Genomic DNA, 115,343 nt, shown 5'->3' on the forward strand with positions numbered 1-115,343 from the left:
GAGGCTATCCCCACCTTGCAAATTGGTAAAAAAGCATCGGTATCAAGATGTTTAAAAGAAATAATAATACTTAGAAAAAGAGCGCTTAATCCACCCCAAAAAAGTGAAAATCCCGTTTGTGTATTAGCAAGCATATCGATAAAATTTAAACTTTGAGATTCTCTATATCCTGTATAAAAAATAAGAATACCAACAAAGAAAATCAAGCTTATAATCGGAATAAGAAGTAAAGATACTTTACTCGGAGCTTTTTGTTTAGATTGTAAAAAATCTTTCACACCAACATTTTGGTTGCGTTTCATTGAGGGGAGATTTACTTGCCAAAAAATGGTTAAAAACACAGCTAAAAGTGCAAACCATGCGTAATAATTCCCCCAGATACTTGATAAAAGTAAAAAGAATCCATCTTCTTGTTCTTTAAGACCTGCCATAATACCTAAAATATATGCTCCCCAACTGGAAATAGGCATGAGAATACATACAGGTGCGGAAGTGGAATCTATAATATAGGCTAATCGCTCTCTTGTTGAGTTATTTGCATCATTAAGGGATTTACTGATTTGTCCAACCGTGAGTGCATTAAAATAATCATCAATAAAAATCACAATGCCAGCAACAAAAGCTAAAAACTCTGAACCCTTTGCACTCTTAATCTTGTTTCTAGCCCATTTGACAAAAGCAGATATGCCACCAGAATGTGCAATGAGTTGAGTAAGAATTCCCAGAATCAATAAAAATCCAAATACATAAAGGTTAGATTGTTCTATTATAATACCATCTTGTGTCATCTCATAAAATATATGGGCTATGCTACCATAAATATATAAAATCGTCTGAAGCAAATTTTCTCCCCAGATAATTGGGTTATTATGCAAGATACTCTCTGCAAATCCCATCATAATCCCAGCCAACACAAGCCCTATAAAAAGAGATAATACTACACGTTTTGTCAGCATTACAAAAACTATTACACAAACAGGCACAATAAGGCTAAGAGACGAAGTGGCATACATAAATATCCTTAACATTTTTATCGCTTATTGTATAAAAATCCATTAAATAAAATGTTAAAAAAAATATTTTAAAAATTAAATTACATTGTATGAACTCTTAAGATTCTAAAAATCTTTAATATTGTTAAAATTTGTTACATTTTTTAGAAACATAAAAGTAGCTTTATCTCTACACATATCTACAAAAACTTCTTTGCACTCTAGTGTCTATTTATATATAATTATCGCTTCATTTAATGCATACTTTTTATCTCTCATGATTAGAGACAAGTATTAATAAGTGAGAATAGGTTTAATAACTCAATGTTTATAAAATATTTTAAAAATATATTTTGTTATTTTATGTATAGAGTGATTCTATAATTTTTAAACATTAAAATAATAAGATATTACTTTTTAGTTTTTTCTTCTTGTTTTTCTATAATCTTATCGAGCATATACTTATATTTTTCATCATTTTTTAACTCATTTAAATCTTTAGTGAGTCGCTTACATGCTCTTACTACATTTAATATCGCGGCAGCAACACCATAACCCAAGCCAACCCACAAAAGCCAGTAGTAACCTGTAAGCTTATAAAGTCCATAGCCTAACCCCAATCCCAACAGTACAGCAACAACCATAGAAATACCAAGTGAAAGGTCGTTTGCGCCCTTTATAATGGGTTTCATTTTGCCATCATCTGTCTTTAATTCTTGATGTTTATTATCAAAATATTTTTCATCTTGTTGTTCTTGTGTATCTTCTATAAGTTGCGTAATTTTTGGACTATTGGAAGAATCTTGTTGCATACGTATCCTTTAATTATTGAATTCAAACATTATAAAATATTTATACAAAGATTCAGAATAATTAAATAACAAATATTTTACTTCATTCTATCTTTTTCAAGATTCTATAAGGTTATAAACGATTTTTAAGGTTTTTGTAATTTTATGTTATAATATCGGTATTTTCTTTAAAAGGTATGCAATGCAAATTATTCTCAATGGCAAAAACCAAGTATTTCCTGATAACATCACAATATCTCAAATTCTTACAACATTAAATATACAAGAACGTGTTGTTGCAATTGCCCTGAATTCTAATGTTGTTAAAAAAGAATCGTGGGAGAAAATTACCATTAAAGAACATGATTGTCTTGAACTTTTACAATTTACAAGTGGTGGATAACAAAATTATCTCCTTGCATTTTCCATAATTTAATATCGAGTTCTTTTTTTGTTTTATCCCAACAAAATAGTCAAGTCTCGATAGATTTTTGTTGATATATATTATGAAATAAAGGAAAAATATGAATCTAGTCTTTTTTGGCACACCTCCTTTTGCACGAGATATTCTCATGGAACTACATAAACAATACGATATATTAGCCACAATCACTCAACCAGATAAACCTTTTGGTAGAAAAAAGATTCTAAAAATGTCCGCAGTAAAAGAATATGCAATTAGTGTAAATATAGAGTGTTTTCAACCAATTAAGAGCTATGAAATCAAGGATATTCTTCACAATATAGAAACAAAACATAAGACAAAAATTGATGCAGTTGTTGTTGTTGCTTATGGCAAGATTCTTAATAAAGAAGTTGTGGAAAATTATTTTTGTATCAATTTGCATGGTTCCCTTCTTCCATATTATCGCGGTGCTAGCCCAGTTCAAAATAGCATTATAGATGATTATCAACACTTTGGTTTAAGTGTTATTAGAATGGATAATGGGCTAGATAGCGGTGAAATACTTGAGTCGTATGCACTACATAAAGATATTGTTTATAAACAAACAATTAATCAAGTATTTACAACTCTTGTCCCTTATGGTAAAGATATACTTTGCAAAGTTTTAGAGGATTTTACCCTAAATCGTTTGTGTCCCACACCACAAAATCACGAATTAGCTACTTATTGTTCTAAACTTGAAAAAAAAGATGCATATCTTGATTTAGAGGATTCAAAGGCTTGTTATTTACGTTATCTTGCACTGAATAACATTGGAACATGGATAAGATATAATGAAGAAACCTTAAAGATTAATACGCTTGTGGGCTATGATAATCGTTCAGAACATAAACAAAAAGGTGAGATTTTAGAAATACAAAAAGATAAAATTTTAATTGCATGCAAAAAAGGTGAATTATGGGCAGAATCTTTTACTCCACCAAATAAATCAAAAATGAATGCTATAAGTTTCTTGCAATCTTGTAAATTAAAAGTTGGAGATATTTTAGAGTAACATATTCTTGATAGAAAATTTTAGAACATAACTCATGTAATTTAAGGAGATAAGCAAGAAAGATAATTATATCGCATGAGTAAAGTATAATAATATAAAGAAATACAACAAACTTACTATCTCTTGCAATAATCCCCTAAAAATGCAAAAAACTTTTAATTTAAATAATTTACAAGTGAGAGATTATTAATACGATTTGTTGAGTTTAAAACAGCCTGATAGTTATTGCTAAGATTTGTAAATTTATTGTATGTTTCAGCCAAGTCTGTCCCGATTGTATCACCTTTAATGCCACTTACTTGTGTTTTTATAATTTCATTTCTTGCAATAGAGTTTTGGAATGTTCTTGTATGTGCGCCATTTTTTGCAATAATTTTTTCAATATGATCGCTTAAATGATCAATTAATGCAATAGAGTTTTGAATACCGTTATTTTGCATAGTATCATCGTATCGTAGCCCATGCAATGCTCCTGCACGATAAATTCCATCACGCACAGACTGAATTGCGTCGTTTAATCCTTTAAAGAAATGTATCTTTGGATCATCAACAACTAGAGATGTGTTTGCATTCAAACGAATATTTGCTCGTGAATTATAAATTGTATCTTTATCAAATTTATCTTGATCTTTATCATAAAACATCATTGTCATACGTGTAATTGAGCGGACATTATCTTGAATCGTAATTTTTCCCTCACTATCAAAATCAATCGAGATATTAGTTTTAGCACGTTTAAGTAACTCTTCATAAGCATCTTTTTTATCTTGTGTAGGTTTTCCATGTCTAATCTGTGCTGCACCCAAACTTTTATCATCTTCATTGCTATAATTTAATGCAATCGACATAGCATCCATGAGCTGACGATAGGTTACAGAATCACCATCACTAATCGTTACTGCTGGTGGATCATCGTCTGGATTAAATAATGGAATTTTAATTGTTTGCCCATTGTTACTTTGTGTGGGTAACTCCAGAAAACTACCTTGTTTGGTAAATGTGAGGCTTGCTTGCAATTCAATCCCATTATGATCATGAATCTTAAATCCATAAGTTTTTCCATTCAATGTGCCATCTGTTACCTCAATAAGCTTTGTATTATGTGAAGCCAAAACAGAAGTTCCTGATATTGATTGCACAACATTTCCACGAATTTTTGATCCTAATTGTTGAAATGCTGTTTTAGTATAACTTTTTCCAAGACTTGAAGTAAAGCCATTCACTTCATTTTGCCCATCTTCTCCTATACTTTGCAAACGAATTGAAAAACCACGTTCGCCATCAAAAGGAGGGTGCAATGTGTCTGTGCTTTTATTACGCACGTTCCTATCATAAATATTAATCTCTCCATGATCCAATTCTACATCAATTTTGCCACCAAAATATTCTTTAATTGCAACAAAAAGATCTCGGACCTCTTTTCCCTTAATATCGAAAATGAAAGGTTCGGGCAACTCCCTTGTGCTAACTGTTCCATCATTTTCATTTGGAGGTGTACCTGATATTTTAATATAACGAGTTTCAACCGACATAATATCTTCTAATTTTGTATCAATTTCAGTCATTACATTATCTTTACGAATAAGTGTTGTAGGAATATGTGTTACACGATGATCATATAAATCATCAACACCCTTAAGATTACTTGCACTAAATTCTGAAGTAAAATTTTGTTGATTGTATGTCTTAACCCTTGCACCAATTTTTTCAAGTTCTGAGACATCATCAACATCAGCATTACTTGAAATCATATGAAAATCAATACTAGAACTACCAGTCTTCAAATCTTTTATTTCAATTTGACCCCATTTATTTAAACGAACATCAACAACCTGTGTTGTATTTGTATTGCCAAAAGCCTTGCCTATTCTTTCAAGTAAATCGCGCATTGTTGTTGCATTTTTAGGGTTTGTATAACCAACATCAAGTGCAAATTTTTCCTTAAAGCTTTGTCCCCGGCTATTTACACCCTGAACATAAAAATATTCCTTTCCATTATTGCGTGCGTCACTATCATCATCGCCTATCATATCACGCAATGAATCCTCTTCTGTAATATAGACCTCCACTGGCTCACTATGTTTTTCAGAATTATCCATAATAGCTGGATGTAATCTTGTTTGATTTAACATACGACTATTTGTTGTGATAACACGATTTTTATCATTGTCATAACCATAAAAAAGTTCGTCGCCTGTAATGTTAAATGGAACGAGATTTTGAGAACTCACAAGAGCATTTAATTCTTCATCATTACCATAATAATTTCCTTCCATATCAAAAGGCTGTGTTCCTACTTTACTGCCTGAAAATATAAAATTCCCCCCAATAGAAGTATTAGCAATATTAATAATATGTGCTTTTGTTGCCTCTAAGTCTCTTGCTAATGCCTCCCGTGAAGTTGGTGTATGCAAATCATTTGCTGCATGTAAAAGCTTTGTTTTAAATTGCACCATTGCTTGCGACATTTCCTGCAAAGCTTTATCAGTATTAAGTGTCTGTGTCTCAGCAGTCCTTGATACATCTATACCTTGTTGCAGGGTTACCTCATCATACTCTAATTTCAGATTCTGGTTAGAAATACTTGCATCTTGCCAACCATACTGAATCTTTTTCCCACTTGCAATTTTTGTATTGAGATCATTCAAGTTTGAAGTCATTTGCCCATTATTGCTAAGCATTTGATTATATTTTGTCCCAAATGTTACTCGCATATTTCAACCTTTTCTTTAGGGATTTATTATTGCAACCCCCTACTCTACGAAAGAATTTTATATTTTATGAAAAAAGCAAATAATATTCCACATCATATGATTATATAGCTAATCTATTTTTACTTTTCTATTAACATACTGATTTTAGATTTTTAAGATAATTATTAATTTTTTTCTATAAGTCTTTACATTATTAATTTTTTTTGTTACAATTACGAACTTTACATAAAACACAAATTAGGATCTTTAGCTCAGCTGGTTAGAGCGCTCGGCTCATAACCGAGTGGTCGTAGGTTCAAGTCCTACAAGATCCACCACTCGCTACACATTTCAAAACTCCTTAGTAATATCTAGCACTTATTTTTAGGCTTAACATGAAAAATGATTCACATATCAACAAGAAAAAAAATGCACGATATAAAGGCAATTATTATGAAAATATCGCATTACAATATATGATTGATTTAGGTTTTGTATTAATTAAAAAAAATTTTTATAGTCGTTATGGTGAAATTGATTTAATTATGCAAAAAGATAATATCCTACATTTTATTGAAGTCAAATCATCTTCGAGTTTTCATCCACTTTATAATATTACACATAAAAAACTTGAAAAACTTACAAAGACAATTCATGTTTTTTTAGAACAGCAAAATTCTACTGCACATTTTTGTCTTGATGCGATCAGCATCCACAACAATCAAATAGTATTTATAGAGAATATCACGCTCTAATTTTATTTGTATTGTGTTATGTTCATCTCTAAATATATCATTTTATACTTTTTAATCCTACTTTTGATTTGCCTATATATTCTTATTTTTTGATAATTATGATAATAAAATCGAGTGAATTTACAAAATCACGGGTATAATCTAAAATGACCGCAATAAACATTACCACATTAACTTTCTTATTTCATCCTAAAAACTTATAATCTACAACCATCAAAGAATAATAAAACCTTTATGTCACACAATAAAATCTCTTCAAAAAACATTGAGTTTAATAATTTTTTATTATGATTATTCCCCCCAACATTGTATAATATCAAATAATAAAATTTTGTATCAGGAATCACACATGAAAAATAAAAAAAAACAGAACAATCAACAAGATATAGAAATACTTAAAGATTTTTTAGAATTAGAAAATAAAGAACTCACTACCAAAATACAAACTTTTTTTCATCTCTTATATCTTAAATCTCCTGAGAATTTTATTATGACAGCAAATCCAATTACAATTTTAAAAAAACTCTATGAGGATGATAAGAATCTTAACATACATGAAATATGTGCCATCTTGCTAACTTGCAATATGCAAAATCTTGAAACATTTATGAAGATTCCGAGTTTTACAAAGATTTGTGCATTATTTTCACCAAATTTTTCACAACTTCCATCAAAATACCACCTTAATTACATTCAATGCTTACAAGCAAGTATTTTATTTTATCTTGATTCTAAAGCTATTAAAATAATCCTACGCCACATTAAAATTTTACGTGAGAGTGGCATCATCTCTTTTCATGATGAAAAATGTCTCGAAGTTGCTATGATTCCAGACAAAATGACTACACAAACAAACAAAAAGGAAAATACAAAAACCTATTCTTCATTTTTGCATGTAGATCTAAATAAAACACTTTTTAAGAATCAGCTAGTCAGTATTTTGCAAGCAAAAAAAATTCTAAAAACAACACAATGGGCAAAATCTTTGGTATTTTTGTGTGAGGAGGATTTTACTAAACACATCTGTATTGTTGGTGGAAAGAAAACAGGCAAATCAACTTTTTTAGCAACCTTATTGTATGATAATAAAAAAGATTCGCAACAAAAAATCCCTCTTGAAGCTATTGCACCTATTGAATATATTTATGGAAAAGATTCTCTTCATGTCTCATATATGCACTTTAATGATCTTAAGTCATTAGGGGAATCTCCAAATACAGAGGTTTCCACCTTAATCGAAAGATTGCAACAAGAGTTCCATAATTCTTTAAAACATGGAAGCGAAAAGGCACACCACAATACTTTCTATGAGGATTTTTATAGCAATGATAAAATTAAACTCGTTAATCATGTCAGCATTAGTTCCAAAAATAATCTTTTTAAATACGTAAATTTTATCAATACTCCATCATTGATTCCTCCAACTTTTAGACATTTACAAATTTATCATTATATTTTAAAAAGCAATATTGTATTTTATATGACACGAACAGATACTTTCTTGCAAAATTCAAGCGATATTAATAAAGAAGCAGAACTGATTGTTCGATTACTTATTAAAGAAAATATTGAGTTTATTTATGTCGTATGCACTCAAATGGATAAAATTAACTTAACACTCAAACGCCGACAAAATATTTATACTAAACTCAAAGCAAGTATTGAATCTCTGCTTAATTACCCCCTACATGAAAAACAAAGATTGCTAAAAAAACTTGTTTTTCATTGCATTGCAACAAATGCCGCCTACAATATTCGCAGTGGTAAAAATATTACCTCAGAAAGTAGTTTTGATATTACATCAAGTGGGATTTTAGAGCTTGAAAATGAGCTTTTTGAACATATCTTTCAATTACCACTTAAACATTATAATATTGAGATTCTTAAAAATGTTTTAAGTCTTTATAAGAAAAACTATTTTTTTTCTAAGCGATCAGAAGATACAGATATTAAAAAACAAATTAGCAATATTTCAGAATCTTATTACATGGAAGTTACACATGAAATTAATATATTGAAACAACACCTACAAACTATGTTACAAAAATTACCCACACAATATTCATCGTTTTATAGTTCCTTTACAAACTTACGTGATAATCTCTATTCGCAATTTATTCAATCTTTGAATTATGAAACAAAAACGAGAGCAAACTTTAATATTAAACGATTAAAAACTTCTACAATAGAAAGTATTATTGTGGGATTACAAGGACTATCCGAAATCCTACAAGAACATTTCTTAAGTCTGAATGAATTTCAAGCAATATTGAAAATACTTAATCCTAAAGATTCTCGTTCATTTGTTAAATTTAGTTATACACCAGAACATAAAAATATCCTTGAGATTCTTTTTACACATTTTCAAAAGATTATACATGAAAATCTCTTTGATGATAGTAATGCTATTGTAACTGAGCATTTATCAAATATATTTGACACTATTCTACCAAGTTCAATCAAAAAGAATGAAATACAGGAAGATTCTGTGGTAAAACCAATTCGTGAAAGTTTTGAATATTATTTTTTATTATTAGAACGAAATATAAATATGCTTTTCAACAAAAAAGTGCAACATTTTAGTTCGTATATCGAAATGGTTGAAATAATTCTAGAATCTATTTTTTTACATTATTACAAGGACTCAACAATGTATGAAGTCGATGAGTGTAAGAGTATTTTAAAAATCTTGGAAAATCGAGGTGAAGCATGAGTATTTTGGAACAATTCTTAAGTGAATATAATGAAATCTACTATAAAAATCTCAACAAGGATATTTCCGAAGATGTTTTTGGGGAAATTAGACAAGTAGAAAAAATTATGAATAGCCCTAAATTACACCCAACTCAAGAACTAAAAGGATTCTATAAATCTTTACACGAACAATATGAAGCACCAATTCGAGTTGCCTTAATTGGCAACACACCATTAAATAAAATCATTTTTATTAATGTATTACTAAAAGATTCTATAATCCCTCTCAACAATGCTTTAGCACAAAAAAAGTTTATTCTTAAGTTTTCCACCACAAATTCATTTGCAAGGGCATATTATAAACATACTATGATACCAATCAATATTCATACATTTGATTGCACACAATCCAATCTTGATGAAATTGAGTACTTTGAGATATTTGTTGCATCTGATATTTTGCGTCATATTGAAATTATCAAAGACTACGACAAGCTTGATAAAAATTCTTTATCATTGGTTAAAGATGTAGATTTGGTATTCTGGGTTTTGGAATTAAAAAATAAGATGAATTATCATGAAATTCTTAAAAAAATTATCAAAAAAAAGCCAACTTTTGCAATCCTTACACATATTAATAAAACATTTGAAGATAATGAACTACTTGAATTAATTTCCTTAACAGCAAAAAATCTTGATATAACTTATGGATTAAATGAAATATATGATATTGATTTATGGAATCTTTTTTATGAATATCGACTGAATGAAAAATTTATGTTTTTAAAAACTTTTGGGCTATTAAATAAACAAATTACTTCAATGAAAACAAAATCATTTGATAATGCAATATCTTGGCTAAAGAATGCGGAGGCTTCAATAGAATCTTTTTATATACAAAAAGAAGATTCTAAACAAATACCAATTCGTAATGATAAAACACAAGGTGATAAAATTCAAAACCTCGTTGAAAATATGGACAAAGCATCGCAGGTAGCAAAGCTAAAACGAGCGAAAATACTTTTAAAAGATGCTTCTGATAAGAATAAAATTATTGATTCCCATTATAAAATTCTCTTTAATCACTATAAATCTCTTGATAACGCATATCATAAAGCAAATTTGAAGCTGATTGCAAAAGTTGCACAAATTGATAATGAATACAATCATGATGTGTTAAAAACAATAGTGAAAAGTATAAAAAAATATCTTGATAGTATCGTAGATAGCATACTTGATAATGTTGAAACAATTAAGGTGCGTACACGACCAAGTAAACCAAATTTCTTTGATATATTAACAAATCGTTTAATTGTATATCAAAGTTTTCAGGTTAATCGAGATGGAATATTGCGTGAATTAGAAGATACACAAAGCCTTTTAGTACGGAAACATAAAAATCTTATAACACGAATTAATCGCTTTAATACATATATTGCACAAAGTGTAGAAGAAGGATTGCAAAATTTTAGTTCTGTGATTGAACAATGGATAAAGCAGGGTCATCATTTAGTATTGCAAAAGAAACCACCAATTATTAGTATGGATCGCTATTTTAGCCTCGAAGAGTTCAATCTAAGTGTATATACAAACTTTACAAAGAAGCATCATGAAATGATGTATGCATTTGTTGATGAGGTGCAATTAAAATTACTGACCATAACCGTATGGGTGCAAGCAACAAAAAAGATTCTGCTTGAGTATGTAATCCAAAAACTTGATAAGAAATTCCAAGATGATAAAGTGCTTGCGAAAATGATGAGAGCAAAAGAGATAAGACCATTAGATAGAGATTTCATTGTTGACTGCATCTTGGAAATACTGCCACCAGAGTGTCATGAACTTTTTTGTAGATTACCGCAATCCCAAATTCAATTCCAAGATATTCCTATGCACCTTACAAATGAAGCAAAAGAAAACGAAAAAATCATTCGTTATCGAGTTCGTGAAATTATGGATTTGCGTCAAACAATGAAAACTGCTACAAAACTACTTGATATGGCAATCTTAAACATTCAAAAACAAGAATAAAGAATGATTATTGCATGATTCTTTTTAACTCATTGATCTTATTAACAAAAGAATAAAAATACAACAAATTATTATACTTTACCTTTAAAAGATTCTAATTTTTTGAGTTCTTTATAGGAATTGCCGAGTAAATAATTAATATCTCAATATTTTAATATTTTCATCAATTTTTGGAATCTTTTTGACACTAAAGATCTATATTGATGGATTTACGCATATTTGCATTTTAAAATTTGTAATTTTTTCATTGTATTCTTATTTCTACTTATGACTTTTATATTCTTATTAAGATATTTTATTATATTAAAAGCAATTATGTCCATAAGAAAAATTATAAAATTACAAAGAAATAAGAATCTTTTTGGTTCTTTTGGGATATACTATTGATTTTATTTCAAAAGCAATAGTATATTCTCAATGAGAATTTTGATATAATAATGCTTTATTTTTGTTTCTAAGGTAGGACTTTGGCGGACACCAGATTGTTTTTTCTAGTAACAATTTTACTTGGTATTACAGTATGTATGAGCTATTCACTTTCATCTTATGCGGTTACTTACTATGGATATGGACATTTTCATTTTCTTTATCGTGAGTTATTTGCTAGTTGCTGTGGTATTTTACTTATGTGGGGCTTATCATATTTTCATATTGATAAATATCTTTTTAGCTTTGGTTTGGCATTGCTTTTAGTTTCTTTATCAATTATAGTAATTCTACCATTTTTACCCGATAGCTATGCTACAAGTGCCGGTGGAGCAAAGCGATGGTTACGATTACCACATATATCTTTGGCTCCATTAGAATTTTTTAAGATTGGATACATTACATTCATTGCATGGAGCTTTAGTCGGAAATTTGAGAAAGGAGACAAGCTTTCTTTTGTTGAACAGCTTTTTATTGTAATACCACATTTATTTGTATTTTTACTTATTTCGATCATTATTTCAACTCTGCAAAATGATTTAGGGCAGATTATTTTACTTGCCATTGTATTTATTATCTTACTCATGTGTGCTGGTGGTCGTTTTTCACTTTTCACAATGGCATTAGGTGTTGTATCTATCATGGGAACAATCCTCATTGTTATCAGCCCACATAGGATTAAAAGAGTTCGCGAATGGTGGATAAATATTGAAAGCATTATTCATTCATATTCACCAAATTTTTCATTACTAGGTGATAGTTTAGATATTGGTGGCCAGGTGCAAAATGCAACCTACGCATTTCATCATGGAGGATATTTTGGTGTTGGCATTGGTGAAAGTCTAGTAAAACTTGGATATTTAGGAGAAGTGCATACTGATATGGTCCTTGCTGGAATTAGTGAAGAACTTGGTATTTTTGGACTTGGTGCATGTGTATGTTTATTTTTTTTAATTTTATTTAGAATCTTTAAAATTGCTTATCGCTTACAAACAAATTTTTATCATCTTTTCTGTATTGGTATCGCAAGTCTGTTGGGCTTTAGTTTTATCATCAATGCATTTGGCGAAACAGGTATTATTCCAATTAAAGGTATGGCTGTGCCATTTTTAAGTTATGGAGGCAGCAATCTCATTTCCTCTTGCATAGCAATTGGACTTGTTTTATCATTATCAAAAAGAGTTGATTGGATAAAACAATAAATTTCAATTACCAGCATCAAATAGTGTGAATGAAGAGGATATAAATGATGCAAAGGAATAAAATGATAATAGAGATAAAAAACTTATCATTGCAAGCTATTATTGGTATTTTACCTCATGAACGAAAGCAAGAACAAAATATTATAGTAGATTCTAAAATTTGGTATAATTGCACTTTAACAAGAGAAAAAGATAGATATACAAACAACAGATCAATACAAGACAATACAATAAGTGGAACAGAAATGCCCCAATACCACAATGTTTCTCAACAAGATTTTCTAGATTACACGATTGTTATCAACCACATTAAAAACATGTTAATACAAAATAAATATGGCTTGATCGAAGTCGCATTACACGAGATTCTCCATAAATCTTTTGTGCAATTTGATAAAATTTATAAAATGACACTCAGAATCACAAAGCCGGATATTTATCAAGATTGTGTTGTAAGCGTTACACAAAGCCGCAATCGTAAGCAGTTTGAAAATTTACAAAAATAATATATTTTACTTAGAATCCTATACAAAATATATTGAAATTTGAGACTCCAATAAACTTATCATTTTATTCATCACTCAAATAGTAGAATTTCCAATAAGTTTCATCATTTTATATTTTTTATTTATTCTTCTAAGAATAAAAATATCCAACATTAAATAGTTTGATTATATGAAATGAAATAATACTTTAACAAATTCCAAGTGCTTCATTCATAAGGGAAATAATATCTTGCAATGAAATGAGTGTTTGCTTAGAATCTAACAAATGAGAATCTTCCGATGAACTTTTGGTAGAAATTTTATCATGAAAATCATTGCAAACTTGCAAAGAATCTGTATGGAAATCCAATCTATGAAAATATTGGAACGCAATAGCTGCTTGATATACAAGCATATTTTTTCCATCAAGAAATTTTTTGTTACAATCTTTCGCAAATGTACAAAATGTGGTTAAACCATCTTGTTGATACATAAGATCAAACGCTAAAGTTGATTGCCCCAATAAAACACGCAATATGTCTTTGGGTAATGGGAGATTATGAGTTATTCCAGCACTTGTTGCATTCACAATAACATCATATTGAGGCACATTGTTTTTATTATTATTTTGCGAATTTCTTACTTCATCAATCAGTGTTGCGAAGCTCTTTGTTTCTGCATACCGTTGAAAAAAATCAAGCTTTTCCACACTGCGATTTGCAACACAAAATGGAATCTTATAATGTGATAAGATTATAGCAATGCTTTTTGCACTACCCCCAGCCCCAAGCAAAAGCACCTTTTTTGGCTTATAAGATTCTATACAAAGATAGAATCCTTCTGCATCGGTGTTATATCCTATGAGATTTTCTCCTTCTCTTACAAGAGTATTAACTGCTTGTATTTCTTTTGCAATCCCGCGAACTTCTGTGGCTGCTTCATATGCAATCTCTTTAAATGGGAGTGTAATATTAATCCCATCTAAATCACTCTGCAATAAAAAATCTCGTAATCCTTGAGAATCTAAAGAAAGGGGAAGTGCGAAATGTGTATAAAATGCGATTGGATTCAAGGGAAATTCACTATATGTATTATCATATAGTTCATTGTATTGCGTATGCGTATGTTTGTTTGCAATTTGATTATATTGTTTTTCGTAACTTACATAAAAATCATATTGTTTGAGATATTTTGTGAGATTCTTTATGGCATAATTATGAATTTTTGGTGAAAGTGAATGAGTAATCGGATTACCTATTACTCCAAAAAGTCTTGGTGCTATACTAAATTTCTGTGTAGCTGAAGAGATTTCTTGTAAATCTTGAGAATGTTGCATAGAATCTCCAAATTTTATATTATGTGCCAACTCTTGAGTTAAAAGCTCTTGCAAGAGAAAAATGATCAATATTATCAAGACTTACATTTGAAGGCACACCCTGTGCTATCTTACTAAATTGTAACCCCAAATGCTCTAATTTTTCTTGGATAAACATAATGAGTACATCACTTTCAAGAGAAGGCATAAATGCAAAAATAACCTCCTTAATATCTTCGTGCTGAATCCTCTCAATCAAATGTGTAAAATCACAACTATGATAATCCTCCACAACACAATAAACGCCCTGAAATTCCCCAATATCCTCAATCAAAAATACATCCTTTGGGTGTGCTACAATGCAGAGTGTGCCATTTTTCCTATCTAAATCAAGACAAATATGACAAATCTCACCATGACTAAGTGCACCACAAATTCTACACTTTTGTATCTCTACAATACAGTCATGTATAGCCTGTGAAATTTGTAAGCCAAGAGGGGCATTTTCAACAGCAAGAATATATGCCATTCTCTTAGCACTCTTTTTGCCAATGGTTGGGATTTTTTCTAATGCTTGCACAAGAGTATCAAAAGAAAATAATTGTTTCTGATAGTTTTTCATGGCGATGATTCTAGCAAAAATACACAAAGTTTTGGTAAAATTGTCTTTTTTTTTATATAATTTTGAGAATTTATTTGAGGAGAAAAGTTTTGGCTTCATTTGATATAGATTATTATGAAATCTTAGAAGTGCAGAGAGACGCAGATAACGAAACAATTAAAAAATCTTTTAGAAAGCTTGCATTAAAATATCATCCTGATAGAAATCCAAATGATCAAGAAGCAGAAGAAAATTTTAAACGCATTAATGAAGCTTACGAAGTTCTAAGTAACTCACAAAAACGAGCAATTTATGATAAATATGGCAAAGATGGGTTACAATCACAAGGGTTTTCACAACCAAGTGGTGGTTTTGGGGATATATTTAGTAGCATTTTTGAAGATTTTTTTGGTGGAGGAAACACTCAAGAAGAACACTATGCTTTCGACCCAGATTATATTTTACGTCTCAATATTAGTTTTAAAGAAGCAGTTTTTGGCTGTAAAAAAAATATCAAAACAAAATATAAAAGTTATTGTAGAACCTGCAATGGAACTGGAGCAAAAGATGGTAAAATGCAGGATTGCAAAAAATGTAATGGACGTGGTAGGATAGTAATCCAACAATCTATTATGCAAATGCAAGTAGCGTGTCCTGATTGTGCTGGAAGCGGAAAGATTGTTGCTGAAAAATGCACAAAATGTCACGGAAATTGTTATGAAAATCACGAAGAAACAATTGAACTTACCATTAAGGCAGGTATTGACAATGGTAACCAACTTGTCTATCGTGGCAAAGGAAATGAAGTAAAAGAGGGATTACGTGGAGATTTATATTTTAAAGTTGTTGTTGCTCCAGATGAACATTTTGTGCGACATGGCAATGATTTATATTTAGAAGTTCCTGTATTTTTTACTACGATTGTATTAGGTGGTAGACTTGAGATTCCAACATTAAATGGACAAGTTGAGCTAAATATCCCACCAAATACGCAACATGGACATCAATTCATCTTTGCGAATGAAGGTGTTCCTGATTTAAATAGCACGAGAAAAGGTCGCCTCATTGCTCAAATTAGCATTACTTATCCAAAAAGTTTAACAGAAGAGCAGCGAAATCTCATTGTAAAACTTCAAGAAAGTTTTGGTGAAACAAGTAAACCATATAAAAGTTTTATCGATAGTTGTTTTGAAAAAGTAAAAAACTGGGTAAAAGATAAAATGTCTCAATAATCCAAATAAGATTCTAGAAACATTTTTCCTTTAGTATTTCATGTTTTATTTAGAAAATGAAATCTTTTACAGAGAATAATCTAATATAAAAAATATTTTTACTTTTCAGAGAAACTAACTTTCAAGCATAAGTTATAAAAAGTAACAAAAATTTCTTATAAAATAGATAATCTTTTATTCTGCTCTATTGTAGTGATTTTGATATAATTTTTATGTTGTTCAATCCTCTACATTGTTATATTTTATACTCAAAGTTTCTTCTCTTGCATACCCTACCCCTACCATACTTAATCGCTTCTAACTCTCGCCACCTCTCTGAGCCAGTTTAACTATCACAAGGGCATAATCTACGTTTTCCTTTGCTTTTACCTTTAGAATTGGTGAAAAACTCTTCGCCACCCAAGGCATATAGCCTACTTCGCACACACTCAGAGACACAATCAGCTGGCAGACAAAGACAAGTCCAATCAAAATCTTGACTTCTAAGATATACTAATACCTCCGCAGTCGCTTTTGCTACGCCTAGATATTAGGGGCAGGGTATTGGGTATATCCATAAAGCTGTATCGTATGTTCTTTGTCCATATACAAGCTCCCTGCACTGCCTACGAAAAGGAGTTTTATGTGCAGAAGGGATTGAAAAATCTCACTCAAATGCACGATATGCTTCAAATGAAGCTCAAGATTCTGCCATCCTACAATACGTCAATGACGACATCGAGGAAGCAAAACCCATTAAACACAAAATCTATGCTCAAATCCCACCCAAAGTCGATACAGCCTCAATGAATGGGGAAGTATGTATTAAACTATGTATGAGAAACATAGTTTAAGTGAATAAATCATAAACTTGATTCATTCTATATAATCCCCTATTATTTTTATTCATGGTTGGATTCTATATTTTTTATTCCATGTGTTTATAAGTTTATTAACTACATAATTTATATGCTGTTTTAGATTATCAAAACTAAGTTCAAGGATTTCCTTGCGACACACAAAAACGAATGCAAAATTATTAGTCTCACATTCTTTTACGAAATCTCGCATAATGGCTTTAATCCGACGACGCAAGAGGTTACGTTTGCATGCCTTTGCTACCTTTTTATTAATACTAAAACCTAATAGCATATCAGCACATATTTGACGATTATATCTCTTTTTATTCTTAAGATGAGTAAGGAAATCATATAAAGATATAGCATGAATTGTCATAAAATCTTTGTGAAAACGCATACCATGTGTAAAAACAAGATTAAATTCATAGGAATTTTTTAAATGCTCAATATTACATCGTGAAAGATTATCAAAAGAATGTATTTTATCTTTTAATATCCCATTTACTGATAAATCTTTATTTTTTTTTCGGGTATAATAGTTTGTAATATTTCTTTTTTTTACATTATCTTTCTGCACATTTTTATACCTCAATTGCTTATTATTATGAGATTCTGAAACACGAATAGTTTTTACACTACATAACAAAGTTACATGACTTTTATTTTGAATAGAATGGTTAGAACTTTTAGAATCCAAAATATATTACCTTTTATATGAACTGAAACTGAGATACTATAATACACTTATTTTTAGAATATAAAAAATAGAAAGAAATAATATAAATATACATGACTTAGCGACAAACTATCTTCTTATTTATAATTAGATTCAACTCGAATACTTCAAGAGAATCTCATTTAGTGTAACTCTCATTGACCATTTTCTATAATACTTACATTATCATTAAAAATCCAACGTGAAAATACTACTAATGGCTTCTGTGATTCTAATAGCTCTTCTTGCTCATTTTGATAAATATTGATATGTAACTTATGCGAAGATTCTTGCAAGATATTTTGCGTTGATTTGGCTGTTTTATTCATTGAATTCGCAGATTCTGAGTTGTTAAAAGTATTTTTTAATGTAATCTTAAAATAAGCCTGATAATACCCACGTAATGGAAATGAAAACTCATCTGACTTATAAATATTCTCAGAATCTAAGGACATAGGAATCGTTATAATATCCATCTTTTTGTTACCCGGAACAAGACGAACAATTTCCAACAAAATAGATTCTATCTGGGGTTTTGTGTTGTCACGGCTTATTTCATTTTCATGAAACAATAAATATAGTCTATCATTTCCATGTAATCTCTCTTGCTCTAATGGAATATCTCTCGGCACAGAACTATCGTAATATGGACTTTTTAATATATTTTCTTTTTCTACTAATGGAATCTTATTTATCCCAATATATGGAGTATAAAATTGTTCAAACTCATTTTGCTGCGAGAGGATTGCATTTACTTGAATATTCATATTTGTTTTACTTAAATTATATGGTTGATCTGTATCAATACTTTGCATGGTTGAAATTTTTATACTAATACTAATAAGCACAATACCTAATAAAATTATAAGCAAAATGCTAATAGACCATAAATTATTTTTCTCTGTTTGAGACATATTTATCCCCCTTTTTTAAGCTTAGTAAAAAATCCATTACTTACTAGCACAAATAATCCGATCATAATAAAAAGCATGATATAAATAATAACCTTTGTCGCCTCACTTGGTCTTTCCATAGGTTTTGGAGCATCTAACTCTACATTATAATACTCTGCTATCGTATGTGCTAAGGCTAAATAAAGATTAGACAAACCTTCATTCACACCATCACGATACTTAACGCTATCTAAAGCTTCTGCGGGAAGATATGGATATGCATATTCCTCAAGGAGTTTTTCATTCTTAATAAAATCTTTATTGCTTTGAATCGTAATTGCATGATCATTATAAAACAAGAAAATCACTGCATAGTCTCCATCTAAATGAGATATAAATTGTTGCTCATATTCTCGCCTTTTTTGATATTTTTTCTGTGGTGAATCATGTATTAGCGAAGATTCCGTTATTTTAGGAAAATCTTTATCTAAGCTGTTATCTGAATCTAGAATTGGTTGCTTAACAATATGGATATAAAGTTGTAGTTTTGTCTTATTGTAGATTTGATCTGAAATCATTTTCACAGATAATAAAGCATCGTGAGATAAAAGATCAATATCACCAGTAAGATATCTAGTCTGTATAACACTATCTTGTAGATTTTTTTCATTATACTGTAATTCCATCGTGTTATCCACAACATTAGAATCTGTTTGTAGGACAATTTGCTGAATAGGTGGAGATTCTTTTAAAAAATACTCTTTATTGGGTATAAAAGATTCCGAAGTATGAATAGTGATATTAGAAGATTCTGCTGTATATGGTACAGTAAAAGTATCTTCTTGGTAAAAATTATATCCAAATATACAATCAAATAAACTAAAGAATAAAAATACAATAAACTGTAACATCAAAACCTTATCCTAATCGATATTCTCGAATACTTCATGATTATATTGACCTTATATTTTTTATATTAATGCATTCATGATCTTGCAAAATAAAATATCAGCACGATATACAAATATTGCACAAAAATATAACCTCTTCAAGTCAATACAATAACTAAAACTTCAATTATATCATAAAATGTAGTCTTTAAACAAAATATTCAAAGACTAGAAATTTTAAAGCTCAGATTCGGTTATTATCCTCTTAAACTGCATGTAGATATTGATAGGGAGAAAGCGTTAGAACAATTGTCAATAATGCAATTCCAACAAGAACGATAGCAACAAATTTTTCAAGTCCTGTAAATTTCATATTATCTCCTTTTTATTTTGAAAGTGATTTAAACGCATCATGATTTGCAGAATCATTTTTATTCAAACTGCTTGCATCAATTTGATAAAAAGTTGTCGCAGTATCTTTTTGCACACGAATAGCATTATATCCTGTAACAACAGCTGCTCCAACAACAATCAAAACTGCAAGTAAAAAGCCAACCAAACTATTTAAAATATTAATAAGTGCTTGCATAATATACTCCCATTATTGAATTTCTTGTTTTGTGGCAATAAAAGACTGCAATGCCTCTATTTCTCTCTCACTAAGATTGAGATACTTAAATGAAGGCATAACACCAATATTTCCTTTTTTGCCATATTCTAAAACATCATTAAGAAATGCTGTTTTACCATAAACTTGTAAGGATGGTCCAACACCCTCAATGCCTTCACCATTATCACCATGACAAGTAAAGCATGTTCCTACATCATTATAAACTTCTTTACCATATTCCACTAGTTCTTTATCATAAGTTTTGGTTTTGTCGCCTACAATTTCACTCATAACATATTGGGCTACCGCCTGTATATCTTTTTCTTCTTCAAGTAATCCTTCTGGCATTATACCCGGATCGTCCATTCCTGCGACATGCAAACCTGCACTACCATGCTTAATAGTATCTATGATGCCTTCAACTTTACCCCAACGAGTAAGATTCTGTGCCGTGCCGTCATTACCTTCAGCAGTCAATCCATGACACTGGGCACATTGAACAAGAAAAATTTGTTCTCCCATTTCACGCAATTTATCTGCATCCATATTTGCATGGATTGTTTCAAATCGTTGATTATAGATCCTTGACTCTTCGTTATATTCGCCAATTTGTGAATACGCATTTAAAGGATAACCAAATAAAATATACCATACAGCCCAAATCATAACACCAAGCATTGTAAGCAACCAGCCAGTTGGGATATTATTGCTAAACTCACGAATACCATCCCATTCATGAGTAGTAAGCTCACCATCTGCACGCTCACTTTTCATTTTATTAATATAAAACACAGCAATTATAATTGTCAAAAATAAAATTACAACTGCACCAATGAAACCAATCATATTAATATGATCACTTAGCCAACCCATTATTATCTCCTTCTTTGGTGTCGTTATAGGATTCTATTATTTCATCATCTAAAGAATCATTAAGAGCTAATTTACTATATTTTTCGTAATCTACTTTTCCCGTAGCTTGTGCTCTATAAAGATAAAAAATATAAGAATACAACCAAACTACTAAAAATACAATTGAAAGAAAATATGCTCCCTTTAGACTCAAGAAATCAAATCCATAAATTTCTAAACTCATCATGATACCTTTTGAAAATTACTTAACGATTCGATTTGAACCTAAGCTATTTAAATAAGCAATTAAAGCAACAATTTCAGTAACTTTACCTTGTCCATCATTAAACTCTTGTGCGGTTTGTTCATTTTTCATTTCTTCTACTACAATCCTAGCATCTTCTGTAAATTGTGCTTTTGCTTCATTAAAAGAACCAAGTTTTATGCTTGTTTTTAAGCCATCAACATCATAAGGAACATTAAAAACTTTCTTTTGTGTTAAAGCTTCTGCATACGCTGTATCAAAATCAGCCTCTTTTGTATAAAGATGCTTATATGCAGGCATAATAGATCGTGGCACAACAGAATTAGGATCATACATGTGATTAGCATGCCAATCGCTACTACTTCTATCGCCAATTCTATGTAAATCTGGGCCTGTTCTCTTGGAACCCCAAAGGAAAGGTCTATCATACGCATATTCACCACTTAAGCTATACATACCATAACGCATAACTTCACTTTTAAACTCACGAATAAGCTGGGAATGACAATTATAACAACCTTCTTTCATATAAACATCTCTGCCCGCTGTTTCAAGTACAGTCAATGGACGCAAACCCTCAATGGGCTGTGAAGATTTCCTAAAGTCTGGAATAATTTGCACTAAACCAGCAATCGAAAATGTAACCACAAATGCGATTGTAAAAAAGAAAGGGTTTTTCTCTAACCAACTAAACATTAAATCCTCCTTTAAGATGCCATTGGTGAAGCATATTCAGGTTCTTTTTGAAGTTCCCTAGCAACAACAATAGTCATAACAACATTATAGATAAACATAATAAAACCACACAAATACAGCAATCCACCAATACCTCTTAGTATAAAATAGGGCTTCAAAGTTACAACTGTATCAATGAAAGAGTATTTAAGTTGACCAAGCTCTGTAATATCTCTCCACATCATACCTTGAACGATACCAGCAATCCACATACTAGAAAAATAAAACACAATACCAATCGTCATAATCCAAAATTGTGCTTCAATAATTTTCTTAGAATAGATTTCTCTACCAAATAGTCTTGGTAACATATGGTAAATAGCTGCGATAATTGTGAAAGCAACCCAACCCAGTGCAGCATCATGAACATGCCCAACAATCCAATCTGTAAAATGTGCTAAAGCATTAACTGACTTAATAGATTGAATTGGTCCCTCAAGAGTTGCTAACATATACCATGTGGAAGCAAGAATCAAAAATTTAATCAATGGAGATTCTTTTAGCTGATGCCATTGCCCTCTCATGGTTAAAAGCATATTAATAGCAGTTCCCCATGATGGTAAGATAAGAACAACAGAAAACACAGAACCCAAACTTTGCACCCAATCAGGAACTGTTGAATAAATTACATGGTGTCCACCAGCCCAAATATAAACAAACATTAAACTCCAAAATGAGAACAAAGTAAGTTTATAGGAAAATATAGGTTGTCCAGATTCTTTTGGTAAAAAATAATAAATCAAACCAATGATGCCAGATGTGAAAACAAAAGCAACAGCATTATGTCCCCACCACCATTGAATCAATGCATCGTTAGTTCCAGCATACATAGAAATACTATGCCATATACTACCAATACCACCACTTACTAGATAAGTTGGCACAGCAAGATTATTGAAAATAAACAATACTGAAATTGCGGTAAATGTAGCAATAAAATACCAAAGAGAAATATAGATAACTTTTTCTCTTCTCACAGCCATAGAACCAAACATACTGGTTCCCCAAAGCACCCACATAACAACAATCAAAATATCAACAATCCAAGGCAATTCCGCATATTCTTTGGATTGCGTAATACCTGCAAAAAGAGTAAAAAGTGCAAGTGCAAGAACAACTACATATATCAACAGATGCAATACACCAACAAGTTTTAAGAAAGGATGATCATAATAAGTGATCTTCAATACTCTCTGCCCAAAGTAATACCAACCAGCCCAAATACCACTTACAGTAAAACCATAAATAATTACATTGGTATGTAAGGGACGTAATCTACCAAAAATAGAATATTCCCCTGCAATATAATTCAAATCTGGCACAGCCAACTGAAATGCCAATATCACACCGATTAACATACCAAGAAAACCAGTTACCACGCAAATAAGCAAAAACCATTTTGCAAGCGAGTAATCATATTGTTTCATGCCTTCTTGCATACAATCTCCTTCTGAAAAATTAAGTCACAAAGAACATTTTATTATTGTAGTATTCCTATTATTAGTTAAAGCTTAAAAATAGTGAATTACTGATTAAAAAATAATACAAAATGAAAAATGTCTGGTATTTTAGGTAAAAATGTTACTTTTTTACAATAAAGACTATAAACAAATATAATCAATTTTAAGAATCATTGGTGTTAAAAAATAAATCAATACTATTGAAATTTCTAAAATGATTACTTAATAAAACAATTATTTATTGTTTTATTACATTTGGAATACTCCAAATGGACTCGTTTTTGCTTGATACAATAGAATAATTCTAAAGGAGAAAATTATGCAAAAAAATATATTGCTCGTTGTTATTTGTATATTAGGATTGCTGTTTAGTGCTTGTGCAAATAAAAAAGTAAAGTCAAATAAAACTTTTGTAAGCACAAAATGTGATATGGTATGTAGTAATACAGAATGTAATCAAGTTTGCACAACAATAGAAGGAACACTTAAATAATATTTATGGTATTGCTTTGGTCATTATTTTGTTTATTAAGATTCAATGTAAGAAAGAATTATTGTATAGCAATACATGACACATAAATTAAACATAGACTTGTTAAATATTATAATAATAAATGATAATACAAAATTGCTTAAGATTCTAACATTACATTCTAAGGATATTCATGATGCAGATTAGAAAAATATATAGAGCAATGGTTGGCCTAATTGTTAGCATTAACTTTGTTATTGCTGTGCCACCACACATTGAATCCAGCTACAATCAAGTGTGTTGGGATTGTTACACCCCAGAAATATCTATCCAGAATTTTCTCAATAAACATCGAGAAACTTTGCGTAATCTTTGCTTTAAAAAAGATGCTGATGCATGTCTCATGATGGCTCAATCTTACGCAGCAATTGGCAATGGATTTGATGCACAAGATTATTGGCAAAGAGCCTGTAAACTTGGTAAGAAAGAAGCTTGTCCAATGGTAGAGGAAGATGAATAATATAACTTTAAATATCTTAATCATAGGAGATTTTCTACGACTTCTTCAGTCTTGATTCCTTGAGGCATAATAAACAATTTTATTCATTGCTACCTTTCTATCTTGAATAGATTCTAATTTGCAATAAGAAGCTATCCACACATAATATTTCCACACTACAGGTTCAAATTCAAAACTCTATACCATGTAAATTTTTATTTTATTTTTGCTATGTATTACCTTAATTAATTTATTGTTATCTTGAGTTGACCTTGATTTTATTTCTTAATGTCTTCATAATATAATTGTTCAATTTTATCTGCTTGCTTTAAGAAAAAATAATGATCACCATCTAGAATATGTTTATGAGCTGTTGGTAAAAAAGTGCAAATTTTTTCATATGCAACCAAAGGAGTAGCACTATCTTGTCTGCCCCAAAAAATAGTTGCTTTATATTTAAAATTGGCATAAACTTGCGAAAAATCTTCATTTACAACGCATTTAAAAATCTCATACATTATAGGAGTTAGATTGTGTGCATCTTTAGCACGTAAAAAGTTTTGATTGATTTTACTATATTTGAGAATCTTAGAAAAAAGAATCTTACATCGAACACTAAAAGGCTTTGGTAACAAGATTCCTGCACTACTTAAAAGTATAATATCATAATGTAATAATAATGCGATTTTCCCACCAAAACTATGCCCCACAACAATATCCTGATGAGTTTCATTATTTATTGAAATTTCTTTTAAGAAAATTTCAATAATTTTTGCATAATCATAGGTATCTAAAAAAAATTCAGTAGAACTCCCACCAAATCCGGGTAAATCAATATAGATATGATTAAAATCTTTAAAATTATTCATAAATGACATTTCCATTAGTTCCTTATTGCTTCCCCAACCATGTAGAAATATCATATTTTTTTGTGCTTTATTATTAATTGTTTTATATGAAATATTTATATTTTCTTGTTTGTAGAAAATCTCTCGTAATGCCATTATATTTCCTTTGCCCTAAGAATAAAAAGATAATTGTAATACAAAATTGTATATATTTTTTTGTATAATATCCTTACAATTATAATGAAAGGAAAAATTATGGCAGAACCAATGAGTAAATATGGATTTAGCAAACTTTCTCAAGCATTAAAAAATCTCAAAGAAATAGAAAGACCGCAAGTTGCAAAAGAAATTGATATAGCACGATCTCATGGAGATCTGAAAGAAAATGCGGAATATCATGCAGCAAAAGAAAAACAAAATTTTATTGAATTTAAAATTAATGAATTAAGTGCGATGTTGGCAAATGCTGAAGTCATTGACCCTGCAACACTGAAGCATGATAAAGTAAGTTTTGGTAGTACGGTTACAATCCTCAATCTTGATACTGAAAAAGAAATGGTATATACCATTGTAGGCATAACAGAAAGTAATCCATCAAAAGGATTGATTTCTTTTAATTCTCCATTGGCAAGTGGTTTGATTGGAAAAGAAGAAGGAGATGAAACCACGATTAAACTTCCGTCTGGTGAAACTGATTTTGAGATTTTAAAAATTGAATATAAACCAATTAATTATGATGATTAAAAATATATAAAAATTAAAATCTTGGAGTCATGCAAATCATAATCATTAAAGATTCTATGATTTTACACCCCGATTTTCTTTATAAATGATTTGCGTATGAGAAAGAATTTCATGAAGTGTTCTTTTATCCTTTCTCATAAATGAAAAAATCCATAAAAAAAAACTTAACTCAATAAGCCATACAATAACATATATACATGTTTGCAGTAAGCTTGGTTTAAGAAACTTCTTAGGTTGCATTTTTATTATATCTTGAGCAGATTTTTGTATTCTTGTTTGACAAAGCATAATTTCAGCATACCGAAATCCAGGACTTTGTCCAGTGAAATAAAAAAAGAATATAAGAATACCGCAATAACTCATTTCACACAAACCAATTGCTATATTATTATGTAAAAATTCATCTTTGCCATCTAGAACTATATAGGTAGTAAAATAGAGTAAAGGCATATTCAACAAAAACATATCAGTAATAAATGCCTTTAGCCGTGCCATAAGAAAATTTGATTGGATAATTTTTTGCATTTTGAGATTCTGCTTTGGATTAGAACTTAAATCAAAACCTCGTGATCCCAATAAAATAGCATTGACATTATTGTTATTAGTATCTTCAAGACAATCTTTTGTGTCTGTGCGGACAAGACGACCATCTAAAAATTTATTAACATGTTTCTTTTGTCTCACGATAGCTATCCTGTGTTATGTATCTTAAAAATCATGCAACAAAGGATTATTATTCTGCATTGGTGTATCATTATTAATTGCATGTGCAACTTGTAATGCTTTTTCAAAATTGCCCTTTGCATTCAATTTGCGAATGTTTTCGTCAAAAGCTTGAAAAGTTGTATTACCGAGAGAGATTGCAAGCCAAGTTTGATTCCAATGGAAATACTTTTTAAAAATTTGGTAATGTTTTGGAGAACCAAAAATAAATATACTTTCATTTGGGAATGCAATATTTTCTAGTGCTTGTGCATCAGGATTGGAATCTGTTGTCATCGTATGTAATTTATTATTATGATGCTGATAGGACATTAAGGAATCTTCACTTGTTTGTTGCAATGCCATGTTATGTTTTTTGAATGCAAAACTTGATTGTATATTCTCTAAGAGTTTAATATTTTCGTTACTTTCATAAACAATAAGATCTGTAATATTACATTCATTCCGCAATAACCTAACCAAATCAGTCGCCTTATCGCGTCCGCAAACATACAAAATATTTTTATTATGAATTATATCACTCAAAGTCTCTATCATCAGCATTGCCAACTGCTCACCATTGCATGAATCATCTGGACAAAAAAGCACTTGACCGCCTTCCCTTTCCCATTTTTTCTTTGTAATCTCACCAATCACAATAGCTTTCTTTTGTAAAAAAATTTGAGCATATTTGTGTTGCATTATTGACTTAATAGCATTTTTAGAAGTCAGCAATATATAATCAATAGATTCTAAAAACTCTTTATCAATATAAAAATCAATAGTTTGAATCTGCAATAAATTTAATACACAAACATTTTCCATTGTTTGAATGCTATCATTGATAGAATTATTATCGGTTCTAAGGATATAAATCATAACTAAACTTTCCAAAAAGAGATTTTTAAATATCTAAATTATATCAAAACGATTTTATAAATTGCAACTTTACGATACAATATCAAAACATATTTTATTTAAGGAAGAAAATGACACAAGAAAAACTTTTAAAAGCATTAAAAGAAGTAATATATCCGAATTTTGATAAAGACATTGTAACTTTTGGCTTTGTTACAAGCACTAACATTCATGGGAATCATGCATCTATCAAAGTCACTATTCCATCAAGTAATGATGAAATAGTAACACAAGTGCAAAAGGATATTATTGAGAAAACAAAACATCTTGGACTCAAAATTGAACTTGAAATCATTACACCCAATATCGCAAAAACACAAAATGAGCGACAGATAAACAATATGCTACCATCTGTAAAACATGTAGTTATGATAAGTAGCGGTAAAGGTGGGGTCGGCAAGTCAACGACAAGCGTAAATCTTGCGATTGCACTAGGAAAAAGTGGAAAAAATGTTGGTTTACTTGATTGCGATATTTATGGTCCAAATATTCCTAGAATGCTTGGTGTTGATGAAGTGCAACCAAAAGTTACGCCAGATGGAAAAAAACTTATTCCAATTGAAAAATATGGACTAAAAATGATAAGCATGGGTGTGCTTTATGAAAAAGGACAAAGTCTTATTTGGCGTGGTCCAGTTGTTATGCGTGCAATCACACAACTTTTGCAAGATGTCTTATGGGGTGAGCTTGATATTTTGGTTATTGATATGCCTCCAGGCACAGGGGATGCACAACTCACTCTTGCACAAAGCGTGCCAGTGAGTGCAGGTATCGCGGTAACCACTCCTCAGGCTGTCGCACTTGATGATAGTGCACGAAGCCTTGATATGTTTAATAAACTTCATATCCCAATCGCAGGGATTATTGAAAATATGAGTGGTTTCATTTGTCCTAAATGTGATGAACGATACGATATTTTCGGTAAAGGGACTTCAGTAGAACTAGCAAATATCCACAAATGCGAAGTCCTAGCAGAAATCCCTATCGAAATGGCAGTACGTGAAGGGGGCGATAATGGTAAGCCTATTGTGTTCTTTGAGCCAATAAGTGCAAGTGCGAAAGAATATCTCAAAGCAGCAAGTAAGCTTAGTGAATTTTTAGATAAAGTCGGTGACAGGGTGGATAATTCACAAATTCAACCAATCAAATAATAGTAAGCAAACATAATGAAAAAGATTCAAAAAGAAACAAATAAATTTACAAGCACAGATTGTGAGATAGAATATGATGTGTATTATGTGCGATGTAACGAGGATTCCAACAAAAATTCTTATTCATATTTAGAATCTTATAAAGATACTTCAAAAGATTCTAAACAAAATTTAGAGTATAAATCACATAATACAGAATCTTTACGGGATTGTAGTCTATCCCACACCTCAAACCACCCACAAAATGCTATCCTCGTGCAAATTGCTCATGGGATGGTTGAGCATAAGGATAAATACAAATTTATAGCAACAAAACTTGCACAAATGGGCTATATTGTAGCAATAAATGACCACAGAGGGCATGGCAATAGTATCGGCGGAGAGATATTTTGGGGTGAGATGGGAGAAAATGGGTTTGAAATGGCAGTAGAAGATTTACACACCCTTCATACAATTCTATGTGAGCGATTTAAACCCAAAAAATTTGTTCTCATCGGGCATAGTATGGGTTCACTTATTTCAAGGCGATATTTGCAAAAATATGAGAGCAATATTGATTGCCTCATTCTCTGTGGGACGCCATCGCCCCATGTATGTGTGAATGTAGGGATAAGATTCTTAAAAACCCTACGAATTCTAGGGATAAATCGTATTGGGAGAAAGATTGCCAATAGATTCTCATTTGCATCGTTTAATGCTAAATATCATAAGCCACCTTATGATGAAATCTCTAGTGTGCGTTGGATAAATCGTGATGAGAATGAGTTAAGACGACATATCAGTGATGAAAAATGTCGATTCCTCTTTACAATAAATAGTTTTATCAACCTACTTGGTGGCGTGAGAACAGTCTTTGGTAAATATCCTAATCCTGTGAGAAAACCAAATCTACCAATTATATTCATGAGTGGCGAAGATGATGCTTGCGGACAATTTGGTAAGGGTGTATTAAGTGCATTTAAACATATACAATCTCAAGGTTATCAAAATGTCAAATGCACACTTTATGGTGGTGCAAGGCATGAGATTCTTCTAGAACTCAATAAAGAGGAAGTTGCGAAGAATATCATTGATTTTATTGAGCAGAATCTATAAAATGCAATACTCTAATATGCCAACATGTTTCTTTGAAGAATAATAGAAACAAATGTCAATATCTAGTAAGGTATTTCTTAAAAGCAGTATAGATTATAACTAAAATTCTCCAGAATCACACAGAAAGATTTTTGCAATACCTACACATATTTAAAAACAACAAGTTTTTATTCCCGTTTGTAGACCAATATTATGTTTATAGAAAACTTATAAGCATAAGAGTTTTTAGTATCAATAAAATATTTTCTTGAGATTAAATTTATAAGAAACCTTCTGGAATACTGCTCTTGTTCTCTTGGTATGAAATTGATGAAAATAAAATCCAAAATTTGGGATTTCATGTTGAACGATTCCGTAATATTTGCCATTTTATCTGGAAATATTTAATTTATTCTACATAATAAAATCACATAAGCCCATAAGTTCTTACAATAAATAGCAATAGTATTTACATAAAGTAAATACTATTTAATAATTTTCTTATGCTATGATTTTGTTCTGTTTGAGATTAAAAAATTGTATAACAATTAAAAATTGCAATCTTTGAAGGATAATTATGGAATCTTTACAACAAATATTTTTTGAGTTACCTATTCTTGCAAGTTTTATTGGAGGGATTCTCAATTTTCTTACACCATGTATTTTACCACTTATTCCATCATATATGAGTTATATTTCTGGTTCAAGTCTTGAATCTCAACATTATTCTAGAGTGCAAACTTTGCGTAGTGCATTGCTATTTATACTTGGATTTAGTTTTATTTTCTTTTTACTTTTCCTTGCAATGATTAACATTATTGAGAATTTTTTTAGTTATAAAATTGTGCATTATGTCGCAGGGGGAATCATTGTTGCCTTTGGATTGCATTTTTTAGGTATTTTCAGAATTAATATTCTCAACTATTCAAAACAAGTTAATCTAAAAAAATTTGAAGAACATAGACTTTTAAAATCCATCGCTCCTTTCATTGTTGGTGTTGGATTTGCTGCTGGTTGGTCTCCTTGCACAGGACCTATTGTAAGTTCAATTGGATTGCTCGCCTCAAGTAATCAGAATCTTGCTATTTTCTCAAGTCTTGCCTTTATTGTAGGGTTATCTCTGCCTTTTTTGCTTCTTGCACTTTTTCTTGAAAGGGGATTGAACATCGTGCGTAAGCTAAAAAAACAAATGCGTATTATCGAAATCATAAGTGGTATATTTTTAATTGTTATTGGAATCTCTATTGCCCTTGATATTGTTTAAGTATAGTTTGTATGTCAAGAAAGTTATAAAACAATGAACATAAACATTTCTGAAGAAATACTTAAAATATTCTATACATCTCATAATCTTCTTGCATTTTCCGGCGGTATTGATTCAAGTGCACTTTTTTTTATTTTACAAGATTATGGAGTTTTTTTTGATATTGCGATTGTAGATTATAAAAAGCGAGAACAAAGCAAAGAAGAAATATCGTATGCACAAAGTCTTGCAAAGAAATATCATAAAAAATGTTATGTTTTAGAATCTAAAACAATAGATTCTGACTTTGAAATGGAAGCAAGAAATGTGCGATATAATTTTTTTCATAAATTACTTTTGCAATATGATTATAATGCCTTAATCATGGCACATCATTTTGATGATAAATTAGAATGGTTTTTTATGCAATTTTGTCGCGGTGCAGGACTTAATACACTATTAGGATTCCAAGCCGTAGAATCTCGTAGTGTACAACAACATCATTATTATCTTGTGCGTCCGCTTATTAGTTATAAAAAACAAGACTTGCTACACTATAACCAAACACATGCCATACATTTTTTTTATGATAAAAGTAATGCAGATTGTAAATATTTACGCAATTTTTTTCGTCATGAGATTCTTGCAAAATTACAGAATTTCTCTCAAGGTATGCAACAAAGTCTTGAATTTTTATCAAATGAGCGAGAATTATTATATCCTAAGGTAATAATTTGTCATGATTATAATTTATTATATTGTAAAATATCTGATTGCAAAGGAAATAAACACATAATCCATATAATTGATACACTCTCTAAAAAAATGGATTATGTAATGAGCAAAAATCAAAAAAAAGAATTACATGCTCTTTTCTCAAACAATATGGCAGAGTATGCAGAATGTGTAATGGGCGATAGGATTATAATTGCTAAAAACACTACCTATCTTTTTGTGGGATTGCAACCAAAATGGCTTATGAAAATGTGCTTATTAGAAAATTTAGAGAATCAAAACACTTTTATCACATTACCAAAAAAAATACAAAAGATTTTTCTTCAAAATAATCAGCAATATTTTCACAATCAAGAACAATCTGACATTTCTAAACAAAGAAAAGTCTCCATATATTTTAGAAATGATAATAATATTCCACCATTATGCTCTCATGCAAGCAGTGTTGTCTTGGAATCTCCCAACTTGAAATCTTCTTATTTTATACAACTTGACTCCCTTTTAAAATGCTCAGTAATAATCCCAAAGCCACACAGAGAGCTTTATCGAAAGGCAAAAATACCTCCAAAGATACGGTTAATCTTATTTTTCAATTCACTTGATATTTGGGGATAATAGTTTGTTACAATAAAATATTTAGTATATTATTAAGGTGTTTGTTTTATAAAATTCAATACATTTTGTGGATAAATATATAAAGATTCTAAAGAATTATAGAAATTTAAAAAGCAAGAATTTTATAGAATATTTACAATGTAGTTTATGATGAGATAAATTTTTCTAAATTTAGTATTTCTTCATATATTGGCAAAAGATCGTTTGGTTCTAAACCAAAGGCTTGTGCAATAAGATAAATATGTTGTAAGTTATAATTTGCACCGTGCTTTCTTGTCTCAATTTTTGCAACATAATTTGGTAATTTATGTCCAAGTATAATAAGCTATCTCAAGTTGTGATATTTTCTCTGTTTGCGTAATCGTTTTATTTTCAATACTACCGCATCTAAAAAATCCTCTGTTTGCAAAATACACACCCAATCACTTTTTATTAAGAGGCTATTATTTTTATTATAATATTTCAAACACCTATAAGTGTTTTTTAAGGAAACAATAGTTATAAGGAATTTACATATATAGAGAGAGTTTAAGTAATTATTAATATTATAACATGCAGTCACACACTTTATGCACAATTCCAGCAAAATGAATTTGTTTCTCTTTGCAAGACACAACAAGTCTTTCTTTGCTTGGCGGAATGAGTGTATATTCGCGTTGAAAATCTTTATAAGATACATACACAGCACATGCTCCTGTGCCACATGCCTGCGTGATTCCTTCAACACCACGTTCAAATGTTGCATAATGAATTGTTTGATTATTGCGAAAAGCAATATTCACATTCGCATTATATTTATTGCGTAATTTTGCAAGAAACTCTAAATCTACACTTAAAAGGTTAAAATCATACATAGAATCTGTGTGACATACCAAATGAGGAATACCCATTATGATAAGCTCAAAATTATAGATATTTTCTTTGTGATGTTCAACTACACTTCGTTCAAACTTATATGAACCAAGATTACTTTGCACAAAAGCTTCTTTTGGATTTATGATTTCTTGAATCTGTGTTTGAATAACACCAACTTTACTCAAAAAACTATGTCTTAAGGGTGCAAGATTATTATGATATGCATACAGACTCACTGCACGACTCGCATTACCACACATATTTGCCATACTTCCATCGGAATTATAAAACTCCCATTTATATGCAATTTTATCTTGAGAATTCGATAAGGTTTGGGTATATGGCAATAGAATAACCAAACCATCAGCACCTATACCATAGAAACGATTACAAAGGTTGACTGCCATTGTTGAACGATCTTTTGATTCAAGGGTATGAAAAATAAGAAAATCATTGCCACTGGCACAATATTTACTCACTATCACTGCTTACCTCCTAGAATCTTATAGAAGTCTAGTTACCAAATATTTATATTATATTGGAAAAATATTAATTATTATAATACAAAGTTGTAACTTTTTATATAAAAATTAAGTTATTCTATCTTATAATTTTATAGTAATATTTTGGAGAACAGGGGAAAAGTGATGAATACAAACAATAATCCGCCTTGGGACATCAATCATCAATCCAATAATCCGCTAGATACAAGTATGCCTTTTATAGTGGGGCAAACTATTTTTGACTATCATTTAAATACAATTCATAAAGATTCACAATCGAGTAAAGGATATAACATTAGTTTAGATTCTACTCAATATTATGATATGAATCCAAATAAGCAAAGAATATTAGCACAACCACAAACAGATATTGCAACAGAATCGGTAGGCGATATTACAAGTCAAATAGATAGCAATAGCACATTATTTCACAATGATTCCACATCTATGCAAACAAATAATCTCCAATTACCTCTCTTAGGTGGAATTACTACAAATTCACAACCTCATCATACATTTCCAACAAATGTTACGAATAACAATATAAATACTCTTAAAAATATAGATAATATGCTTTCCCTCGCACTCAAATATAGACCAAAAACTTTTCGTGAACTTATTGGGCAAGAAAGTGTTGCACGCACACTTTGTTTAGCTCTTGATACCCAAAAAATTGCAAATGGCTATTTATTTAGTGGACTGCGTGGAGGCGGTAAAACTTCTTCTGCAAGAATTTTTGCACGATGTTTGCAATGTGAAAGAGGTATTAGCTCTATGCCATGCGGCAAATGTGTAAATTGCATAGAAGCACTTAAAGGTTCACATATTGACATAATTGAGTTAGATGGTGCAAGCAACCGCAAAATTGATGATATTCGCGATCTAATCGAACAAACAAAATACAAACCAACTCTTGGAAGATATAAAGTTTTCATTATCGATGAAGTGCATATGCTTACAAAAGAGGCGTTCAACTCTCTTCTTAAAACACTCGAAGAACCACCAAGCTATGTAAAATTTATTCTTGCAACAACAGACCCACTAAAAGTTCCCCCGACAATTCTTAGCAGAACACAGCATTTTCGCTTTAAAAAAATTCCTACAAATGCCCTTAAACAACACTTGAATATGATTTTACAAAAAGAACAAGTGAGTATAGATACCGAAAGCCTTGATATTTTAATACGCAATGGGCATGGAAGTGTACGTGATACACTTACCCTTCTTGATCAGGCTATTGTTTTTTGCCAAAATCATATTACCAATAAAAAACTTGCTGATATGTTGGGATCACTTGATTCAAAAATATTTGATACTTTATTTCAATCCCTTTTGCGTAAAGACATGCAAGCATGTATAGGATTTATTAAAAATCTTGATGGATATGAAGTAGAAATGATACTTGATGAATTAAGCTTTTATATTAAAAATAAAATGCTTCAGGAAGTTCCACAAATACCACCTGTTCTAGGTATGCGATATGCAAATATTATTTGTGATTCTAAGGCTATGTTACAGCTTGATTGCGATGGTGAATTTTGTCTCTTACTTACAATTTTAAAAATGTTTGAAGCACAAAAAATAAAAGAAATTGAAACAGCAATTAACCAATTAGAATCTATTCAAAAAAATATTGCTCCACAAGCACAACAAATTTTACAAAATAACCAGCATTTTATTGAACAAGATACAACGGATATTCAAAAAGATTTTCAAAAACAAGAAAATTCTATACCCAATCAACAATTAGATGCAATAATAGAGCATGATTCTAGTCAGTCTTTTGCAACAAAAAATGAAAACAATCCTATTGGAAATACTAATTTTTCTCAATCAGATACGATACGAACAACAAATATAAATGCCATAGAATCTCTGTCGCAACATAAAGATTATGCCCATTCTTTCTCAAGCAATCATAATGATAATACACCATCAAAATCAAATGCTATATCATTATCAAATAAGCCTTTAAATTCTCACACCTCTTTTGAATCAACTCCTAATAATATTGGTATGCAAACTTCTTGTGAAGATAACAATACATTGATACCATCTTCACATATAGAATCTACAATGCAAACTATGGATTCTTTAAACTCGTTTAAATCAACGACCAAGAATGAAGAATCTACTCAAGTAAAAAATCATGTTACTCATTTTACTATCATAGATTCTGATAATAGCCAAATCACTCATTCATCACAACAACAAGAGCAAAAAACAGAGCACAATCAAACTCCTATGCAACAAGATTCTCAAAATATAAATATACACAATACTCAACCAATAAAAGAATTTTCTAACACTGGGGGCAATGATACGACACAACTCAATAAAGCACAAAACCAATCTACATCAAATTCGCTTACACATACTATTCAATCAACACCAACACAGCAAAATAAGCCACGAAATATGCAAGAGATTTTCCCACAAAACAATGATTCCTTATTCCAGAATCTTATCCAGCAAATTTATGATAGAGATTATAGAATTGGTGAATTTTTTGAACACAGAGTTGCCTTTCAAGGTATGCAGGGGAACAATCTACATCTTACATTTTATACATCAGAAGAAGAATTAGTAATTTTGCGCCAAAGTTATAATGGCATTATTTCCCTTATCCGCAAGGTTTTTGGTAATCAAACACAGCTAAAAGTTACAAAACAAACAATGCAAGATCTTGAAAAATTAACAAGAGATGTAATACAAACAACAAAGAGTCAAAATCAAAATAATAATGATTCTATAATGTATGCCAATCATACACAAAATGTTCACCACAATAATTCTCAAAATACAACCAGTAATCACTTAGAATCAACACAATATACATCACAACAAATCCCTCAGAAAATACAACCTACCAATAATTATGATTTAGCAACACAACAAGAAAATGAATTAAATAAAAAGATTCAAAGTTTTATTCAAGATAATCGTGAAATGCTTCAAAGTGCAAATCGAGAATTTGGCGTTAAAACAATTAAAGTGGTAACACTTGATGGTAATATATAACAGATATTTTATTGATAGTTTTAGAGACATTTATTGATTCCGCAAAGCAACACAAATAAATTCAATTTTTATTTAAATCTCTAAGAAATTTTTTAGAATTTTTTTACCTTTATGTTGCAAAATAGATTCTGGATGAAATTGCACACCATAAGTATCATAGCCTTTTACTTTTAAAGCCATGATAATACCTTCAGTACTATATCCTAATGCCTCACATGCACCAAGATTGCTTACATGCAATGAATGATAGAGAGCTATTTGTATGGGTGAATGTATGTCTTTAAAAAGTATGTTTGGTTCAAAATGAAGCAATGAAGTTTTGCCATGAGTTGGAAAAGACATACGGGACACCTCACCTCCAAAAGCATGTGCAATACATTGATGTCCCAAACAAATTCCTAGAATCTTTTTAGAAGGTGCAAAATATTTAATAGCTTCCAATGATATACCAGCATCAATAGGATGACTAGGACCTGGTGAAATACATAAATGTGAAAAATCATAACTCAAAATATCCTCAAGACTACAATCATTCTGCAAAATAATTGGTTGTATACCTAGTTCCCTCAAGAGATAAATTATATTGTAAGTAAATGAATCATAATTATCTATCATAAGGACCTGTTTTGTCTTGTAAGATTTATGCTTCATAGTATTTTCCTTTGGTTATTCAACAAATTTACTTTGATTATACCTCTTAGTGAATTTATACAAAATATTGATTCTGCATCTATAATATCTTGTTTTGTGAGTATTGTTTCTTGACAAACTTCTGAGTGTAAAAGCAAAGAGTTGAGACAGCCACGAAGCAATCCACATTGTGCTTTTGGTGTAACATATTTATCTCCTAATTTTAGAATAATATTGCTCCTTGACCCTTCTGTTATCTCCCCTTTTTCATTAAAATAAATTGTATCAAAAAGAATATTTTTTGTAATGTTTTCTACAGATTTCTGATAATGTTTTCGCCATGTTGTTTTATGATAAAGAAATTTATTTGTGGAAAAAATATGCCTATCTGCAAGTGATATAACATTTGTTGTAGTAGTATTATAGGGGAAAAATTGCAGCAATAATTCACCATTTTTCTTCAATATAAGTTTTGCAATATATTTCTTTTTGCTACAAAATTCTTTATCAAGTATTTTTGTAGATAATTTCAAAGAATTTCTTTTATCCTTAAAAAGATATTCTTTGTTTATGAACTCTTGATTGATTGATTGTTTAGAAAAAATAGTATTTGTTTGAATTGAGGTTTTACATTTTTGAGAACTATTTTGTGTAATATTATTTTGTTCTTCGATATATTGAGTTATTATCGTATCATAATTTTCCCACAAATCAGGAAAATCTTCTAAGACAAAATGTTCAAAAGAAAAATCATTCTGTAAAAGAGAATAATGTCTCAAAATTGGAAGTACTAAAATTTTGTGAGATTCTCTGTTAGCGAAACTCATATGATATGATTTTGCATCAATAGTTTTTTGAAAAGAATTGATATTGGAAAAATAATGTGGTGTATTGTTGCATTTTTGCAAGATTCCAAAATATTCAAGTAAAGCACATAAATTATGTGTTTTAAAACCAAAATACATCGCACTATAAAAAATTCTTGTAAGATGATTTTTTAATAAAAAGATTTTAGAATCTTGAAAAAGCATAGTTTCAAAAAGCTGATATGACATGAGCTCCTCTTGTGTGAGAATCAAAATATTATAATATTATTAAGATAATAATCATAGCACATCTTAATTTGTAGAATCTATATTAGACATAAAAGGTTATTTGATTTTTATTTTAAAGCACATAAATTATGTGTTTTAAAACCAAAATACATCGCACTATAAAAAATTCTTGTAAGATGATTTTTTAATAAAAAGATTTTAGAATCTTGAAAAAGCATAGTTTCAAAAAGCTGATATGACATGAGCTCCTCTTGTGTGAGAATCAAAATATTATAATATTATTAAGATAATAATCATAGCACATCTTAATTTGTAGAATCTATATTAGACATAAAAGGTTATTTGATTTTTATTTTTAAGAAATTGTTGATAAAAAAGTGTATCCGTCATTTTTGTATTCCTTAAATAAGTCTAGGAACATCTGTTATCACTGAACTTCCTAAAGCATAAGTGCCTGTTTTATCTAAATGATGCAATAATCAAATAGCTTGATTATGAGATAAAGAGATGAGAATTATTGCAACAAGAATTCGTGAGGAAAATACCATGTATGCACTCGCTTTTGACTTAAAGATAGATGATTAAAAAAACATTATGGAGAACCATATAACAAAGTATATGATGAAATGAGGCAAGAACTAGAAGATTGAGATTTTTGAATGGACACGAGGTAGTGTTTATATGGATTCTAGTAAAGAAAATACACTTATAACCGTGTAAATGCTGTTAAGAGACTTTCAAAAATTGAATGATTTAAACAATCTGTAAGAGATGGAAGAGCTTTTAAAGTAAAGGATTGGAGTGATTTTACTGAAATCGTAAAAGGATAAAAAAGCTTACAAATATTATCTTTAAACAATAGAATTTTGGTATAATAGCTAGATCCAGCAGAGTAGCGACATTCAATAATGTTGCAGTTTTGATTCAAGAAATTAATATACCATGAAACAAGTGTAACGAAATAATAAACTTTCACTTTCAAATAAAAATGAGACAATCATGATAAAGGGAATACAGAATCTTGTTTATAGGATATATCTACAAAATAAGAATATTTCTCCTGGTGCAAAGGAGTTTTTATGGGAGATTTGAAAACACAACATATTTTGCCAGATAAAAGGGATAGTTTAGAAATAAATAAAGGAATAAAAAATAATAGTGCTATGCAAATGCAATCTGTATTAAAAGAAAGTTGCAAAGAAGAACACATTTTATCTGACAAAGCCACTACAACACAAAGTAATACAATATCTGTGCATCAAATGCAGCAACAGTTGCAAATACAACCACTCAATTACAATATGTTTAGTAAAACACAATCCCTATTAGAGAATCTTGCAACTTTTAGTGTTTTTGATCGTGATATTTTGCAAAAAGGAATGAAATTTGATTCTATGCAAGATGACAATTCCTTGTTTTTTAAACTTTATGTTGGTGCGGAACTGCATTTAGCCGTGGCATATACTTTTATTTTTGACGAGAGATTATTTTCTAAGGGAGAAATGCCAAAGATTCACATTCTTAAATGTTTAGATTTTCAAGAATTACAGCAAGATCATGTTAAAATATGTGTGCCAAGTGCAAATGCTTTTGATTATCGTGTGCGTTCGCACGGTGTTGATACACGACTTTTTTATGAACATCCATTACATATTTGTCCTATTTGTATATCATGTCTGTATAAAATTTTAAGCGAAAAATATCGAAAAAAAGTTTCACAAAATCAACTGGAAGAGCAAGATATTATGAATCTTGTTCTAAAAAATAAATTAAAAAATCTCATTTTTTAAAGGAAAAATATGGTTCCATCATTAATTATGTTGCATGTATATGATAAAATTCCACCAGAAAGTATTGTGCTTGTGCGTAGTAAATTGAAGAAGCTTGATAAGCTTGGCTTAGCAAAAGTTGTTGTTGGTCTACCTGCTATTAAACTTCATGATGTGGGTATGGTTTTTTGGGTTGGAAGTGTGATACTTGGAATGTTTGGTGTTGGACGATTCATGATTGGTGATAAGCTCATTGGTGCTTTGAAAATTACTTTACTATTTCTCTCTTATGTGTTTATTGCATTGGGAAGTTTATTGAATGTTTTTCCTAATATTAATCCTTTAATTGGAAGTATGTGTATGATTGCAGGATTTGTAGGTTTGCTCATAGTTGTGGTGTGGTGGGGATTAGATATGTTTCTCATTACATCAAAAACTCGTCGAGCAAATCTGAATAAACTTTTAGCACTTTTTCATATGTGATTCTTGCAAAACTATTTGTTCGAGATTATTTAGGATAATAAATTATTTTATACAAAAAAAGGATTGGATTTTTATGCAAAATAGAATTATTCAAGAACGAAGAGAATCTTTTTTACGAGAGATTTTGAGTGAGGCACTGGGAAATTTACAAGATAGTAGGTTGAACAACCTGCAAGTAACAAGAGTTGAATGTTCAAAGGGTAAATATGATGCAAAGGTATTTATAGAGAAAGGGGATTTAAGTTTGCAAGAGCAAGAACAAATTATTCGTGCATTCAAAAAAGCTAAATCTATCATAGGGGAATATATTGTAAATGTGAGTGGGTGGCATACTGCACCAAAGCTTAGTTTGAGATTTGATAGAGAACTTGAAATGCAAAATAGACTTGATAAAATCTTTATGCAAATTAATGACACAACAAACAATAAATAATGAATATTGTGATAAGATATAGAGAATATCCAAAAAGGATACATTATGATTAGCAATGAACTATACAATCAATTGGAGACTCTTATACAAGCAAAGGATATGGGGCTTTATGATGTCGAGTTTTTAAGAGAGAATGATTCTTTGCTTCTACGCATTTCACTTTTTAAACAAGGTGGGGTAAGCCTTGAAGATTGTGAGTTAATTAGTAGCCTTATTTCCCCGGTTTTAGATGTTGAATTAGAAAATATGGAATCTTATTTTTTAGAAGTAAGTTCGCCGGGTCTTGAACGTGTGTTAAAAAAACCAGCACATTTTTTATATAGTATTGGAGATATTATAGAGGTGCGACTTATGGATAAGACAGTTATTCGTGGTATTTTAATGAATTATCAGCATGAGATAATAGAAATTCAGATAACACAAGAGAATCTTCCACGGAAGAAAATAAAATCTTCGGGTGTGGTAGATTCTAAAAAGAATTTAAGCATTCAGGCACAGGATTCTCTAGTGCAAATAGAGCATATCGCATTAAAGGATTGTAAAAAAGTAAAAACCCTATTTGATTGGGATAGTGCTTTCAGGCAATCTTAGATTTTTGGAAGTTAAAAATACTCTTTGGAATTTTTTATTATCAATTCATATATTAAAAATGAAGAAAAATAAATCAGAATTCTTATTGTGAGTGAATAATAAAACAAAAATAGGTAATAAAAAATATCAAATATGATGTAATTTTTTATTATAGATTAATAAAGGTGTTACTTTTAGGAATTATTTGTTCGAAATAAGCAAATAAGTTGCATATATCATTAGATTTTTTTGAAGTCTAGGAGTTATTTCCGAGTTTATTAGATGAAATCAACAGAAAAAGAATATAATTCATTCATATTTTCAAAAATAATAAAGATTATATAATTTTTACAAACAGAGTTCCGTATGTTTTATAAACACATTACAAAACCCTATATAGTCCGTCTTTTGTTCGGTGTAGCACTTTATATTGTTTATGTCAGTATGAGTGATATTTATCCACTTTTGCCACCTCTTATAGGTATTTTATTTGTTATTTTTCACAAATTTAATAACTTGCAGCAGACTTATATACCAATATTTATTGTTTTTTGTATATTTTTTTATGAGCTTGATAAATCTCTAATAATTGGTATTATTCCATGCGTTTTTTTTATTGTGCACATTTTTGTTGCACAACAATTAGAATCTTTATTACATGTAAATTCATTTTTTATTATTGTATATGTTGTTGCACTTTACTTGTTTTATTTGGCTGGTATGATTTTGTGTAATATTTTGTTAAATACTCCTGTGCTGGAATTTTCATTTATTTATGTGTATTATATGATTATTGATTCCATATTGGCTTTGGTATATTATTTTATTTTTATTCGAGATTAAATTATGAAAAAATTACCATCGAGTTTCAAAATTTTATATTCTATTTTTGGTTTAATTTTCATTATTTTGATTACAAAACTCTATATTCTCGCAATCGCAAGACATGAATATTATGATAAACTTTCTCTTGAAAATACCATTAAAATAGAAACTCTTGTCCCAACACGAGGGCAGATTCTTGATAGAAATAATGAGCCTTTAGCAATCAACGAGTTGGGATTTAGTCTTGCATTACAAAATCGCCTTAAAGATAAGGATTTGGAGCATGAGTTAGAATTTATTGGGACACATATTGTTGATGTAGATATTAGTGCATTGCGTGAAAAATATAAAAAGTTCAATAGTATTTATCGACGCACACCCATTACTCTGTTTGAATTCATTCCATATGCACAAATGCAAGTGATTTATGCAACTATGTTGCAACATAGTAATATTGTGATTACACCAACCACCAAGAGATTCTACCCAAACAATACTGCTGCTTCGCATGTTATTGGTTATATTGGTGCAAGTGATATAAAAGATAGGGAAAATGAGCCTATTTCTAAGCATACTAAGATTATTGGCAAACAAGGTTTAGAAAAACAATACAATACGCTTTTACAAGGGCAATTGGGATATAAAAAAATACAAGTTAATAGTTATAATCAACAACTTAAGCTCATTGAAGAAAATCAAGCTACTGGTAATAATGATATGAAAGCTACTCTTGATATTCGATTGCAAGAAACCCTAGATTCTGTTTTTGAGAATCGTGAGGGTGCTGCAATTATTCTTGATGTTCATAATGGTGAAATTTTGGCTGCTGGGAGCTATCCAGAATATAATATTAATGATTTTGTTGGTGGAATATCACATGCAAAATATAAAGAATTATTAGAAAATCCTTATAAACCGCTCATTAATAAACTTATTAGTGGGCAATATCCCCCAGGATCTGTTATTAAAATGGGTATGGCATTAGCATTTTTAGAGTTTGCTGATATTACAGAATCTACAATTATCAACACACCACCATATATTGAGATTAATAAGCACAAGTTTCGTGATTGGAAAGCCGGTGGACACGGTAGTGCTGATGTTTATAAGGCAATTCGTGAAAGTGTTGATGTGTATTTTTATAAACTTTCCCAAATTGCTGGTATTAACAATATTGCATTTGTAATGAATAAAATGGGATTTGGAGAAAAAACCGGGGTGGATTTACCTTATGAAAACTCTGGAATTTTTCCCACACCACAATGGAAGCTCAAGGCACTATCGCAACAATGGTTTGTAGGAGATACCATTCAAACATCTATTGGTCAGGGATCTTTTCTTGCAACACCTATGCAAGTTGCAAGATATACAGCACTCATTGCAAGCGGGAAACTCGTAATTCCTCATTTTGCAAAAGAATTAGGGGGGAAACCTGTGAATATTCCTCCGAAGGATGTTTTAACGAGTTTTGAAAAATCAAAATTACCTGCATTACGACTTGGAATGTATCAAGTATGTTCAGAGCCATCTGGCACAGCTTATAGAGTCACGCAAGGGACAAAAGTTAAACTTGCTTGTAAAACAGGGACGGCACAAGTCGTTGGAATCTCGCAAGACACAATGAAGAGGATAAAAGAAACAGATATGGATTATTGGCATCGCTCACAAAGCTGGATTACAGCATTTTTACCTTATGATAATCCAAAATATGCAATTACAATCCTCATAGAGCATGGAGGAGGTGGAGGAAGGGGTGGTCCATTACTTGTAAAACTTGCAAATGCAATGTATCATTTAGGGTATGTAAAGTGAGTGTAGCGATTACTAAATCCTTTTGTAAAAAATTAAAGAATCATATTGCCTTAGTTGTGATATTTTTCATTTTATTTTTCAAGCTATTGATTCTAAAAAATGCAAAAGAATAAAATGAAAAACTTAAAAGTCAGATTCAATCCAAAGCAAAATCAGGGGGTAACCAAAAAGAAACTTCAAAAAATTTGATAGAATAAACATGACCAAGACTATTTTGTAAAGGATACAGAAAGTGATGATGTAATCATACATAAGATTGTCATGAAACTTTGCTAAAAGTCATAAAAATAAGAAGTAGATATGCAATATATTATGAAAGATATATAGATTCTCTAATCTAAAGATACATCTAGCACCACCCAAGGATTTCTGTCATATTTGAGTCAATAAATTATAGCATTAGAATCTAGATATGAGCAAGAGTATTGTGAATTCTGATAACAGATTCTAATTAATATTGCACCATGATAAAGGGCTTAAGCCCTTTAGAAGTTATAGACAATGTAGAGTTATAATAATTTACTTTATTTTAGAAAGTGAAAGAATATCCAAGTGATATTACATATGGATTAATATATAAACCAGACTTTTTATCATTTTTATTGTATATCCAGCGGCTAAAGTTTGGATTTTAGCTCCTAATTCTACTCTATGTCTGTTGGCAAATGTGGTAGATATACCTAACATTAATGGGGGATATTAAATCCATTATAATCAGTTAGCAATTTTAAACCATCGGCTATTATTTTGTCCGACAAAGTAGTAATACCATAACCTAAGCCAAACCCAGCAAATATAGCCATAGAAAATGAATCTGTATTAATGAAATTAAGCAGTAAGTCCATATTTGTAGCTATATTTTGATATGTAGCAGAAATATCACCAAATCGCTGGAATTTTACAAGACCATCAAAATCATAAGTTACATATCCTCTCAAGCCTATTAGTGGAGTAAAGAACTGATTCCAACCAAGTTTTACCCCCACATTAAAAGACCCTTTTGTTTCACTTGCAGCATCTACTTTTTTATTATTTTCATAACTAGATAACCCTAGAATACTTCCTCCAACTTGTGTACCAATGAAAAATCCACTCTTTTCACCGCTTTCGTCGCCAACACTTTCGCCCTCAGCATATCCATTGCTTACCAATAAAGCACTTAATGCAACAATGCTCAAAAACCTCTTCATGAAATTCCTTTTAAAATAAATTTCCAATATTTATAATTTTTGAATTAAATTAAATACATTTTGAAAAAAATGTAACAAAAAAGCGGTATAAATTTAGGATTCCAGAAAAATATATAATTTTTTCAGAATAAATACTTCAATTCTATTTTTAGTAAGACTATATTATCACTATATTCTAAAATAAAATTTGTTGTCCAATAAATATCAAAGTAAAGAACTATAAAAGTTTATAAGATTTAAAAATATTGTTTGCAAAAAATTTAAAATAAAAAGGTGTAATTTAATAAATAGTTATTATAATTTAGAACAATCATTTCTTAGTTCAAGGCTATAAAAGGATTTCTTATGCAACAAGAAAGTAAACAAGATTCTCAACAGGTTGTAAACAATATTCAAAATTCAATACAATTAAAAGGTTTGCAAAAATTTAAACTTATTTTTATTTTAGCATTTCTCTCTGCTATTGCACCACTTTCAATAGATATGTATCTCCCTGCATTGCCAAATGTTAGTAAAAGTTTTCAAGCAAGTGAGTTTTATACTCAACTCTCTTTAACGAGCTTTTTTCTTGCATTTGCACTTGGACAATTACTCTATGGTCCATTAAGCGATATTTTTGGACGTAAAAAGCCTCTATACATTGGAATCTCACTTTTTATCCTCTCTAGCATTGGTTGTGTATTGGTAGATTCTATTTCTATTTTTATTATTCTTCGTTTTTTAGAGGCACTTGGTGGGTGTGCTGGTGTAGTTATTGCACGAGCTATTGTTAATGATCGATTTGATATAAAAGACGCAAGTGGAGTATTTGCACTCATGATGGTGGTATCATCTCTAGCACCTATGCTTTCACCATCTTTTGGTTCTATGCTTTTAAATTTTTTTTCATGGCATAGTATCTTTGCAACACTTTTTCTCTGTGGTATTATTTTACTTCTATTAGTATTTTTTAGTCTTGAAGAATCAGCACCAAATTTTAAAAACAATATAACTACAAAGCATAATTTGGCTACATCACATACAAAAACTTTACAAACCTACAAACGAATCTTGCAAGAAAAAATATTCATGATATATGTTATATCAGGATCATTTGCAATGGCAGCTATGTATGCTTATATTACAGGTTCTTCATTTGTATATATGAATATTTTTGGATTAGATAAAAATGCTTACAGCATAGTATTTGCACTCAATGCTTTAAGTTTTGTAGTATGTGCAAATATTAATGCAAAAATTGTGCAAAAGATTCCACCACAACATATTATCTCAAAAGCATTTATCGCTATGCTGATTTTTAGTATTATCCTTGTGGTTGCAGGAATCTTAAATTACACATCTCCTATCGAATCAACAGTATCAATGTCATGGTTTCATTGGAGATTCCTTATCTTTGAAATAGCTATGTTAAGCACAATTTCAATGCTTGGATTTATTTTACCCAATCTTACTACTCTTGCCATGGCACGATTTAAAGATTGTTCTGGTAGTGCATCTGCGGTGCTTGGAACGATACAATTTGGAATGGCTGGTATCATATCATTTCTTGTTGGTGCTTTCCATGCAAATACTCCCATATTCCTTGCATGTATAATGTTTTCAACTGTATCATGTGGGGTTCTTTTATATTTTTCTTTTGCTAAGGAAAAGTGGATTTAACAAATAATGATGCTTGAAATCTATCTTTCATGTCAATAAAAAAGATTCTATTGATTTTATACAATCTCTATTTGTCATAATTGCTTTATTTTAAGAGTCTTATGTTCAATTCATAAATGTTTTATTTCTTCCTAGAATTTATTTAATAAATTTAAAGAAAGAAAACTACATAATTATTCTCTCTGACAGAGAACATCGATAATGAAAATATTAATAAAGTTTTTGGCTATTCTATGCTTCTGTAATATTTTATTCTCAAATTAAATTTCGATAATAAACTTCTGCTATTAAGTTTTATAAAATAATATCAAGGAATACAATCCTATGCATTCACCTGTATCATTTGTATGATACCGCCACGAATATTATTGTATTGCAATACATAAGATAAAATCTTAAAATAATTTAAAATTCTATAAGAGACATTGCCTACAACCTTTCTGCAATTGTTGTAGCTATCACATAAGAATCATTCATAGATAAGCCAATTGAACCACCATTCTTAAATAAAATATCTCCAACAACAAAAAGGTTAGATATATTGCTTTCTTTGTGTTCATTGCAGAGTGCACAACCATTAGAATCTACTTGAATACCACATTTTTTTAAAAAATCCACAGGAGCAACACCACCTATGGCATAAACAATTCTGTCAAATACCTGAGTACTTTCATCACTAAAAGTAACCTTTAATTGTGAATTATCATCAACGACTGATATAATATCAATTCCAAATTTCGATTCCAATCCATTTTGCAAACTCTTTTCAAGCTCTCTTGCATTTTCATCATTAATGCGTGTAAATTCTTTGCGTCTATAATTGAGTGTAGTTGTTGCCATACCTGCAAGATGAATAGCATATTCCACAGCAGAATTCCCGCCGCCAACAACAAGAATTTTCTCTCCTGCAACACAATCATTTATATTAAAATTAATCTTCTTTCTTAAGCTCATTGGTAATGGGTAGCTTGGTTTGTTAGGTTTCCCCATTTTACCAATACCTACAATAGCAAATTGCGATTGAAAAACATCGTTGTTTGTTGTACGTGTAATAAATGAGTTATTCTCCTTGCTGATTCTATCTACTTCATGATTATAAAAGACTTCGATATTATTTTCTTTCAAAAGATTCATAAAAAGTTCGATTGTTGCTTCTTTATTGCTATCTGTAAATGGAATATGTCCCTTCAAATCTACAACCTGCCCTTTATAATCCTTATCCACACGTTTTCCTGCTTTATAATATTCGCGAATCATTGCCAAAATACCATCTGTTTTTTCCAAAAGAGCAACTTTCTTAACACCCATTTTGACACATTCAATCGCACTAGAAATTCCACCAGGACCTGCACCAGCTATTACAACATCATATTTTTGCATTATATTTTCCTTTCTTTGTGTTTATCTTGTTTTGAAAGATTATTTAAATCCTCAATACTATCAAATAATACACCTCTCATCATTTTTTCTTTATCGTCAAATTGTCCGTTTTTTAGTCCCCATAAGAATGCTATCAATCCGATACAACCTATTGTTAAAGAGGCACCTAACATCAACATAACAACCCAACTACTCATGTTTGTTTCCATTAAGAAATAATATATTATATAGTAAGAAATGCGATTTGTGACCATATTTCTTTCAAAAAATAATTTATTATTGTTGTGTGAAAAATCTTTACAAATAACAAGAAACTAAGAATCTTTTTAGATATATTTTTTAAGAATTGATAGATTCTACGCTTAACCTGTCAATTTGTTGCAATCTGGTAACCCTTTTCTTTAATAAATTCAATTTTATGTCGCAACAATAATACACTTAATTCTTTCTTTAATCCTTTTTTACTCATAGAAAGTTTTCTTGCGTTATCATCATTTACACAAAAATACTTTCCGCACTCATTTTGCATCTTAATTTCTCGTAACAATCCCTCAGAATCTCGCTCGAGAATAAAATCAAGCTTTCCATCTTTTCTCACTTTTGTAACCTTTACTCTATACTCTGTGTTTGTGTGCAATTTTGCAGTAAGCGTATTATAATAAACAATACCCTGATAATAATGAGGTATTGCAACACACAAAACACCTAATGGGGATTCTGAAATGCTCCACACTTGTAATCTCTGATGAAGTAACTTGGGATTTCTACATGGCTTTATAAGAGGACTAATATCTTTCTTTGCAATAAGTCGATGTTGTTTATCACGAGTAATCCTCACAACAATAAAATCCCCAATGTGATATTTATGAGGAATATTTGTAGGCATAAAAATATCTTTAGGTAACCCCATATCTAAAAAAATTCCATATTCATTTTTATCTTTTATACATAAACGCACGATTTGATTTATCATTGCATGGGGCTTTTGTGTAGTTGCAACTATTCTATCATCAGAATCTGTAAAAAGAAAAACCTCAAGAATATCACCTATATGCTCGTCTCCCTTCAGATATATATTTGGCAATAATACAGAATCTTTAGAAAAACAAATATCTGTAAAAGATTCTCTCTTTTTTGTAGAATAATTGTGTTTATAATCTCTTTGAGTATTATCTTGTCTATCGCTATATTCTTGCATACCTTTTCTAGAATCTAATGATTCAATAAGATAAACACCATGTTCTGTTCGCCTTGCAATAGAGAGTTTCACCCAAGTGCCGATATATTTATAAAGTGTATTTTGCTGTTTATGCTCTTCATAAAGAACACATTTTTGTAATTGAGATTGTTTGCGAGATTCTTGTATCTTTTGGGTAGTATGAGAATTTTTAGTATATTTGCACAAGAGAATCTCCTCTAAAAGTTTATTGCATAATTTTATCTTCTTATTTTGAAATTTCTTTAAAAAATTCTGAATTATCTTCGATAAATAACCTAAATAAAATTTTACTTTCAACAAAGTCTTTGAGTTATTTTAGTTACTTAGGACATTCTATTAATTCATATATAAAATAGATTCTAAACGATATTCTTTGCTATAATTGCTAAACTGCGTAAGGAATAAATAGAAATGCAACAATACATATATATGTCAATATTCTTTTTTTACATGTTTCAACTTGCAATAGCACAAACAACACTCTCCAAAGAGATATTATTGCATAAAATTCAAAATATTTATATGCAAGATTCTACTATATATAATATTAAATCTCAAAATTCAAAACTCCAATGTATGCTCTCAAAAAATGAACGCGAAAACGCGATACTTGATACTTCAAGTGCTATTTATCCTTACTATAACATGCTTTTAGAAGTCAATAGAAATGATATACAATCGTCAAAAATTTCACAAGATTTACTCATGAATGCCGTTAGGAATAGAGAATCTCTTGCTATGCTACTTGCATTGCAACTTTATTTTAGCAAACGATGTGAAAGATGCGAACGCGTAAGAGATATAAGTTATTTTGGATATTACTATACCAAAGATTTTGATATGAATAAAATTCTTTCAACAGAAGGCGGAGACTTTTATCGTTCTTATGTTTTAAATGGTGAGGCATTCTTATGCAATGCATTGGAACAAAATGATCCCAGAGATTTTCTTATGGCATACGCAAATTTTATGCTTGCTGGACTACATACACGTGCGATTAACGCACTTTTACATGGAATCAAAACCACGAATGACAATGCCTTATTTGCAACTTTTAAGTTTTTAACTTCAAATGATTTCATTATGACAAATAATTTGTATGGAGTTTATCTGCTCAATTTACTTTCCATTCAAGATAACTCTAATGTTTTTGGTAATATTCTTTCATTAAGACATTTTAAGAATCTAAAGGTATTAGAGAATCATGCACCTTATAATTATATTCTCACTAGCACAATGATTCGTGATATAAATATGGGACGCGTGCTTTCTCCCTTTCATAAGCTTACAACACATGCGACTCTTCATGAGTTTTATGATAAAAAAAGACATTATGAAAATGAAATACAAAATGTAAATCTTAGAATCTTACAAAATGCCAATACAAAAGAATGTTATGAATACTATCAGATTTTACAATTAAAACAAAAATTACAGAGAGTTACACAATATCCATATGCTACAACTTATATGAAGGAATTGAAATAAAATTATGCTATTACTAAGATTCTCAATAACTTCTGTATTTGTTTGAATTTTATATATCTTTTAAGCAAACTAAAGCTATTTTATGATATAATAAGTATTTAACAAAGTTTCTTTCTTTGTGGGGATAATATGGCGATTGTTACAACGCTTGAAAATTTTAAGGGTGCATTGTTGCAAAAAGATCCATTACATGGGGTATATAATTTCTTACAATCTTGTATGGATGGGCAATATGATAAAAAATCCTTTAAAACAAACAAACATATTGATTTAAGTAATGGAATCTTTGCTATTCTACAAACCTATTCACTTAAACCTTTTAAACAAGCTTTTTTTGAGACACATAAGAAATATATTGATTTTCAGCTCACAATTAAGCACAATGAATGTTTTATGATAGGTGATTGTAAAAATTTTACGATACAAAATTCCTACGATGCTTCAAAAGATTTAATTGTCTATAAAGCACAAAAATGCAATAAAATCTTATCTTATCCATCTTGTTTATGTATTTTTTTTCCAAATGATGTGCATGCTGGTGGTTTAAATGATAAAGCATTTCAATATAAGAAAGTGTATAAAGTTGTTGTAAAAGTTCCTGTCGAGATAATTAAAATTTCTTTGTAATTAGGGGTATTACATGTTAAATTTTATCAATAAAAAAATATTCTTTTTATATACTTGGGTATTAGCTTCAAGTATAACTTATGGGATTGAGGGAATATACCTTACCCACAAGGGTACAGAGGGCGGACAAAGCATTGTTGAAATATTTCAGTATAACAATGTTTATTATATCTATGGTTTAAAAAATTTGGAGGCAGATCCTCTAAAGGATACTTGCAATAAAAATGCTGATTTACGCAATCGCACAAGTGTTGGCAATGTTTGGGCATATGGTTACAAAAAAAATGGTAAGGGACATTTTGTCGATGGAATTATTTATAACTTCAACAATTGCAAGTTTTACTATGGAAAGATTATTGTAAAAGATCATAATACAATAGAATTCGTTGGGGCACTCGATAAGTATTATATGCTACATCGTGGATATACTTGGCGTTTATTAGATGAAAAAGAACGATTGCAATACGAACAATATCGTATTCCCCTTACCGATCTTTTAAAAACAGCAGAAGATACAATGCGTAGTAAATAATCATCTTTGTAGTTGATTAAATATTATTTGAGAATATAAAATTGCATATTTCTCTAATTTTATGTAGATGATATGCAATTTCAATATAAAATAAGTTTTATGGAAATAAATTAGTAAAACAATTTACCAAAGACCATAAATCCATGGTTATTTCCACCACCAATAGCACCCACGCTTGAATATGCCCAAGAATAACCAGCACCTATATCAAAACCTAATGTTTGTCCCTCACCACTATTACGATTTTGACGATACGCTTTCCATGATCCAGCAAGACTAATTTCACTATAACTCCCACCACCGAGCATTAAGTGCACATCAAAGATTCTATGTTCCATTTTTGCAAAAGCATATGCAGTCCAAGTGCCACCTATACCATATATAGCATTGTTAAGAAATTTTCCATAGAATCTTGTTCTATCATTAATACAGAAAAACCTTGAAGCTTGATTGCCAAAAATACCCCTAAACCCAAGACCAGCAGATATAGAATAATCTACATATTCCTTTCCGTTGCTATTGACGCGTTTTCTTACATATTTTATCTCTTCGTCAATAATAAAAACACCCAATAAATCATCAGCTATTGTTCCACTTGTAACACCATTTCCATATTGGAATAATGCATTCCCTCCAGTAAGAGATTGCCATGCCTCATTAATATTATAAATAAAACGAGCCTTTACACCCACTTGAGCAAGTGGATCAAAAACAAAACCCCGACTTGGGTTGGTTGCTGGAGCTTTTGTATTAAAAAGCACCCATGGGGCAAAAAATATACGATGCCCACTCTTACCAATACCCTTATCAAAATCTGCACCAAATAAAAATACTTCGCCACCGAGTTTTATTTTACCGCCATAAAAATATGGATTAAGCATATATAAATCAGAACCAATTCTACCAGGTAAATAACCATTGTCAAGAAATGAGTTGATGTAGCTAAACCACATTCTAAATGGTGAAGAATTTTTAGGAATCCATTGCAGACTAATTCCCTGTAAAGGACCATTCACAAAATCAGTTGTGCGAACAATGGTTGGACCTATATCAACATTATAACGACCAGCAACAATTTTAAAACCACCTCTATTATACGCAAAATAAATATCTCCCACATCACCTGTTGCCATACTCATATTATTGTAGCCAGAATAACCAGGTATCATACTTAATGCATTCCAAATACCTGCTGCACCCATACCAACATTCCAATGCTCATTGAGTTGAAAATTTGCTCGCACATATGCATTTAAACCAAACATTGCCTGATTTCGTATTGTATTGCTATTACCAAAAAACCCAAGACTTAACCTTCCATGAGTTGTGAGTTTTATATCGGCATAAGCTTGATTTACACCCAATGCTAAAAGACATGTAAGCGAAATCTTTTTAAATGTTCCATTAGCACATACATTGCTTAATGTTTTTTGTTTTTGTAACTTATCCCAAATTCTTATTGGCATGAGATAACTCATATTTTCTCCCTTATTTAAAAAAATATATTCATGAATATCATCACGAATGGTTCTATTATACACTATTTTTAAGTATTTATGTTTAAAAATTACTTTATTATCTGTGCAAGAATAATGCTTTTTATGTAGTCTGCAAAAAGACTCTAGAGATGTTTATAATTATAGAAATTTGTTTATTATAATGATAAATGGAGTTTTAATTGACCAATACGATAAAGTGCAAAGTCATATTTAATAGGATCTTGTGAATCAAAATCTTTGAGATTATTTGTTATTTCAAGGACTGCTTTACGACTATATGATTTTGTGGTGCAAAGTCCAAGCATTTTTGCTATTTTGAAAGTATGTGTATCAAGTGGCAATAATAAAGCATGGCATGGAATTTCACTCCATAAACCAAAATCAATACTATCCTTTCTTACCATCCAACGCAAAAACATATTATAACGTTTAAGTGGCGAGGTGTTTATATTGGGATTTCCAAATAAAAATTCAATACCATGCGTTTGTAATTGATGTTTCTGAATAAAATCCCAACATTGTTTTTGTAATGCCTGGATACCATCAAGTATATTATGGTTTTTTCTGTATCCTTGCAGAAATATTTGTTTTATCCCACCAAGAGAAATGAGATGCGAAATGATAAGAAAGCAAGTTCGTGTATCCTGCCTTGTTTGGAAACGATAGTAAGGAAAACATTCTGCGGTGCTTGTTTGCAATGCCTTAGAATCTAAAAGAAATGAAAAAGGCATTTCACCAAGATTCTTCACAATCAATGTAGCATTTCCATATGAATAAATTGCACAAATAAAAGCTACTTCATCAAAATATTGAAAATCCTTATACCGATAAACCACCATGAGAGGGTCCGGATAAACATAAAGATACTTTTGTGCATTAAAAGATGTATATTGTGTGTCTAAAAAAAATTTTAAATCTTTTTTATTACGGAGTTTTTTCTTGAATGCATTATTAGACTTTTTATTTGCTACATTACTCTGCATAGAATCTTGAGATAAACTCTTTGTGCGTTGCATATTATACCTTTTTTTGCACATAAGATGATTTTTAACATGCAATTATTTAATTTTACAATAATGGCTTGAGATTTTGAAGAGAACATTTATTGTTATCATTAACTATACATCGCTACTAAGTGGTAAGAAAAATTGTGGATTGGTATTTGTCATAAAAGCTAATGTTCCAGTATTTGTTCCTAGAAGTAAGTGAATCTTTCCTTTTGTAACAGCAGAACTAAATGGTAAAAAATGTAAAACAGGATTTTGCGACGTCTGCAAATATGGTATTGGATTTTGCGACCCACTTCGTTCAATAGTAAATTTTCTATCAAAAATTCTGGAAAGTTCATTAAATTCTCCTTCAATTTCATTATCAAAATGATTATCTGGGTCAAAATTATATACCAACACATCAATGCAAAGTTGCTTACTAATATCAAAAATGAGTGTTGAAATATCAGAGTATTCTTTAGAATCTCCAATCACAACAAGAAAACTACAAGCAACATTTGGTTGTAAAAAATTCTTTTGAAGTGAAATCTTATATTGATCAAGCATATTGCTATATTCTTTTGGACATATTGGATTTTTAGCTGTGCAAAAAATAGGAATCTTGCTTGCCCACAACATACGACGATGCACTCTTTTTGCAAAAAGCTCTTTACCAATAACAATCAAACCAATTTTTTTACCAAACTTACTGCGTAAGACTTGCATAAAACTTGCGTTATCATAATCTATTGTTACAACAATATCTCTTTGGTTAAATTTTTCTAGTTCCTTAATAATATTAAAATCTGTTGGGTGTAAAACTTTAATTATCAATTTTGTGCTTTTAAGATATGTATGGAGATAAATTGCCTCTTTACAATCAAAAAAGATTCTCTCTTTATGTTGCAAACGCATATCTACAATTAAACAAACTTCGCGTCCAAAAGGAGATGGGAATTGCCCCATGTCAGACTTAATTTTGTAGTAAATTGTCTGTAATACTTTTGGGTCTCCTGCTACCAAAAGTGTATCTCCTGGCCAAATTACAGATTGTGAAGTAGCAAGTTTAAATTTTTCATCACGATAGATTCCAACAATTCGCCAATTTGTCTGTCTAATTGTGTTAATTTGACGATGGGCAAATATACTTCCACTTGGAACACCAATTTCCATTACCTCACCTTTTTCTAAACCAAATCCACGAGGAATAATTGGAACATTTGGCACTCTTAATAAAAGTCGTGAAGCCATCGCATTTGTTTCGGTAATCAATACAAGGTTAGAATCCTTTTGATTTAAACTTTCGAGATAATCATTGAGTGTATGAACACAATGAATAATACGAGCCTTTTTGTAGTTTTTGCGCAAATACTCATAGACCATATTACTTTCTTGTTCGTCTTGTAACACTATAAAAGCATCACTTATATCATCATCAGCAAGAATATTATCAAGACGAAATGATGAAGTATAATCACATTCATAGAATCTAAATGTGCTTGGGATTTCTTTGGGAAGAAATCGTGAATCTTTATAGAGGACGATATAAAAATTGTTACTAGAATATCCATTAATAATTTTGTGCAGAAAATGTAAAGCAATATCACCATCAGCTACCAAAAGTAAATGTTTCACAAGACTTCTCTCCAAGTTTATAGTAAATCACTTTTAATTTTTATTTTATAAGCGTTATTGTATCATACTTTAAAAATAAAATAATAAATTTTAAAATAAATTGCATTTCTTGAGAATGTTGTATATAATATATTTTTGTATTGATTCTGTGTTAAAATATAGAAAATATTACCATGACAATGAGGATTAAATAATGGAAGTAATTTCAAATAATAAAATGAACGGATCAGCTATGCTAGTAGAAGCACTACATTTGGAGGGTGTGAAAGTAATCTTTGGTTATCCTGGTGGTGCAGTTCTAAATATTTATGATGAAATTTATAAACAGAGTTATTTTCGTCATATTCTTACACGACATGAGCAAGCTGCAATACATGCAGCAGATGGATATGCGAGAGCAAGTGGAAAAGTTGGGGTGGCAATTATTACTTCTGGACCTGGTTTTACAAATGCTGTAACAGGAATTGCCACTGCTTTTACAGATTCTATTCCACTTGTTATCATTAGTGGGCAAGTTCCTCTTACACAAATTGGTTCAGACTCATTTCAAGAAATTGACGCTGTTGGAATCTCTCGTCCTTGCACAAAACATAACTATCTTGTGCAAAATATTCATGATTTGCCCAGAATCCTAAAAGAAGCTTTTTATATTGCGAGAAGTGGCAGACCAGGACCAGTGCTTGTAGATATTCCAAAAGATATTAGTGCACAAGTTGCAGATTTTCACTATCCAAATAGTATTTCTTTAGCAAGTTATAAACCCACCACAAAAGGCAATATACGACAAATTAAAAAACTCGCAAATATTATATTAGAATCCCGTAATCCACTTTTTTATATTGGCGGTGGTGCAGTTATTTCAGATAGTTATGATGAAATCAAAACTTTGTTAGAAATTACCCAGATTCCAAGTGTAGAAACACTTATGGCACGAGGAGTTACACAGGGTAACCCAAATTTCTTAGGAATGTTGGGTATGCATGGCACTTATAGTGCAAATATGGCAACGAGCGAATGCGATTTACTCATTTGCCTTGGTGCAAGGTTTGACGACAGAGTAACAGGTAAAGTCAGTGAATTTGCAAAATTTGCAAAGATTGCTCACATTGATGTAGATCCAAGTTCTATTGGGAAAATTATTGATGTAAATTATCCAATTGTTGGGGATTTAAAACTTATATTACATGATCTTATTACAGAATTGCAAGATAAATTACCAAAAGAAGAAATTCTTAAGGAACGGGAAATATGGATTACTAAACTAAAAAAATGGAATAATATCCATCCATTAAGGTATGAAGACTGTGAAAATACAGAATCTTCATGTATTGTAAAAAAAGAAGGGAAATCTATCAAACCGCTTTTAAAACCACAATGGGTTATTGAAGAAACGGGGAGAATATTAGGAGATAAGGTGATTATCACAACAGATGTAGGACAACATCAAATGTGGGTTGCTCAATTTTATCCTTTTACCGCAAAAAGACAATTTATTACAAGTGGGGGGCTTGGAACAATGGGTTTTGGTATGCCAGCAAATATGGGGGTATATGTAGCACTTGAAGAGATAAAAAAAGAATATGGCATAGAAAAAGTAGCACTAAGTTTTAATGGTGATGGAGGAATATTAATGAATATTCAAGAGCTTATGACTTGTGTAGAATCTCGTATCAAAACAATTAATATTATCTTAAATAATGGTTATCTTGGTATGGTAAAACAATGGCAAGATTTCTTCTATGAAAAGAGACTTTCCCATGTTGATTTAACGCAGCCAAATTTTACACTTCTTGCACAAAGCTTTGGTGCATTGGGATTGGAGGCACATACGAAAGAAGAGTTTCAAGAAGTATTACAAATTGCACTTGAGAGTGATAAAGTAAGTTTGATAAATGTATGGGTAGATAGAGATGAAATTGTTTTACCTATGGTTCCTGGAGGAAATCCTCTCTATAAAATGATATTAGAATAAGGAAAGAGAATGCAAAAAAGAATTATTTGTATCACGGTTATTAATGAACATAGTGTTTTGGCGAGAATCTCAGGGTTATTTGCAGGTCGTGGATATAATATTGATAGTTTAACGGTTGCCCCATTGCCTGATAGTAATCTTTCTCGTATTACAATCGCAACTCGTGGAGACGAAAAAATATTGGAACAAATTATTAAACAACTTCATAAGGTAATTCCGGTTTTAAATGTGGTTGAAAATTATGAAATTATCACTCAGGAAATTGTATTAATTAAATTTGAAAATAATGAAAAAATTGGGACAATTAGTGCGTTAATCAATGCGTCTGGGGGAAAAATAGTTAGTTGGAGTGAGAAAAATATTATTTATAGTGTGAGCGGAGAGAGTCATAATATCAAATCTTTAGTGCAATCTTTACGCAATTTTATGCCAAAAGAAATTATTCGTAGTGGTGTTGTTGCGATTGAGAAATAACTTATGTCTTGATTGCGTACTAAACAAGTTGTTATATTTTATAGAATATAGATTCCATATTATTACCTCATACAAAATAAATTTATTGTATTAACTAAAATATATTCTTAAATTAACAAGATTCTTTATTTTTGCAAGGATTTAACAATTAAAAAAAGATTCTATTATGATATAATATTATTTATTCAATGAAGCCCTAGTATTAAGGAATATTTATGCTTGGATTAAACCCAAAATTTGAAAAACTCTTAAGTTCGCTAAAAGAAGCTCATGATATAGAGGGTTTAGCAAAATTATCATTAAGAAATATGAATGAAGATTCTCAAAATGAAGATGAGAAATATTTTGCAAATAATGCGATTGAAAAAGAAAAAATGATAAAAGTTGCCCCAAGTCTTTTATCGGCGAATTTTTTACGTTTAGAAGATGATATTAGAAGTGTTGTCGATGGTGGTTGCGATCTATTGCATGTTGATGTCATGGACGGGCATTTTGTTCCAAACATGACTCTTGGACCTTGTGTTTTAGAACAAATTCCATTGCTTACACCAATTCCTCTTGATATTCATTTTATGGTTGAGAATGCAAATTTTTTCATCAATCTTTATGCACCATTGCACCCAAAATACATGAGTGTGCATATTGAATCAGAAAAACATTTGCATCGCATTATACAAAAGATACGTTCTTATAATATTAGCCCTGCGATTGCCCTCAATCCTCACACGAGTCTTGAAGGATTAAAATATATTCTTAATGATATTGATATGGTGCTTATTATGAGTGTGAATCCTGGTTTTGGGGGACAGAAATTTATAGAATCAATGTTAAGAAAAATAACAGATTTAAAAGAAATGATTGTAATGTATAATGCACAATGTTTGATTGAAGTTGATGGCGGGGTCAATGATAGCAATATTCAATCACTGAAAAATGCTGGAGTTGATATTGTTGTGGCAGGAAATTATATCTTTAAACAAACTAATCGAATGCAGGCAATACAATCTTTAAAAATATAATTAAAACTATTCATATTTTTATAGTTTTATGATCAATTTAAGATATTGTTAAGTTTATTATGTTCACAATACAATCATAATTAAAAAGACTTATATTCATCTTGAAGTTTGACTTTCCTTGTTCTTTTCAATGGTAACAATCTTGTTTTGATGTGGTGGTTGCTTATCTTGCAAGTCTTTTTATCTTTCAGGTTAGCCCCCCCACTTACTTTTATCTTGACCAAAATCCCTGTATTATTGCTGACAAACTTATCATTTTTTATAACAAAAGCTTTATCTCTTGCTTCTATTTTAAACTCTTTATTCTTTTGGTTCATCAACCTTTTAAATCCCGTTATATATGTTCTATTACAAACTAAAAAGTATATTTTATAAAACTAGATTCAATAAAAAACAAGTCCTTTTTATGAAGATGGGGTAGTTTAGTAAGTCAATATCTTAGAATCTTTTTGGTGGTTTAATCTGCTTTAATCGTAACTCTCTATAAAATCGTAATAATGCAATATATTCCTTGCTCCCAATTTTATAATAGATTCTTTTAAGGTATTCTTGTGCAAATTGTTTTGTAATATTAAGACTTTTAATACGTTGCATAAGAATATAATGAGGCACTTTGATACCCTTAAAATTCTTGCCTTGCCCAAGTTTTTTACAAAAAGATTCTATCATCTTATTATAAAAAATCCCATTTTGATTAAAGCACATTTGCCCAAAAACAAATGGTAATTTCGTTTTACTATACCATACATGTGCCATATCAGTAAAATCTTGTAATGCATACTCATTTAATGCTAACGAAAGAAACTGCATAGAATCTTGATTGTATTGCATAATATTTTTCTTATTTTTATATTCTACTTGAGAATTATTAGCTGTCTTTATTTCTTTTTTTGTTTGTTGAAAATAGTATTGCAATGCCCTATCACCAATAAGAACTTCGCCTTTGAGATTTAAAACTTGGGAAAGTGCATTTGAAGTTGCAGATTGATAATCTCGTTTAGAATCTAGAGGTAATACAAGCACACTCCAAACCTCTTTATTTGCAATAATTCCAGCATTGCAAGTTTTTTTTCTCCTATATGATTTCATACCAGCAATCGATGATATAAATCCGGCATCTATACGATGAAAAAGAAAATCTCTATTTAATTTCGCAGGGTAGCTTTTTTTAAGATTGAAATTTATTTTAAAATATGATGAGGTAGGATATTGTTTCACAAATATATCAAAAACTAAGAGATTTAAATATTCTATCTTACCAAAACGCATAATAATCCTTTTTTTAATAATTTTACTATAAATCACATAAAAAATATTAATAAATAACCGCAATAATATATAACTATACATTGTCTCACATTGCACAACAAAATTTTAGATAATTTCTATAAGTATAAAAATTTCTGAAAGATAATCCAAACTTTTATATATTCCAATTTTACTCTTTTTTGTATCAAAAGTTATAGAAAGTAAAATATTTTTGAGATTCTTCAAGAGATTCTTTACTTTTTCTGTTATACTTGAGCTATGGAATTTTTATGTTTAGCAGTATTAGGCATTTTTACAGGTTGTCTTGCTTCGTTATTTGGACTTGGTGGTGGTATGATTATTGTTCCAGCAATGCTATATGGACACTATATTTTACCACAATTTAACTTCTCAACACATGAAGCTATTGCAATTTCTGTTATGCAAATGATTTTTTCCTCTGTATTTGGCACCATTTTTAATATTTATAAAAAAAAGTTGGATTTTCAAGACGCTATATTTTTAGGTTTAGGGGGATTAATTGGTGCTGCTTTCAGTGGTATTTTGGTTGATAATATTAGTTCGAAACATTTAACACTTCTTTTTCTTGTCGTTAGCCTCATTACTTTTTATAAGTTTGCCTTTAGTATAAAAGGCACACCCGCTCAAGTTATACTTTCAACACAAAAAAAGATTTTTACACTTATCATAATTGGTGCATTGACAGGAGTTTTTGCAATCTCATTGGGTATTGGAGGTGGTGTATTACTCATGCCTCTTCTTATGCAATATCTTGGCTTTGATGCAAAAAAAATCCTTCCTCTTTCTTTATTTTTTATTGCATGTGCTTCCATATCTGGAACAACATCATTCCTTAATCATGGAATCATGGAACAAAATATTTTACACGCTGGATTAATCATTGGATCTTTTTCATTGATTGGTGTCCTTATTGGCTCAAGGCTTGTTGATATTATCCTTCCTCGTAATCATCGTGCATTATTAATGATTTTGTATATTGTCTCCATATTGGCTACATTTAATAAAGTTCTGATATATTATGAAGTATATTAATTTTTTGTGCTTAATATTCTTAATAAACATTTCATAGAAGAAAACTATGAAATATCAGACATGTGAAAATTTGTAAATTTATCAAAATCTTTACTTATAAATACTTTGGTATGTATCTTAGAATTCTAAATCATGACAAATGAGTTATCAATGAGTTAAGAGTATCTTACCCATTATTGTTTTGGAAGCTTCTGGGATTTTACCACTAATTGTAGCTTTAGCTTTATTGGGTATATTTACTATTTTCATTGCATCATACACAAAATCTTAGGGAAGAATAATCTTTAATAATATTTAAAAAATACTTTAAAAATACAATTTTTATACCTTGCAATAAAACTTATATTTAAATATAAAAACGAACACATAATCCTTCTTTTTTATTTTTTCGTGTAAAAAATTCAATTTTCACATTATGGATTTTTGCTATTTCTTTTACAATGAATAACCCCAAGCCTAAAGAATGTTCATTTTTTTTTGCATTTGTTCCTTGATAAAACTTCTTTGTAAGTTGATGTAATTCAGCCTTATTAACGCCATCACCATCATCAATAACTTCTATATAAGATTCTTTGATTATCACAAGAACTTGTGTATTCGCGTATTTTAATGCATTATAAATCAGATTATTCAAAACTTGTTCAATTAATATTTTATCCGCAAAAATTTCTCTATTTTCCCCCTTTACAATAATTCTTTTTTCTTTATAAACATTTTTTAACAAATAATTTTTAAAACCATCAATGGCATCTTCACAAAGGACTTTAATATCAAAAGTTTCCATTTTCACGGTAATTATACTATGTTCTAAACTTTGACTAAGCGAGAGTTTATTAAGCAAAGCATTAATTTTCTTGCTATAAAGAACAATGCGATTTAAAAGTTTATTACGCATAGAATCATCAATTGTGGGTTGTAATAATATTGTCTCTATACTTGCTTGAATAATACTTAGAGGATTTTTAATTTCATGCGATATTGCAGAAAGAAGTTGCATACTTTGCATATTCTTCTCATGTAATTTTTGCGTTCGTTTTCGGATTCTATTTTGCTGTTTTTGCATCTCCTCGCTTAAAGCCTTTAATTCATTTGTATAAGGATTATTCTCTTTTTTTAAAGATTTTAGATTAATTGTATTAAAATTTTTCTGTGTTAATATATTTAATGCTGCTTTAGTAGAACTTATTGTATTATCTTTTATCAGCTTTTGTTCTTGCATGATTTGTTTTGTTTTAGAAAAAGTGATAAGGGTAAAAATAAATCCTATCATATTAATAATAACTGCGGATTCATAATATTCAAAGAGGATTAATAAAATAGATGTAATAAAAACTATGCATGGAATCAGCATAACTTATATCCCTCATTTCTGACAGATTTAATTTTTATCTCCTTGTTTTCTTTTTCTATTTTTTTGCGAAGTCTCTTTATGGCAACATTCACACTATTTTCTTGATGATTTGTTTTTTTATCCCACACATTCTTAAGAAAAAAGTCCCTACTTAATGTTTTACCTGCATTTTCCATAAAACACTGCATTATGCGAGTTTCCAAAGGACTTAATTGGATATTTACATTCTCAATAAATAATTCTTTGTTACTTATTTCTAAACTAATATTTTTATATTTAATAATATTTCTAGTTACATCTTTTTTATAACGTCTTAGAACAGCTTGTATTCTTGCAATAAGTTCTTCGAAATTGAAAGGTTTGGTTACATAATCATCAGCATAATGCAACCCTTTCACTCGATCTGCAAAAAGTGAGAGTGCACTTACAATAATAACTGGAACATCATAGCCCGATTCTTTTATTTCTTTGATAAAATCTAATCCATCCTCACCTACAAGATTACGATCAACTAAAATAAGTGCGATATGTTCTTTTTGTAAAAAACGCCTTGCCATATCAGCATTAAGACAACCAATTACCTCATATCCATTTGCATTAAATGCGTTATTTAGGTTGAGTTCAATTAAATCAAGTATGTCTTCCTCATCATCAATGCACAAAATGATTTCATTCATTCATTTACACCTTGTATTACACACATTTTTATGATAATTTTTTAGAATTCAATGATTACAAAAGCTACATTTTCTACAATAGAATATCAAATTCTCATTCTGTATAAAATTTTATCATTATCAGTATTCTAATTAAATCACTCATGTAATTAGGATAACATAAATATTTAAATGAAAAATAATAAAATATTAATATAATGAAGCAAAAGAATACTATGGTTTTTTGGAAATTTCAAAAAACAACAACCATAGACAACAACCTATTTTATCAAATTTAATAGAAATCTAGGATAATGCTATAACTTGCTAAGTGTATTGTTATTTGTTGATAGAATCACTAACTTCAAGACTTAAGAATAGAACAATCTGTAATAGGTCCTCTTTTTTCAAATAAATATTCTATAAATATTATTAATTTTGAGTGTATGATCCATTGATAACAAGAAAAGAATTTTTTGTTCATTTTAAAGAAAGTAACTTGCTTAAATCTTAAGAAGAATTTATTATAATATATTGAATATTGAGGATTCACATTAGGAGATTCTATGGGTGTTACACAGGCAAGCTTACAAAGACTTCATGATAATGTTGATATAGTAGATTTAATTAACCATTATATAAATGTTCGCAAATCTGGAGCAAATTTCATGGCTTTATGTCCATTTCATGATGACAAAACACCCAGCATGTCAATTAGCCAACAAAAAGGACTCTATCATTGTCATGCCTGTGGTGCAAGTGGTAATGCAATAAAATTTGTTATGGAGTATGAACGATTAGAATTCCAAGATGCTTTGCAAAAAATTGCAAACTTATTTAACATTACACTTGAATATGAACAAGGAAATTTTAAGAAAAAAAGCAATCTGCTACCTACCTTAACACTTTTTTATCATAATAAACTTTTTAAGCATCAAGACATATATCAATATCTCACTTCTCGCGGAATCAACGAAGATTCTATAAAAAAGTTTGAATTAGGCTATAGCGGCATGAGTTATGAAACCATAAAGTTCCTTGATGAACATCATTATGATTATAACGAAGCACTAGAATGTGGAATTATTTCTCAAGGTAATGATAGGGCGTATGCAAAATTTACTAATCGCATTATTTTTCCTATTCATTCTGGTAATGGTGTTGTTGTGGGATTTGGTGGCAGGACATTAAGTGAGGAAAAAAATATTGCAAAATACCTTAATTCACCGCAAAGTAAAATTTTTAATAAATCAAAGATTCTCTACGGCTATCATCTTGCACGACAAGCTATCTACAAAGAAAAATATTTAATTGTGTGTGAAGGCTATATCGATGTTATTATGCTACATCAAGCTGGTTTTAAAAACACTGTTGCAACACTTGGTACAGCATTAAATGAAGGACATCTTCATTTATTAAACAAAGATAATCCTCGTATTCTTATGTGTTATGATGGAGATGTTGCAGGGATAAATGCAGCTTTTAAAGCTGCAAAATTCCTCTCTCAAAATAGTAAAGATGGGGGTGTTATATTGCTAAAAAATGGACTTGATCCTGCAGATATGATCTTGCAAAATAAAATAAATGAATTTCAACATGAACTAGAAAATGCAAAGAATTTTGTCGAATTTGTATTAGAAAAAATTATTAGTGAATTTGATATAAATAATCCAATCCAAAAAGAGCAGGCACTCAAGTTATGTCTTGAATATTTACATTCTTTAAGCCCACTTTTACAAGATGAATATAGGAGAAAATGTGCAATTTTATTACAAGTTGATCCTATCTATATTACAACAAAAAGAATGCGAAAACAAGAACTTATACAACCTCACACTTATAAAGATTCTCACGATTATGCAGAAGAAAATATTTTAATTAATATGTTAAAAAGTAGCGAATATTTTTTCTTTGCATTGAATTTCCTTGATAAAAAACATTTCCGAAAATATGCACATGAATTTGAGTTAATTACGCAAGGCAAACAACATGACGAACTCATTATTGCATTACAATTTAAAAGTAATGTTCAAAATCTTCAACAGGTAGAATTTGAAGAACAAATCAGAATTTTTTTACTCAAATATGCAAAAGAAACACTACAAAATACACTCAATAATACCACATTAAATGGAAATGAAAAGATTCAAAATATTATTCATCTACGCAATGCAATACAAAAACTTGAAAAAGGTGAAATACTTACTATTTAACCTCTATATAATATTTTATAAAATCTTTATTTCTTCATCACCCTACATTCATAATAGTTGTGCAGAAATTATATTATTTGCATTCGTGTTGCAATAGTCCTTTTCACTTTATAATGGTATGAAAACTTCATTCTAGAAACTATTTTATTACTTACTTCATATTCTTATAGCAGATATTTCATTATGGAAAAATTTAAGAATAAAATAATATATAAAAAATAATTGCAAGAAACTTGTTCCACAGACAAAAATATGACAACAAAACTATAAAAAAACATTATAATATATTTTTATAACAATAACTTAATTAAGGTGTTTTATGAATTTTCACAAACTTAAAGTTCATTTTATAGGAATTGGTGGAATTGGTGTAAGTGGTCTAGCTCGTTTTCTAAAGGTGCAAGGTGCAATCGTGAGCGGATCTGATATTATGGCTACTTCAATCACAAAAGGTTTGCAAGAGAATGGTATATCCATTACTATTCCACACAATCGTGATATTATCGCAGATAAAGACTTAATTATACATTCAGCAATTATTAAAGATTCTAATATTGAGATTCAAGAAGCAAGAAAACTAAAAAAACAAATTTTATCCCGTAAAGAGGCATTAAAAATCTTATTAAGCGAAAAAAAAGTGTTAAGTATTTGTGCAGCACATGGTAAATCAAGCACGAGTGCGATTTTAGCAGCAATATTATCTGATAGTGGGGCGATCATAGGTGCAATTAGTAAAGAGTTTGATTCAAATGTGCGTGTCTCAAATGATAAATGGCTTGTGTTTGAAGCAGATGAAAGCGACAAAAGCTTTTTAAATTCTAATCCCTATAAAAGTATTGTTGTAAATATAGAAGCAGAACATTTAGAAAGTTATAATCATGATTTTTTGGAGCTTAAAAATGCATATTTAGAATTTCTCAAACTTTCAAAAGATGCTGTTATCAATGTGGGGTGTCCCGTTGCAAAAGAGATTTATAATCGCCTAGTGCATGAGTATGGTTTTTTACCACACAAGACAACAAATCAATCCTTAAATAATAAAACACACAAAAGACATGAAAAAAATATTGAATGCTTTGATATAAAAGAAGATGTAAGAAATATTTGCTTTACGTTGCGTGATTTGAAACCATATACTAATTTTGAACTACGAGATTTTGGGGAATTTAGCATTTATGGTATTGGGGAACATCATATTGTGAATGCAAGTATAGCAATTTTAAGTGCGATTGATATTATTGATATAGAATCAATTCGAACACATATTCTACATTTTCAAGGTATTAAGAAACGTTTTGATATTTTGCAACACCTTTCATCACACACACCTTGCATTATTGATGATTATGCACATCACCCAACAGAAATTACAGCAACGCTCAATGCGGTAAAAATTTATGCAAAATTATTACAAGAAAATATTGAGTTACAAAACAATATCTCCCAACATCATTACAATAAAGATAATAAATCACTAAAAATCACAGCAATCTTTCAGCCACACAAATATTCTCGTTTTCGTGATAATTTAGAAGCATTCTGTAAGTGCTTTAAAGATTGTGATGAGTTTATTATTTTACCTGTTTGGGCAGCAGGTGAAGAAGAAATGTATTTTGATTTCAAGCAACTCTTTTCTGCAAACAATCCTATCCTTGCCAATAAAGTGCAAAGACATGACAAATATCTCACGCTATTTGATGAACACAATAATATAATAAAAAAATTAGATTCTGGAATCATTGTGGGGCTTGGTGCAGGAGATATTACATATCAATTACGCGGTGAAAAGTAATTTTTATAGTAGCTATGTAGAAGCCTAAAGATTATTAAATTTTTAAAAATAAGAAAAGATTATTCAAAATATCATTTTTTATCTGTAAGATTCCACTCAATAAAGAATTTAAATGGAGACTATTTATGGAAGTTATATTGGCAGAAAAATATGGGTTTTGTTTTGGTGTAAAAAGAGCAATTAAAATTACAGAAAAAATTGCACAAACAAACCCTAATACACTTACCTTGGGTCCACTTATTCATAATCCTCTTGAAATTAGTAGATTAGAAAAGAATTTTGGTGTAAAAGTGCAAGAAAATATTAACAATCTTGGACAAAGTAAAAGTGTGATTATTCGCACACATGGAATCACAAAGCAAAACTTAGAAACTTTAAAACAAAAAGGGGTCTCTATCACTGATGCGACCTGCCCTTTTGTAACAAAACCACAAAAAATTGTTGAAGAAATGAGCAACAATGGATATGACATTATCATTTTTGGAGATGAGAACCACCCAGAAGTTCGCAGTGTAATGAGTTATAGTATAAAAACTCCAATTGTGATTGCAAATATAGAATCTTTAAAAGAAATTGGCAAAATACCAAAAAAAATTGCTATTGTTTCACAGACAACAAAGCAAATTGAGAAGTTTGCAGAAATTGTGCAATATTTGGTTACAAACTCTCTTGAAGTGCGCGTATTCAATACAATTTGTAATGCAACTTTTGAGAATCAAGAGGCAACAAGAAATCTTAGTCAAAAGGCTGATATAATGGTAATTGTTGGTGGTAAAAGCTCTGCTAATACAAAACAACTTTTCTATATTGCACAAACACATTGCCCAGATAGCTATCTTGTAGAAAATGAAAATGACATTCAACCTTCATGGTTTGAAAGTAAAAATATTTGTGGTATCAGTGCGGGGGCTAGCACACCAAATTGGGTAATAAAAAATGTCGAAGAAAAGATTAAGAATCTGAAATACCCTTAAAGTATTGAAATAATAGAATCTTTTTTAGTCTAAAATCTTAAAATACAAATCATTGTAATGCAAACAATAAAAAACCTGCTAAATAAAACACTCACAAAATTCTATCAAGAAAAATTAATGCTTATATGCTGTCAGAAAGTCTAAGATTTTTTGTGCATGACCTTTTGCTTTTACATTATAAAATGATTCTATAATCTTATTATCTTTGATAATAAAAGTGCTACGAATAATCCCTTGAACTTCTTTTCCATACATAAGCTTTTTACCATAAGCATGATACTTTGTAGCAACTTTTTTTTCAACATCACTCAATAAAATAATATTTAAACTATGAGAGTCTATGAATTTCTTATGTGTCTCGGATTTATCTGGACTAATGCCAATAATAACAACATTAAGTGCCTCAAATTCTTTCTTTAATGCACTAAATTCTTGTGCTTGTGTTGTGCAACCGCTTGTATTGTCCTTCGGATAGAAATAAAGCACAATCGTATAATTTACAATGTCTTGCAATGCAATTTCAACATTATCCTCATTAGGTAAGCTAAAATTTGGTGCAACATCTCCTGATTTTAATTGTTGTCGTTCCATAATCAAATCCTTGAAATAATCAATATGCTATTTTACCAATATAAAATATTTAAAAGTTTTTTAGTGAAAACCTTCCAATATAGTATATAAATTCACAACTATAAATTATTTAATCTTTCTAAAACTTCTTTGTAAGCAGAAGTTACACTACCAAGATTTTGTCGAAAAATATCTTTATCCATTTTTTTATGTGTAACTTTATCCCACAACCTACAACTATCAGGACTAATTTCATCTGCAAGGATAATTGTGTTATCTTTATCGCGTCCAAATTCTAATTTAAAATCAATAAGATTCAATCCTGCTCTATCAAAATATTCTTGTAAAATTTCATTTACTTGCAATGCAATAGTTTTAAGAATCTTTATTTCTTCAGAAGTTATCAAATTCATCATCAGACAATGAGAATCGGTTATAATTGGATCTCCAAGTGCATCATCCTTATAATAAAATTCTACAAGAGGTTGTCTTAATGGTGTATCTTTAATAATTAAAGATTCTGCGATACCAAGTCGTTTTATGAGACTCCCGGTAGCAATATTACGCACAACTACCTCAATCGGAATAATCTGAACTTTTTTGCAAAGCATCGTATTATCATTAAGTGTTTGAATAAAATGTGTTTTAATATTTTTGCTTTCCAAAATCTTAAAAATTTGACTAGAAATCTGGCAATTCAACGATCCTTTGCCCTTTTCACTACTTTTTTTCTGTGCATTAAAAGCAGTAAGATCATCTTTGAATACAGACAAAAGAGTGTCTGTATTATCTATTTTATAAAGCCTTTTCCCCTTACCTTCATAAAGCAAATTCTGCGATTGAATAATATTTTCAAGATTCATAACTTCCCCTTAATTTAGAATAAAAGATAAAGTAAAATGATACCCTAGAGAATCTAAATAACAACAAATATGAGTAAAATGTAATTCTGCAATTTTATGTAATAATTTACTCTTTTTTTGGAATATTATATTAAAAAACATCTCACATAAAAATATAAATTTATACTATAACAGAAAAATTATAATCAAAATATTGCAATGAGAAAATATTTCACGATTCCACACATTTATCTAACGCTTCAATTTATAACTCATCATTCAAAAAGACTTGCTGATTTTTTCTATTTAAATACGCAAAAAGTTTAGAAAATTATTCTACCTTTATGATAGCTTTATATCAATGTGCATCATACATGCAACTTCTAAGTTTTTTGTTTTACTGAGAATGAATAACTCCCCAAGTTTTTAGAACATCAATGCTACTTTTCAGTTGAATATCTCTCAGAATCATTGCTTGCGTTATATTTTTTGTATCAGTTTCTGTCTTTTCATTTTTAGCATCCACCTTATTCTCATCATTCAATAACTCATTTTTTAAATGTCGCTTGAGATCCGCCTCTTTAAAATCGAGTTGATGTTCTGCCCCGAGAGGCACTTCGCCCTCTGCAACAACAATATCTGGTTTGATTCCAATTGCTTGAATACTTCTACCTGTTGGAAGATAATATTTTGCAATAGTGAGCTTTATCGCTTCTTTTGCTTGATTGCCAAATGGTAAAACTTTCTGGACACTACCTTTTCCAAAAGTCGATTCACCAACAATGATTGCTCTTTTATGATCTTGCAATGCACCAGCCACAATCTCACTTGCAGATGCACTTCCACCATTTACAATGACAACTAAAGGTATATTTGCAAATTCGGCATTACCGGATACTTTAAGTTCCACATTTTCAATCTTACCTTTTTCGCTCACAACAATACCATTTTTTACAAATAATCCAACAAGCGATACAGCTTGATCCAGCAACCCTCCGGGATTCCCTCGCAAATCAAGCACAATTCCATCAACTTTTCCCAATTGTTTCAACCCTCGTCTAACTTCTTGAGTTACATTTTGATCAAATGTTGCAACACGTACATAAGCATAATTTGTTTCTTCAATCTTTGACACGGAAGTAGATTTTACCTTAATTTCATCGCGTTTAATTTCAAACTTAAGCGGTTTTGCCTCACCAGCACGAACAACTGTGAGCGTTACCTTTGTGCCTTTTCGTCCTTTCATCAATGACACAGCTTGATCAATTTTCATATCCAATGTTTGTTTATCATCAATCTTTATAATAATATCTCCACTTTTAATACCAACCTTTTTTGCAGGAGTATCATCAAGAGGGGCAATAACTGTTAAAGCACCATCTTTTATACCAATTTGGATACCAATACCACTAAAGCTTCCGCTCGTTTTTGCACGCAAGTCTTCATAATCTTTTTTCTGCAGATATGCTGAATGCGCATCAAGATTACTTAACATGCCAGAAATTGCTTTATCAATGATTTCACTTGTATCTAAATCACTTACATAATTATTTTCTACAAGGCTTACTGCACTCATAAATTTCTGTATAGCCTGATCTTTTTCGGCTCTTGAAAGCTTTTTCTTAGATTTTGTATCGGTATTTGGTTCTGCTTGGGCTACAATCATATTATGATTATTTTCAAACGACATGCCTATATTATGTGCTTGCGTGATACCAAAACCACCTACGAGCAATGCTGATGACACAATACCAGACAAAAAATAAAAATTCATTTTTTTCATTATTACTACCCTTTAAATTGAATTACATGTTTTAAAATTCTAAGTTAGAGATTCTAACACATTTTTGATTTAAAAAGTAATTCCTAAGAGATTCTCTTTGAAAATTCATTAGTTTGACAAATTTCGAAAATCATGATAACAATTTTATCAAAAAAATACGATTTTATTGTATAAAAATTAACAAACAGAAGAAATTATCATAAAAACTATTTTGCTTGTAAAGACAATAAGATATTTGATAATTTTATAAATCCCATATTAAATCCATATTATTGTTTTGGTATAAGATGTAAAAAGCTGATTTCTCGTGTATCAAAAAGTCTCATGGGCATACCCCACCAACCAGCCCCCTTGCTTATATAAATTTGAGAATCTTTGTTGCCGTGATGAAAACTATGCAAACCCTGTAAAAAAGGTTGCTCAATCATTACTAAAAAATGAAAAGGGAAAATCTGCCCACCATGTGTATGACCACTTAATACCAAAGAAACATTTTCACCATTGAAATATTTAATAATTTTTGGTTGGTGGGAGATAAAAATAGTAGGAAATCTTTCATAGCTAGATTCTAATGTTTTTATAATATTTGGAGCTAAGACACTTTGTTTAAATGTACCTCTCTGTCCAGCTAAATCGGCTACTCCTGCAATATTTATGCCAAGATTGCGTAAAACTATATTTTGATTAATTAATGTTGTGATTCCAAGATTATTGAGTGCCCTAAGAATTGTATAAGTATCATAATAATATTCATGATTTCCAAGTACATAAAATGTCCCATATTTTGCCTTAAGTCCTCCAAGCTCTTTGACACTTTCTTGAACTATTGGATAATAATTATCAACTATATCTCCTCCTAAAATAATAATATCTGGTTTTAGTTCATTACTTTGTTGCACAAGCTTGGCAACTTTTCTCTTATCCATTAAAACATCAATATGAAGATCTGTTAATAAAACAACATTCAATGATTGCTTAAGATTCTCAATTTCAATAGTTTGTTCAACAACACTTGGTTTTTTTGCATTTAAATAAAAACTTAAACTCACAAGTATACCAATAACACACCACGCAATTAATAGAATCTTTGGTTGTAATTGATAAAGAGTAAAATATCCAAATCCAAAACGAATACACATGGCGATGATAAAAACGAGAAATGCTACACTTAAACTAATCCAAAATATACCGAGTGTGCTTGATAAAATTGTATATAAAATTGGATTCATTTGCATGTGATAAAGCTTCAAAAATATTATGATGCAAAAGAAATTTACAAAAACAATAAATTTGCCAAGATGTTTTATCATGGGACTTGCAGAAATATTTTTAAAAAGAATAAAATAAATAAAAACATGCAATAAAATAACAGCGATAAAAAATGCAATTCGCATACTAATTGGCATATATCCTCTTTAATTATAGAATTTTTGCTATAATTCTAGCATTTTTTTGTGAGGAATACTATGAAATTACAAAGTGTTTTATTTGTTTGTTTAGGAAATATTTGTCGTTCACCTTTAGCAGAAGGAATTGCTCGCGATTTGTGCAAAAAGAATAATTGGAATCTGCAAATAGATTCATGTGGCACAAGTAACTTTCATCGTGGGGAATCACCTGATAGTCGATCAATAGCGGTAGCAAAGTCACATAATATTGATATTTCCATGTTGCAATCTCGCCCCATTAATGTGTATGATGATATGGATTTTGATTTAATTATAGCAATGGATTCTCACAATAAAAAAGATATTCTTGCGTTAGGATTCCCACCACAAAAAGTAAAAAAACTTGGGGAATTTGGAAATAACGAAGACATTCCAGATCCTTATTATTACCAAAATAATGAAGGCTTTGAAAAAGTGTATAACCTTATAGAATCTCTTGTATCAAAAATGTTTACAGCATATCAATAAAACAATAAATAGAAAAACAGAATTTTTATAAGTGAAAATTTATATAAATATATTTTATTGTATCAAAAACTATACATAGATAGATTCAGCAATAATACATTATATCGATTCTTATATCAGAAAAAGGAAAGTTATGAAAAAATTGAAATTATTTTTATTGCTTGCTATTCTCATTTGCTCGTGTTTAATTGTGTATCTTGTTGTAATAATATGGCAACAAAATACAAGAATACAACCGTCTTTCACAACCAACAAAAAAATATTAACCACAAATCAAACACTTGATGAACTATCGGATGATAATTTAATATCTCATATTCAAGATTTAAATGAAATAGCAACAACATGGAATCTATTAAGAATAAATGGGGTAGGAATTATAAATAATACGCAGGACAATTTACAAAATAATAGAGAACAATCTTTTATTATTGCAAAAAATGGTATGATACAAAATAACACTATAAATGATAACTCTCAAGGGCAGGAAATAAAAAACTCTCGTATCATTGATATACAGAAAATGAAAAATTTTTATCGAATCTATACAATAAAAGATTTGGCACATACTGCACAAACATCTACAACGAATCCTCAATCACTCAATACACAAATACCAAATAATATTATCTTAGAATATCGTTTTTCATGGATTGATAAAGAAAATGGGTTGGCAAATATTAATGGTGAATGTTTTATTGATAATGTAAAAATGCAAGATTATTTAAGAAAGATTGTGGAGCAAAATGACGCCACTAACAATCATTCCAATCCTTTCGTTCCTACTATTTATCCACTTGGTAGTTCACAGCAAACAGGACAATATGAAATCGCAAAATATACTCGCTCTACAATAAAAAACCTTATTAGCACAAATAAGATTCCAAATCATGCACATGATTTTGTCCCACTTACATTGAGGATTCGTAATTCATCGCTTTTTGTAGAAGAGAATAGAGAAAAAAATATACAAGAAAAGAGCTTTCCTCATACTTTTATTATTGATGGAATAAAAATAAATCAAGAATCTCAAAGCCCAAACAAACGACTTGTTATGATAGCAACACTCAAAGATGTTCCTAATCTTGACAATCCACAAATAATGCAACAAGATTCCTTTGCAAAAGATTCAAATTCTCAAATACGCACACAACAAAATTCTAGCTCTTCTTTAACACAGATAGATTACAATTTATTCAGTTATGATAATATTCAATCTCTTTGGCTTTATATTCTTCATGAAGATAATAGCATTGATATAGCAAATGGACTTGATATTACTCCATTGCAAATGCCAGATAACCCATGTGTTCCACATGATTTTATAAAAAATAATTTTTTTGTCTATGAAAACGGAGAAATTTATATCCAAACAGAAAGTTATAAACAAAATATATACAACTTTCTTACAAAACATTTCATCATTACAGACGAAGAACTAGTGCAAGAAAATATGCAAAAAAATATATCTAAATTCACACTAAAAGAAAGTTTCTTAAACGAGGATTGCACAAAAGAAGGAGAATGTGAAGTTTCCTTACAAAAGAGAACTTATATTCCGCAATGTCAGAATCTTTGTGTGCTTTTGCCACAATGGCACATAGAAAAGCCACTTAACGAATCTCAAAAACAACTTTATCTCAATCGCTTTAAGATAAAACAAAGTATCCTTGCTCAAAACACACAAGAAAACTCGAACTCCAACATCACGCTTGAAATATTTAATGATACTTTAGGGCAATATCAATGGGTTGGATTTGATAAACAGGCAGAAATTACTCCCTCTTCTCTCATTAATCTTGCAGAATCTACTTCTTCTGCTCATGCAACTCTACAAGAAAACATATCAAAAGATTCTGGAAATATCTCCTTACCTATAAATATTGCGATTCTTTACACAAAGGGTAAAAAACCGATAAAGATAGACATAACACAAACAAATGCTTTATCACTCTTCAATGAATATTTTGAATCTAAAATTTTTAGCAATGCGTTTTTGCCACGCACACTTACACAAAATGCACAATGTCCCAATCATACAGAATGTGCATATTTTATTCCCCATTCAAGTTTGGAATCTGTTCAAGGTTATCGTGAAGATGTGCAAAATTTTCTGATTCTGCAAAATATTTTTCTTGAAGAAAGAATTCCGTTTATTGAAGTAGAGGAATATACAAAAGAATTGATTTTTCAAAAGGTTGGATTTTTTGGTAGAGAGAAAAAAATAAAATGTATAGAAAATTTAGGAAATCTCATTCTTTATAAAGAAGGAAAATCTTTTCAGATTCTTGAAAAGGAAAATTTTAACGAAGAAAAGATTAAAAAATATTTCCGAAAATAGTATTCTTTTTGAGAAGAGATTTGAAATGTTGGCACAAACAAAATGTTATAAAGATTGCATAAATACTTCACTCTTCAACAAGTAATGAAAATACTCGAAAATTATTGTTCTTATGACTTTATATGAGAATCTTATACTACAATCACAACATCGAAAATCTAAAGCATAAATTTTATGCTCACTATGAAGGGCAAAACTATTTTAATTACTACAACAAAAAGTAGGCGAGTTTTTGTAATATAATCTATGATAAATATGGATAAGAAGAAACGAATAGAATGTAAGATAGAAAGCTTAATATTGTTAATATAATGGACTTATGGGAATGTTTGTAAATTTTGAATATGTCGTTTATTGAGTTTAATAACATCACGAATCTCCTCAAATACATTTGATATTTCTGGAATCTTTGCATGATTGATAAAATCCCCATTTGCTCTTTCATGAAAATCTTGTTCGCTTATTTCTTTGATTGTATAAGTTTGCAAATAAGATTTTGACACATAACCTCTTATTTTTTTATATTCTTGTAAATTGAGGGCTTTTGCAAGAGAATCTTTTGCATGGATTCTATATAATAGTTCTTTGGCATGGAATTTGTTAAATTCAATACATACAGGGTGAGATTTAAACCCAACAAGAATCTCTTCGCTATCTTTCTTTGATACCATCACAGCTAAAATATGTTTTTTAATATTTGGACGAATAAAATGCAATAAAGGTTGTAAATTATGAGATTTTATTATAAAATTAAGCGTCTTTTTTGTGCAATACCCATTTGATATGGATTTATCAAAAAAATGCTGTGAAGTTAAAATCTCTTTAAAGGTTTTCATGATGAGGATTATAGCCAAAATTTGTCAAGTGTACATTTTAGTAATTGTTGGTTGCTATTTTATTGCATGTGGGTATAAAACTGATCCATATTGGTCGCCAGAAGATTCTAAAAAACAAGATCTCCTCTTTACTCAATAATTCAGGGATTGGAATATTATGTTATATTTTAGAGTAAAAAACAAAATACTGATTGGCTTAGAATTTTATTATTAAAACTCTCTGGAGCTTTTGCCTCTAATTTTCAAAGGTCTTGGATAGAATGAAACAATATAATGCAGATACAAATCAATCCCACGATAAAGCACTGTTACGCAATCTCTCAATTCTCTATAAACTTATGTTAGGAAACATAATGACACCACAAGATCTCGCAGATGAGTATAGTGTGAGTTTAAGAACTATTCAGCGGGACATAAAAAGATTACGCGAAATTATTCCTATTAAAAAAGAAGCTAACTTTATCTCCCTTGAATATTACGATATAAACCATATTCACCGTAAATATATAGCTGATTTTGCAGTTTTTAACGGCTTAAGATCACTCTATCCTCAGCTCGATAATGAGATTCCAAATATTATAAATCGTGAAACACAAGTAGCATATATGATAAAAAACCAAGCTTTTGAAGACACAACACAGCAGTATGACAAATTTGACACGATAAGGATTGCGATTTTAGAACACAACTTTCTTTCTTTTTGCTATAAAAATAAAACAAGAAAAGTAAAACCCTATAAACTCATCAATATTCAAGGTATATGGTATTTGCTTGCAGATGAAAACAACACTTTAAAACATTTTGTGCTGACAAAAATTAGTAATGATGAAATCTGTGAAGAAAAATTCCAGATAAGAAAAGATATTGTAGAAGAAATAGCTAAAAGTAATCTAAAGTGGTTTTCAAATAAGACTTTTATGGTTAAATTGCATATTGCAAATGAAGCACGTGAATATTTTATGCGTAAAGAAATACTTGCAAACAAAACGATTATTAGTGAAGGTAAGCATGGGATTATCGTAAGCACACAAATAGCTTTTGAAGATGAGATTCTCAATCTTGTAAAAGCTTGGATTCCATATATTCAAATCCTTGCACCACATTCTTTGCGTGATAAATTGCATACAATTTTACAGGAATATCTTGCACAAAATATCTAACATAATGAGCTCTTTGAATTTCACATTTAAGGGAAAGAAAAATTTTCAAGAATATAAAATATTAAAAAGATGTCGATATACTATTATATTTATCTCATAATACTAGAAAATAAATATTTGATTATTCATTCTCATTGAAAGAAAAAGAATAGATAAAATAATATAAGGGATCATTTCTTGTAATCTTAAATAGATAGGTAGAACTTTTTGGATTTCGATATTAATTATTCTTTGTTTTTGATATTTAGAATCTTATTTTGTGATTATCATTAAGGTTGTTTTGTGATTTATTTTACACCTGAGTTTGGGATTATCCTCTTTGTTTTTCTTATATTGTATTGGTGGGTGTTAAGATTCTATGGCAATAGGATTCAAAATTTTTCTCTTCTTATATTTAACTATATTATTTTGCTCTGGATTAATCCTTATTTTGCGATAGTGGTTTTTATCTACACAATTACAATTTATCTTATGTCTCTTCTCTTATATAAGTATGATACAAAGATCATGCTTTTATTATGTATAGCATTGTCGATTCTTCATCTTGCCTTTTTTAAATATTTTACTGATATTAAAGACTCTTTTGATACATTTTTTACATGGTTTGGATTAGATGTTGTGGATATTAACTTACTTTTTCCATTGGGCATTAGTTTTTATACTTTTACTTCTATTACATATCTATGTGAAGTATATAAAACAAGAAAATATGAAAATTTTAGTAATTTAGCCATGTTTCTTTCATTTTTTCCAACTTTTATTTCTGGTCCAATTATGCGTAGTTCATACTTTTTTCCACAATTACACGCAAAAAGGGTATTTCGACATGCTGACTTAATTTTTGTTTTAATCCTCTTTGGATTAATAAAAAAAGTATTTTTTGCGAACTATTTACAAGTTTATTCAGATTCTATTTTGCAAAATCCAACAGAACAAAGTCCTCTAGCACTTTTGCTTGGAATCTATGCTTATACTGTTCGTTTATATTGCGATTTTAGTGGCTATGTAGATTTAGTCAGTGCATTTGCTCTAATGCTTGGATTCAGTTTGCCAAAAAATTTCAACATGCCTTATATGGCACACAATATTCGTGATTTTTGGTCTCGTTGGCACATCACACTCTCTCAGTTTATCCGTGATTATATTTATATACCGCTGGGTGGCAATCAAAAAGGATTTTTTCTTACACAAATTTTTGTTTTAATTTCATTTACACTTTCAGGAATCTGGCATGGGAATACCATCAATTTCCTTATATGGGGGCTATTGCATGGAATCGGTACAATAATTTTTAATCTTTTTCGACTTCTTAATATGAACATCAAAGTTCCATATATTAGCTCAATCATTACCTTTCATTTCGTTGCGTTCGCATGGATATTTTTTTATTACTCCCAATTTGATGAAGCATTGCTTTATGTAACATCTTTTTATTCTTCTCAAAATCCTATAAAAAATATTGAAATTGTATGGTTTTTGTTTGCTTGTATCTTATTTTTTATTTATCCATTTTTTTATAATTTAGAAAGAAAATGTGCATTTATACTAAAAAAAATTCCAATTCTTTTACAACCTATTGCTATTTCTTTATGTGCAATTATAATCATTGGGTTTTCTCCAAATGGTATCCCAAATTTTATTTATGCAGGATTTTAAATGAGATTCGTCCATTTTGCTTATACTGCTCTTACAAGTATGATAATAGTTGCTTGTATTTTTCATCAAAGCTTATTGAACTATATCGTGCAACAATATCATTATACAGAAGATATAACTTTTACAGACAATCCATTATTCAAATTCAGCAATGGTATTACAGATGCAATTGAGAGTTACAGAATCATGCTTTTTGATTATCAAGACACTAAGAATATATCACAAAAAGAATCTGATAAAAATATCAATGTTATTCATCAAGATTCTATTGAGACAAATATAAAACAGCACATGCAACAATATATGATACAAAATTCAAACGATATAGAACAATCTCAAATGCAAGATTCAAGCAAATTTACAAGTAATCCTAATTTTTTTTTAGAGAATATACAAGATAATACATTATTGCAGGATTCTCAAACAGACAATGCTTCTATCTCCAATACAACACCGGAACATCAAACTTATTTACAAGATTCTGGTGCTTATACGACATTGCAGTCTTACCTCCAAAAAGGAGTGGAGATTAAAGAAGACACACTTTTTGTTGCTCCTAATACCCATTTTTTACTTATTGGAGATTCTCTTATGCAGGGTATCGCAATCTCGCTTGTAAAAAAATTAAGGGATAAGGGATTCAAAATAAAAAATATTGCAAAACAAAGCACAGGATTAACACACCAATCGTTTTTTAATTGGGAACATACAACAAAAAATGCACTTCGTCAGAATCCAAATATCAGTGTGCTTGTTGTATGCTTAGGTGCAAATGACCCATGGAATATGCCGAATAAACGCTTTGGCACAGAAGCATGGATTACTGCATATTCGGAACGTATACAAAAAATTTTTGATATTGCCAAAGAACATCGTGTTGCAGTTGTGTGGTATGAAATTCCTGCATTAAAAGATAAGAATTTGAATGATAAGATAATCCTATTAAATAACCTTTATAATAATATTACCCTCATGAATGGAGGGTTGTTTATCCCCGCAAAGGCTATTTTAGTAAATTCACAATTCAGTACATATATCAAAAATAGTGAGGGTAAAAGTATGTTGGCAAGAGCATCAGATGGAATCCATTTTGCACGTTATGGTGCTGATCTTTTAAGTCAAAGTTTCTTGGACAAGATAGTAGTCAAACAAGATATGATTGCCCCCAAAATAGTAAAAACACAAGAAACACATAATGAATTATTAAGAAAAACAGAATCTTCGCAATATCTTAAGAAAGATTCTAAAGATTTATTGAAAGAGTCTCAAGGTAATTTGATTCAAGATGTCTCAAACCATTCCAAAGACAATGAGCAAAAATCTGCATCGCAAGACGAAAAAATGGATGGAACACCTCAATCTTTACAAACAGACATACAATCTATACAGAATGATAAAAGCATATTGCAAAATCATTCTGATGAGTTACAAGATTCTTGGCAAAATTCTAAATTATATCCACAATATGATGAAAAATCTAATAAGAATTCTCTGCAAGGAGAGTTGCAGAATGGTATTTTCCCAGAAATTCACCATGATTTGAATGCACAACAAAACTATATAGAATCCTTAGAAAATACCCTTGATTCTACAACACAACAGGAAAATCAAAAAGAAAAATCTAATGCTGAAACTTTACCTACACAAGAACAACAAAAATCAATTGATAATCCCTTATCTTCACACCCATTTTTTCAAAATTAATAGTTATCTAATATTATTGAATTTTCTATAAAATTTTTAGAACTCTTTTACAACATTGTAATATATTTCAATAAAGATTCCGAAATTCTTCTTTTGCGATCTTACTCTTTTAAATTCTCTTCTTGGCATCATGACAATCTATATCGACTTTTCTTATTTACAAAAAAATAAAATATTATTAAATAAATTCTGCTTTGCTAAGGCAATAGACAAAGAAAAATCCCCCTATACTTAAGATTATAAAAAGTATTAAACCGAGCTTAAAAGCCCCGCCACCAGTATTTACAAATTTTTTAAAATCAATTTGTAAACCAAGTGCCACCATCGCTATGCTAAGACATATAAGCGAAGTAAATTGTAAAATTTCTATTAAAGTTTGCGGTAAGGAGAAAAAAGAATGTAGTAAAATAACAGCAAGAAAATAAAGTGCAAAATATGGAATATGTAATTGTTGTTTTGTATCCTTTGTAGTGTGAGTAAGAAAAAATGGGATAATAAGTAAAACAGGCACAAGCAATATGACGCGTATCATCTTAATAATGAGGGCATAACTTGCACTTTCTTGCGAGATTGCTCCTCCAGCTCCAACAACATTTGCTACTTCATGAAGAGTTAATCCTATATAAAATCCCTCTTGAGTACCATTAAAAGGTATTAAACCGCTAACATACAACAGGGGATAAACTAACATTCCCAATAAACCAAAAATAACAATTACACCAACTGCTATAATCCCTTTATTAGAATCTGCACGGATACTTGATTCTAATGCGAGGATTGCCGCGGCACCACAAATCGCACTTCCACCACTTACTAAGATTGCCAAATCTTTATCTAAACCCAAAAATCTTACACCAATCCAAACTCCAATACCTAAAACAATAATTACAATAAATATGGAAGAAAGAATCCCAACAATCCCAACATTCATGATTGCAAGAAGAGAGATATTAAATCCATACAGAATAATGCCAAGCCTTAGAATCTTTTTTGCACTAAAAGCGACTCCTTTTTCATACTTTATAATATTTTTACGATAAATCGTAGAGAGTAAAACACCAATAATAATACTAACAAGAAGTGGTGAAATATTATAATGTGATATTTGCGGTATCTTTACAAAGACAATACTCACAATAGCTAAAAAGCATGTAAGCAAGACTCCATACAAATAACCATACAACACTTTCTTTTGCATATTTTTCCTTAGATTCTAATATTTATATGGTAATTGTAATATAATTTCTTTAGGTAATTACTCTACGAAAATAGAGATTCAATAAGATTGTGGGTGTTTTTTACTAATGCTAGTAGGCTTTTGCCTCACTTGAATTACACCTATGTATAATCCTAAATAACATTATAGATAAAAACTATCCGTGAGGCAATTAGTAATCTTTTTACCTAAACTTTTGATTTCTAGCTCAAGTGGCAAAAAATTATCTTGCAATTTTAGCAATTATAGCATTAAAAGTTGCACTTGGACGCATAATTGTATTTGCATTTGTGTAATCAAGTTTATAATATCCACCAAGATTAACTTTATGTCCCTGTGCCTTATTAAATTCCATTTGTATTTTCACTTCATTAGTTTCTAATTCACTTGCGATAGGAGCAAAAAATTCTGCAATTTGTAAATCTATACTTTGATTAGTTAATGCACGAGCGAAATACATTGCAAGATAAAAATGACTTGTGCGGTTATCATCTTCACCAACCTTGCGTGATGGAGCTTTATTGTTGTTTAACCATTGCCCAATAGCAATGTCCAAAGCAGTTGCTAATACTTTTGCTTTCTCATTTTTCTCTTTAAATGCATAAAATTCAAGACTTGCTTGTAAAGCCAAAAACTCGCCTAAACTATCCCATCGCAAATGATTTTCATCTATAAGTTGTTCGACTTGTTTTGGAGCACTTCCACCAGCACCTGTCTCAAACATTGCACCACCATTAAGCATTGGCACGACTGAAAGCATTTTGGCACTTGTGCCTAATTCTAAAATGGGAAATAAATCTGTCAAATAATCGCGTAATACATTCCCAGTAATAGAAATTGCATTTTTACCTTCACGAATTAGCCTTAAAGATTCTAAACATGCTTCTTTTGGTGGAAGAATCATAATGTCCCCAAAATTTTCACCCTTTTCCTCAAATCTCTTTTTTACTAGATCAATCATAATCTTATTACTTGCACGTTTCGAATCTAACCAAAAAATAGCTTTGTCACCAGTAATTTTTGCACGTTCAATTCCCAAATCAATCCAATTCACTACAGGTGCATATTTTGCCTCATTGACACGATAAATATCTCCCTTATGCACTTTATGGACAAGCAACACATTATTATTTGTGTCAAGGATTTGGAATTCACCATCACTTGGAGCAATAAAAGTCTTGTCATGAGAACCATATTCTTGAGCTTTTTGTGCCATAAGTCCAACATTACTCACACTTCCTATTTTTGTTGGGTCAAGCACACCATGTTTTCTTACATCTTCTAACACCGCTTCATAAATAGTTGCATAAGTTTTATCTGGAATCACCGCATTTGTATCACACTCATTTCCATTGCTATCCCATAACCTTGCCCCATTTTTTAACATAGCAGGCATAGAAGCATCTACAATCACATCACTTGGAACATGTAAATTTGTAATACCTCTTTCTGAATTTACCATAGAAATCTTAGCACTTTTCGCTAATATATCATGATAAGATTTTAAAATCTCTGTTTTTTTACTTGAAGATTCTATCTTGGTAAGTAATTCTGAAACTCCATTATTAACATTTACACCAAGCTTTTCAAGCTCATCTCCAAATTTTTCAAAAAGTTCCTTAAAATATACTTTTACAGCATACCCAAAAAGCACAGGATCACTTACCTTCATCATTGTTGCCTTGAGATGAAGAGAGAAAAGTATATTATGCTCCTTACAATATGTAATCTGGGATTCATAAAATTTAGTAAGTTTTCCAACATCCATGAAAGTTGCATCTACTATTTCATTTTTCTCAAACTTCAAATCATCTTTAAGGATACTACTTTTTCCTTGTGAATCAACAAAAACAATTTTTGCAAGAGTAGATTCTGTTATCAAAATAGCTTTTTCATTATCAAAAAAATCTCCATGTTGCATAGAGCTAACACATGATTTAGAGTCTTTAGAAAAAGGGGTAATTTTATATGGATTTTTCTTTGCATATGCTTTTACAGCTTGAGTTGAACGACGATCGGAATTCCCTGCACGCAAAACCGGATTCACAGCAGATCCCAATACTTTTTGGTATTTATTTTTAACAATTTCTTCACTACTGTTCGTAGGCTCATCAGGAAAATTTGGAATATCATAACCTTTCTCTTGTAGCTCTTTAATGGCTGCTTTCAATTGTGGGATAGAAGCAGAAATATTTGGTGTCTTGATGAGATTTGCATCTGGTTGTTGAACAAGATCTCCCAATATGTTTAATGCATCCTCTACTTGTTGTTCCGGCTTCAATATATCAGAAAATTGTGCCAAAATTCTTGCGGATAATGAAATATCTGATGTCTCTATTTGTATATTTGCATGTTTTAAAAATGCCTCTGCAATAGGTAAAAAAGAGTAAGTTGCAAGTGCTGGAGATTCATCTGTGAGAGTATAAGTTATTTTCATTTTGTTTCCTTTAAAATAAATTATGTTTAAAGCTTGAAAGCCTATACTTTAGTATAGCAAAATATTTTTGATGTCTTTGAGAAATATTGAAAATTAATAGCCTCAATTTAAAATATTGGTAATTTTTGCAATGTTTATCCACACCACTTCAAAATACTTTTTTAAAATTAAACCAAATCTAAAAAAAATAAAATATCTCTACACAAAAATAATCTGAATATTTGGAGTTAGATTCCATACAAATTTTTATAGATAAGAATCCCCACATTATTTGTGGTATTTTTATAAAACTTAATACTCTAAAAAGTATAAGAATACATTATAATATAGGTTATCCCAACCTTTGTAAAATTTGGAAGTGAAGGAACATCATTATATGGTATTCGCACAATCCCCTCAATACGACTTCTACCAGCATCAAAAATAAAACTTATACCAGCATGTGCTTGCCCCAAGAATCCATCCCCTTGTGTCTTATATCCTTGAGAATACCCAATGCTACTACCTAATATAATCCCCATACCAAATGGTTCTGTTTGTAAAAAATCCCATATCACATCAATACCAAATGCACCATAAAAGCTATTATACTTGTTGTCAAAAATACCATATCCGCGAAGACCAAAAGTCTTATGGAAAAAGTAACTATAGCCAACTATTATACTGGCATTAAATTGCACCTTACTAAGATTGGAATCATAAACCATATTCATACCAATCCCAACATGAAAGTTGCTCTTTGTCTTGCGTATCTTATTGCTCACATCATAACCAAAAGAATCTTCTCCAGCTAATTCTAATTTTGTTATATTAGAGGCTTGATTATTAGAATTTCCAGATTCTATCTTTGAGTCTATACTACTTGGAATACTTGCAGATGTATCTTGTTGTATATCTTGAGCAAATAATATAGTAGGTAATAATACTATAAAAAAGAAAAAGGACACAAACCAACGCGATAGAATAGACATGATTCAACTCCATAAATAAAATCTATAAAAATAATAAATGTTTTTTAGCATTTCTTAAAAAGTTTTTATTATAATATGAGTTTGCTGAGAATATGCTAAATAAAATCTTTAATGATGAAAAAGCAAAAAAAATTCCATAATAATATAGGAAAAGGTAATGGGTTTTGAAATTTCTATGCTTTTTATGGCTGCATTTAGTGGTTCGTTAGCACATTGTATTGGTATGTGTGGAGGGATTGTCTTAAGTTGTAATATGCGAAAATTCAACAATTCTACAATATTGCAAATATTATCGAATGTCGTATATTTCTTTGGACGATCGACAAGCTATATTGCAATTGGTATTTGTTTTAGTCTTATTAGTGTAAATTTAGGTTTTAGCAATGCTTCTAGAGCAATAATTTTTATTATACTTGGGATTTTATTATTTATAACCGCACTTCTTATTACTTTTTTTCCAAAATTTCTTATAAACATTACACCTAGTGGAAATTATAAATGGTATAAAAGAGCTTTTCAAAAAGCCATACAATCAAAAAGTATCTTTAGTTTTTTTATTATTGGAATCTTAAATGGGTTATTACCCTGTCATTTAGTCTATATATTTGCAATCAAAGCTGCTGATGCAATGAATATTTGGTATGCAATTCTTACCATGGCTATTTTTTCACTTGGAACTTTTCTTCCATTGTTCTTAGTTGGGATATTTAGTGCAAGTTTATTACATTCAAAAGCTAGAAATATATTATTAAAAATATCCTTTCTTATTATGAGCTATTTCGCCTTTTCAAATATCTATAAAGGTGTCAGTTACTTTATCTCTCCTGAAGCAAATTCGCACTCTAAACATGAAATGCATATAAATGATAATCGCAATACACATCACACAAAACAACAAGATTCTATGAAGCATAATGAATATCATAATATACATTCATCACATTAAAAAGAGATTTTCAATATTAAATGTCTTAAAGTTTAAACCAAGCTTTATATTTGGTTATAACATTCTTCTGTAAGTTTATACATTAAGTAAAATTTATCCCATAATAGTTCGCTCACCTTTATTATTTGGTGCAGAAAGAAACCCCTCTAACTCAAGTTGCTCAACGATATTTGCAGCCTTATTGTAACCAATACCTAATTTACGTTGGAGATTGCTAATAGAAGTTTTATTATCACGCAACATAACCGCCTTTGCTTCATCAAGGATACCACCATCACCCACAAATTTATCACCTAGATCCACACCTGACTTGTTATCACTTAAAAAATTTTCATCATATTGTGGCTCTCTTTGTGATTTAATGAAATCAATAATCTCTTCAATCTCTCTTTCGCTTACCCATGGTGCGTGTATTCTCTGTAAGCCATTTGGTGAAGAGAATAAACCATCTCCATTGCCAAGCAATCTTTCTGCTCCTGAAGCATCAAGAATGACTTTAGAATCTACACGATTTCCAACACGATAACTAATGCGAGAAGGAAGATTTGCTTTGATTGTTCCTGTAACGACATTTGTGCTACTTCTCTGTGTAGCAATAATAAGATGAACTCCTGCGGCACGACCCATTTGTGCAATACGTGCAATTGGTGCTTCAGCATCTTTACCTCCTGTCATCATTAAATCTGCGAGTTCATCAATAATGATTACAAAAAAAGGCATTTTTTGCTCTACTTTTTCATTATAAGAAAGAATAGTTTTTACCTTGTGTTCAGAAAGAATTTCATAACGTTTGTCCATTTCTATTGCTGCTGCTTGTAATGCTTGTATTGCCTTATCTGGAGCATTTATAATTGGAGTAATTAAATGTGGTAAATCCTCATAAGGAGCAAATTCTACCTTTTTTGGATCAATCATCATAAGTTTTAATTCATCTGGACTATTACGATAAAGCAAAGAAAGAATGATTGCATTTACACCAACAGATTTCCCACTTCCTGTTGTCCCTGCTACCAATAAATGTGGGAGTTTTGCAAGATTTTGGACAACTGGTTGCCCCATAATATCTTTTCCCAAAACAATACTTAAGGAATCATTTGCTTGTAAAAATGCTTGAGATTCTAAAATTTCACGCAAATAAATTGTAGCAACATTATTATTTGGAATCTCAATTCCCATAACATCTTTTCCTGGTATAGGAGCTTGAATTCTGATACTTTTAGCTTTTAATGCCATCGCCAAATCATCTTGCAAACCCAAGACTTTATTGACTTTTACATCTGCTTCTGGACGAAATTCAAAAGTCGTTACAACAGGCCCTGTGAAAACGCTTACAATATCCCCCTTAATCTTAAATACACGAAGCTTTGCTAAAAGATTCTCTATTTTACTATCAATCTCTTGATCATCTATATTTTCATGAAATTTTGGCACACTTAAAAGGCTTGCTGGAGGGAGTGTGTAGGGTATGATATTTTGTAAATTAGAATCTTGTTGAATTTCACTGGGGTATTGATGGGTTGTAGCATTCTGTGTTTTTAACCTACTGGTTGGTATTTCATCATAAGATATATGAGAATCTTGCTGAAGATTCTGCATGGAACTAGATTGAGTCTGCATAATCTCTGAATCTTTGCTTCTTTGTTGCACTGATGTTGTATCGGATAATGCTTTACCTTGCGACAACACATTTTGTGAATAAGTCGATTCTATAAAATCTGGTTGCTCTTTGATTTGTATTTGTTGTACATTATATCCTTTTTCTTGTGTCCTTATCATATCATGATAATTTGCTTTAGTTTGATTTGAATGTGTAGAATCCAGATTGTAAGGAACAGATTCTACCTTATTATTTTGCAAAGGACTTTCTAATCTGTTATTTTGTTCATATTGTTTCAAATCATGATTATACACTTCTGCTTTAGGTTGCAATGATTTTGGTTCTGATATTTTTACATCTTGGGTAGATTCATATTCTTGCATAGTATTTGTAGATGGATTCATCTGCAAATTAATATGCAAATTCGTTTGTGTGCTTGGCTGCGAAGTTTCTTGTAGGTGTATATATGAATCTTTTTCTTTTAAGTCATTTATCATGGTATCTTGAGGAAAAGGTTGATGGTGGTTAGTTTCCATTGTGTCTTGCAATCCTCTTGCAATAAAAGATTTTGTTGGGGTAAGATTATTTGCCTCTACGAAAGAATTATTAGAATTCGATTGAATAGCTTGTGATCTTTCGATGCCATTTACATGGGTATTATCTACAATAGTAGGACTTGTTGTCCCCTGTGTAGCAAGATTACTCTGTGTAATTTCTGTAATTTCTATCTTTTTTTCTATATGGTCTTGTGTGGGAACTGCCAAAAAAGATTCTGTGTCACTATATATATGAGACTTTATATATTCTTTTTTATCATGTATTGTTTGATTGTTATCAGATTTTATAGTGTTTCTATGGGTAGAATTATCTGAAATACCAAAAAGAGTAGCATAATTACCTAGTAGGTGTGCTGGAAATGCAGGGATTTCAAGTGTTATTTCTTCTGTTGTTTCTTCCATAGGCACATCTTGTGTTTTTAGATTGTCCTGCAAAACTTGCTGCGTATGCTGAGTTTCTTGTCTATCATAAGTAGATTCTGGTTGCTTTTTTGTTGAAGATAATTCATGCAAAGTGCTTGAATTATCTTCTATAATTTGAGAATCTTTAATGGAATTTTTCCCACAATCTAGATTCATTTCTAATGTATCATTAGGAGCAACTTCACTATTATGTGATAAAGAAATTTTTTTTGCAGATGAATCTTGTGTAAAACTCATGTCAAATGGCTTATAAGTCGAATGAAGTGGCATATTTGCAGAGATACTCTCATCTTTTAGAAAATCTCTCTTATGCGTTACTTCTTTATTTTTTGATTGCTGTATATCTGATTCTATCGATTTAGAAACATATTCAGAGGCTTTATCATTATTCTTATATTGATGATCTTGTGTTGTTGATGACAAGGATTCAGTTAAAGTATTATTTGAAGTATTCTTTATTGTAGTTTTTAAACGGATATTCCCATTTTCAGATTCAATATTTTTTGTTATAGCAAGATTTTTTGATTCAAGATTCTGCCCTACTCTATTGTAATTATAGTCATTTGAAACAGATAATGGAGATTTTGTTGTATGCCTTGCAGTATTCTTTATACGAATCCCAGACTCCCTTTCTTGCTCGGTATTTGTGCGTAATGTAGAACTATTAGCATGTGTATTATGAAGCGTTTCCGCAATAATTTGGTGCAAATCACTGTTTTCTTGCTTCACATTTATTACATTAGATTGTGGAGAATAATTTTTCTTTAGAACAATATGTAAATTTTCATTATCTACACTATTAGTGTTTGTTGTCTTGGATTGGATTTCTTCTTGTGCCTTATGATGAATAAACCATTGTTCCTTAATCGCGTTTTGTGGTTTAATAAATCTTTGTAAAACTTGATTTTGTGGTGTTATTTCTTGAATATTTTTCAATCGAATTGCCGGGGATTCTTCTTTGTTTGTTTTTTTTATATTTATTAAATTTGGCTTTCCGGGCATGTTTGTCGTTATGTGTGTATTTGGTTTTTGGAATTTTTGCAAAACATCTTCTTCTGTGTTGGGTAATTGTGTACGTGGTGTATAAGACGTATTAATAACATAATCTTGATGTAAATAATCAAAATTATGCGAAGTATGCTGATCTTTTAGGTTGCCTTGCTTAAAAACTATTGAAGTTTGATTCTGTATGGAATCCTTATCGTCCAAACTTTGCGTATAAATTGTATTTTCCTGTTTTATTTTACTAAGTTCAGATATGTTATTTACCGAATCTGTATCAAAATCTCGTACATCATTTTTTTGGATATTTTGATTTTGTGGCATATTAAAGTTATTTGTTTGAACAAGATGTGATTGCGTATGTTGTTCTTGAGTTTGTATATTATTTGGCAAAATTTCTGCCTGCCTGATTGCATATTGATCCATTTGTATGTTAAAAGAATGATGCTCTGTTGTGTTATCTTCGCCCATCTGTTTTTCATCTAATGGAGGTTCAATTAAATCTTCATGAAAAGTATATCTACTTTTTGGCATTGTAACGACTTCGCTATATTCAAAATCTAATATCTTCTTGTTTAAGTTTTGTAGATAATTTAATCGTAAATCAACATAAAAGTTCTTACATTTTTCAATAATTTTTTTTGTTGTTTTGGTAAAAGATTTTCTCATCATCATCAATGTTCCTCCTAGATATTGTATAAAAAAATTCATCATTTTACTTGATATAATTGTTAAGGAAAAAATAATTCCCAATACGACAAGCAAAAAAAGTCCAAATATATGAATATAAGGCTCTAAAAGTCCTTTTATAAAAATACCAAATTCGCCCACATGAAAAACAAGTGCTTGTAGAATTAATAAACATATAAAGAGTAATAAATATGCAAAAGTAAGACGTATTTTTTGAAAAGAATAATTCACATCATCATAGAATCTGTATATTACAAGCAACAATAAAGGTGGATAAATATATGCTAAATAACCAAATAATCCGACATTAAATACTGCAAACTTGTTGCCAAATCCAAGAATTTGAAAAAAACGATTTTCAACAAGCATTCCTTGCAAAGCAATGTTGGGATTAGTGTAACCAAAAATTGTTGCAAACCAAAAAAATAATACACAAATACTAAGAAAAATAAAGAGATATACCTTTTTTATCTGAAATCCTTGATATAAAATCTATTTTTTTGTTAAAATTATAACAAAATTTTACGATTGTTATAACCAACAATTATATTAAATATAGTCTTGAGGAGTTTTAATGCACGGGAAAATAACACGCTATACTGCCACCACTGGTTCAGGGGTTATCATGAATGCATCAAAAAAGATTTTTGAACTTAAAAAAGATAGTTGGCATGATGGTAGAAATCGCCCTGCAGTAGGTATGTATGTTGAATTTCGCACAAATGACAACGGAATATTAGTAACAGATGCGAGAGCTTCAAAATATCAAGAGTTTCCACCCGATGCACTTATCCGTGAAATTGATTTTTGGAAAAGTAACACTGATGAAGAATTAAAAAATAAAGAATCTGAGCTAAGGGCAAAAGAAATTCAAAAAGTTTTCGCACAAACAAATTATTTAAAGTTGCAATCTATTGAAATTAATCGTAGCGTGCAAGATTGTATAAAAGAGTATTTTTCACTCGAACTAAAAAGTTTAGAATTTTTAAAAGAAGTAGATGTTCCTGCGATTTCCCCACTAATTAACTACTCGCTTTGTAAGAGATTCCTAAATAAGGCACTTGATTTTCTTATTTATTCAGATAGAAAGTTAAACATAGATATGTTTGCTGAATACCATTCACGACTTGGTATGTTAGAATATTCACACAATTTTTTCTCTAAAAATGAAGTGAATCCTGAAAGAGTTTTTGAAGAAGTTTTCTTAGAGTATCAATTTAACTATAAAGGTGCTGTAAGAGCTGCAAATGGCGTAAAAGAACGTATTATGCAATTAGAAAATAAAATTAGAATCTCGAGCCATGAACTAAAAGTGTTGCGTAATAGGCTTGATGCAAAAAGGGGCGACGAGAATGAACTAAAAGAAAAAATAGCAAGAGTACGCGTCAATGCAGATAAAGCACATGAAGAGAGCCAGACACTGCGGAAAGCTCTAGATAATCTTGATAATTTATGTAAAAATTTTGCTGATAAAAATCTCAAAATTTTTGAAGCAGTTTTCCGCAAAACAATGAATATGTTGCGTGAAAAAACAGAAGAAGCACTGAATGTAACAGCTACACAACTTGACAATCAAATTTGGGAACTGGGAATGAAATCTATCTCGATACGCAATGTGTTTTTCAAACATAATATTAATGAACCATATTGTATGATGACATTTCTAGGTCAAACTATAAAAAAACTTGATAAAGGAAAAATTACTGCCTCAAATGAACAAGCAATGTATAAATACTACACAAGTCATCAGACAAAACATGTAAAAAAATATTTAATTCTAACCAATCAACAAAAAGTTGAAGTCAATGTAAAAATTGATATTATGAGTATGTCAAAAAATAATAATGTTGTTATTGCAAAAAAGGATTCACAATTTTTTGTTGCAATCAATAAGGAAAAATTTGAGGGAATCTATATTGATCCAACCAATTTAGATAAAGCTGCATTACAAAGATTGGTCATAGATACAAAGGAATCCAAATACAACAAAGAACCCAATCTTACACTTATCACAAAAGAACAAATCGCAAACATGAAAGAATAATTTTATAAGTAATTTCCAAAGAGAAATATCACAGAATCTTGTGTCTCAATGATAAAGAGTTGTGGATTTGTTGTACAATGTTTGCGACTCTTATCTCACATAATATTCTAAATAACATAAGAATATTATGTATTATTGATAATATAGATTAGACATACTTACAAAAAAGGAAAAAACTTAAAATGCCCACTCGTTATTTTACAAACCAACAAATATCAGATGGTTATGACCTATTATGTGCTCTTAAACCACATTATTATGTTGGAGACCGAAATAGCTGGTGGTGGCCACAATTTTTATCTTTAAAAATCGAAAATGGTATAGAAATACACGGAGCATTGCAACAACAACCAAATGTATTATTTTGCTTTGCAAGTATTTTGGGACAAAACACAAAATATGAAAACGCTGCACATGCACTCAAATATCTCTACACATTTCTTTATAATACTCTCATACAATATCCAGGAATAAATGAAATGATTATGCAAGACGAAAAAGACTTTAAAAACTACCCGTTCCCATCATTAGCCTCTATTTCTCAACCACAATTCTCAAACATGATTCTCAAAACAATAAGCAATATGGATTTATCTTACTTGGCAGGTATTATTAAACAAGCAGGTTTTCATAACCAAAAAGCACAACGAATTGTTTTACTAGCAAAAAATATCTTGCAGGATTTTTGCTCTTTTGAAACTTTTTGCCTAAAAGTAAGCAAAGAATGGCTTTTGGCACAAAAAGGTATTGGAAATGAAAGTGCATCAAACATATTAAATTATGGATTGAAAAGAGAAGAGATGGTTGTGGATAGATATACACAAAAATTATTAATTAGCTTAGGGTTTGAATGCAGTGATTATGCCGAGTTACAAAGCTTTTTATGTAATAATTTAGAACAAGCAAAGCAACTTTATGATTTTGATATTTCACTTGCACAAATCATGGCAAGACTACATGGCAAAATTGTAGAATATAGTAAAAAGCACAAAACAAAATGTTAAAAAATTAGATTCTTATATTACTTCTTTTATGAACAAAAACTTCTTTAGTGTGATAATAATTTTATTCAAGAATTTTTAACAAATTCAACAAGAATACATATAATAATTGATTCTTATCCATAGAGATAAATACTAAAAATAACACTTGTAAAATATCATGATTGATAGGAATGCCAACTCTGTTGGTAATCTTAGAATTTATTTTTACAAAAAATGGACTTATGGTAATAAAAAATTGGCTTAAAAAAGAATTACATTAACTCTATCACAAACCACACTACTAAATCTTAAAATTCTCACAATGAACTCGCTACCTTACAAAAAATACAGAACAGATATTCTACTCAACATTCCCACACAAAAAACAAGGTATTCAAAAAATACCTTCAATCAATTTTAATAATACTTAACCTTTCTATCTTCACAAACATAAATGATTAGCTGTATTGTTTTAAATAGTGTTGATAGACACTTTTTATACCATCTCTTAATGAAATCTGTGGCTGAAACCCAAAACTTTGAAGCTTACTTGAATCCATAAGTTTTTGGAATGTCCCATCTGGCTTACTGCTATCAAAGACAATTTCTCCATCAAAACCGACTATTTCTTGAACAAGATTTGCTAAATCAAATATACTTATATCTTTACCATAGCCAACATTGATATGTGTATTTCGCACCTCATGAGAATCTATTAAATCACAAAAATCTACATGCTGCATGACAAATACACTTGCTCTTGCCATATCTTGATTATGTAAAAATTCCCTTCTTGGCTTACCGCTACCCCACACACCCACACTTTTTGCATCTATTTGAAACTTCCTCAATATTGCCTTTGCCTCATCTTCATTTGTAGCACAATCACGCATTAAATCCTTATATACCATATCCTCATTTTTATCACTTAGCAATTTTGCTAGGTGTATTTTACGAATGAGTGCAGGAAGAACATGGGAATTTAATAGATTAAAATTATCGTTATTTCCATAAAGGTTGGTTGGCATAATTGAGATAAAGTTCGTATTATATTGCAGATTAAAACTCTCACACATTTTGATACCAGCGATTTTTGCAATTGCATAAGGTTCATTAGTATATTCTAATTCTTTTGTTAAAAGATAGTTTTCTTTAATTGGTTGTGGGGAATCTTTTGGGTAAATGCAAGAACTCCCTAAGAAAAGCAATTTCTTTACTCCAATTTTATAAGAATTAATCACGATATTATTTTGTATTGTTAAATTTTCATAAATAAAATCCGCACGATAAGTATTATTTGCTAAAATCCCTCCAACTTTTGCCGCAGCAAGAAAAACAAATTCTGGTTTATATGTAGTAAAAAAGTTTTCAACTTGTTGAGAATCTAAGAGATTAAGCTCATTTTTTGTGCGTGTAATGATATTCGCAAATCCTTGTCTTTTTAATTCATCAGTAATCGCACTCCCAACAAGCCCTCTATGCCCTGCAACAAAGATTCTAGAATCTTTGTGCATAACTGCTCGAGTTTTTTGTAAAGAAGCAATGTGATTTGAATGTATATCACAATTCTTTGTAGTATCCACCATAGTTACCTCAATTATAGAAATTACACAATTAAAATTATACTGAAAATTTTATAATGAAGCTAATTTTATTACCATACCATTTTCCCAAATATAGTTTTCAAAAGTTTTACAAAAAATAGAGTAAATTATAAAAAAGTAATTTTTGATGATATGTTTAACGCAAGAAACAATACTATTTTGACTATGCTATTTCCGAGAAAAGCTGACATCTCCAAAACCATAAATACGCAAATGTGCTATAGTTTTTTCATCATTAAAGGGATCATCTATGCCAATAAAATAAATCTTAATATGGGGTTGATTTAAACTCCGATTTACCCCCTGTGTGTCTAGTAAATTAAGTGTCCAACCATTGAGCTTATAATCCTTATAAAGTATAAATTGATAGGGATATTTATCATAACGAACAAGCACAACTAAGCCCTCATTGCGATAAAGTGTCCAACGCAGAGTAAAATCTTTCTCATCACTTGAACCTTGAGAATCTTTTGACGATTGAATACTTGCATACACCACCTCATCTTTTTTAAGGTCTAAATCTAATTCAAAACTTGGTGAAATTGTAGCCGCATGAAGTGTACATATTAGGAAAAATGCTATAAACATTAATAAATAATATATTTTTTTTTTACTATATAATTTTTGCATATTAATCCTTGATTTTAATCTCTCTACTATTTCTAAAAAAGATAAAAATAATCTAATATAGTATAGATTTTTTTTGAAGATTTGAGAATCTCCTGCAATATTTGGGAAGAGAATATCAATTCATAGAGATGTATATTTATGTTGTTGAACAATATACAAATGGATTAATTGTTTAGAGCATAAAATTTTTCTACAACTCTCATCCAATGTTTTGCTGTGCCACTATTTTGTGCTATATCATGCAATTCTTTATTCAAATGTTTTACAGATGGACTTACAAGTGCAACAAAATAAGATTCTAAAAGTAATTTATACTCTATGGAGTTTGCTAAATATCCAGATGATCCAGCATGCAACATCGCACTTTGACTAGATTCTAAAGTAAGTAAACCAGCTTTTAATCGCAACTCAAGAACAGCTTTCAAATATTCTTTATCACCCAATACAAATTCGTTTGTAAGTTTTTCTAGAGTATTCAAAAGATTGTCTCTTTGTTCTTGAATATACCCTTGAGATATTGGTAAATAAGCATTAATTGTTGATTTTTTTCTATTTGATTTTTTAATCAAATCAAGAGATAGATCAAGACAACCAAGCCCCATTCCTATTTGCAAGAGCAAAAAACCTGTTGCGATACGCAATAAAAAATCTTCTGCGGGAAGCCCAAGAATATCACTTTCTGGAACAAAATAATTGTGCAATATAACCGATTTTGTAGCACTTCCTTCAAGTGCGATAAACGAGATGTTATCTTTTAACTTTATGCTAGAATTATGTTCATAAATGCGAATAATACAAGCAAGATTATACTCTTTAGAATCTATCTTACAGACCGCCCCAAAAATATGATTAAACTCAATATTTGATACCCAAGGAAGAGTGCCATTAATGATAAATCCTCCTTGTGTCTGGGTTGCCTTAAGTAATACATTTTCTAACTTTGAATATGATTTCATAGGATTTGATAAACCTGTTCCGCCAAGTATTTGTCCCTTTGAAACTTCCATAAAAAGATTCTGCTTCAAAGTAGTATTAGAAGTTTGAAACAGATACCATGCTAAAACATTCTGACACCATACGCAAAACCCTGTATTCATACACACTCTGCTTACTTCAGCTATACCCAGAATACTTTGCAATAATCCTTTTTCTCCTTGTTGTAAGAAACTTTCATAAAGTCCATATTTCCCCATTGCAATTAATGATTCTTTAGGATACAAACCCTCTTTTTGTATTATTGTAAGGTTTGGCTTCACATGTGTTTGAAGTTCATTTCTAATATTTTCTATTTTCATAAAAACTCCTTAAATAGAATTTATATTCTATGTAATAATATATAAACTATAACTTCGTTAAGAAATATAATAAAGATAAAGACACAGCATGTCATCAGAATTCTAGAAATTATCAGTAATTCATGATGAAAAACTACTTTAACCTCCAACATACTTGAATACACTTCTTTGATTTACTTCATAAAGACTAATATCTAAGAACTTTTATTGTCTTCACAATATAGCTTCAGAATCTTTCTTATTTATTTAAATCATTGGTATAAATTATTATACAAACAAAAAACTTCACTTTATAGAACATTCTATATTAGAAATTTATTATAAGAGTAATCTCATAACTTCTATTTTGTATTGATATTAAAATCTGTATAGGAAACCTATAACTATCCTTACAAAGAAATGTAATTGTGAGAACAATCTATCCTTATATATCATAGAATTTCATTTCAGATTCTATATATTTTATAGAATCAAATTCTCGCTTATTGTTCTCAAATGATATGAAATCGTCTATCAAACATTACTCTTCATGAAATCGCACATTGCGTAAGAGAGTATTTACAACTGGCGACCACCTTATCGCATTCTTAATGATAGCTTTGCGTTGTTCTTCTGTGGCATCAGATACAAGATTTATTTTTAAACGAATATCTGTAATACCCAACTCTTTATTTTCATCTAAATCGCCTGTTCCCCAAACCGCAGTGATATTAATATCACCCTCAAGTTCCATATCAAGTGATTCTATGGCGATATTTTTATTCACACAATTTGCTTGAATCCCTACACATATACAACTTCCAAGTGCAGCAAGCAATGCTTCCGTAGGATTTGGTGCAGTATCATCGCCAAGCAAACTATGTGGCTCATCAATGATATGAGGTGCAAGATTGCGAATAAGATTCTCATGAATAAATCTCTTTTTTACAATCGTTTTACATTTTGCTGTTTTTACTACTTGCGGATCACTCTTGCCTTTTGCCTTGAGGTCATCTAAACCTGCTTTGCTAATTAATTCTAACATATTATTCCTTCTTTTTAAATATTCGTGCCTTATGCTATTGGGCAGTAAGGCACGGATTAAATCACATACTGCTGTAAAGCTTTCACATAAGGATATTTTAACGCATTATATATTTCTTCTCTCAAGCGACTAAAATAAGAATCTCGCTTGTCATAAGGACGATGTGGCTGAATCTGCAGGGAAACATTGCCTTCTGTTGCACTCATCACAACAATCTTTGTACCAAGTATTAATGATTCTTCTATATCATGTGTTACGAATACACAAGTTGTTTTTAGACGATTTACAATGAGTTTTAATTCATTTTGTAAATTTTCACGCGTAAAACTATCAAGTGCTCCAAATGGCTCATCCATAAGCAACACTTCCGGTTTTACTGACAAAGCTCTTGCGATATTTACACGACTTTGTTGTCCCCCACTTAATTCATGCGGGAATTTATATATATGCTCTTTTAATCCAACAAGCTCAAGATAATATAACGCAACATCTCGGATTTCGTTCTTCTTAAATGGAATTTGAGATTGCATTGAATCTCCACATGCAATATACTCTCTCTCATATTTTGAAGCATATCTTTTCTGTGTATGTATTATAGATTCTAATGCAAAAACTACTTGATTTAACACATTTTTCCAAGGTAAAAGCACATAATTTTGAAATACTTTAATACGTTTTGGCGATAAACTTAAAGAATGTTTATAACACTTTGAATCTATATAAATTTCACCATCATCAAAATCAGTAAAGCCACCTAAAATATTTAATAAAGTTGTTTTCCCACAACCACTTGATCCAAGTAAAGTAACAAATTCCCCTGCCTCAATATTAAGGGATATACCACGCAAAATTTTGGATTTCTGGTAAGTTTTTGAAAGATTATGAATAGAAATATTTTGCATTACATTGCTCTCCCCAATAAATATCCTACTAACTTTTCTAATAGAACAAAAATTTCATAAATAATATAACCAAGTAAGCCAATGAGAATCACGCCCACAAGAACTTTAGGAGTATTCAAAAAATTACGTCCATCAATAATGATATAGCCAAGCCCTGTTTGTGCACCAAGCATTTCCCCAGCAACAAGATGAATCCACGCCACAGAAGCTGCGAGCTTTAACCCACTTGAAATATGTAAAAAAGTGCCGGGTAAAATAATATGATAAAAAATTTTGTAACTATTTGCTCCAAAGTTTCTTGCCATTGCAATAAAATCTTTATCAATTTGACGCACACCTGTGATACACAAGGCAAGAATTGGAAAAAATACCGCATATGCAATAACAAAGATTGCCGGCATATCACCAATATTAAGCCACAAAAGAACCAAAGGAAACCATGCTATGGGTGATATTGGACGCAATATCTGCAATAATGGCTCAAAAAGAATCTCTAGATTACGATAATAACCAAAAATTAACCCACACATAACCGCACAAACTGAACCAATACAAAACCCTAAAAAGAAGCGATACAAAGAATCTTGAATACTTAATACAATAATACCTTCACTTTGCATATCTAAAAATTCTTCCCAAACTTGCAAGGGAGTTGGCACAAGTTCTGTATTAGCATAATTACTGACAAAGTATTGCCATAAAAAACAAAGTATAATAATCAACAATATAGAACACAAACGCCAAAACCATTGTATTGCAAACATGTTACCCTTTCATTACATAATTTTTTGCTATTTTATTTTATGCAATTTATTCTTTATATAAAATAATACTACTAAATATTTAATAATATGTAATATTTATATTTTTATGTTAAATATTTATTATTTTTATATTATTTATATTAATAAAGTTATCATTATTTGATATTAAAGTATTAGTATATCAAGGAATGATATATTTCTTATAATGATTCTAAAAAATATATCTTAAAAATTATAAAATATATTACTTCGTTGCAATACAGAATTTTTTATTACATTCTGTGTTAAAGCTTTAACAAAATAGGAAATTCTTATTTTGTTAAGAAAATTTATTGAAAAAATGTTAAGTTTTCTTGAAAATTTTATAAATGTTAAGATTTATATAGACTTTTGAAGCGTAAAATAATATAATACGCTCATGATATGTATTTTTCTGTTTTTGTGTAAAATATATACCAAAAGAAAGGCAAGAAAATGTCAGAAATTCTCATAGTTGAAAATGATTTAAATATACAACAATCATTGCAACGATGCTTGAACCATGCCAATTTTAATACTATATGTTGCAACCACAAAAATATTATACAAAATTTAGAACACAATAAAATTGATGCAATTATTTTGGATATAACACCACGACAAGAAAATGATTTTGAACTCTGTGTTAAAATTCGTGAAATTGTAAAAATACCACTTATTATAACTTCTATTAATAGCGAAGTTTCTCATAAAGTGAATGCATTTGAGAAGGGGGCAGATGATTATCTTACAAAACCATATGACTTTTTAGAGTTAGTTGCTCGTATCAAAGCCTTATTGCGTAGAATTGAACCTCAAGAAATGATTTTTGGATTTTTACATATTGATGCAAAAAAGAGAATTGTCAAGCTTCATAATGAATTACTTGAATTGACAAATACTGAATTTGACATTTTGCTCTTTCTTATTGAAAATCGATTGCAACCAATCAGTCGTGATCGAATTGCACATACAATTAATGCAATACATGAAGACACGGGGCTACGAAGTATTGATACACACATTCGCAACCTTCGCAATAAGCTAGGAGATTCTGCAAAAGATTCTAAATATATACAATCTGTATGGGGTGTTGGATATAAATTTTGCTTATAAGTAGAGTATTTCAAAAAATACTAAGAGGTTAAATATTTGCTTTAATGGATAAATACAACTGCTCTTTTAAAGTTTTATAAAACCTATCTATCCCGGCAATCCAAACTAAAATTCATAGATTGAATCCACTATAACACCTCACAATATAGTGCAGTTTCTGTACTTATACTCCCATCTATTGGTTTATTGAATTTGAATGTATATCCCAAATCCCAAGATTCTATCAACGGCTTAATATGAAAAAAGTCATCGGCATTGTGATATATACTAAGAAGCATGGCGGGCTTTTGCGTGCGTATCGTCTCCATCGCTCCTTTGAGAAATTCTTGCTCGAAACCTTCAATATCGACTTTGATAAATCCTACTTCAATATTATGCTCTTTCACATACGAATCAAGTGTGATAATCTTGACTTGTTCTGTGTGTTCTATATCATAGTATTGATTCTTTTTTGTATCAAGTGTCGAAGCAGATCCCATAAGTGAGATTTCTAAAATCTCTTCTTTGCTTCCCAATCCTTTATTAATAGGAATAATACGTGTTGATTTATTGAGTTCTAAAGTTTTTAGCATAAGAGTATAATTTGTTTTTGTTGCCTCGAAGCTATGAATGTGTTTATGTGTAAATTCTCTCTCAAAGATTATTGCACTATCACCAATAAATCCACCTACATCAATAATATCTTTATCTTTTATTTTTTCTAAAGTTTCTTGCTCTAAGATATTCATACTATGTTTATAGAAAAATACACTTGGTTCAAAATGATGAATAGGCAGGTAATATCCCTGATAACAAAAGACACTACTTATATTGTGGGGGGGGGGGGGTAATCTCTAAGATGTCATTTCCAAATTGTCGCACTTTTTGTATCTGCTCTAATTCTTCTTTATTATTTAGAGAATCTATTTGTATAGTATGGTGAGGATGAAGATACATTTGTTGTAATCGCTTGATAACTCGTATAATATTGTTTGCTTGCTTTGAATCCACACCGCGTGTAAGATTATAAATTTTCTCCGCAATATCTGGAGATTTGACAATATATTCAGCTATTTGTATTACCATCAAATGAGGGGAAAATGTATGTATTCTATAAGATTCTCTATTATCTCGAAAAAATATAGGGAGACCACAGATTCTATAAAGATGTCTCGTGCAAATATAGAGACCTTTTTGTTTTGTTATTATCTCTTTAGTGATTCCAAAAATCTTCCGTATTTTTTTACTCATATATTGCCTTTTGTTTTGAATTGTAAAATACATATTTTACATTAATTCTATCATTTTCTTCAATATTTTGTATCAAATTTACAAAAATTATCATGCACTATGCAAGAATAAGTGAAGATTCTAAAGATTCAACGATATAAAATCTCATCATAAATACCAACAAACAAAATAAAAACTCTTAGAATCTACCTTGAATAATAAAAATCAAATTGAATATAGGGTATAAATTTCGCGATATTACAACACTTCTAAATCCTTATACAACAAATTATCTTCACCCATTCTCTTTATAAGTTATGATAAAATAACGCAATTATTTTCAAAAAAACAAAATGATACAGCACAAAGGAAATATTATGCACGATAAGATACAAGAGAATCTCACACAAGTAGGATTCTATAATCGAATCGTTACTTATTTTGTATTTTTTATTCTTGGCTCGGGAATGTCGCTGTGGGCGATACTTATCCCTTACACAAAGGAGCGATTGGGGTTAAATGATTCTCAACTCGGCTCACTGCTTATGCTCATTGGTATCGGAGCAATGCTCGCTATGGCGGTAGCGGGCAAAGTCGCCTCGCGTATCGGGTGCAGATATGCTATAACTCTTTGTATTTTTATAGATATTTTTGTCCTTTTGAATATCAATTATGTCGATGATATTGCCCTGCTTTGCGTGATTTTGGTGCTTATGGGGATAGGGGTTGGGATAGCTGATGTCTCGGTGAATATTCAAGCTGTTTTTGTCGAAAATGCGCTGAATAAAAAACTTATGAGTGGATTCCATAGTATGTATAGCGCGGGAGGCTTCGTATGCGGTATGTTGGCAAGTTTTATGCTTGATTTGGGGATAGCCATTCAAAGCGTTGTTTTTATTATCTTAAGTGCCTTTATGCTTCTCGCACTCATATCAATAAAAGGGCTTACGACTTCTGGAGGAGAATCTTCTCAAGCAAAGTTTGTCAAACCAAGCCTCATCGTGCTAATATGTGGCTTTGTGTGCTTTGTCGCATATATGAGCGAGGGCGTGTTTTTGGATTGGAGTGCGATATTTTTGATTGAAGTCAAAGGTATAGCAAGAGAGAGTTCAGGCTATGGATTCTCACTCTTTTTTGGAGCAATCACACTGGGGAGACTTGGCGGGGATTATCTCGCAAATCGCTTTGATAATGCTAAACTCATCGCCCTAAGTGCAATAGTGGCAATCGTTGGGCTTATGATATTTCTCTTTGTCCCTCATATCTGGGCGACTTATATAGGCTGTATCATCGCAGGACTTGGAATCTCAAATGTTATCCCACTCATCATCTCGGCTATCCCGCGTATCAAGGGCAATATGTCGCTAAACTCCGCTATCGCCGCAGTAACGACTATCGGCTATTCAGGGACATTGCTAGGACCGGCACTCATCGGCTATATCTCACACACCACAAGTCTCACATTCGCACTCTGCGTGATAGTTGGGCTACTTTTTATCGTAGCATTGGTGGTGAAAAAGCTAGGATAAATCACTCTAAAAGGGCTAATCACAAGAAAGCTTGTCGACATCATATTCTTAAACTCAAGCAAATACTTAGCTATTGTAAAAGGAATTTGTAATGGTATAATAAAATGCAAATATTTTTTTCATAAAATTGAAGGAAATCACAAATAAGGAGAGCATATGCAACAAGTTTTTCTTGATAAGAAATATAATGATAGATTCTGTGTGCATGAGTATGGGATTCCAAATCTACTTCTTATGGAGAATGCAGGTGGTAATCTTGCACGATTTATTGCCAAAAAATGTAAAAAAAAATCTCATAAAAGTAAAGTAGTTTTTTTATGTGGCAGTGGTGATAATGGTGCTGATGGATTGGTTGGTGCAAGGATTCTCAACGCATTATTACCACATATTCATATTTTGGTTGTGCTACTCAAAGAACCACAAAGCGAACTTTGCAAAATGCAACTGGATATTCTTAAGAAAATTATAAGGCAAAAAAATAAAAACTCTGCTACGCAGATAAACTCCCCTGCGAATAATATATTACAAAAACATACAAATGGATGTGGCATAGATATAATAGAATATTATGATTTTTTAGAGTGGATAAAAAATGATAGAACAATATCTTATCAAAGCAAAAATGAATTTATACAAAATTTACAAAAACTTTTTCAAGATTCTGCAACAAGCACAAAGAATAAAAGTCTTTTTGAACATTTTTTTCTTTTTTGTAAAAAGTTTTTAGATAAAAAGAATCCCATATTATCTTTATGTGAATTAGAATATCAACATAATTGCAACAAAGATTTATTGAGTGATTGTGAAAGAATATACACGCAGAAACTCTCTATAATGGCACATCGTTATTACCAAGCATGTCAGGATGATATACTTCTACCAGATATACATTATCAGTTTTTACACAAAATATTGCAATCTCTTAATACAACTGATATTGTTATTGATTGTATCTTTGGTTCAGGTTTTGATAACCAAAAAAGAAATCTCCAAGCATATAGCAATTATCTCCATTTAAGAAATGACTTAAATGCTACACAAGCCATTAAAATCGCATGCGATATGCCAAGTGGTTTGCCAAACATCTTGGGGCATAACAACGACATTGATGACATTTTAACAAACTATCATTATACTTTTTGCATGGGAGCATTGAGCCTCTCACTTTTAGATTCTCGTATAAAAGACACAATAGGAAAAATAAAAATAAGTAATCTAGGAATATCACAAGAGAGATATTGTGATATTCCAACCTCACAATATCATAGAAATATATCATCAAACAAGCAGCAACATGACAAAGAAAATACTTTAAGAGAAGAAAGGAATATGAATAATCAAGAAACAAATAAAAAGGATTTTGTTAGCGAATCTCTCAACATTTTACAAAATTCTACCATTTTTTTACTCAATCAAGATGATATTAATTTACCTCTCCGCATAACACAAAATGCTCATAAAGGAAGTTATGGAACTGCATATATCATAAGCGGGGAAATGGAAGGAGCAAGCCTTTTATCTGCAAAAGCTGCACAGGCATTTGGGGCAGGGAAAACATGTCTTTGCACAAATTTTTTACAAGATGATACAATAAAAATAATAAAAGATTCTGAAATTATTTATACAAAGACATCATTTAAACAATATTATACACATAATCTCATGAAAAATTCTAAAGATTCAGACACTCAACAATCTGGGAGGAATGCTTTTGGTGTAGGTATGGGGCTTGGTTATGATGATTGTCAATATAACAATCTCTTTGGGTTACTTTATGAATTATGTGGAATTACGGGACTTGAGAATAAGAATATACAAGATCTTTTGCAAAAAGACTTAAAAATACAGCAAGATTCTATACAAAAGAGCTTTACAGAGAAAGAATCTTGCTACATTGATTATAAGAAAGCACAAAAAAACAAAAAAAGTATGATAGAGAATTTGATTGATATACAAAAAAAGCAATTTTGTGATACAAAAAAAGCAATTTTTTCAAACTATTCTTGTGAAATTCCAATTGTTTTTGATGCTGATATTCTTTATAGAAAGGAGATTATACCTCTTTTATCATTCTTTTCTGAAGTTGTAATAACACCGCACCCTAAAGAATTTTTAGCACTTTTACAAAATATTGGTTTGCTTCATGAGTCTTGCAAACTTGACTTTATATTACGCAATATACCATTATTAGCATTGCAATTTTCAGGCTTATTCCCCCATGTTGTATGTTTAATTAAAGGTGCAAATACAATAATCGTTTTTCAGAATATGGTTTTTATACACACACTTGGAAGCTCAAATCTCGCAAAAGGTGGAAGTGGCGATGTTTTGAGCGGTATGATTGTCGCACTACTTGCACAAGGGTACAATAGCTTTGAGGCATGCAAACAAGCGAGTTTAGTGCATGCTTTAGCAGGTCAAAATGCACTTAAAAAATGGCAATCTTATGCTCTTTCACCGATGAAACTAATAAAATCTTTAGAGCAATTATGGGTAAATAAATTATTTAAGAAATAAACAAAAAACCTCCACCTATTTATGATGTAATAGTAAATGATTCTATGATTGTAATAGGGTCAAGATAATTTATAAAGGAATGTCTAGACAAACATTTAAGAAACTAAAAATTACAATCTTATTAATTTTTATAATATCTTAGAAAAATGAAAAAGTAAAAAACAACTACATTTTTCAATGCAAATTTATCGGCAATAATTATTGATTTGTCGTAAATGCAAAGTTTTCCAAACCTAAACCATTTTGTTTGTCATACACAATGCGCGTAATAGGATAAGCAATTTGAATATCATCTTCTTGAAGATATTTCTCAACAATTTCTTTGGCAATTATACTTTTTAATTTTAAAGTCGCATACGCATAATTTTGAAACCATACTGATATTTCCATACCATTTTCTTTAATGAAATTAAATGCACGAGGATTAACATTCAAAGCAGAATCTACAAGCGAGAATCTGTCTCTCATACTTCTCATTTGTCGCTTTGTTTCTTGTGTATAAGTATTTGCATGAATCATTGCGACTTCTAATGCTATTTTTTTTGCCTTTTCAATATTAGAATCAAAGGTAATGCAAACTTCAACGCTATCCCAAATATTTGTTAAATCCCCATAAGTATAATTTGCAATAAGATTAGTAAAAATATAGTTATTCGGAATAAAAATGAGTCTTCCTGCACGATGATTTTCTCTATATGAAGCTTGTGTAATATCATCATAGATAGTGATTCTAAGCATAGAAATATCTAAGACATCTCCAATAAAGACTTCGTTTTCTTTACGCACTCTGATTCTATCCCCAACATGAATACTCCCCCCAAGCACAATAACAAGCCATCCTAGTGTACTCATAAACATATCTTTCATAGCAATTGCCAAACCCGCAGAAGCGAAACCTACCATAGCCACAGCATAAGTTGCATTATCAATGTAGGCAAAAAGTAAGATAAAGAAAATCACAGTAATATTAAATACATTAATAACTTTACTTGTTGTATAAGCTCGTTCATGATGATGAATATATCGTTTTACAAGCATTTTAAAGATAAAAGCAATGACAATACTAATAATAATGCCAACACCAATATAACCGAGTTTGAGAATTTGATTCTTAATTTGTAGTTCTAAATTAGTCTCAATCTCATTTGTGTCTTTATCAAAAACATCAATAGTTGTTTCTAAGATATTTTTGGCACTTTGAAATTCAAAATTTTGTTCTCGTGTGGTATTTAGAATACTTTGATATTCCTGTTTTTGTTTATTTGTGAGATTTGTATTTGTAAGGATAGATTCTAGAATCTCAATCTTTTTTTCAATTGTCGCAAGAAGTTTCTCAAGATTTTGTCTATAATTTTGCATGTTTGTCTTTAGAGAGGCAATATGTCTCATATAGGAGAGTGCCGTAAATATACCAAATGGATTTGTAAGTGTTGGTGGTGTTTCAAGCGTTGGTTTTTCAAGTAACTCCCCAAATGGTTTATTGCGATATTGTTCAAGCATGATTTGTTGTTTGTGTAAAGTTTCTAACCTATGTGCTGTCTGTGTGTCATATGCGGAATCTAAGTCATTGTTTTCAAGTAATTTAATTTCTTCTGATATAGCATGATAATTATGGAAATTTTCATAACGTTTAAGCCAAATACTTTCTGTATTATTTAATGTCATATCAAGTTGTCGCAATTTTTCTTGATAAGTAGAGAGATTGGAATGTTTGGTATTGGATTGAAATTTGTCTAATTGATTCGTTTCATTATTTATATTTGCATACAATATGATATGAAGAAAAAGCAGTAAAAGGGTATATGTTACAAATTTATTTTTTTGTAATTGTAAATATATAAAAGAGGGAACTTTATAACCAACAATGTATCTATTTAGAAAATTCATATAACACCTCAAATAAAGTTTCTTTAGGTATTGTGTTATGCACTTTAGCCTGTATTATAGATGTTGATTCTAATAAGACAAAATGTAGTTTTGAATCAAGACTTTTTTTATCAAGAAAAAAAGCTTGGTAAAAAGATTCAATATTTTCAATTTTATATTTTGTAGGTAATCCACATTGTTTGAGAAGATTTTCTATACAAAGAGCAATTTCTTCTGATAATATTCCAAGTTTTTGTGAGAGAGTATTTGCCATAATAATACCCATGCTTACAGCCTCACCATGTAAATACTTACTGAATCTACCCTCTAATTCAATAACATGTGCAAAAGTGTGTCCATAATTTAATAATGCCCGTTTTCCATTTTTTTCTTGCTCATCTTCTTGCACAATAAGTGCTTTAAGTTCAATACTTCGTTTGATATATGTTTCAATTTGATTGGCATGAAAATCTTGTAATAAAGAATAATCAAAACAAGCTAAGATTTTAATGATTTCAGCAAACCCAGCGTTAAATTCTCTTTTTGGTAGTGTCTCTAAAAATCTTAAATCAATATATACAGCTTTTGGTTGATGAAAGAGTCCAATTAAATTTTTTCCATAAGCGTTATTCACACCGCATTTTCCACCAACACTTGCATCAACCATCGCAAGTAAAGTAGTAGGGATACTAACAAAACCAATTCCTCTCTGGTAAATCCCGCTTGCAAAACCTACCATATCTGTAATCACGCCACCACCTAATGCAATCATCATGGAGTTACGATTAAGCTTTACTTCAAATGCTTTGTTAAGAATTTTTTCTATGGTTTGCAATGTCTTTTGCTCTTCACCATCAGGTAAAATACATGTTTCTACTTTATTTGCCTCTATATATGTAAGGATATTATCCAAGAAAATATTTGCTACACTCTGTGTGGTTACAAGCAACACTTCTGTATCAAAGTTTATATGTTTTAATACATCAATGATAACTTCATAATTTTGTGATTGAGTTTTAACTCTGATGATTGACTTCATACTTAGCCTTAATATATCAAACTTCTGTTTATTATATCTTAGTTTTACATTTTTGTTGTTATTTTTTCATAAAGATTATTTAGGATATATCAGCAAACTATATAAAAGTATATTTACAAACTTCCAGAATCTTAAACGCTAATCCTCAAGGTATCACAATGACTTTTCTTGTTGATTCTTTAAGAATATTATTTTCAGTAGTTTTATTAAAATTTATAATTTTGTTTATCGTATAAAAAAGATACTCTTATTGAAAGAGCTTTGAGCTTGATTGCCTAGCTAATGGTAGCAAAGCCAAAACCCCAAAGAATAACAAGCATTACATTTTCTCTTCTGTTAAGGGCATTTTGTAATAAAAAGTTTATTTATTGTAATTCTTCGGGTGAAAGATCTTGTAAAAATTTTTCTTTATCAAATGTGATATTCAAATATTCTGCAATTTCTTGTGCATCTACCATAGCATTTTGAAGACATGAAGTTGCACCTGGTGAAGGTGTCATATTAAAAGTTATGCCTTTACCTGTTCGTATACGTTTTTCCCCCATTACAAGTTTTTTTGCACTTCTGTCGAGAACTTGTGGTCGCACTTCGCCATAACCACGTGCGAGACTCACATCATCAAGCTTGAGGGAAGGAATAATTTTTTGTGCATCTTTAAGAAACATTTTTTTACCAAAATAGGGTAGTCCAAATAATATATTTCGTAATACATAATGACGAATTTCAGAATCTCTAAAAAGATCATATGAGATTTGAAAAATTTCTTTATGCATATCAAGTTTTAATAAGTCTGGGCTGAGTTTATCAAACCAATGCTTACCACGTTCTAGTTTCGGCATAGCAAGGGCAGTTGGCCCGAGTCTTGTTTTTCCTTCCATAACAATATCTGGGTCACCATGTAATGCAGCAAATGGAAGTTTTGGATTTTGCACACAATATACTTTTCCTTTTAAGATGTTTGGAGCAAAATAAAAATTCCCGGCAACAGGCAAACAACCTAAATCTAATCCATATCCAGCACTTTGTGCAAGTGGGAGTGCATAAGATCCTGCATCCACAAGCACAAACTTAGCATAAATCTCCTTACCATCGGCAGACACAACACGATAACCAGTATTTTTTTGCTCAATAGCTTTTACTCGAAAATTCAAAAAAATCTCATTTTGAGGATTTTTTTCTTTTGCTTTTTGCACAAAATATTCGCTTAATCGTTCAAAATTGACAGCACACCAATCAGATTCATATCCTGATGCTACAACATTCTCGGGTCTATCATTACCATTTGCACCTTCAATAACTTTAGGCTCCATAGCTTTGATTTGCTCTTTAGTATAAAACTGTAATCCGGGAAAAATTTCCTTAAATTCCTCATGACGTCGCACCATATATTCACATTCAACATCACCTACACCAATTGCCATTTTCTGCATATTGAAAATAATGGTATTCTGCAACCCTTCTTTCAGTGCAAAATTTCGTACTTTTTGTGCAGATAACCGCACGCCTCTTGCTTTCTCTGCTGTATAATTTGTCTCAATTGAACCATCATGAATTGTTTGTGAGTTTGCTTTATGATTTGAGCTAATCTGTGCAAGCTGGGATTCTTTCTCTACAATAGCTACTTTTTTTATATTACTATATTGGGTTAAGGTATAAAAAGTGCAACATCCACTTACACCACCACCAATGATGACAACATCAAATTCATTCATTATTTATCTCCTTACGCAACTACTTGCAAAATCTTCAAAAATATCAATTTCACAAATATGTCCATTTTTATTTAGAGTAAGTTGCGGGACTTTGTGGCTATATATTGCCCTATTAATATATAAAATTCTTGATGCATACTCTAAAGTAATGGGTATATCGTGACTAATCGTAATTATAGTATGAAATTCGTTAATTTTTTTTAATAATTTATATATTTCAGTTTGGGTTTGTGTGTCTATATTTGAGGTTGGTTCATCTAAAATGAGTAACTTAGGATTACCCGCTATTGCCCTTGCTATAAGGACTCTTTGTCTTTGTCCTCCACTTAATTCATTAATTTTTTTATATGCAAGATGTTTAATTTCGAGCTTTTGTAGAATCTCTAAAGCTTTTTCTCGTTGTTTCTTTTTTACACGAAAACCAAAAAATCTTGTTTCTAAAAATCCCATTTCCACAACTTCAATTGCCATAATAGGAAAATTAAGATTAATTTGTGTATTTTGTGGAACATAGCCAATATCTTTTTGATGCATAAACAAATCAGGGTTTGGATAGGCTATAATTCCACTTGATATTTTCAATAATCCCAATAAAAGTTTAATAAAAGTTGTTTTGCCTCCACCATTTGGTCCTATAATACCCAAAAACTCTTTATGAAAAATATCAAAATTAATATCAGTAAAAATATTTTCTTTCTTATAATAAAATGAGATATTTTTACCACTTATAATTGCTTCTTGCATTTCTTGTTTTATGTGTTGAGAGTTAGGTTGCATATAATTATATTGCATAATAAAAACTTTCTATATCTTTACTTCAATTAGAAATATTGTTGTATGAACTGAAATTATTAAATTATAGCATATTAGATTCTATTTAAGTATTGAAAATAAAAAATAAACCCATATAATAAATAGTACCTGCTTTATTCAACAAATTATTATAAGTGTGGTTTTGTAAAGAATATGTGAAGTCTGTTTAATAAATCATCGATGAAACAATGTTGATTTGTGATATAATATCAAGGTATATTACCTAATTATAAAGAGTAAGAATGAGAATCCGATTTGTGCAAGATTTTATTGATTTCATAAGAAATAAAAAGAATAGATTAAGCTTCCAACATGAATATTATGGAAAATGTTACTATCCACCTTATAATAAAAAAATACGATTTAATTTTACAAAGCCTAAAATTTATAATAAAGATGGAAGATTAATGGATATTTTCTTTTTGAGAAGTGCTGCAACCTCATATAGCCCATACAATAATAGTAAATACTTCTTGTGGGATAGATACAACTTTGGATTAGATATACATTTTTACACAGATAATGACATCTTTCAAACTATGGGGGGGGGGATTAAAAAATTCGCATTATTTGGTGAACCTCGTTCCATAAATAAAAAAATATATGCTGAAATACTCAAATCTCAAGGATTAGCAGCAGAATTTACTTCTATCCTTACTCACGATGAAGAGATACTCAACAAATATCCAAACGCGATGTTAATTTGCGGTAGTAGTCCTTGGTGTTATCTTGAATCCGGGGACCCACGAACTTATAATGAGAAAAAATTTGAAATAAAAAATAAAGAAGTCTCAATGATTATATCTGGGAAAAATTTTACTCCACTTCATAAAATACGCAATACCATAGCAGATAATTTAAAAAATAATACTGCGGTAGATTTGTTTGGCGCGTATGTCAATAAAGGGATTCAATATAGTTCAGAAGCATTAGATACATATCGTTATCATATAGCAATCGAAAACCAACAAAGCGAATATTATTTTACCGAAAAAATTCTTAATTGCTTTATCTCCATGAGTGTTCCGATATACTTAGGTGCAACTAGAATTGGTAAATTTTTTAACACAGATGGTATTATCCAAATTAGTCCAAACGATATTAACAATCTCGATAACATTATAAAAACATGTAATGAAAAGGATTATCAAAGTAGATTGAGTGCGATTATCGATAATTATGAACGAAGCCTACATTATCTCAATATAGATGACATACTCTATGAAAAGCTTTTTTTAAATAGCAAAAAATAAAGAGTTTAAAGATAAAAATCAAAAATTAAAATATGATTTTACAATGACTTGAAACAATGGATAAAAACTTTTTTAATTGTTTCCAAGATTAATAAGAAAAAATGAGATAAGATTTGATGTCATAAAAGGATATTAAATTGTCATTAAATCAATAATAAATAACTAACAAAAAAGATTTTCATAAAAATTTATAAGCATGTAGTGATATTTCTTAGGCAACTTGTCTATTTATCCCTTTTTGAGATTCTAAAATCTGACATTGCATATTTCTATGAACATCTAATTTGCATTTACATCCATTCCTAAATTAAACAGGAAAGAATTATAAATATTTAATTTTCTATGAGATAGTTTTGAAATGCAAATATAATTGTGGATATGGATTTTACATAAGATTCTAGCTTTTTAAGGAAGTTTTAAACAAAAGTATATTATAATTCATTGCCTTTCTGGTTAGCCCTATGCAATAGGACTTATAAGCAATGCTTCAGGAT

Annotated in this window: 98 protein-coding genes, 1 tRNA gene, 1 other RNA gene and 1 pseudogene (2 of these 101 cut by a window edge); 49 read left to right on the plus strand and 52 right to left on the minus strand. The window is 30.2% G+C overall.

Annotated features, from left to right (window positions below):
- Nucleotides 1–1,013 carry the 5' portion of a Na+/H+ antiporter NhaC family protein gene (locus CQA53_RS01970; RefSeq protein ID WP_115542347.1) on the minus strand. It extends 532 nt beyond the left edge of the window, so 1,013 of the gene's 1,545 nt are visible here — the first part of the coding sequence; the start codon lies at nt 1,011–1,013; the stop codon falls past the left edge of the window.
- 389 nt (nt 1,014–1,402) lie between these two features.
- The gene (locus tag CQA53_RS01975; protein ID WP_115542348.1) at nt 1,403–1,804 is read right to left on the minus strand and encodes an AtpZ/AtpI family protein; all 402 of its coding nucleotides are present in this window, start codon (nt 1,802–1,804) and stop codon (nt 1,403–1,405) included.
- A 181-nt stretch (nt 1,805–1,985) separates the two neighbouring features.
- Here CQA53_RS01975 and thiS point away from each other — a divergent pair, with 181 nt between their 5' ends.
- Together thiS and CQA53_RS01985 are read left to right on the plus strand one after the other, a co-directional pair.
- Nucleotides 1,986–2,186 carry a sulfur carrier protein ThiS gene (gene thiS / locus CQA53_RS01980; protein WP_115542349.1) on the plus strand — a complete coding sequence of 67 codons (201 nt, stop codon included), beginning with the start codon at nt 1,986–1,988 and terminating at the stop codon, nt 2,184–2,186.
- A 121-nt stretch (nt 2,187–2,307) separates the two neighbouring features.
- The gene (locus CQA53_RS01985) at nt 2,308–3,243 is read left to right on the plus strand and encodes a methionyl-tRNA formyltransferase (RefSeq protein ID WP_115542350.1); all 936 of its coding nucleotides are present in this window, start codon (nt 2,308–2,310) and stop codon (nt 3,241–3,243) included.
- A gap of 155 nt (nt 3,244–3,398) precedes the next feature.
- Here the strand turns inward: CQA53_RS01985 and flgL are convergent, their stop codons facing one another.
- Nucleotides 3,399–5,957: a flagellar hook-associated protein FlgL gene (flgL, locus tag CQA53_RS01990; protein WP_115542351.1), complete on the minus strand. Its 2,559-nt coding sequence runs from the start codon at nt 5,955–5,957 to the stop codon at nt 3,399–3,401.
- A 240-nt stretch (nt 5,958–6,197) separates the two neighbouring features.
- Here flgL and CQA53_RS01995 point away from each other — a divergent pair.
- The 6 genes from CQA53_RS01995 to CQA53_RS02020 all read left to right on the plus strand — a co-directional run bounded on the left by CQA53_RS01995 (nt 6,198) and on the right by CQA53_RS02020 (nt 13,550).
- Nucleotides 6,198–6,274, plus strand: a tRNA-Ile gene (locus CQA53_RS01995).
- A 57-nt stretch (nt 6,275–6,331) separates the two neighbouring features.
- Nucleotides 6,332–6,691, plus strand: coding sequence for a YraN family protein (locus CQA53_RS02000; RefSeq protein ID WP_115542352.1), 360 nt, complete (start codon nt 6,332–6,334; stop codon nt 6,689–6,691).
- A gap of 349 nt (nt 6,692–7,040) precedes the next feature.
- Nucleotides 7,041–9,404, plus strand: a complete 2,364-nt coding sequence (locus CQA53_RS02005) for a hypothetical protein (protein WP_115542353.1) — start codon at nt 7,041–7,043, stop codon at nt 9,402–9,404.
- Complete coding sequence (locus CQA53_RS02010; protein ID WP_115542354.1) at nt 9,401–11,416, plus strand: hypothetical protein; 2,016 nt, start codon at nt 9,401–9,403, stop codon at nt 11,414–11,416. Before CQA53_RS02005 ends, CQA53_RS02010 begins: the two co-directional genes overlap by 4 nt.
- Before the next feature lie 467 nt (nt 11,417–11,883).
- Entirely contained in the window at nt 11,884–13,044 is a 1,161-nt protein-coding gene (locus CQA53_RS02015; protein WP_115542355.1) for an FtsW/RodA/SpoVE family cell cycle protein, read from the plus strand.
- Between the two features lie 62 nt (nt 13,045–13,106).
- Entirely contained in the window at nt 13,107–13,550 is a 444-nt protein-coding gene (locus CQA53_RS02020; RefSeq protein ID WP_181882321.1) for a dihydroneopterin aldolase, read from the plus strand.
- Between the two features lie 187 nt (nt 13,551–13,737).
- On the opposite strand, the gene CQA53_RS02025 is transcribed toward CQA53_RS02020, so the two are convergent.
- Together CQA53_RS02025 and recR are read right to left on the minus strand one after the other, a co-directional pair.
- Entirely contained in the window at nt 13,738–14,865 is a 1,128-nt protein-coding gene (locus CQA53_RS02025) for a shikimate dehydrogenase (RefSeq protein ID WP_147289985.1), read from the minus strand.
- A gap of 19 nt (nt 14,866–14,884) precedes the next feature.
- Nucleotides 14,885–15,466, minus strand: coding sequence for a recombination mediator RecR (recR, locus tag CQA53_RS02030; RefSeq protein WP_115542358.1), 582 nt, complete (start codon nt 15,464–15,466; stop codon nt 14,885–14,887).
- Between the two features lie 89 nt (nt 15,467–15,555).
- Between recR and dnaJ the strand changes: the two genes are divergently transcribed.
- Nucleotides 15,556–16,677, plus strand: a complete 1,122-nt coding sequence (gene dnaJ / locus CQA53_RS02035; RefSeq protein WP_115542359.1) for a molecular chaperone DnaJ — start codon at nt 15,556–15,558, stop codon at nt 16,675–16,677.
- A gap of 543 nt (nt 16,678–17,220) precedes the next feature.
- Complete coding sequence (locus tag CQA53_RS12155; RefSeq protein ID WP_147289986.1) at nt 17,221–17,466, plus strand: hypothetical protein; 246 nt, start codon at nt 17,221–17,223, stop codon at nt 17,464–17,466.
- Between the two features lie 96 nt (nt 17,467–17,562).
- On the opposite strand, the gene rnpA is transcribed toward CQA53_RS12155, so the two are convergent.
- The 8 genes from rnpA to ccoN all read right to left on the minus strand — a co-directional run bounded on the left by rnpA (nt 17,563) and on the right by ccoN (nt 23,915).
- Nucleotides 17,563–18,213, minus strand: a complete 651-nt coding sequence (gene rnpA / locus CQA53_RS02040; RefSeq protein WP_245945580.1) for a ribonuclease P protein component — start codon at nt 18,211–18,213, stop codon at nt 17,563–17,565.
- 173 nt (nt 18,214–18,386) lie between these two features.
- The gene (locus CQA53_RS02045; protein WP_115542360.1) at nt 18,387–19,145 is read right to left on the minus strand and encodes a hypothetical protein; all 759 of its coding nucleotides are present in this window, start codon (nt 19,143–19,145) and stop codon (nt 18,387–18,389) included.
- A gap of 2 nt (nt 19,146–19,147) precedes the next feature.
- Nucleotides 19,148–20,035 carry a hypothetical protein gene (locus tag CQA53_RS02050; protein ID WP_115542361.1) on the minus strand — a complete coding sequence of 296 codons (888 nt, stop codon included), beginning with the start codon at nt 20,033–20,035 and terminating at the stop codon, nt 19,148–19,150.
- A 364-nt stretch (nt 20,036–20,399) separates the two neighbouring features.
- Nucleotides 20,400–20,603, minus strand: a complete 204-nt coding sequence (locus CQA53_RS02055; RefSeq protein ID WP_115542362.1) for a DUF4006 family protein — start codon at nt 20,601–20,603, stop codon at nt 20,400–20,402.
- Nucleotides 20,604–20,615: 12 nt separating this feature from the next.
- A complete protein-coding gene (ccoP, locus tag CQA53_RS02060) occupies nt 20,616–21,497 on the minus strand; it encodes a cytochrome-c oxidase, cbb3-type subunit III (protein ID WP_115542363.1) in 882 nt (293 codons plus the stop codon).
- Nucleotides 21,481–21,720, minus strand: a complete 240-nt coding sequence (locus CQA53_RS02065; RefSeq protein WP_115542364.1) for a cytochrome c oxidase, cbb3-type, CcoQ subunit — start codon at nt 21,718–21,720, stop codon at nt 21,481–21,483. The genes ccoP and CQA53_RS02065 overlap by 17 nt, the downstream gene beginning before the upstream one ends.
- A gap of 18 nt (nt 21,721–21,738) precedes the next feature.
- A complete protein-coding gene (gene ccoO / locus CQA53_RS02070) occupies nt 21,739–22,437 on the minus strand; it encodes a cytochrome-c oxidase, cbb3-type subunit II (RefSeq protein WP_115542365.1) in 699 nt (232 codons plus the stop codon).
- Between the two features lie 11 nt (nt 22,438–22,448).
- On the minus strand, nt 22,449–23,915 hold the full coding sequence (gene ccoN, locus CQA53_RS02075) for a cytochrome-c oxidase, cbb3-type subunit I (protein ID WP_115542366.1): 1,467 nt from the start codon (nt 23,913–23,915) through the stop codon (nt 22,449–22,451).
- A 340-nt stretch (nt 23,916–24,255) separates the two neighbouring features.
- Here ccoN and CQA53_RS12245 point away from each other — a divergent pair, with 340 nt between their 5' ends.
- Both CQA53_RS12245 and CQA53_RS02080 read left to right on the plus strand, forming a co-directional pair.
- The gene (locus tag CQA53_RS12245) at nt 24,256–24,429 is read left to right on the plus strand and encodes a hypothetical protein (protein WP_181882322.1); all 174 of its coding nucleotides are present in this window, start codon (nt 24,256–24,258) and stop codon (nt 24,427–24,429) included.
- 172 nt (nt 24,430–24,601) lie between these two features.
- Nucleotides 24,602–24,928, plus strand: a complete 327-nt coding sequence (locus CQA53_RS02080) for a hypothetical protein (protein WP_115542367.1) — start codon at nt 24,602–24,604, stop codon at nt 24,926–24,928.
- Nucleotides 24,929–25,185: 257 nt separating this feature from the next.
- Here the strand turns inward: CQA53_RS02080 and CQA53_RS02085 are convergent, their stop codons facing one another.
- Nucleotides 25,186–25,911, minus strand: coding sequence for an alpha/beta fold hydrolase (locus tag CQA53_RS02085; RefSeq protein WP_115542368.1), 726 nt, complete (start codon nt 25,909–25,911; stop codon nt 25,186–25,188).
- Between the two features lie 99 nt (nt 25,912–26,010).
- Here CQA53_RS02085 and greA point away from each other — a divergent pair, with 99 nt between their 5' ends.
- On the plus strand, nt 26,011–26,499 hold the full coding sequence (gene greA, locus CQA53_RS02090) for a transcription elongation factor GreA (protein ID WP_115542369.1): 489 nt from the start codon (nt 26,011–26,013) through the stop codon (nt 26,497–26,499).
- 54 nt (nt 26,500–26,553) lie between these two features.
- Here greA and CQA53_RS02095 read toward each other — a convergent pair whose 3' ends face one another.
- Together CQA53_RS02095 and CQA53_RS02100 are read right to left on the minus strand one after the other, a co-directional pair.
- Nucleotides 26,554–27,183 carry an RDD family protein gene (locus tag CQA53_RS02095; RefSeq protein WP_220272066.1) on the minus strand — a complete coding sequence of 210 codons (630 nt, stop codon included), beginning with the start codon at nt 27,181–27,183 and terminating at the stop codon, nt 26,554–26,556.
- 24 nt (nt 27,184–27,207) lie between these two features.
- On the minus strand, nt 27,208–28,080 hold the full coding sequence (locus CQA53_RS02100) for a uroporphyrinogen-III synthase (RefSeq protein WP_115542370.1): 873 nt from the start codon (nt 28,078–28,080) through the stop codon (nt 27,208–27,210).
- A 110-nt stretch (nt 28,081–28,190) separates the two neighbouring features.
- On the opposite strand from CQA53_RS02100, the gene CQA53_RS02105 reads away from it, so the two are divergent.
- The 4 genes from CQA53_RS02105 (at nt 28,191) to tilS (ending at nt 32,937) form a co-directional block, all read left to right on the plus strand.
- Entirely contained in the window at nt 28,191–29,270 is a 1,080-nt protein-coding gene (locus tag CQA53_RS02105; RefSeq protein WP_115542371.1) for an Mrp/NBP35 family ATP-binding protein, read from the plus strand.
- Between the two features lie 15 nt (nt 29,271–29,285).
- Nucleotides 29,286–30,365 (plus strand): alpha/beta fold hydrolase, encoded by a 1,080-nt coding sequence (locus CQA53_RS02110; RefSeq protein WP_115542372.1) that lies wholly within the window; start codon nt 29,286–29,288, stop codon nt 30,363–30,365.
- Nucleotides 30,366–30,921: 556 nt separating this feature from the next.
- Nucleotides 30,922–31,608 carry a cytochrome c biogenesis protein CcdA gene (locus CQA53_RS02115; protein ID WP_115542373.1) on the plus strand — a complete coding sequence of 229 codons (687 nt, stop codon included), beginning with the start codon at nt 30,922–30,924 and terminating at the stop codon, nt 31,606–31,608.
- 33 nt (nt 31,609–31,641) lie between these two features.
- Nucleotides 31,642–32,937, plus strand: coding sequence for a tRNA lysidine(34) synthetase TilS (gene tilS, locus CQA53_RS02120; RefSeq protein ID WP_115542374.1), 1,296 nt, complete (start codon nt 31,642–31,644; stop codon nt 32,935–32,937).
- 545 nt (nt 32,938–33,482) lie between these two features.
- Here tilS and dapF read toward each other — a convergent pair.
- Nucleotides 33,483–34,277, minus strand: a complete 795-nt coding sequence (dapF, locus tag CQA53_RS02130; protein ID WP_115542375.1) for a diaminopimelate epimerase — start codon at nt 34,275–34,277, stop codon at nt 33,483–33,485.
- A 162-nt stretch (nt 34,278–34,439) separates the two neighbouring features.
- Between dapF and dnaX the strand changes: the two genes are divergently transcribed.
- Nucleotides 34,440–37,316, plus strand: a complete 2,877-nt coding sequence (dnaX, locus tag CQA53_RS02135; RefSeq protein ID WP_115542376.1) for a DNA polymerase III subunit gamma/tau — start codon at nt 34,440–34,442, stop codon at nt 37,314–37,316.
- A gap of 72 nt (nt 37,317–37,388) precedes the next feature.
- Here the strand turns inward: dnaX and CQA53_RS02140 are convergent, their stop codons facing one another.
- From CQA53_RS02140 to CQA53_RS13110, 3 genes are all read right to left on the minus strand, one after another.
- Nucleotides 37,389–37,967, minus strand: a complete 579-nt coding sequence (locus CQA53_RS02140; RefSeq protein WP_115542377.1) for an anthranilate synthase component II — start codon at nt 37,965–37,967, stop codon at nt 37,389–37,391.
- Nucleotides 37,964–39,001 (minus strand): aminotransferase class IV, encoded by a 1,038-nt coding sequence (locus tag CQA53_RS02145; RefSeq protein WP_115542378.1) that lies wholly within the window; start codon nt 38,999–39,001, stop codon nt 37,964–37,966. Before CQA53_RS02145 ends, CQA53_RS02140 begins: the two co-directional genes overlap by 4 nt.
- A 107-nt stretch (nt 39,002–39,108) precedes the next feature.
- A complete protein-coding gene (locus CQA53_RS13110; protein WP_220272067.1) occupies nt 39,109–39,243 on the minus strand; it encodes an aminotransferase class IV in 135 nt (44 codons plus the stop codon).
- An 837-nt stretch (nt 39,244–40,080) separates the two neighbouring features.
- Between CQA53_RS13110 and CQA53_RS02155 the strand changes: the two genes are divergently transcribed.
- The 6 genes from CQA53_RS02155 to mrdA all read left to right on the plus strand — a co-directional run bounded on the left by CQA53_RS02155 (nt 40,081) and on the right by mrdA (nt 44,893).
- On the plus strand, nt 40,081–40,791 hold the full coding sequence (locus CQA53_RS02155; RefSeq protein ID WP_115542379.1) for a hypothetical protein: 711 nt from the start codon (nt 40,081–40,083) through the stop codon (nt 40,789–40,791).
- Between the two features lie 9 nt (nt 40,792–40,800).
- On the plus strand, nt 40,801–41,253 hold the full coding sequence (locus CQA53_RS02160; protein WP_115542380.1) for a hypothetical protein: 453 nt from the start codon (nt 40,801–40,803) through the stop codon (nt 41,251–41,253).
- Nucleotides 41,254–41,326: 73 nt separating this feature from the next.
- Nucleotides 41,327–41,686: a 30S ribosome-binding factor RbfA gene (gene rbfA / locus CQA53_RS02165; protein ID WP_115542381.1), complete on the plus strand. Its 360-nt coding sequence runs from the start codon at nt 41,327–41,329 to the stop codon at nt 41,684–41,686.
- A 45-nt stretch (nt 41,687–41,731) separates the two neighbouring features.
- A complete protein-coding gene (locus CQA53_RS02170) occupies nt 41,732–42,277 on the plus strand; it encodes an LSm family protein (RefSeq protein ID WP_115542382.1) in 546 nt (181 codons plus the stop codon).
- A 345-nt stretch (nt 42,278–42,622) separates the two neighbouring features.
- A complete protein-coding gene (locus CQA53_RS02175; protein ID WP_115542383.1) occupies nt 42,623–43,099 on the plus strand; it encodes a hypothetical protein in 477 nt (158 codons plus the stop codon).
- 3 nt (nt 43,100–43,102) lie between these two features.
- Nucleotides 43,103–44,893 carry a penicillin-binding protein 2 gene (mrdA, locus tag CQA53_RS02180; protein ID WP_115542384.1) on the plus strand — a complete coding sequence of 597 codons (1,791 nt, stop codon included), beginning with the start codon at nt 43,103–43,105 and terminating at the stop codon, nt 44,891–44,893.
- Between the two features lie 686 nt (nt 44,894–45,579).
- Here mrdA and CQA53_RS02185 read toward each other — a convergent pair.
- Nucleotides 45,580–46,083 carry an outer membrane beta-barrel protein gene (locus CQA53_RS02185; RefSeq protein WP_115542385.1) on the minus strand — a complete coding sequence of 168 codons (504 nt, stop codon included), beginning with the start codon at nt 46,081–46,083 and terminating at the stop codon, nt 45,580–45,582.
- A 390-nt stretch (nt 46,084–46,473) separates the two neighbouring features.
- Between CQA53_RS02185 and CQA53_RS02190 the strand changes: the two genes are divergently transcribed.
- On the plus strand, nt 46,474–47,742 hold the full coding sequence (locus CQA53_RS02190; protein ID WP_115542461.1) for a multidrug effflux MFS transporter: 1,269 nt from the start codon (nt 46,474–46,476) through the stop codon (nt 47,740–47,742).
- 429 nt (nt 47,743–48,171) lie between these two features.
- Here CQA53_RS02190 and CQA53_RS02195 read toward each other — a convergent pair whose 3' ends face one another.
- The 3 genes from CQA53_RS02195 to CQA53_RS02205 all read right to left on the minus strand — a co-directional run bounded on the left by CQA53_RS02195 (nt 48,172) and on the right by CQA53_RS02205 (nt 50,527).
- Nucleotides 48,172–49,122, minus strand: coding sequence for an NAD(P)-binding domain-containing protein (locus CQA53_RS02195; protein WP_115542386.1), 951 nt, complete (start codon nt 49,120–49,122; stop codon nt 48,172–48,174).
- Nucleotides 49,122–49,319, minus strand: a complete 198-nt coding sequence (gene ccoS / locus CQA53_RS02200) for a cbb3-type cytochrome oxidase assembly protein CcoS (protein ID WP_115542387.1) — start codon at nt 49,317–49,319, stop codon at nt 49,122–49,124. Before ccoS ends, CQA53_RS02195 begins: the two co-directional genes overlap by 1 nt.
- A gap of 173 nt (nt 49,320–49,492) precedes the next feature.
- Nucleotides 49,493–50,527: a S1-like domain-containing RNA-binding protein gene (locus CQA53_RS02205; RefSeq protein WP_115542388.1), complete on the minus strand. Its 1,035-nt coding sequence runs from the start codon at nt 50,525–50,527 to the stop codon at nt 49,493–49,495.
- Between the two features lie 225 nt (nt 50,528–50,752).
- Between CQA53_RS02205 and CQA53_RS02210 the strand changes: the two genes are divergently transcribed.
- The 3 genes from CQA53_RS02210 to CQA53_RS02220 all read left to right on the plus strand — a co-directional run bounded on the left by CQA53_RS02210 (nt 50,753) and on the right by CQA53_RS02220 (nt 52,988).
- Nucleotides 50,753–51,829: a hypothetical protein gene (locus tag CQA53_RS02210; protein WP_147289987.1), complete on the plus strand. Its 1,077-nt coding sequence runs from the start codon at nt 50,753–50,755 to the stop codon at nt 51,827–51,829.
- A gap of 129 nt (nt 51,830–51,958) precedes the next feature.
- Nucleotides 51,959–52,456 (plus strand): YhcH/YjgK/YiaL family protein, encoded by a 498-nt coding sequence (locus tag CQA53_RS02215; protein WP_115542390.1) that lies wholly within the window; start codon nt 51,959–51,961, stop codon nt 52,454–52,456.
- A 13-nt stretch (nt 52,457–52,469) separates the two neighbouring features.
- The gene (locus CQA53_RS02220; RefSeq protein ID WP_115542391.1) at nt 52,470–52,988 is read left to right on the plus strand and encodes a DUF2147 domain-containing protein; all 519 of its coding nucleotides are present in this window, start codon (nt 52,470–52,472) and stop codon (nt 52,986–52,988) included.
- Nucleotides 52,989–53,098: 110 nt separating this feature from the next.
- Here the strand turns inward: CQA53_RS02220 and CQA53_RS02225 are convergent, their stop codons facing one another.
- The 3 genes from CQA53_RS02225 to CQA53_RS02235 form a co-directional block, all read right to left on the minus strand.
- A complete protein-coding gene (locus CQA53_RS02225) occupies nt 53,099–54,466 on the minus strand; it encodes a hypothetical protein (RefSeq protein WP_181882323.1) in 1,368 nt (455 codons plus the stop codon).
- Between the two features lie 176 nt (nt 54,467–54,642).
- Nucleotides 54,643–55,503 carry a TIGR02757 family protein gene (locus CQA53_RS02230; RefSeq protein ID WP_245945581.1) on the minus strand — a complete coding sequence of 287 codons (861 nt, stop codon included), beginning with the start codon at nt 55,501–55,503 and terminating at the stop codon, nt 54,643–54,645.
- A gap of 102 nt (nt 55,504–55,605) precedes the next feature.
- Nucleotides 55,606–57,111, minus strand: a complete 1,506-nt coding sequence (locus CQA53_RS02235) for a TrkA C-terminal domain-containing protein (protein ID WP_115542392.1) — start codon at nt 57,109–57,111, stop codon at nt 55,606–55,608.
- A gap of 193 nt (nt 57,112–57,304) precedes the next feature.
- On the opposite strand from CQA53_RS02235, the gene CQA53_RS02240 reads away from it, so the two are divergent.
- The 3 genes from CQA53_RS02240 (at nt 57,305) to rpe (ending at nt 60,576) form a co-directional block, all read left to right on the plus strand.
- Entirely contained in the window at nt 57,305–59,083 is a 1,779-nt protein-coding gene (locus CQA53_RS02240; protein ID WP_115542393.1) for an acetolactate synthase large subunit, read from the plus strand.
- A gap of 9 nt (nt 59,084–59,092) precedes the next feature.
- Nucleotides 59,093–59,557: an acetolactate synthase small subunit gene (ilvN, locus tag CQA53_RS02245; RefSeq protein WP_115542394.1), complete on the plus strand. Its 465-nt coding sequence runs from the start codon at nt 59,093–59,095 to the stop codon at nt 59,555–59,557.
- A gap of 377 nt (nt 59,558–59,934) precedes the next feature.
- Nucleotides 59,935–60,576, plus strand: coding sequence for a ribulose-phosphate 3-epimerase (rpe, locus tag CQA53_RS02250; protein ID WP_115542463.1), 642 nt, complete (start codon nt 59,935–59,937; stop codon nt 60,574–60,576).
- Between the two features lie 80 nt (nt 60,577–60,656).
- On the opposite strand, the gene CQA53_RS02255 is transcribed toward rpe, so the two are convergent.
- On the minus strand, nt 60,657–60,893 hold the full coding sequence (locus tag CQA53_RS02255; RefSeq protein WP_115542395.1) for a hypothetical protein: 237 nt from the start codon (nt 60,891–60,893) through the stop codon (nt 60,657–60,659).
- Between the two features lie 121 nt (nt 60,894–61,014).
- On the minus strand, nt 61,015–61,845 hold the full coding sequence (locus tag CQA53_RS02260; RefSeq protein WP_115542396.1) for an MqnA/MqnD/SBP family protein: 831 nt from the start codon (nt 61,843–61,845) through the stop codon (nt 61,015–61,017).
- Between the two features lie 258 nt (nt 61,846–62,103).
- On the opposite strand from CQA53_RS02260, the gene CQA53_RS02265 reads away from it, so the two are divergent.
- Nucleotides 62,104–62,898 (plus strand): sulfite exporter TauE/SafE family protein, encoded by a 795-nt coding sequence (locus tag CQA53_RS02265; protein WP_115542397.1) that lies wholly within the window; start codon nt 62,104–62,106, stop codon nt 62,896–62,898.
- Nucleotides 62,899–63,244: 346 nt separating this feature from the next.
- On the opposite strand, the gene CQA53_RS02270 is transcribed toward CQA53_RS02265, so the two are convergent.
- Nucleotides 63,245–64,249 carry a sensor histidine kinase gene (locus CQA53_RS02270; protein ID WP_115542398.1) on the minus strand — a complete coding sequence of 335 codons (1,005 nt, stop codon included), beginning with the start codon at nt 64,247–64,249 and terminating at the stop codon, nt 63,245–63,247.
- The gene (locus tag CQA53_RS02275) at nt 64,243–64,926 is read right to left on the minus strand and encodes a response regulator transcription factor (protein WP_115542399.1); all 684 of its coding nucleotides are present in this window, start codon (nt 64,924–64,926) and stop codon (nt 64,243–64,245) included. The genes CQA53_RS02270 and CQA53_RS02275 overlap by 7 nt, the downstream gene beginning before the upstream one ends.
- A 545-nt stretch (nt 64,927–65,471) precedes the next feature.
- On the opposite strand from CQA53_RS02275, the gene dnaG reads away from it, so the two are divergent.
- The 3 genes from dnaG to CQA53_RS02290 all read left to right on the plus strand — a co-directional run bounded on the left by dnaG (nt 65,472) and on the right by CQA53_RS02290 (nt 69,884).
- Nucleotides 65,472–67,118 carry a DNA primase gene (gene dnaG, locus CQA53_RS02280; RefSeq protein WP_115542400.1) on the plus strand — a complete coding sequence of 549 codons (1,647 nt, stop codon included), beginning with the start codon at nt 65,472–65,474 and terminating at the stop codon, nt 67,116–67,118.
- A gap of 319 nt (nt 67,119–67,437) precedes the next feature.
- Nucleotides 67,438–68,910, plus strand: a complete 1,473-nt coding sequence (gene murC, locus CQA53_RS02285; RefSeq protein ID WP_115542401.1) for a UDP-N-acetylmuramate--L-alanine ligase — start codon at nt 67,438–67,440, stop codon at nt 68,908–68,910.
- Nucleotides 68,911–69,035: 125 nt separating this feature from the next.
- Nucleotides 69,036–69,884 (plus strand): 4-hydroxy-3-methylbut-2-enyl diphosphate reductase, encoded by an 849-nt coding sequence (locus CQA53_RS02290; RefSeq protein ID WP_115542402.1) that lies wholly within the window; start codon nt 69,036–69,038, stop codon nt 69,882–69,884.
- Nucleotides 69,885–69,998: 114 nt separating this feature from the next.
- Here CQA53_RS02290 and bcp read toward each other — a convergent pair whose 3' ends face one another.
- From bcp to CQA53_RS02310, 4 genes are all read right to left on the minus strand, one after another.
- The gene (gene bcp, locus CQA53_RS02295; protein ID WP_115542403.1) at nt 69,999–70,475 is read right to left on the minus strand and encodes a thioredoxin-dependent thiol peroxidase; all 477 of its coding nucleotides are present in this window, start codon (nt 70,473–70,475) and stop codon (nt 69,999–70,001) included.
- Between the two features lie 98 nt (nt 70,476–70,573).
- Nucleotides 70,574–71,317: a phosphoribosylaminoimidazolesuccinocarboxamide synthase gene (purC, locus tag CQA53_RS02300; RefSeq protein ID WP_281271160.1), complete on the minus strand. Its 744-nt coding sequence runs from the start codon at nt 71,315–71,317 to the stop codon at nt 70,574–70,576.
- 376 nt (nt 71,318–71,693) lie between these two features.
- A complete protein-coding gene (locus CQA53_RS02305; RefSeq protein WP_115542404.1) occupies nt 71,694–73,079 on the minus strand; it encodes a S41 family peptidase in 1,386 nt (461 codons plus the stop codon).
- A 269-nt stretch (nt 73,080–73,348) separates the two neighbouring features.
- A complete protein-coding gene (locus CQA53_RS02310) occupies nt 73,349–74,485 on the minus strand; it encodes a metallophosphoesterase (RefSeq protein WP_115542405.1) in 1,137 nt (378 codons plus the stop codon).
- Between the two features lie 60 nt (nt 74,486–74,545).
- On the opposite strand from CQA53_RS02310, the gene CQA53_RS02315 reads away from it, so the two are divergent.
- Both CQA53_RS02315 and CQA53_RS02320 read left to right on the plus strand, forming a co-directional pair.
- Nucleotides 74,546–74,995 (plus strand): low molecular weight protein-tyrosine-phosphatase, encoded by a 450-nt coding sequence (locus CQA53_RS02315; protein ID WP_115542406.1) that lies wholly within the window; start codon nt 74,546–74,548, stop codon nt 74,993–74,995.
- 133 nt (nt 74,996–75,128) lie between these two features.
- Complete coding sequence (locus CQA53_RS02320; protein WP_115542407.1) at nt 75,129–77,336, plus strand: hypothetical protein; 2,208 nt, start codon at nt 75,129–75,131, stop codon at nt 77,334–77,336.
- A gap of 317 nt (nt 77,337–77,653) precedes the next feature.
- On the opposite strand, the gene CQA53_RS02325 is transcribed toward CQA53_RS02320, so the two are convergent.
- A complete protein-coding gene (locus CQA53_RS02325; protein WP_115542408.1) occupies nt 77,654–78,172 on the minus strand; it encodes a hypothetical protein in 519 nt (172 codons plus the stop codon).
- Nucleotide 78,173: 1 nt separating this feature from the next.
- On the opposite strand from CQA53_RS02325, the gene CQA53_RS12250 reads away from it, so the two are divergent.
- The 4 genes from CQA53_RS12250 (at nt 78,174) to CQA53_RS02340 (ending at nt 82,692) form a co-directional block, all read left to right on the plus strand.
- A complete protein-coding gene (locus CQA53_RS12250; RefSeq protein WP_181882324.1) occupies nt 78,174–78,311 on the plus strand; it encodes a hypothetical protein in 138 nt (45 codons plus the stop codon).
- A gap of 121 nt (nt 78,312–78,432) precedes the next feature.
- Entirely contained in the window at nt 78,433–79,332 is a 900-nt protein-coding gene (locus CQA53_RS02330; protein ID WP_115542409.1) for a helix-turn-helix transcriptional regulator, read from the plus strand.
- A 282-nt stretch (nt 79,333–79,614) separates the two neighbouring features.
- Nucleotides 79,615–80,988, plus strand: a complete 1,374-nt coding sequence (locus tag CQA53_RS02335; RefSeq protein ID WP_115542410.1) for an MBOAT family O-acyltransferase — start codon at nt 79,615–79,617, stop codon at nt 80,986–80,988.
- Nucleotides 80,989–82,692, plus strand: a complete 1,704-nt coding sequence (locus tag CQA53_RS02340) for an SGNH/GDSL hydrolase family protein (protein ID WP_115542411.1) — start codon at nt 80,989–80,991, stop codon at nt 82,690–82,692.
- 178 nt (nt 82,693–82,870) lie between these two features.
- Here CQA53_RS02340 and CQA53_RS02345 read toward each other — a convergent pair whose 3' ends face one another.
- From CQA53_RS02345 to CQA53_RS02355, 3 genes are all read right to left on the minus strand, one after another.
- Complete coding sequence (locus tag CQA53_RS02345) at nt 82,871–83,890, minus strand: YeiH family protein (protein ID WP_115542412.1); 1,020 nt, start codon at nt 83,888–83,890, stop codon at nt 82,871–82,873.
- 241 nt (nt 83,891–84,131) lie between these two features.
- Nucleotides 84,132–86,345 (minus strand): NADP-dependent isocitrate dehydrogenase, encoded by a 2,214-nt coding sequence (locus tag CQA53_RS02350; protein ID WP_115542413.1) that lies wholly within the window; start codon nt 86,343–86,345, stop codon nt 84,132–84,134.
- Nucleotides 86,346–86,644: 299 nt separating this feature from the next.
- Complete coding sequence (locus tag CQA53_RS02355) at nt 86,645–87,316, minus strand: porin family protein (protein WP_115542414.1); 672 nt, start codon at nt 87,314–87,316, stop codon at nt 86,645–86,647.
- Between the two features lie 157 nt (nt 87,317–87,473).
- Here CQA53_RS02355 and CQA53_RS02360 point away from each other — a divergent pair, with 157 nt between their 5' ends.
- Nucleotides 87,474–88,262 (plus strand): sulfite exporter TauE/SafE family protein, encoded by a 789-nt coding sequence (locus CQA53_RS02360; protein ID WP_115542415.1) that lies wholly within the window; start codon nt 87,474–87,476, stop codon nt 88,260–88,262.
- Nucleotides 88,263–88,355: 93 nt separating this feature from the next.
- Here CQA53_RS02360 and CQA53_RS13685 read toward each other — a convergent pair.
- Nucleotides 88,356–89,762: pseudogene (locus CQA53_RS13685) on the minus strand (DNA translocase FtsK); the annotation flags it as partial.
- Between the two features lie 3,343 nt (nt 89,763–93,105).
- Between CQA53_RS13685 and CQA53_RS02370 the strand changes: the two are divergent.
- Both CQA53_RS02370 and CQA53_RS02375 read left to right on the plus strand, forming a co-directional pair.
- Nucleotides 93,106–94,575 carry a hypothetical protein gene (locus CQA53_RS02370; RefSeq protein ID WP_115542416.1) on the plus strand — a complete coding sequence of 490 codons (1,470 nt, stop codon included), beginning with the start codon at nt 93,106–93,108 and terminating at the stop codon, nt 94,573–94,575.
- Between the two features lie 182 nt (nt 94,576–94,757).
- A complete protein-coding gene (locus CQA53_RS02375; RefSeq protein WP_115542417.1) occupies nt 94,758–95,579 on the plus strand; it encodes an endonuclease III in 822 nt (273 codons plus the stop codon).
- 437 nt (nt 95,580–96,016) lie between these two features.
- On the opposite strand, the gene CQA53_RS02380 is transcribed toward CQA53_RS02375, so the two are convergent.
- The 6 genes from CQA53_RS02380 to CQA53_RS02405 form a co-directional block, all read right to left on the minus strand.
- Nucleotides 96,017–97,072: a GDP-L-fucose synthase family protein gene (locus CQA53_RS02380; protein WP_115542466.1), complete on the minus strand. Its 1,056-nt coding sequence runs from the start codon at nt 97,070–97,072 to the stop codon at nt 96,017–96,019.
- Nucleotides 97,073–97,330: 258 nt separating this feature from the next.
- Nucleotides 97,331–97,792 (minus strand): hypothetical protein, encoded by a 462-nt coding sequence (locus tag CQA53_RS02385; protein WP_245945585.1) that lies wholly within the window; start codon nt 97,790–97,792, stop codon nt 97,331–97,333.
- A 164-nt stretch (nt 97,793–97,956) separates the two neighbouring features.
- Nucleotides 97,957–99,087 (minus strand): acyl-CoA dehydrogenase family protein, encoded by a 1,131-nt coding sequence (locus tag CQA53_RS02390; protein ID WP_115542418.1) that lies wholly within the window; start codon nt 99,085–99,087, stop codon nt 97,957–97,959.
- 520 nt (nt 99,088–99,607) lie between these two features.
- On the minus strand, nt 99,608–100,111 hold the full coding sequence (locus CQA53_RS02395; RefSeq protein WP_115542419.1) for an OsmC family protein: 504 nt from the start codon (nt 100,109–100,111) through the stop codon (nt 99,608–99,610).
- Nucleotides 100,112–100,167: 56 nt separating this feature from the next.
- Nucleotides 100,168–101,013, minus strand: coding sequence for an ABC transporter ATP-binding protein (locus CQA53_RS02400; protein WP_115542420.1), 846 nt, complete (start codon nt 101,011–101,013; stop codon nt 100,168–100,170).
- Complete coding sequence (locus tag CQA53_RS02405; RefSeq protein WP_115542421.1) at nt 101,013–101,777, minus strand: ABC transporter permease; 765 nt, start codon at nt 101,775–101,777, stop codon at nt 101,013–101,015. The genes CQA53_RS02400 and CQA53_RS02405 overlap by 1 nt, the downstream gene beginning before the upstream one ends.
- A gap of 474 nt (nt 101,778–102,251) precedes the next feature.
- Here CQA53_RS02405 and CQA53_RS02410 point away from each other — a divergent pair, with 474 nt between their 5' ends.
- On the plus strand, nt 102,252–102,911 hold the full coding sequence (locus CQA53_RS02410) for a response regulator transcription factor (protein WP_115542422.1): 660 nt from the start codon (nt 102,252–102,254) through the stop codon (nt 102,909–102,911).
- A gap of 128 nt (nt 102,912–103,039) precedes the next feature.
- On the opposite strand, the gene CQA53_RS02415 is transcribed toward CQA53_RS02410, so the two are convergent.
- Together CQA53_RS02415 and CQA53_RS02420 are read right to left on the minus strand one after the other, a co-directional pair.
- Nucleotides 103,040–103,639 carry an FkbM family methyltransferase gene (locus tag CQA53_RS02415; RefSeq protein WP_115542423.1) on the minus strand — a complete coding sequence of 200 codons (600 nt, stop codon included), beginning with the start codon at nt 103,637–103,639 and terminating at the stop codon, nt 103,040–103,042.
- A gap of 73 nt (nt 103,640–103,712) precedes the next feature.
- Nucleotides 103,713–104,141, minus strand: a complete 429-nt coding sequence (locus CQA53_RS02420) for a hypothetical protein (protein WP_115542424.1) — start codon at nt 104,139–104,141, stop codon at nt 103,713–103,715.
- A gap of 356 nt (nt 104,142–104,497) precedes the next feature.
- Here CQA53_RS02420 and CQA53_RS02425 point away from each other — a divergent pair, with 356 nt between their 5' ends.
- Entirely contained in the window at nt 104,498–105,649 is a 1,152-nt protein-coding gene (locus CQA53_RS02425) for an MFS transporter (RefSeq protein ID WP_181882325.1), read from the plus strand.
- A 156-nt stretch (nt 105,650–105,805) separates the two neighbouring features.
- Nucleotides 105,806–108,166, plus strand: a complete 2,361-nt coding sequence (locus CQA53_RS02430) for a bifunctional ADP-dependent NAD(P)H-hydrate dehydratase/NAD(P)H-hydrate epimerase (RefSeq protein ID WP_115542426.1) — start codon at nt 105,806–105,808, stop codon at nt 108,164–108,166.
- 198 nt (nt 108,167–108,364) lie between these two features.
- On the opposite strand, the gene CQA53_RS02435 is transcribed toward CQA53_RS02430, so the two are convergent.
- The 4 genes from CQA53_RS02435 to CQA53_RS02450 form a co-directional block, all read right to left on the minus strand.
- On the minus strand, nt 108,365–110,053 hold the full coding sequence (locus tag CQA53_RS02435) for a mechanosensitive ion channel family protein (RefSeq protein ID WP_115542427.1): 1,689 nt from the start codon (nt 110,051–110,053) through the stop codon (nt 108,365–108,367).
- The gene (gene aroB / locus CQA53_RS02440) at nt 110,037–111,071 is read right to left on the minus strand and encodes a 3-dehydroquinate synthase (RefSeq protein WP_115542428.1); all 1,035 of its coding nucleotides are present in this window, start codon (nt 111,069–111,071) and stop codon (nt 110,037–110,039) included. The genes CQA53_RS02435 and aroB overlap by 17 nt, the downstream gene beginning before the upstream one ends.
- Nucleotides 111,072–111,436: 365 nt before the next feature.
- The gene (locus CQA53_RS02445) at nt 111,437–112,786 is read right to left on the minus strand and encodes an FAD-dependent oxidoreductase (protein ID WP_181882329.1); all 1,350 of its coding nucleotides are present in this window, start codon (nt 112,784–112,786) and stop codon (nt 111,437–111,439) included.
- On the minus strand, nt 112,787–113,575 hold the full coding sequence (locus CQA53_RS02450; protein ID WP_115542430.1) for a metal ABC transporter ATP-binding protein: 789 nt from the start codon (nt 113,573–113,575) through the stop codon (nt 112,787–112,789).
- A gap of 263 nt (nt 113,576–113,838) precedes the next feature.
- On the opposite strand from CQA53_RS02450, the gene CQA53_RS02455 reads away from it, so the two are divergent.
- Nucleotides 113,839–114,849, plus strand: coding sequence for a glycosyltransferase family 10 domain-containing protein (locus tag CQA53_RS02455; RefSeq protein ID WP_115542431.1), 1,011 nt, complete (start codon nt 113,839–113,841; stop codon nt 114,847–114,849).
- Between the two features lie 450 nt (nt 114,850–115,299).
- Nucleotides 115,300–115,343, plus strand: an RNA gene (ffs, locus tag CQA53_RS02460) — signal recognition particle sRNA small type (it continues 54 nt past the right edge of the window).

This window comes from Helicobacter didelphidarum, assembly GCF_003364195.1.
GTDB lineage: Bacteria > Campylobacterota > Campylobacteria > Campylobacterales > Helicobacteraceae > Helicobacter_A > Helicobacter_A didelphidarum.

Coding starts and splice junctions, on each gene's coding strand:
- CQA53_RS01975 (WP_115542348.1), bottom strand. CDS start 1,804: ATGCAACAAGATTCTTCCAATAGTCCAAAAATTACGCAACTTATAGAA.
- thiS (WP_115542349.1), top strand. CDS start 1,986: ATGCAAATTATTCTCAATGGCAAAAACCAAGTATTTCCTGATAACATC.
- CQA53_RS01985 (WP_115542350.1), top strand. CDS start 2,308: ATGAATCTAGTCTTTTTTGGCACACCTCCTTTTGCACGAGATATTCTC.
- flgL (WP_115542351.1), bottom strand. CDS start 5,957: ATGCGAGTAACATTTGGGACAAAATATAATCAAATGCTTAGCAATAAT.
- CQA53_RS02000 (WP_115542352.1), top strand. CDS start 6,332: ATGAAAAATGATTCACATATCAACAAGAAAAAAAATGCACGATATAAA.
- CQA53_RS02005 (WP_115542353.1), top strand. CDS start 7,041: ATGAAAAATAAAAAAAAACAGAACAATCAACAAGATATAGAAATACTT.
- CQA53_RS02010 (WP_115542354.1), top strand. CDS start 9,401: ATGAGTATTTTGGAACAATTCTTAAGTGAATATAATGAAATCTACTAT.
- CQA53_RS02020 (WP_181882321.1), top strand. CDS start 13,107: ATGATAATAGAGATAAAAAACTTATCATTGCAAGCTATTATTGGTATT.
- CQA53_RS02025 (WP_147289985.1), bottom strand. CDS start 14,865: ATGCAACATTCTCAAGATTTACAAGAAATCTCTTCAGCTACACAGAAA.
- recR (WP_115542358.1), bottom strand. CDS start 15,466: ATGAAAAACTATCAGAAACAATTATTTTCTTTTGATACTCTTGTGCAA.
- CQA53_RS02045 (WP_115542360.1), bottom strand. CDS start 19,145: ATGTCTCAAACAGAGAAAAATAATTTATGGTCTATTAGCATTTTGCTT.
- CQA53_RS02050 (WP_115542361.1), bottom strand. CDS start 20,035: ATGTTACAGTTTATTGTATTTTTATTCTTTAGTTTATTTGATTGTATA.
- CQA53_RS02055 (WP_115542362.1), bottom strand. CDS start 20,603: ATGCAAGCACTTATTAATATTTTAAATAGTTTGGTTGGCTTTTTACTT.
- ccoP (WP_115542363.1), bottom strand. CDS start 21,497: ATGGGTTGGCTAAGTGATCATATTAATATGATTGGTTTCATTGGTGCA.
- CQA53_RS02065 (WP_115542364.1), bottom strand. CDS start 21,720: ATGAGTTTAGAAATTTATGGATTTGATTTCTTGAGTCTAAAGGGAGCA.
- ccoO (WP_115542365.1), bottom strand. CDS start 22,437: ATGTTTAGTTGGTTAGAGAAAAACCCTTTCTTTTTTACAATCGCATTT.
- ccoN (WP_115542366.1), bottom strand. CDS start 23,915: ATGCAAGAAGGCATGAAACAATATGATTACTCGCTTGCAAAATGGTTT.
- CQA53_RS12245 (WP_181882322.1), top strand. CDS start 24,256: ATGCAAAAAAATATATTGCTCGTTGTTATTTGTATATTAGGATTGCTG.
- CQA53_RS02080 (WP_115542367.1), top strand. CDS start 24,602: ATGATGCAGATTAGAAAAATATATAGAGCAATGGTTGGCCTAATTGTT.
- CQA53_RS02085 (WP_115542368.1), bottom strand. CDS start 25,911: ATGGCATTACGAGAGATTTTCTACAAACAAGAAAATATAAATATTTCA.
- greA (WP_115542369.1), top strand. CDS start 26,011: ATGGCAGAACCAATGAGTAAATATGGATTTAGCAAACTTTCTCAAGCA.
- CQA53_RS02100 (WP_115542370.1), bottom strand. CDS start 28,080: ATGATTTATATCCTTAGAACCGATAATAATTCTATCAATGATAGCATT.
- CQA53_RS02105 (WP_115542371.1), top strand. CDS start 28,191: ATGACACAAGAAAAACTTTTAAAAGCATTAAAAGAAGTAATATATCCG.
- CQA53_RS02110 (WP_115542372.1), top strand. CDS start 29,286: ATGAAAAAGATTCAAAAAGAAACAAATAAATTTACAAGCACAGATTGT.
- CQA53_RS02115 (WP_115542373.1), top strand. CDS start 30,922: ATGGAATCTTTACAACAAATATTTTTTGAGTTACCTATTCTTGCAAGT.
- tilS (WP_115542374.1), top strand. CDS start 31,642: ATGAACATAAACATTTCTGAAGAAATACTTAAAATATTCTATACATCT.
- dnaX (WP_115542376.1), top strand. CDS start 34,440: ATGAATACAAACAATAATCCGCCTTGGGACATCAATCATCAATCCAAT.
- CQA53_RS02140 (WP_115542377.1), bottom strand. CDS start 37,967: ATGAAGCATAAATCTTACAAGACAAAACAGGTCCTTATGATAGATAAT.
- CQA53_RS02145 (WP_115542378.1), bottom strand. CDS start 39,001: ATGTCATATCAGCTTTTTGAAACTATGCTTTTTCAAGATTCTAAAATC.
- CQA53_RS13110 (WP_220272067.1), bottom strand. CDS start 39,243: ATGTCATATCAGCTTTTTGAAACTATGCTTTTTCAAGATTCTAAAATC.
- CQA53_RS02155 (WP_115542379.1), top strand. CDS start 40,081: ATGGGAGATTTGAAAACACAACATATTTTGCCAGATAAAAGGGATAGT.
- CQA53_RS02160 (WP_115542380.1), top strand. CDS start 40,801: ATGGTTCCATCATTAATTATGTTGCATGTATATGATAAAATTCCACCA.
- rbfA (WP_115542381.1), top strand. CDS start 41,327: ATGCAAAATAGAATTATTCAAGAACGAAGAGAATCTTTTTTACGAGAG.
- CQA53_RS02170 (WP_115542382.1), top strand. CDS start 41,732: ATGATTAGCAATGAACTATACAATCAATTGGAGACTCTTATACAAGCA.
- CQA53_RS02175 (WP_115542383.1), top strand. CDS start 42,623: ATGTTTTATAAACACATTACAAAACCCTATATAGTCCGTCTTTTGTTC.
- mrdA (WP_115542384.1), top strand. CDS start 43,103: ATGAAAAAATTACCATCGAGTTTCAAAATTTTATATTCTATTTTTGGT.
- CQA53_RS02185 (WP_115542385.1), bottom strand. CDS start 46,083: ATGAAGAGGTTTTTGAGCATTGTTGCATTAAGTGCTTTATTGGTAAGC.
- CQA53_RS02195 (WP_115542386.1), bottom strand. CDS start 49,122: ATGCAAAAATATGATGTTGTAATAGCTGGTGCAGGTCCTGGTGGAATT.
- ccoS (WP_115542387.1), bottom strand. CDS start 49,319: ATGAGTAGTTGGGTTGTTATGTTGATGTTAGGTGCCTCTTTAACAATA.
- CQA53_RS02210 (WP_147289987.1), top strand. CDS start 50,753: ATGCAACAATACATATATATGTCAATATTCTTTTTTTACATGTTTCAA.
- CQA53_RS02215 (WP_115542390.1), top strand. CDS start 51,959: ATGGCGATTGTTACAACGCTTGAAAATTTTAAGGGTGCATTGTTGCAA.
- CQA53_RS02220 (WP_115542391.1), top strand. CDS start 52,470: ATGTTAAATTTTATCAATAAAAAAATATTCTTTTTATATACTTGGGTA.
- CQA53_RS02225 (WP_181882323.1), bottom strand. CDS start 54,466: ATGAGTTATCTCATGCCAATAAGAATTTGGGATAAGTTACAAAAACAA.
- CQA53_RS02230 (WP_245945581.1), bottom strand. CDS start 55,503: ATGCAACGCACAAAGAGTTTATCTCAAGATTCTATGCAGAGTAATGTA.
- CQA53_RS02240 (WP_115542393.1), top strand. CDS start 57,305: ATGGAAGTAATTTCAAATAATAAAATGAACGGATCAGCTATGCTAGTA.
- ilvN (WP_115542394.1), top strand. CDS start 59,093: ATGCAAAAAAGAATTATTTGTATCACGGTTATTAATGAACATAGTGTT.
- CQA53_RS02255 (WP_115542395.1), bottom strand. CDS start 60,893: ATGAACCAAAAGAATAAAGAGTTTAAAATAGAAGCAAGAGATAAAGCT.
- CQA53_RS02260 (WP_115542396.1), bottom strand. CDS start 61,845: ATGCGTTTTGGTAAGATAGAATATTTAAATCTCTTAGTTTTTGATATA.
- CQA53_RS02265 (WP_115542397.1), top strand. CDS start 62,104: ATGGAATTTTTATGTTTAGCAGTATTAGGCATTTTTACAGGTTGTCTT.
- CQA53_RS02270 (WP_115542398.1), bottom strand. CDS start 64,249: ATGCTGATTCCATGCATAGTTTTTATTACATCTATTTTATTAATCCTC.
- CQA53_RS02275 (WP_115542399.1), bottom strand. CDS start 64,926: ATGAATGAAATCATTTTGTGCATTGATGATGAGGAAGACATACTTGAT.
- dnaG (WP_115542400.1), top strand. CDS start 65,472: ATGGGTGTTACACAGGCAAGCTTACAAAGACTTCATGATAATGTTGAT.
- murC (WP_115542401.1), top strand. CDS start 67,438: ATGAATTTTCACAAACTTAAAGTTCATTTTATAGGAATTGGTGGAATT.
- CQA53_RS02290 (WP_115542402.1), top strand. CDS start 69,036: ATGGAAGTTATATTGGCAGAAAAATATGGGTTTTGTTTTGGTGTAAAA.
- bcp (WP_115542403.1), bottom strand. CDS start 70,475: ATGGAACGACAACAATTAAAATCAGGAGATGTTGCACCAAATTTTAGC.
- purC (WP_281271160.1), bottom strand. CDS start 71,317: ATGAATCTTGAAAATATTATTCAATCGCAGAATTTGCTTTATGAAGGT.
- CQA53_RS02305 (WP_115542404.1), bottom strand. CDS start 73,079: ATGAAAAAAATGAATTTTTATTTTTTGTCTGGTATTGTGTCATCAGCA.
- CQA53_RS02310 (WP_115542405.1), bottom strand. CDS start 74,485: ATGCCAATTAGTATGCGAATTGCATTTTTTATCGCTGTTATTTTATTG.
- CQA53_RS02315 (WP_115542406.1), top strand. CDS start 74,546: ATGAAATTACAAAGTGTTTTATTTGTTTGTTTAGGAAATATTTGTCGT.
- CQA53_RS02320 (WP_115542407.1), top strand. CDS start 75,129: ATGAAAAAATTGAAATTATTTTTATTGCTTGCTATTCTCATTTGCTCG.
- CQA53_RS02325 (WP_115542408.1), bottom strand. CDS start 78,172: ATGAAAACCTTTAAAGAGATTTTAACTTCACAGCATTTTTTTGATAAA.
- CQA53_RS12250 (WP_181882324.1), top strand. CDS start 78,174: ATGAGGATTATAGCCAAAATTTGTCAAGTGTACATTTTAGTAATTGTT.
- CQA53_RS02330 (WP_115542409.1), top strand. CDS start 78,433: ATGAAACAATATAATGCAGATACAAATCAATCCCACGATAAAGCACTG.
- CQA53_RS02340 (WP_115542411.1), top strand. CDS start 80,989: ATGAGATTCGTCCATTTTGCTTATACTGCTCTTACAAGTATGATAATA.
- CQA53_RS02345 (WP_115542412.1), bottom strand. CDS start 83,890: ATGCAAAAGAAAGTGTTGTATGGTTATTTGTATGGAGTCTTGCTTACA.
- CQA53_RS02350 (WP_115542413.1), bottom strand. CDS start 86,345: ATGAAAATAACTTATACTCTCACAGATGAATCTCCAGCACTTGCAACT.
- CQA53_RS02355 (WP_115542414.1), bottom strand. CDS start 87,316: ATGTCTATTCTATCGCGTTGGTTTGTGTCCTTTTTCTTTTTTATAGTA.
- CQA53_RS02360 (WP_115542415.1), top strand. CDS start 87,474: ATGGGTTTTGAAATTTCTATGCTTTTTATGGCTGCATTTAGTGGTTCG.
- CQA53_RS02370 (WP_115542416.1), top strand. CDS start 93,106: ATGCACGGGAAAATAACACGCTATACTGCCACCACTGGTTCAGGGGTT.
- CQA53_RS02375 (WP_115542417.1), top strand. CDS start 94,758: ATGCCCACTCGTTATTTTACAAACCAACAAATATCAGATGGTTATGAC.
- CQA53_RS02380 (WP_115542466.1), bottom strand. CDS start 97,072: ATGCACAAAGATTCTAGAATCTTTGTTGCAGGGCATAGAGGGCTTGTT.
- CQA53_RS02385 (WP_245945585.1), bottom strand. CDS start 97,792: ATGCAAAAATTATATAGTAAAAAAAAAATATATTATTTATTAATGTTT.
- CQA53_RS02390 (WP_115542418.1), bottom strand. CDS start 99,087: ATGAAAATAGAAAATATTAGAAATGAACTTCAAACACATGTGAAGCCA.
- CQA53_RS02395 (WP_115542419.1), bottom strand. CDS start 100,111: ATGTTAGAATTAATTAGCAAAGCAGGTTTAGATGACCTCAAGGCAAAA.
- CQA53_RS02400 (WP_115542420.1), bottom strand. CDS start 101,013: ATGCAAAATATTTCTATTCATAATCTTTCAAAAACTTACCAGAAATCC.
- CQA53_RS02405 (WP_115542421.1), bottom strand. CDS start 101,777: ATGTTTGCAATACAATGGTTTTGGCGTTTGTGTTCTATATTGTTGATT.
- CQA53_RS02410 (WP_115542422.1), top strand. CDS start 102,252: ATGTCAGAAATTCTCATAGTTGAAAATGATTTAAATATACAACAATCA.
- CQA53_RS02415 (WP_115542423.1), bottom strand. CDS start 103,639: ATGAATATCTTAGAGCAAGAAACTTTAGAAAAAATAAAAGATAAAGAT.
- CQA53_RS02420 (WP_115542424.1), bottom strand. CDS start 104,141: ATGAGTAAAAAAATACGGAAGATTTTTGGAATCACTAAAGAGATAATA.
- CQA53_RS02425 (WP_181882325.1), top strand. CDS start 104,498: ATGCACGATAAGATACAAGAGAATCTCACACAAGTAGGATTCTATAAT.
- CQA53_RS02430 (WP_115542426.1), top strand. CDS start 105,806: ATGCAACAAGTTTTTCTTGATAAGAAATATAATGATAGATTCTGTGTG.
- CQA53_RS02435 (WP_115542427.1), bottom strand. CDS start 110,053: ATGAATTTTCTAAATAGATACATTGTTGGTTATAAAGTTCCCTCTTTT.
- aroB (WP_115542428.1), bottom strand. CDS start 111,071: ATGAAGTCAATCATCAGAGTTAAAACTCAATCACAAAATTATGAAGTT.
- CQA53_RS02450 (WP_115542430.1), bottom strand. CDS start 113,575: ATGCAATATAATTATATGCAACCTAACTCTCAACACATAAAACAAGAA.
- CQA53_RS02455 (WP_115542431.1), top strand. CDS start 113,839: ATGAGAATCCGATTTGTGCAAGATTTTATTGATTTCATAAGAAATAAA.